Here is a 115343-nt window from a genome sequence, read left to right as displayed (position 1 = left end):
GCTGCCGCGGCCATTCGCTGCCCGGTTCGGGCCGCTTGCGTCCTTACATCTTGGCGGGCGCGGACACGCCGAGCACCGCCAGACCGTTCTCGAGCACCTGCCGGGTCGCGGCGAGGAGCGCGGCGCGCGCATTGCGCGGCGCTTCGTCGTCGACCAGCACGCGCTCCGCATTGTAGAACGAGTGGAATTCACCAGCGAGATCGCGCAGGTAGAACGCGACCGCGTGCGGCGCCAGCTCGTTCGCCGCGTGCGTGAGCATGTCCGGATACTCGGCGAGCTTCTGCATCAGCGACGTGGCCTGCGGGCTCGTGAGCTGCGACAGGTCGGCGCCCGGCAGCTGCGCGGCGTCGACGTTGTAGCGCGACTTCAGTTCGTTGAGCACCGAGCAGATCCGCGCATGCGCGTACTGGACGTAATAGACCGGGTTCTCATCGTTCTGTTTCAGCGCGAGGTCGATGTCGAACACGAATTCGGTGTCGGCCTTGCGGGAGATCAGGAAGAATCGGACCGCGTCGCGGCCGCGTGTGATGGTCGCCTCGTCGATCAGGTCGGGTGCCGCTTCCTGGCCCGGCGCCGCGCCGCCCGACCATTCGATCAGGTCACGGACCGTCACGTAGCTGCCCGCGCGCTTCGACAGCTTCACTTCCTGGCCGTCGCGCATCACGGTGACCATCTTGTGCAGCACGTAGTCGGGATAGCCCTTCGGGATCCCGACGTGCAGCCCCTGCAGGCCTGCGCGCACGCGTGCGATCGTGCCGTGGTGATCCGAGCCCTGGATGTTGATCACCTTCGTGAAGCCGCGTTCCCACTTCGCCACGTGATATGCGACGTCCGGCACGAAGTACGTGTACGTGCCGTCCGACTTGCGCATCACGCGATCCTTGTCGTCGCCTTCGTCGGTCGTGCGCAGCCACAGCGCGCCGTCCTGCTCGTAGGTCATGCCGGCCTTGACCAGCGCGTCGACCGTCTTCTCGACGCGGCCTTCGCTGTACAGCGACGATTCGAGATAGTACTGGTCGAACTTCACGCCGAACGCCTGCAGGTCCATGTCCTGCTCGCGACGCAGGTACGTGACCGCGAACTTGCGGATCGCGTCGAGATCCTCGACGTCGCCCGTGCCCTTGACGGGTTCGCCGTCCGACGCGGCGACCGTTTCGCCGTTCAGGTAGTCGCGTGCGATGTCGGCGATGTATTCGCCGTTGTACGCGGCTTCCGGCCAGCCCGCGTCGCCCGGCTTCAGGCCGCGCGCGCGCGCCTGCGTCGAGATCGCGAGGTTGCCGATCTGCACGCCCGCGTCGTTGTAGTAGAACTCGCGGTGCACCGCGTAGCCCTGGCTCGCGATCACGTTCGCGAGCACGTCGCCGAGCGCGGCCTGGCGGCCGTGGCCGACGTGCAGCGGGCCGGTCGGGTTCGCCGACACGAATTCGAGCAACACCTGCTTGCCTTTCTCGCGATCCGACGTGCCGAACGCGCGGCCCTGGTCGAACACGGCGGCGATCACCGCCTGCTTCGCGGCGGCCGACAGGCGCAGGTTGATGAAGCCGGGGCCGGCGATCTCGGCGGCTTCGACGAGCCCTTGCGCGGCCGGCTGCGCGGTGAGCGCGGCGACGATCTGCTCGGCGAGCTGGCGCGGGTTCGCGCCGAGCGGCTTGGCGAGCTGCATCGCGACGTTGCACGCGACGTCGCCGTGCGCGGCGACCTTCGGGCGCTCCAGCGTGATGGCCGGGGCGACGAACGCTACGTCGGCGTTTGCCGCGTCGGCGCCTTTCAGTGCGTGTGCGACCTGCTTGACGCTATCCGCGAGCAGGGCTTCGAGGGTCTGTTTGTGTGCTGGCAGCATGCTGGTAGAAGGCTTCGTTGGTGGCGGCCGGAAACGCCGGCCCGCCGGCGCGCTTTTTAAGCGCGCGTTTCAGGGATCGCAGAATTTTAACAGGTGCTAATATGCCGCTCAGGCGGCCCGCGTCCGCGAGGCCGGACGCCGGTCTGCCGGCGTTCCCCAACCGCGCCGCGCAGGCACAACAAGATGAAAAGGGAATTGTCATGATTACGTTCAAGAGCAAGGCGGCACAGGATCTCGACGTGCTGAAGGATTTCGCCGTGTATGTGCTGGGCCTCGTCGGCAAGCAACTGGGCGAGCGCGGTGTGATTACGCACGACGAGCTGGACCACGCGATCGCGAAGCTGGAAGGCGCGGTTGCGCAGGCGAAGCAGGAGCGCGCCGAGCACGCCGGCCATTTCCATGAGGACGAAGCCGACCACGCGCACCACGAAGTGCCGCCGAGCCTGGCCCAGCGCGTCGCGCCGTTCCTTACGATGCTGCGCGAGGCGAAAGCCGGCGAAGCCGACGTGCACTGGGGCTTCTGAGCTTCCTTGCCCGGCAGCAAGAAAGCTTGAGTATGGCAAGAAAAAGCCCGCTTCCGAGCGGGCTTTTTCTTTTTGTCTGACCAAACGGGCGGTCGGCCACCCGTTCGCTTCGATCAGAGCTGCGGCGCGAGCGCGCGGCGCGCGTCGTCGAGCGACAGCGCCATGCGCCGCGCGTAGTCCTCGAGCTGATCCTGCCCGATTTTACCGACCGAGAAATAGCGGCTGTCCGGATGCGCGAGGTAGAAGCCCGACACGCTCGCGGCCGGCAGCATCGCCAGCGATTCGGTCACGCTCATGCCGATCTCGTCCGCATGCAGCACGTCGAACATGTCGCGCTTCACGAGGTGGTCGGGGCAGGCCGGGTAGCCGGGCGCCGGGCGGATGCCCGCGTACTTTTCGGCGATCAGCGCGTCGTTGTCGAGCGTCTCGCCGCTTGCGTAACCCCACAGCTCGCGTCGCACGCGCGCGTGCATCGCTTCCGCGAACGCTTCCGCGAAGCGGTCGGCGAGCGCCTTCAGCATGATCGCGCTGTAGTCGTCGTGGTCGGCTTCGAACTGCTTTTCCTTCACGTCGACGCCGAGGCCGGCCGTCACCGCGAACATCCCGATGTAGTCGGCGACGCCCGATTCCTTCGGCGCGATGAAGTCGGCGAGCGAGCGGTTCGGCCGCATCACGCCGTCGACCACCGGGCGCACGCTCTGCTGGCGCAGGTTGCGCCACGTGAGCAGCACTTCCGAGCGCGACTCGTCGCTGTAGATCTCGATGTCGTCGTCGTTGACGGTGTTCGCCGGCAGCAGCGCGATCACGCCGTTCGCGCTTAGCCAGCGGCCCTGGATCAGGCGCGCGAGCATCGATTTCGCGTCGGAGAACACGCGCCGCGCCGATTCGCCGACGATCTCGTCGTTCAGGATCGCCGGGTACGGGCCCGCGAGGTCCCATGTCTGGAAGAACGGGCCCCAGTCGATGTAGTTCGCGAGCTCGTTCAGGTCGTAGTTCTTGAACACGCGGCGGCCGATGAACTTCGGCTTCACGGGCGTGTAGCCGGCCCAGTCGACCTTCGTCCTGTTCGCGCGGGCTGCGGCGAGCGTGACCATCGGCTGCGCCTTGCGGTTCGCGTGCTGGTCGCGGATGCGTTCGTAGTCGGACTTCAGTTCGTCGAGGTACTTCGTCGCGCCTTCGTCGGACAGCAGGCTCGACGCGACCGACACCGAACGCGACGCGTCGGGCACGTAGACGACCGGGCCCTCGTAGTGCGGCGCGATCTTCACGGCCGTGTGCACGCGCGACGTCGTCGCGCCGCCGATCAGCAGCGGGATCTTCTTCACGCGGAAATAGTCGTCGCGCTGCATTTCGGACGCGACGTAGGCCATTTCCTCGAGGCTCGGCGTGATGAGGCCCGACAGCCCGATGATGTCCGCGCCCTCGACCTTCGCCTTCGCGAGGATCTCGTTGCACGGGACCATCACGCCCATGTTGACCACTTCGAAGTTGTTGCACTGGAGCACGACCGACACGATGTTCTTGCCGATGTCATGCACGTCGCCCTTCACGGTCGCGATGACGATCTTGCCCTTCGCGCGCACGTCGCCGCCCGCTTCCGCGAGGAGGCGCTTCTCTTCCTCGATGAACGGGATCAGGTGCGCCACCGCCTGCTTCATCACGCGCGCCGATTTCACGACCTGCGGCAGGAACATCTTGCCCTGGCCGAACAGGTCGCCGACGATGTTCATCCCGTCCATCAACGGGCCTTCGATCACGTTGATCGGGCGACCGCCCGCCGCGTCGATCTTCGCGCGCACTTCTTCGGTGTCCTCGACGATGAAGGTCGTGATGCCGTGCACGAGCGCATGCGAGAGCCGTTTCTCGACCGGCTGGTTGCGCCACTCGAGGTTCTCTTCCTTCTTCGCGCCGCCGGCCTTGAACTTGTCGGCGATCTCGAGGAGCCGGTCGGTCGAATCCGCGCGGCGGTTCAGGATCACGTCCTCGACGCGCTCGCGCAACTCGGCGTCGAGGTCGGCATACACGCCGAGCTGGCCGGCGTTCACGATGCCCATGTCCATCCCGGCCTGGATCGCGTGGTACAGGAACACGGTGTGGATCGCCTCGCGCACCGGGTCGTTGCCGCGGAACGAGAACGACACGTTCGACACGCCGCCGCTCACCTTCGCGTACGGCAGGTTCTGCTTGATCCAGCGGGTCGCCTCGATGAAGTCGACCGCGTAGTTGTTGTGCTCCTCGATACCGGTCGCGACCGCGAAGATGTTCGGGTCGAAGATGATGTCTTCCGGCGGGAAGCCGACTTCGTTCACGAGGAAGTCGTACGAGCGCTTGCAGATCTCGGTCTTGCGCTCGTAGGTATCGGCCTGGCCCGTCTCGTCGAACGCCATCACGACGGCTGCCGCGCCGTAGCGGCGGATCAGGTTCGCGTGGTGGCGGAACGCTTCCTCGCCTTCCTTCAGCGAGATCGAGTTCACGATCGCCTTGCCCTGCACGCACTTGAGGCCGGCCTCGATCACGTCCCACTTCGACGAGTCGATCATGATCGGCACGCGCGCGATGTCCGGCTCCGACGCGATCAGGTTCAGGAAGCGCACCATCGCCGCCTTCGAATCGAGCATCGCCTCGTCCATGTTGATGTCGATCACCTGCGCGCCGTTCTCGACCTGCTGGCGCGCGACGGCGAGCGCCTCGTCGAACTGGCCGTTGAGGATCATCCGCGCGAACGCCTTCGAGCCGGTGACGTTGGTGCGTTCACCGACGTTGATGAAGAGCGTTCCGGACGTGACGTTGAACGGCTCGAGGCCGGCAAGGCGCATCATGTGATCGGTCATGGCGGTGCGAATTCGTGTAATGAAGGGCGTGGGGCGGTCGGGTCAGGCGTTGTCGCTGTACTGGTTCGGCCAGCGGCGCGGCTTCACGTCGGCGAGCGCCTTCGCGATCTCGGCGATGTGCTCGGGCGTCGTGCCGCAGCAGCCGCCCGCGAGGTTCACGAGCCCGGCCTGCGCGAATTCCTTCAGCAGGCCCGACGTGACGTCCGGCGTTTCGTCGAAGCCGGTGTCGCTCATCGGGTTCGGCAGGCCCGCGTTCGGGTAGCACGACACGTAGGTGTCGCACAGCTTCGCGAGCTCGGCGATGTACGGGCGCATCAGCGCCGCGCCGAGCGCGCAGTTCAGGCCGAACGTGAGCGGCTTCGCGTGGCGCAGCGAATTCCAGAATGCCTCGACCGTCTGGCCCGACAGGATCCGGCCGGACGCGTCGGTGACGGTGCCCGAGATCATGATCGGCAGGCGCTCGCCGGTGTCTTCGAACAGCTCGTCGAGCGCGAACAGCGCGGCTTTCGCGTTCAGCGTGTCGAAGATCGTCTCGACGAGGAACAGGTCGACGCCGCCGTCGAGCAGCGCCTTCGCCTGCTGGTAGTACGCATCGCGCAGCTCGTCGAACGTGACGTTGCGCGCGCCCGGATCGTTGACGTCCGGCGAGATGCTCGCCGTCTTCGGCGTCGGCCCGATCGCGCCCGCGACGAAGCGCGGTTTGTCCGGCGTCGCGTATTTCGCGGCCGATTCGCGCGCGAGCTTCGCCGATTCGATGTTCATCTCGACGACGAGATCTTCCATCCCGTAGTCGGCCTGCGCGACCGTCGTCGCGCCGAACGTGTTGGTTTCGACGATGTCGGCGCCGGCCGCGAAGTACTGGTCGTGGATCTCGCGGATGATCTGCGGCTGCGTGAGCGACAGCAGTTCGTTGTTGCCCTTGATGTCGCGCGGGAAATCCTTGAAGCGCTCGCCGCGATACGCGGCTTCGTCGAGCTTGTAGCGCTGGATCATCGTGCCCATCGCGCCGTCGAGGATCAGGATGCGCGATTTCAGCAGCGCGGGCAGTGCGGCGCCGCGCGTGTAGGGCGCGTCGAGCGGGACGGAAGCGGCGAGAGGAGTCGCAGACATGGGCGGAGGACCGGCGAAGACGGGAAAACCGTCATTGTAGCCGGTGCGCCTGACCGCCGCCCGGCCTCGCGCCGCGCCGGCCGGGCGGCCAAATGAAAGCCCCCGCCGGCGAACCGGACGGGGGCATGATCGGAGTGCTCGCGGGCGCCGCGTCGGTGCGCGGCGAATGGCCCGGCCGCACGAGGCGCCGGGCCGCGGGTCGTCAGTGCAGCACGACGGGCATCATCATCAGGCTGTCGAATTGCCCGAGGAATTCGTCGACTTCGTCGAGCGACGGTTCATCCTCGATCAGCTGTTTCACGTGCGCGCGGAAGCGTTCGGCAAGTTCGCCGTCGATGAAGATCTCGCGCTGCGCATTCTTGTCGACGATTTCGTATCCGCCGGCATTCATCAGATGATGGCCGGCCTGCGGCGCAAATTCGACGACGCAGTAGTTGGGGCTGTTGTAGATCATTTGCATGGCGGCACTCCTCTTCGCAGTGGCATCTGGCCTTGTTGTCCCCTAGGTGGGGCGAGCCTTGCCGGTTTCAAGGGGCTTGCGCTGCACACCCCGTTCCCGTTGCGTGGGGTGTATCGGTTAGAAGCCGATGTCTATGAAACGTTTCTTATTGTCTGCCGGTGTACTGAAATAGTTGTTAAAGAGTGTCATCGGCCATTTCACGGAAATCTGTAATCGGTCGAAATTGCCGATCCCTGCGCGTTCACTGTGTGACAGGCGACGCCGCCGGCGGTGCAGCCGGTTGCGCGGGTGGTTGCACGGCTGCGGGCGGCGCAGGTTGCGCCGGTTCCGCGGACGGCGCGACCGAAGCATCGGGCGTCGATGCGCCGGCGGGCGCGTTCGTTGCGCCGCCTGCCGGCGCGGCATCGGACGGCGTGGCGGGCACCGCGAGCCGGCCGTGCCACAGCAGCTCGATCTGCGCGCCGTTCGGTTCGCTCTGCACGAGCCGCGCGGGCAGCCAGCCGAGCGACGGCGCGAGCCACATGTCGATGCGGCGCGTGTCGCCGTCGCGGCGCGGCAGGCGCATGAAGTGCCGCGCGTCGATGATGCCGGCCTGCGTCTGCACCTGCTCGTCGCCGATCACCGTGATCGGCCAGGTCTCGCCGCTGTTGTTGTCGATCACGAAGAACTGCTGCGTGACGCCCGGCTTGTAGGCGGACGGGTTGCCGCGCACGAGCCCCGACAACTGCATCAGCATGCTGAAGCGATCCTGCACGCCGTCGGGCAGCAGCGCGTTGTTCGGCGTGCGCGTGAACACGACCTGACGGATCTCGCGATTGAAGATCGCGATGTCTTCCGGCCGCTTGCCGCGCTTCTCGACGTAACGCTCGGGCGCGACGCCGAACGCGTCGATGCGGCCCTCGCTGCGATAGGTGAACGGGCCGACGAACGGCACGGGCATCGATACCGACAGGTCGTAGGTGCGCCCGTCGGTGCGCCAGTGGATCGTGCCGATCATGTTCTGCATCCCGTTGTAGAACGTGTCGTACTGCAGGTCGCCGGACGGTGGCGCGGCGAACTTCACGCCGTTGGTCGCGGGGCCCGGCGTCGCGGCGCTGCTGGCGCCGGCGGCCGATGCGGCGTGCGCGCCCGATGCGCCCGATGCACCCGGTACGCCGCTCGCCGCGGACGCAGCGGCCGGCGGCGGCTCGCCGTGCTCGGCCGTCTGCGTCGACGTGAGGACCGGCTCGGGTGGCGGTGCGGGCTTCGGTGCCGCGGCCCTGGGTGCGGCCGGCGCGGTGGCGGCCGGAGGTTCGACCTGCTTCGGCGCGGGCGGCGCAGGCTGGCGCTCGATCGGTTGCGGCTTCAGCAGCTCGATCTGCACGGGGACCTCGGCGGGCGCGGGCGGCGTGAACGATTCGCGATTGCGCATCAGCCAGATCGCGGCGAGCGCGTGCAGCACCAGCACGACGACGAGCGCGACGCCCACGCGCAGCCAGCGGCGGGGCAGGGCGTGACGCGGGCGGATGTCGGCAGGCTGCATGGGCATCGGAACGGGGTCGGGGTGGTCGCGTGACGTCGGGCGCGCCGCGCGCGCCACAGGAATCGGACCGTCGGATGCACCGCGCGTTCGCGGTGCGCGGCGTGTACCGGGTGTCTCGCGCGCGTCAGGCGTCGCGTGCGTCGGGACTATAGCCGAGTTCGTAAGACAGTTTCTGCGCGCACGCGCGCAGCGCGGTGTCGATCTCGCCGCCCCACGCGATGTCGAACGAGCCCTCCTGGCCGAGCGCGACGATCGCGAGCGCGAGTTCGCCGACCGCGTCGAACACGGGCATGCAGAACGCGTGGATCGTCGGCAGCAGCATCCCTTCGACGCGCGCGGCTTCGTGCTCGCGCACGTCGGCGAGCACCGCGTCGACTTCGTCCAGCGAGCGCGGGCCGCCGTGATGCGGCGAGCGGCGCGTATCGGCGAGTTCGCGCTCGAGCATCGCGGCGGTCTTGCTGCGCGGCAGGTACGCGGCGAACAGCAGCCCCGTCGCGGAGCCGAGCAGCGGCATCACGTCGCCGAGCTTCAGCGACGCCTTCGCCGGATGGCTCGATTCCATCCAGTGCACGATCGTCGGCCCCTGGTTGCCCCACACAGCGATGCCGACCGTCTGGTCGAGGCGGTCGCGGAACTCGGTCAGCGCGATCCGCGCGAGCTTCACGCCGTCGACGCGCGCGAGCCGCGCGAGCCCCATCTGCAGCGCGAAGCCGCCGAGCTCGTAGCGGCCCGACACGGGATCCTGCGACACGACGCCGAGCCGCGAGAAGCTGACCAGATAGCGGTGCGCCTTCGCAGGACTCATGCCCGCGCGCTGCGCGAGGTCGCGCAGCATCATCGCGCGCGGCTCGCTCGTCAGCACGTCGAGCAGGCGGAAGCCGACCTCGATCGACTGGATGCCGGAACGGACCTTCTCGCCGTGCTCGCCGGAAGCGGCGTCGTCGGTGTCGGAGTCGGCGAGATCGTCGTCGGGAAGCGGGCTGGCGGGCATGGGCAACGGGTGCGCGAAAATGCGGCAAGGATCGGGGCGAAAACGGCGTGCGCGATCGTGGCGCGCCGCATGGATTCACCATCGTAAAATAGATTCCCTCCATCGTCACTACAACGGCAGATTCCCCTTATGAAACTTGCTTCGCTGAAGGACGGCACGCGCGACGGCCAGCTGATCGTCGTGTCGCGCGACCTGCACACCGCGGCGATCGCCGATGCGATCGCGCCGACGCTGCAGCGCGTCCTCGACGACTGGGCGTTCTACGCGCCGCAACTGCGCGACCTGTACGACGCGCTGAACCAGGGACGCGCGCGCAACGCGTTCGCGTTCGATCCGGCCAACTGCATGGCGCCGCTGCCGCGCGCGTTCCAGTGGGCGGACGGCTCCGCGTACGTGAACCACGTCGAGCTCGTGCGCCGCGCGCGCGGCGCGGAGATGCCGCCCGAGTTCTGGACCGATCCGCTGATGTACCAGGGCGGCAGCGACGATTTCCTGGGGCCCCGCGACGACGTCGTGTGCCCGTCCGAGGAATGGGGCATCGATTTCGAGGCGGAAGTCGCGGTGATCACCGGCGACGTGCCGATGAGCGTATCGCCCGATGACGCGCTGAAGGCCGTGCGGCTCGTCACGCTCGTGAACGACGTGTCGCTGCGCAACCTGATTCCGGCCGAGCTCGCGAAGGGCTTCGGCTTCTTCCAGAGCAAGCCGGCCACCGCGTTCGCGCCGGTCGCCGTGACGCCCGACGAACTCGGCGACGAATGGCGCGACGGCCGCGTGCACCGGCCGATGATCGTCCACTGGAACGGCAAGAAGGTCGGCCAGCCCGATGCGGGCACCGACATGGTGTTCCACTTCGGCCAGTTGGTCGCGCATGCGGCGAAGACGCGCAACCTGCGCGCCGGTTCGATCGTCGGTTCGGGCACCGTGTCGAACAAGGACGCGAAGCGCGGCTACTGCTGCATCGCCGAGAAGCGCTGCCTCGAGACGATCGAGCACGGCGCGCCGCAGACCGAATTCATGCGTTACGGCGACACCGTGCGCATCGAGATGTTCGATGCGGCCGGCAAGTCGATCTTCGGCGCGATCGAGCAATCGGTCGCGCCGCCCGACGGCGCGGCGTAAGTCGCGCAGGGCACGCAACGCCCGCGCGAAACCCGGCCCCGGCCCGCGCGCCGGGTTTCGCCTGATGTTTGCCCGCGCGGGCTTGGCTACACTCGATTCAAGAGCCTGGCAAGGAGCGACACATGGCCGATCTCGCCGCGTACGGCGGTTACGAAGCACTGAAGGTGACGCGCCGCGACCACGGCGTGCTCGACATCGTGATGAGCGGCGAGGGTGCGAACCGCAGCGGCCTCGCGACCGCGAACGCGCGCATGCATCGCGAGCTCGCCGACATCTGGCGCGACGTCGACCGCGATCCCGACACGCGCGTCGCGGTGATCCGCGGCGAAGGCAAGGGCTTTTCGGCGGGCGGTGACCTCGCGCTCGTCGAGGACATGGCGAACGACTTCGACGTGCGCGCCCGCGTGTGGCGCGAGGCGCGCGACCTCGTCTACAACGTGATCAACTGCAGCAAGCCGATCGTGTCGGCGATGCACGGCCCGGCCGTCGGCGCGGGGCTCGTCGCCGGGCTGCTCGCCGACATCTCGATCGCCGCGAAGGATGCGCGCATCATCGACGGCCATACGCGGCTCGGCGTCGCGGCCGGCGACCACGCGGCGATCGTGTGGCCGCTGCTGTGCGGGATGGCGAAGGCGAAGTACCACCTGCTGCTGTGCGAGCCCGTGAGCGGCGCGGAGGCCGAGCGGATCGGGCTGGTATCGCTCGCGGTCGAGCCCGCCGACCTGCTGCCGAAGGCGTACGAAGTGGCCGAGCGGCTCGCGCACGGTTCGCAGTCGGCGATCCGCTGGACCAAGTACGCGCTGAACAACTGGCTGCGCACGGCCGGGCCGACCTTCGACACGTCGCTCGCGCTCGAATTCATGGGCTTCTCGGGGCCCGACGTGCAGGAAGGCATCCGCTCGCTGCGCGAGCGGCGCCCGCCCGACTTCCCCGGCGGCGCGCCGTTCTGACGCGCGCTATGATCGAACCACGCGCGGCTGCGCGACGCATGGCGGCCGCCTCGCTCCCCCAGTCAACCAGGATGCCCGTATGACGACCGATGCCTCCGGCGCCAACCCTTTCGCCGGCTTTGCCGGCTTCAAGCCCGCCGACATGATGGACCGGATGTGGGACATGATGCGGATGTCGCCGTTCGGCGGCGGGATGACGTCGTTTCCGGGCGCCACGCAAGGGCTGCCGCCGTCGCTGTCGAGCATGTCCGACATGATGGCGCCGCTCACGAGCGTCGAGGAACTCGACAAGCGGATCACCGATCTTCGCGCGGTCGAGCAGTGGCTGAAGCTCAATCTCGGGATGCTGCAGTCCGCGATCCAGGCGCTCGAGGTGCAGCGCGCGACGCTTGCGACGCTGCGGGCGTTCGGCGCGTTCGCGCAAAGCTCGATGTCGGCGGCCGAGGACGCGGCCGTCGCGGCGGCGCAGGCGGCGAAAGCCGCGTCGGCGTCGCCGGGCGATGCGGCACCGGCGGCGGACGGTGCGGATGCGCCGCCGGCAGGCGACGCCGCACAGCAGGCATTCGACCCGGCCGGCTGGTGGAACCTGCTGCAGACGCAGTTCAACCAGCTCGCGAGCCTCGCGATGGCGCAGCCGGGCATGCAGCCCGCGGCGCCGGGCGACGTGCCGCCGGACGCGGCCGCCCCGCCGGAGCGGGCCGCGAAGCCGGCACGGGCGGCAGCCACGCCGCGCAAGCCCGCCGCGAAGCGCGCGAAGCCGGCCGGTTCGGCCGCGGCGAGCGCGGCGGCCGCTTCGTCGCCCGAAACCCGTCCGCCGAAGCGTTCGACGTGACGCGGCACAGCTAGCAGGTCGATCATGCGGCTCGCGCTTGTTCTGATGGGAGGCGGCGCACGTGCCGCCTATCAGGTCGGCGTGTTGAAGGCGCTGGCCGAGATCGCGCGCGAGGCCGATCCGAACCGGCACACGCTGCCGTTCGCGGTCGTGTGCGGCTCGTCGGCCGGCGCGATCAACGCGACGTCGATCGCGAGCCACGCGGACGATTTTTCCCACGGCGTGCGGCGCCTGCTCGAATTCTGGGAGCCCCTGCGCCCCGACTACGTGTACCGCACCGACTGGCTCGGCATCGCGGCCGCCGGCGCGCGCTGGCTCGCGGCGATGACGTTCGGCTGGGCGGCGCGCCGTTCGCCGCGCGGGCTGCTCGACAACACGCCGCTTGCGCACCTGCTGCAGCGCGAACTGAGTTTCCACCGGATCGAGCAGATGCTCGAGGCGCGGCTGCTGCACGCGCTCGCGGTGACGGCGCTCAGCTATTCGAGCGGCCGGCACCTCACGTTCTACCAGGCGGCCGAGCCGATCCAGGCGTGGCGGCGCGCGCAGCGCACCGCGCGGCTCGTCGACCTGTCGGCGTCGCACCTGCTCGCGTCGTCGGCGATTCCGTTCGTATTCCCGGCCGTGCCGCTCGTGCTCGACGGGCAGATCGAATACTTCGGCGACGGGTCGATCCGGCAGATCGCGCCGCTGTCGCCGGCGATCCACTTCGGCGCGGACCGGATCGTCGTCGTCGGCGCGGCCGACCCGCGGCCCGAGATTCCGGCCGCGAACGGCGCCGGGCTGGTGCGCGGCTACCCGACGCTCGCGCAGATCGGCCAGCAGGTGCTGGCGAGCGTGTTCCTCGACTCGATCGGCTCGGACATCGAACGGATCGAGCACATCAACCGGATGATCGAGCACCTGCCGCACCAGGTCGAGGTCGATAGCGGCTGGCGGCACGTCGACGTGCTCGCGATCGCGCCGTCGGAGCGCATCGAGCTGATCGCCGCGAAGCACCTGAAGCAGATGCCGGCGGCGATGCGCGGGCTGCTCGGTGCGGTCGGCGGCAGCCAGCCGGCCGGCGCGTCGTTCGCGAGCTACCTGCTGTTCGAGGAGGCGTTCACGCGCGAACTGATCGAACTCGGCTACGGCGACGGGCGGGCACAGCGCGACACGCTCGCCGACTGGATCGCGCGGGCGGACGGCGGCAGCGCGCCTGCAGCCGGCACGCCGCCGGAAGACGGCCTCGCGACGGGCGAAATACGGGTCTGATGCGCGCGGATGGCGCGAGGTTGCGTTTTCGCGACGGTCGGGCGCGACCGATCGCCGCACTGGGATTGGCGGGACGCGACCGGGCAGGCGTCTCGGAAGCGTCATACACGCGTGATATCATGGCCGCCGCCGTATACACCACATCGAGCAGCCCGCCGATCCGGCATCCGCACGGGAACCCTTACGGGAGCCCGCCTGGGGCAGGGGACGGGCTCGCCAACGAGCCGGCCAGCGCCGGCCCCCAACTCAGGCAAGCGCGGCCGGTTCCGTTCGGACGGAGCGTGGCTGCGGCGTGCCCAACGGCGGCGGCGCGGCCGCTCGGCTGCCGGACGCGGAATCAGCGTCCGGTCGGTCGGTTTCACGCGTAAAATTACAGTCTTGGCTGCAAAAAGCGCGCTTGGTGCGCCTTTGCGGCAACAGTCACGTTTAGAGAAGTCGCATTGCGCAGAACAGGGGTGGGACCATCATGAACACGATGCTTTATCCGGAACTTTACAGGTCGCTCGAAGCTGTCCGCTGGGACATGGAGAAGGACATTCCGTGGGACAAGTTCGACGCTTCGCTGCTCACCGACGAGCAGGCGAAGACGATCAAGATGAACGCGATCACCGAATGGTCGGCGCTGCCCGCGACGGAAATGTTCCTGCGCGACAACCAGCACGACAGCGATTTTTCCGCATTCATGAGCGTGTGGTTCTTCGAGGAGCAGAAGCATTCGCTCGTGCTGATGGAATACCTGCGCCGCTTCAAGCCGGAAATGGTGCCGACCGAAGAGGAACTGCACGCGGTGCGCTTCCAGTTCGACCCGGCGCCGCCGCTCGAAACGCTGATGCTGCACTTCTGCGGCGAGATCCGCCTGAACCACTGGTATCGCTGCGCGGCCGACTGGCACACCGAGCCCGTCATCAAGCAGATCTACGAAACGATCTCGCGCGATGAAGCGCGCCATGGCGGCGCGTACCTGCGCTACATGAAGAAGGCGCTGAACAACTGCGGCGACGTCGCGCGTGCCGCGTTCGCGAAGATCGGCGTGCTGATGGCGTCGGCGCGCCGCACCGAGAAGCCGCTGCACCCGACCAACCTGCACGTGAACCAGGCGCTGTTCCCGCGCGATACCGTGCAGTCGCGCTTGCCGGATCCGGAATGGCTCGAGCGCTGGCTCGACGAGCAGATCCGTTTCGACGGCGAGTGGGAAAAGAAGGTCGTCGAGCGCATCCTGCACAACCTGTCGATCCTGTTCGAGCGCACGTTCGCGACCGCGCAGGAACTGAACCGCTATCGCAAGGAAGTCACCGGCCGCCTGCAGGCCGAAAGCGGCCCGTCGTCGGCCGCGCAGCCGGCCTGAGGCCCGGCAGGCGCCGCAGCCGGCGGGAGTCGCGCCGGCCGCGTTGCGCCGTTTCGCGTCCGTTGCATGAAGCCCGCCCGGCCGGTCCGGCGGGCTTTTTATCTGGCGCCGCCGCCGCGTCCTGCCGCCGAGTTTGCCGTGCGCGCCATCGTTCATTCCGTCCGATCTCCATCATGTCCGCCACCTTCGAACGCAAGCTGATCACCCGCGACGCCCTTGTCGCCCTGCGCGCGTCGCTGCCGTCGCCCGTCGTGTTCACCAACGGCGTATTCGACATCCTGCATCGCGGCCACGTCACGTATCTCGCCGATGCGAAAGCGCTCGGCGCATGCCTGATCGTCGGTGTGAACTGCGACGCGTCGGTGCGCATGCTCGGCAAGGGCGACGACCGGCCGATCAACCGCGAGGACGATCGCGCGGCGTTGCTCGCGGCGCTGGAAAGCGTCGATTGGGTCGTGACGTTCGAGGAAAAGACGCCGGTGTCGCTGATCGAGGCCATCCGTCCGGACATCCTCGTGAAGGGCGGCGACTACGACATGGATGCGCTGCCGGAATCGGCGCTCGTGCGCAGCTGGGGCGGCCGCGCGCTGGCGATTCCGTTCGAGCACGATCGCTCGACCACTGCGTTGCTGAAGAAGGTCCGCGCGCAGCAGTCCTGAGCGGGGCCTGGCGCCGTCAGGGCGCGGACGCCGCGAGCGGTGCGTCCGTGACGGCCGGCGGCGCGATCGGGCCGCCGACGACGGGCTGGTCGGTTGCGTGCGCCAGCGGCGTCACGCGCAGCGCGTCGGGGTGCACCTGCCGCGACAGCACCCCCGGTTCGCGCGGGCCGGCTGCCGGCAGCGGCCCGAACACACCGCGCGCCACCACGAACGCAAGCATGTTGGCGAGAAAGAGAACAGCGATCAGCCAGCGCAGCATCGTCGACACTCCTTTTCGTTGTTCAGTCGTTACTCGGATCGGCCGAATGACCGGCCTTTTCGTCGTTTCCGTGACTGTTCGCAACAGTCAGGCGACGCACCTGTGACCTTTGCAGCGCGGCCGGCCTGCCGTGTGTATCGCCGCCGCGGTGCGCATCCCCACCGTCACTGCGACGAAGCCCTGCATGGGCATTCGTCGAGACCCCCGCCGCGACGGCGAAGCCGGCAAATTTCTGTCAATCCTGCGCGGTTGCTTCCGCGGCAATCAGCGCGAGCCCGGACAGGATCAGCGCGTCGTGCCGCGTATGCGGGACCGTCAGTGCACGTGCGACATCGTCCGCCGCGCCGCCGGCCAGCACGAGTCGCACAGGCGCCTGCCACGCGTCGGCAAGATCGCGCCACGCGCGTTCGATCAGCCCGGCCTGCGCATACAGGCAACCGGCCGACAGCGAGCGCGGCGTATCGACCTGGAACGGCTCGGCCTGCGCACCTGCGAGCAGCCCGCTCGCGATGTCGGTGGTCAGCGTCGGCAACTGCGCGGTGTGCGTGCCGAGGGCGCGCATCATCAGCGCCCAACCCGGCGCAATCAGCCCGCCCGTAAAGCGGCCGTCCGCGCGCAGCGCCTCGAGCGTCGTCGCGGTGCCGAACGTCGCGATCAGCAGGTGCTCGCCCGGAAAGGCCGCGTGTGCGCCGATCAGGCCGGCCCAGCGGTCGCTGCCGAGCTGGGCGGGCGTCGTATAGCCGTTCGTCACGCCGCATTGCGCCGGTCGCGAGCGTATCGTCGTGCGCGGGAGGCCCGGCCAGCGGACGTCGAGCAGCGCGTCGATCCGTGCGGCCACGTCGGCGCCCGCGACGTTCGAGATCCATGCGCCGCGCGGACGCGGCAGGTTCGACCAGTCGGGATCGGCGCCGCCGTCGCGCGTGTGGCCGAACGCGCCCGTGTCGACGAGCGTGCGCTGCGCGTCGGCGAGCGCCCACTTGATCCGGCTATTGCCGGCGTCGATCAGCAGATGCGGCTCGCTCATTGCGCTTCGCGCAGCGACACGTCGCCGGCCGCGATCGCCTGCACGCCGTTCGGCGTGTCGAGCAGCAACTGACCGGTCGCATCGATGCCGGTCGCGATGCCGCGCGCGCGTTCGACGCCCTGTTCGAGCAGCACGACTTCGCGCCCCGCGTACGCGTGCAGCGCGTGCCAGCGCGGCACGAACGGTGCGAGCCCATCGGTGCCGAACTGCGCGAGCGCGGGTGTGAGCGCGTTCAGCGACGCGGCGAGCGTATCGGTGAGGTTGGCCGATGCGCACGCGATCGACAGCGCGGCCGGCGGCAGCCCGCTCGCGAGCGTCGCGTCGCGCGCGCGCAGCGCGTCGACCTGCGCGGCGACGGCTTCCGCACCGCGCACGTTGATGCCGAAGCCGATCACGACGGCGGTCGCGTCGGCGGTGGTCCAGACGGTTTCGATCAGGATCCCGCCGAGCTTGCCGACGATGCGGGGGGTGCCGTCGTCGGTAGCCGTCAGCAACAGGTCGTTCGGCCATTTGAGCGCGACGCGCGTGCGGGCGTCGAGCGGCAGCGTGGCCAGCCCTTCGGCGAGCGCGACACCGATCGCGATGCTGAGGCCGCCGAGCGCGTCGACGGGGCGCGGCACGATGCAGCCGACCGAGCACAGCAGCGCGTTGCCGGGCTGCGCGAACCACGGGCGGCCCTGCCGGCCGCGGCCGGCCGTCTGCTCGAACGCAACGCGCACGAGCGGCGCGGGCAACGCGGTCGCACTGCGCGGCAGCGCCTTGAGCCGCGTCGCGACGTCGGCGTTGGTCGAGCCGGTGGCGGCGACGATATCGAGCGGCCACGCACGCGGCGCGGCGTCCAGGTGCGCCTCGAGCCGGTTGCGCGCGATGTGCGCGTCGCCGGAATCGGGCGTGTCGGAGGAGGTGGGGGCGTTCATGGTGGCTATTGTAGCGACAGGGGGCGGGGGCGCGTCGGGAAGCCGGGGGAGGGCAGCGGCGTCGCAGGATGTCGCGGAGCTGTGAAAAGGGGGCCTCGTTCCGATCGCGTGGGCGCTGGGGCCGGTCAAGTCGAACGTGAGCGCAAGCGCCCTGTTGAGCTGGTTGGCACTTGAGCCGGGCCATCCTTTCGTGCGTAAACATACCCAAACGAGTCTTATTGATAAGGATTTCGAATTTGTATGATTGATTCTCCTTTCTCGTTTGCGCAAATTTCGTGTGGAGCAATCCTCACCCATTTGTCGAGAAAGGAGATCCCGATGAGTAACGAGCGGAAGGCACCGACCCATCTTTTCGCCACCATTGGCGCGCTTACGGAGCGGGGCGGGCGCGTGACCAAGGCCAGCAGCGGGTTGACGGTCATAGGGCTTGCCGTTGCCCGCGTCGGCGATATCGTGACATATGAGGATGGCAGCGAGGCTGTCATTACGGACGGCGCAGGCAAGTACGCGATTGACCGCGGCCAGCCCTTTGCGCTCGTGGGCAGTCGATTGAGCAACGGCGACTGCATTATCGAAACGCTTCAGCGCTCCGGGGGAATTCGAGTGCCCGCAGGCGCAACCGTCGACGGCTTGTTTGACTCCACCTATGTGCCGCCACCCGCGCCGCAGCGCTATCGACTGGCGGTACGTGGAGCGACGACTGTGCGGGGTGGCGTGCTGCGCGAAGCAACCGGCACGTGGGATACAGGCATTCGGATCGGCAAGGCCGGTGTCGTAGGCGATCTGGTCCACTATGCAGATGGTTCGACTGCGCAGATCGTCAGCGGGCTCGGGCTGGCGGATAACCGCGACTTCAAGCCGCTTGCTTTCGTTGGTAGCGAACTGGATAACGGCGACATCATTACGGACAGCCCGGAGCGTGAAGGTCTCGTCTCCGTCGACACCTTCACGGTTGTGATGCGTTCGGTTGTGACGCGCGGAGGTGACGCCGAATGATTCGCTATTTTCTCGCCAAAGGCGACCGGGGCGGCAGTGCGGTGATTACCGAAGGGCTCGAGGATGTGACCTGTTCGGACCCGCCGCCGAGCGTGAATATCGCCACGCTTTACATGAAAACCTACTGCGCGGCCTGCAATCAGGAAGGGTTTATCTCACCGGAAGGCCCGCGCTGGCCAGGCACGGGGTCGAACGGCCAGCAGTGGGCACTGAGTGGCGATATCAACGTCTGTGGATGCAATCCGCCACCCATCTTTTATGCTGAACGCAACATGATGATGACCTTTGAGTCCGAGCAACCGGCGGCGCTGATGGGAGGTAGCCGAAGCGAACTCCACTCGTCGTCGGCAACTAGCGTCGAACATGACGAGCAATATGTGTTGCGCAACGCGGAAACCGGTCGACCGTTGGCTCGCATGCGATACCGCATATATATCGAGTCCGGGCGGGTGTTCAGCGGCGTCACCGATGCGACCGGCCATACGCAGCGCGTGACAACAAGCGGTGCAGAGAACCTGAGAATCGACATTATCGAGAACAACAATGTCTGAAAGTGATTACGAATACGTGACTGTTCACGACTCAGCCGTGACGAACACCACGCCGGGTTCGAAGGTTGAATTGTTCCTGGCGCTCAACGGGCCGCCGATTTGCAAGAACATGACCGACGCCGAATTTCGCAAGAGGGTTTTAACGCTGCGCGACGAAGCTGTAAAGGTGATCGCTCAACGAAATCATGAACTATCTGCATGGAAGGCGCCAGCGCAAGCCAGAGTTAGGGAATGGTTCGGGACAGCCGACGAGACAACTCGTGCAACCCTGTTGAGCGGACTGGCGGCACTTACAACGGTAATGAATGGGCTAACCGCAAGGAACTTTGTTCGTTCCGATCCCGAGCTTGACAGGGCATTAGGGTGCACTCCAAACACCAAAAACTTGGCTGGCGAAGTTGCACATGTCTGCGGCCCGGATACGGCAACACATACAATTTCGATTGATTCGAAGTTCTGTGAGCTACCGGACCGAAGCGCGGGTACACTTGCCTCAATGCAACTCACGATTGTCCACGAGTGCACTCACTTTGCCGATACGTTCGGATCACTTGACTACAAGAACACGTATGGACAGTTCCTCGGTAGACGCCTTGCGAAAGAAGAGCCGAAAATGGCAGTCAGGAATGCGGACAATATTGCTTGGTATATTTTGTGTGTCGATTAGTGTTGCTGTGTCCTGTTTTTCTGGAACGGCTTTCGCATGTAGTTTTGCGTTGCAGTATGGTGGCAAGGTTGAGCGCGGTATTACATCTATTTCGAACACCGACCGAGTCGAGCTTGCCAATCTGCTGATCACCGTCCGTGATAGTGTGGCGAAAGACGGTCCTGTCGTAATTTACGGGTTCGCAGACGAAAACGAACATGATGCGATTACCGTTGCGCGTCGCCGAGCGGAAGCTGTTGAGGAATATCTCTTGAGTCTCGGAATTTCGCGGGACCGAATTAACATCGATACAAAGATCTGGCGAAACGATTCGCTCATTCTACCGAGCCAGCGTAACCAGATCGAGATCGAGTTCATTCCCGCCTGTTCGCCTGGCCGCTGCGAGAGTCCTTGCGGCGCGACCATGCACCGGCAGTAAAATTGACGGTGATGGCCGCGCATCTGGCGCGGCCATTTGTTTTTAGGCCCGGCTTACATGGACACGCAAGTGCTGGCAGCCCACGTCCTGCTTAATCACGGCCTTGTTCTGCTTTCGTCTGCAGAAACCGGCACCGCTGCACACGGGCGCCTGCCGGCTGCACGCTGCGTGTTTCGGCGGGTCGCCCGGCAGCGACGCAGGCGAACCGAACCGGAGCGCGCCAGTCCATTCTCGTCGTTGCTCCATCGAGGGAAAAGGCGATGAGCAAGCCAAGCCGCTTGGTGGTCAGTCGAGCATCGGACGAATCCCGCTGAGCGGTAAGGCAACCGCTACGCGCCAACGAACTCGGGGAATGGTTGAGGCTGCAGCCTTTTGCGGGCCTGGGGAGGGCGGAAAACGTCACTGGGCCGGACTGGGAGCTGAGGGTCAAGGCCGCACCGGAATCATTATGTTTGACGGCTACTGGGCGCGTGAGGGAGAAGCTACGGAAAACGCTAGCGGAGGGCACATTTACCTGTGGAATGGGAATCGACTGACGATAAGCAGTCCATTCAATATATTCGCGACAACTGGTCGCTTGCTAGGACGACATTCGTTCAGACCAGGGCATGCATTCGGTTGGTCGGACTTGAGAAACTCGAGGCGTATCCTGTTTTGGGAAGTTCGATGAGGCGGATAGGATTTGCTGCAACTTTTGCGGCGCTTGGGCTTGCTAGTCTATGGTGGTGGTCCGCTGCCGATGCCGAAATCTGTTGGCGTTTCCCGCAACTTTATGTTCCAAGCGGTTGCAAGGAGATCGGGGCATGCGCAGTTGGTTTTTGGGATGGGGTGGTATTCCTTGCCGCTATTTTAGGGCCGTCGATCGCATTTGGTGTTGTAGCAGTGTTCTTTGCCGGGAAACGGCGCCGCTGGACACAGTGGGCAGTGGTGGCGGGAGGGCTTGTCGCGGCGCACTGGTTTGTCATGCTCGCTTTCAGACTGATATGAAACACGTTCATCAAGAGCCGTCGAGACAGTTCTGCTCGCAATACTCAGAATTTTCGTCGATGGGCCGAAATTGTTGAGAACGGTAATTGGGGCGATTGCTGGCGCGATCATAGTCACGCTTGTTTGTTGGGGAGGCTTATATTTGTTTGGCGTATTGGCTCTTCACAGGAAAGGAAGTCTATTCGATGCCCCCCCAAGTCGCGAACCTGTTTTTTGCTGGTTGGTTTATGTCCGTGGTTGTGGCCTCGGTAATTGGCGGCTGGCGCGGGCATGTATGGGAACGAAGTCGGGCAAGAAAATAGCGGAAGGCGTGACAATTCATGCCGACGTAGGGCCGCCTTGTATTTGGTTGGGATGTTCGATCAGGCCGGGGACTGGACGACGACTCGGCTCGCACAGCAACGCAAGCGCTTGCACCTGGCGTCCTGCATTACCACAACCTCATCACCGCTATCGTTTGCGGAACCCAGCGTCGTGATAGCACCGGCGCGGTCGTCATCTTGATATTCCCGATCGGCGAGGCTACGTTCGATATATCCAGTCCGGCTGCCCGCGCGGCGAGTGCCAGCGCGTCCTCGTCGTTGCTGCATCGAGGGAAATGGCGATGAACAAGCTTCATTCGTGTTCGAGCCTGTCCAGTCTGTTCGAGCGCTTTCACCGCAAGACGACCCGGATCTCCGACGCCGTCGGGCACCCGATGACGCGCGCCTGTCGCCGGCTGATGGACTCGCTTGCGTCGGCATGGTCGGCGGTGCGCTCGGGTATGTCGCATACGCACCGGCACTGACGCGGCGGCGGACCGTTTTCAAGGAGGTGGCCATGCAACTCCACATGCATTCGCACCATTACGAGCGCCGCATTCCGGTGTGGCGAGCCGCCGTGATCGGCGGGTGCGTGGCCGGTGCGGTTTTCCTCGTCATCCAGGTCGTCGCGGCGGCAATCATCGGACACGACGCGTGGGCGCCGCTGCGCATGATCGCGGCCATCTACTTCGGCGACGACGCGCTCCCGCCGTCAACCACGGTCGAAGTGGGGACGCTGCTGGCGGCGCTGGGCGTGCACTTCGCGTTGTCGATCGTATTTGCGCTGATCCTCGCCGTGATCATCGCGTGTTTCAGCCTGGATTCGAGCGTCGGGATGGTCAGCGTGGCGGGGGCCGTATTCGGCGTGCTGCTGTACGTCGTCAACTACTACGGCATGACTCAGTTGTTCCCGTGGTTCGCCGACGCGCGAGGCTGGGTGAGCGCGCTCGATCACATCGTCTTCGGACTGATCGTCTCCGACGCGTACATGCGTCTGGAACGACCCGCGCAGAGCGGCGCCGCCTGACGGGATGCCGCGACGGCGCCCGGCCAGGCGGCAGGGGCGCATCACGGCGCGACGACCGGGTGCTTCAGCGCATGCGCGGTCTCGATCCACTGCGCGTGGAATTCGTCCGCGTCGGGCCGGAGCCCCAGTTCGCCGTTGCGATAGGCCATCGCGAGCGTCTGCACGGCTTCCGGCAACTCGTGTTCGGCGGCCCGGCGATACAGCGCGAGCGCGCGCGCCTCGTCGCGCGGCACGCCGCTGCCGTCGCGGTACGCGTTCGCGAGCATGAAATCCGCGGCCGGGATGTCGGCGCGCGACGCGATGTCGAACCAGTGCGCGGCCTGCACCGGATCGGCGGCGATGCCGTAGCCGCTGCGATAGATCAGCCCGAGGTAATACGCGGCGGCCGGATCACCCTGCTCGGCCGCTTCGCCGAGCAGCACGCGTGCGCGTGCGTAGTCCTTCGGGATGTCGCCGCTGCCGAGCAGCAACGCCTTGCCGAGCGCGAGCTGCGCGCGCCGCGCGGCCGGCGCGTCGGCCTTGCCGTCGGCCTGCGCGGCGGTTTCCAGCCAGCCGCGCCCCTCGTCGCGCAGCCCCGGTTCGCGCGCGTCGACGAGCGCGATGCCGAGCGCCGCCTGCGCGGCGCCCGACCCGCGCCGCGCGAGCGTGCGCAGTTGCGCGAGTGCGTGCGGCTCGGTGGCCTGCGTGACCATCGCCTGCCACTCGTCGAGTTGCGCGGCACTCGGCGCGGGGCCCGCGCCGCGCAGGCCGGTCGCAGCCACCACGGCCGCGACGGTCACGGCCGCCGCCGCGAGCAGCGCGGCCGGCGGGAGTTTCGCGCGCAGCAGGCGCCGCGCGGCGGCGGCGAAGCCGGTTTCGGCCGGCCGCATCGTCCGGATCGGTTGCATCGCGTGTCTCATTGCGTGAGGTCGATCTCGTAGGTGGCGAGGTTCTTGCCGGAGCCGTCGTCGGCCGCGACCTGCGTGATGCCGGTCAGGCCGGCCGCCGCCGCATCGCCGAGACGGTTCGGCGCGGACGCGAACTGCACGTGCGCGACCGAGCTCGCGAGCTTCGTGAAGCGCCAGCTGCGCTGCGCGCCGTCGGCTGCGCGCGTGATCGCGCCGCGCTTCTTGATGAATGCGATCAGCACGTCGCGGTTCGCGTCGGGCGACGCGAAGATCGTCTTGCTGCCGTCGAGGCCCGGGAAATTGCCGCCGCCGCTCGCGCGGTAGTTGTTGGTCGCGACGATGAACTGCGCATTCGGGTCGATCGGCGCGCCCTTGTACGTCAGGTTCCTGATCCGGCTGCCGGCCGGCTGCGTGACGTCGATTTCATATGCGAGATCGGCGGACGTGAACATGTCGAAGTTGTAGCCGGGGAAGCTGCTGACGAGCTTCTGCACGGTTGCTTGCGTCGGGTCGATCCGGTTGAAGCGCTTCGCGGCGGTTTCGAGCCAGTTCTTCACGTCGGCGCCGCTCACCTTTACCGCGTACACGGTGTTCGGATACAGGTACAGGTCGGCCGCGTTGTTGATCGCGAGCGCGCCCGGCGCGACGTCGGTGTAGTCGTTGCCGCCGCCGAAGCCGCTCTTGAACGGCGCGCTGACCGACAGCACCGGCAGCGACGCGTATTGCGGCAGGTTCGCCTGCACGTAGGTCTTCACGTAGTCGGCCTGCGCCTCGTTGACGATCTGGATCGCGCCCGGGTCGCCGACATCGGCGAAGTACGCGTTCATCCGGTAGTCGGTCGAGCCGATCGGCGTCTTCACGTAGTCGATCGTCGCCTGGTGCTCGGCGGCGATCGCCGCGGACACCGACGGGTCGGCCGCGACGTAGGTCTTGTCGGCGTTCTGGATCGGCCGCGCCTCGACGGTCGTCTGCGACTTGTCGACGCTCCACGTCTTGCCGTCGAACTTCAGCCCGAGCTTGATCACGCCGAGGTGCTTGCCCCAGTAGTTGGCCATCACGGTCGGCACGCCGTTGACCGTGCCCTTGACCTTGTCGACGCCCGGCAGGTTGAACTGCGACACGGTGCTGTTCGCGTCCGGGAACACCTGGTGCGAGTGGCCGATCAGCATCGCGTCGATGCCGGCTACCGTCGACAGCCACCAACTGCCGTTCTCCATCGTCGGCGTATACGCGGAATTGTCGAGGCCGCCGTGCGAGATCGCGACGACGAGATCGGCGCCCTTCGCGCGCATCTCGGGAATGTACTTCTCGGCGGCTTCCTTCAGGCCGGTCGTGTAGACCTTGCCGTCGAGCCAGCGCTTGTCCCAGCTCATGATCGCGGGCGGCGTGAAGCCGATGATGCCGATCTTCACGGGCGCGCTGACCGTCTTGCCGTCCGGCGTCGTCGCCGTCACCGTGCGGGTCAGGATCGTGTACGGCGTGAACAGCGGCGCGTTGGTCTTCGCGCTGATCACGTTCGCGAGCACTTGCGGGAAGTTCGGGCCCGCGCACTTCTTCTGCTGGGCCGGAGCGGGCAGGCCGTCGACCTCGAACGTGTTGCCGGTCACCTGCGACAGGTACGGCAGCCCGTAGTTGAACTCGTGGTTGCCGATCCCGCCGCCGTCGAATTTCGCGGCGTTCATCACCTTGTAGATCGCGAGCGTCTGGTCGCAGCCGATCGGCTTCACGAGCGCCTGGTAGTCCGACAGCGCGGTGCCCTGGATCGTGTCGCCGTTGTCGAGCAGCAGCGTGTTCGGGTACTGCGCGCGCGCCTGCGCGATCAGCGTCGACACGCGCTCGAAGCCGAGCGAATTGTCGGCGGCGAGCTTGAAATAGTCATACGACAGCACGTTGGTGTGCAGGTCGGTCGTCTCGAGCAGCGCGAGCGTGGCCGTCGTGCCGACGGGCGCCTGGGCCTGCGTCTGCGACGAAGGCGGGGATGTGACGTCGTCGCCGCCGCAGCCGGCGAGGGCAAAGGCGAGGCTGGCGAGCGCGGCGACGGCCGGTACGCGGCGGCGGGAAAGCGGGGGGAAACGCATCGGTTGTCCTGTTCGGTTTTCTGTTCTGTTATGGCGAGGTGCGCAACGAAATGGCGGCGCGGGGCGCCGACGGCCTGTGGTGCGGCGCGTGAGAGTATCGAAAGGAAACGTGACGGAAGAATGAAAGGCGCTGACGCCGGCAGCGGGCCGCGACGTGCGGCGGCCTCCGGGCAGGTCCGGGCCGGGCGCCCGCAGCCAGGCGCTCCCAGCGAGGCGCTCCCAGCTAGGCGCCCCCACCGAAATCCTCACGTCGCGGCGCCGGGCGGTTCGCTACAATGACCGCTGTCATCCTTTTGCAAACAACCCGCCCTTGGACTTCGAGACTCCTCCCGGCCTGTCGGTCGACGCCGGCGGCCAGGGCCAGACGGTGCGCCTGACCGGCCAGTGGACCGCAATCGCGCTCGCGCGCAACCGCGGCGCGGTCGCGCGCCGCGTTGCGAGCATCGCGTCCGGGCGTGTGAGCGAATGGGATCTGTCCGGCATCGAGCGACTCGACCACGTCGGCGGCCAGGCGCTGTGGCGCGTGTGGGGCCGCAAGCTGCCGGCCGGCGTCGCGCTGAGCGACACGCAGCGCACGATCTTCGAGCGCATCGAGCGGCTCGACAGCGGGCGCGAGGCGCCCGAGCGCGTCGTGCGCTTCGATCCCGTCACGCGGTTCGGCCTGGCGATCTTCACGTTCGGCGAACACCTGCAGGGCGGCATCGCGATGTTCGGCCTCGTGATCCTCGATGCGCTGTCGGTGCTGCGCCGCCCGAAGACGATGCCGTGGAAGGAGACGTCGGCGAACATCTACAGCGCCGGCGCGCAGGCGCTGCCGATCACCGCGCTCGTCGCGTTCCTGATCGGCATCGTGCTCAGCTACCTGTCCGCGCAGCAGCTGCAGATGTTCGGCGCGAACCGCTACATCGTGAACATCCTCGGGCTGTCGGTGATCCGCGAGCTCGGCCCCGTACTGTCGGCGATCCTCGTCGCGGGCCGCTCGGGCTCGGCGATCACCGCGCAGATCGGCGTGATGCGCGTGACCGAGGAGCTCGACGCGATGCGCGTGATGGGCATCCCGCACGGGCTGCGGCTGGTCCTGCCGCGCGTGCTCGCGCTCGGCGTCGCAATGCCGCTGCTCGTGATGTGGACCAACATCATCGCGCTGACGGGCGGCGCGCTCGCCGCGAAGCTCGTGCTCGGGATCGACGTCAACTATTTCGTGCGCTCGCTGCCGGGTGTCGTGCCGATCGCGAACCTGTACATCGGCGTCGGCAAGGGTGTCGTGTTCGGCATGCTGATCGCGCTGGTCGCCTGCCATTTCGGCTTTCGGATCAAGGCGAACTCGCAGAGCCTCGGCGAAGGCACGACCACGTCGGTCGTGTCGTCGATCACGGTCGTGATCCTCGCCGACGCCGTGTTCGCGATCCTGTTCCAGAACGTGGGGCTCGGATGAACACATCGAACGATTCGGCGGCCGGTGCCGCGCCGGCCGATGCCGCGTCGGTCGGCACACAGCCGGCCGCGGCGGAGGCCGGCGACCTCGTGATCGAGGTGCGCAACCTGACCAAACGCTACGGGCGCAACATCATTCACCAGAAGCTCGACTTCGACGTGCGGCGCGGCGAGATCGTGTCGATCGTCGGCGGCTCGGGCTCGGGCAAGACGACGCTCGTGCGGCAGATCCTCGGCCTCGAGCGGCCGACGTCGGGCACGATCAAGGTGTTCGGCGAAGATACGGCGACGATCGACGACGCGACCGCGCGATTGATGCGCACGCGCTCCGGGATGCTGTTTCAGCAGGGCGCGCTGTTCTCGTCGATGACGGTGTTCGACAACGTCGCGCAGCCGCTGCGCGAGCTCGGCCGCGTGCCGCCGGACCTGCTGCACGACATCGTGATGCTGAAGCTCGAGATGGTCGGGTTGCCGTGCAAGCACGCGTCGAAGATGCCGGCCGCGCTGTCGGGCGGGATGGTGAAGCGGGTCGGCATCGCGCGCGCGATCGCGCTCGAGCCCGAGCTGCTGTTTCTCGACGAGCCGACGGCCGGCCTCGATCCGGAGGCGTCCGACGAGTTCGTCGAGCTGATCGCGACGCTGCACCGCACGCTCGGGCTGACCGTCGTGATGGTGACGCACGATCTCGACACGATGGTCGCGCTGTCGACGCGCGTCGCGGTGCTGGCCGACCGCAAGGTGCTGGTCGCCGCGCCGGTCGAGGAGGTCGCGAACGTCGACCATCCGTTCATCCACGAATATTTCCTGGGGCTGCGCGGGCGCCGCGCATTGCAGGCGTTGCCGCCCGAGCGGCGCGCGAAGCTGCCGAAGGCGGCCCTCGAACCGGCGCTGTCGAGCGTCGAGCTGTAGGCGAGGCAAGGAGCAAGGAATCCGCGAATGGAAAACAAATCACATGCGTTCTGGGCCGGCCTGTTCACGATCGCGCTGACGCTCGCGATCGCGGGCACCGTGTTCTGGTTCAACGTCGACCGCACCGTGCGCGTGCCGTACGACCTGCTCGCGCGCACCAACGTGACGGGGCTGTTCCCGGACGCGGCCGTGCGCTTTCGCGGTCTCGACGTCGGCAAGGTGCAGTCGATCGGTTTCGATCGCACGCATCCGGGCCAGATCCGGATCCGGATTCTCGTCGACCACGATGCGCCGATCACGCAGTCGACCTACGGCAGCCTCGGCTTCCAGGGTGTGACGGGCATCGCGTTCGTGCAGCTCGAGGATACGGGCCGCGATTTGTCGCCGCTGCCGTCGACGGCGAAGAAGATCGCGCAGATCCCGATGCGACCGAGCCTGTTCGACCAGATCCAGGAGCGTGGCGACGTGCTGCTGCGGCAGCTCGAACTGGCCGCGAAGAGCGCGAACGAGCTGATGTCGCCCGAGATGCGCGAGCAGTTGCGCGCGACGGCCGAAAGCCTGCAGCACGCAGCCGATGGCGCGACGACGCTGTCGAAACAACTCGCCCCGGCCGTCGCCGCGCTGCCGCAGACGATGCACGAGGTGAACCGCACGATGGCGTCGGCGAACACGCTGCTGCAGCCGAACGGGCCGCTCGTGTCGAACCTGAACAAGGCCGGCACGGCCGCCGAGCAGGTCGGCGTCGCGCTGAACGATCTCAACGCGCGCGTCCAGTACGACACGCTGCCGCGCTTCAATGCGCTGGCCGGCAGCGTCGGCGACGCGTCGCGGCAATTGAAGGACGTCGCCGGTGATCTCGGCCGCAACCCGCGCAGCCTGTTGTTCGGTTCGCCCGGCGCGTCGCCGGGGCCCGGCGAAGCGGGCTTCGTCTGGCCGGGTGCGACGGCCGGGAAGTGAAGCGGGCCGGAAACCCGTCGATCGTCCGGCCGGAAACGGCCAGGCAGTGACGTCCATCGAAACCGGAAACATCATGCAGGAATACGCCATGCCACGAATCCTTGACCGCGCGCTGCGTCCCGCCGCGGCCGCGCTCGCCGTGCTGACGCTCGCGCTTGCGGCCGGCTGCGCCGGCAACAGTGCGGCGCTGACGAATGTCCGCTACGACCTCGGGCCGGCCGCGTCGGTGGTGACCGCCGGTTCGGGCCCTGCGCTGAAGGTGCTCGATATCGCCGCGCCCGACGCGCTCGATTCGGACAAGTTCGCGTACCGCCTCGCGTACGCGGATGCGCAGCACGTGGCCGTCTATCGCGACAGCCGCTGGACCGCGCCGCCTGCGCAACTGCTCACGCAGCGGCTGCGCGGCGCGCTGTCGTCGCGCGGCGCGGTGCTCGAAGGATCCGACGGCGTGCGCGCGCCGACCCTCAAGGTCGACCTGAACGAATTCGAGCAGGTGTTCGACGGGCAGTCGCAGAGCCACGGCGCGGTCACCGCACGCGCGACGCTGACGCTCGACGGCAAGGTGCTCGGCCAGCGCACGTTCGTCGCGCGCGCACCGTCGAGCACGCCCGACGCGGCCGGCGGCGCGCGCGCGCTCGCGGCGGCAAGCGACGAGCTCGTGTCGCAGATCGCCGCGTGGGTCGGCATGCAGGCGTACGCGGGCACGCCGTGACGCGCACCGTGCAGCCGCGATGAACGCGACCGGCACGCATCGCGCATCGCCGCTCGCGCGGCAGGCCTTTGCCGCTTACGCGGCGCTCATCGTCTACGCGTCGCTGTATCCGTTCGAAGGCTGGGTGTCGCTCGGCATCGGGCCGTTCGACTACCTGTTCGCGCCGATGCAGCGCTATGTGACCGCGTTCGACGTGGTCACGAACGTGCTCGGTTATTTGCCGTTCGGCGCGCTTGGCGTGCTCGCGCTGCACCCGCGCTGGCGCGGGGTTGCCGCGACGCTGATCGCGGGCGCGCTCGGCGTGCTGCTGTCCGGTTCGATGGAGGCGCTGCAGACCTACCTGCCGACGCGTGTCGCGTCGAATCTCGATCTCGCGTCCAACGCGCTCGGCGCGCTGCTGGGTGCGGCGCTCGTCGCGCCGGCCACCGGGGCGCTGCTCGATCGCGGCGCGCTGCGCCGGCTGCGCTTCGCGTGGTTCGAGCCCGACGGCGCGACGCCGTTGCTGCTCGCCGCGCTGTGGCCGTTCGCGATCCTGTTTCCGTCGCCGTTCCTGTTCGGCATCGGCGACTGGCCGGCCGCGCTGTGGGAGCGCGCCGACGCGTCGATGCAGGACACGCTGCTCGCGTGGCTGCCGGCCGCGTGGCGCGTGAGCGAATGGCCCGAGCGCGTCGACGGCTGGCTGTCCGACTCCGCGTGGGAGGCCGCGCTCGGCGGGCTGATGCTGTTCGCCGCACTGGCGATCGCGTCGCTCGCGATGCGGCCGCGCGCGCCGCGCATCCGGCTGCTGATCGCGCTCGTCGCCGCGACGCTCGTGCTGAAGGCGGCCGCGACGTTCATGCAGTCGGCCACGGGCCTCGTCGTCGTGTGGGCGACGCCCGGCGCACGGCTCGGCATCGAGCTCGGTTTCGCGGCCGCGCTCGTCGCGCTGCGCGTGCCGGCGACCTGGCGTGCGACGCTCGCAGCGCTTGCGTTGCTGGCCGGCGTGGCGCTCGTCAACCTGCTGCCGGTCAATCCGTTCTTCGACTTCACGCTGTCGGGCTGGCGGCAGGGGCGCTACGTGCACTTCAACAGCATCGCGCGCTGGCTCGCCTGGATCTGGCCCTACGCGGCGCTGATCTGGCTCGGCCAGCGCGTCGAGCACGCGTGGCTGCCCGCTGCGGTGCGGCGCTGACGCGGCGGTCCGGGCTGGGCAATCCCGGCTGCATCGCGGGCAGCGGCGCGCGCCGGTCGCTATAATCGTCCGCACGAATGCAGTGCGCGGCGCTAATCGGCACGGATGTGCTGCGCCTTCGCGCCCGTGGCGGCGTGGCAAATCCTCGCGATGCCGCTGGGCATCGCTGCGGTTTGCGCGTTGCCACGAGCACGAATCCGCTGGCACATCAGCACCGCTCAGCACCGAACACTACACACCCGTTGCTCGATGCAACGGCAATCGCTCCTCTTTCCGCACGGCATCGCGCCGGGCCGCTCGCCACCATCATGGATTCCTACTACCAGCACCACGTCTTCTTCTGCCTGAACCAGCGCGACCCGGGCGCCGAGCGCCCGAGCTGCGCGCAATGCGACGCGCAGACCATGCAGGAATACGCGAAAAAGCGCGTGAAGGAACTCGGCCTCGCGGGGCCCGGCAAGGTTCGCATCAACAAGGCCGGCTGCCTCGACCGCTGCGAGGAAGGGCCCGTGATGGTCGTGTATCCGGAAGGCACGTGGTACACGTACGTCGACCAGGCCGACATCGACGAGATCGTCGAATCGCACCTGCGCGACGGCAAGGTCGTCGATCGTCTGAAGATCTGAGCGGGCCGGCCGAATGAACGTTCATACGCAGAAATCGCTGATCGCAGGCCCGGTCGGGCAGATCGAAATCGCGGTCGACCTGCCCGACGCCGTGCGCGAAGGCGCCGCCGCGCCGCGCGGCATCGCGCTCGTCGCGCATCCGCACCCGCTGTTCGGCGGCACGATGGACAACAAGGTCGCGCAAACGCTGGCACGTACGCTCGTGCAGCTCGACTACGTGGTCTACCGGTCGAACTTCCGCGGCGTCGGCGCGACCGAAGGCGTGCACGACAACGGCACCGGCGAAGCCGACGATCTGCTCGCGGTGCTCGCGCACATGCGCGCGCAGCCCGCGTATGCGGACCTGCCGCTCGTGCTCGCAGGCTTCTCGTTCGGCACCTTCGTGCTGTCGCACGTCGCGAAGCGGCTGCGCGACGCGGGCGAGACAATCGAGCGGATGGTGTTCGTCGGCACGGCCGCGAGCCGCTGGCAGGTGGCCGACGTGCCCGAGAACACGCTCGTGATTCACGGCGAAACCGACGACACGGTGCCGATCGCATCGGTGTACGACTGGGCGCGGCCGCAGGAGCTGCCGGTCGTCGTGATCCCGGGCGCCGAGCATTTCCTCCATCGCAAGCTGCATGTGCTGAAGCGCATCATCGTCGACGCATGGCGCTAGCCGGCACGCGGGCGCCGGCGTAACGGCCGGCGGCTCGCGTCGCGCATCGGCACCCGGCCGAATGCGTGATTGACCACACGACATCGCGCCGCTCCGCGCGGCGCAACCCGACTTGCACCCCGCCTGCGCGCGCCTTTCGCGCGGCTTCGAGCGATTTCCCGCAGCGTGCCCGCGCTATCCTCCTGAAGCCGGTGTGCGGCCGTCCTGCGATCGTGCGGTGTTCGGCGCCAACCGGCACCAATCGGCACCGATGTGCTGCGCCTTTGCGCCCGCGGCGGCGTGGCAAATCCTCGCGATGCTGCTGCGCATCGCCGCGGTTTGCGCGTTGCCATGGGCACGAATCCACCGGCACATCGGCACCGTCTGGCGCCGGACGCCACACCCGGTTCCCGAAAACGCCGTTCGTGGCCACGTATAATGGCCGCATTTCGCGTCGCCCGCGGCCCGGCTGGGCCCATGCGGCGCTCGTTTCGCCGCCTGTCCGCCCGCTCGCGACGGCCGCGAACCGATCGCGTCCGCACGAGTCCAACCGGCGCGTTTCGCGCCGCCCGACGATGTCGGGCGGGTGCCCGAAACGCCCGCCGCCTTGCCGTTCAACCCTGCGCGTTTCGCACCGCACTTTCTGCCATCAGCCTGAATCGATCATGCGTCTGTCTCCCCAAGGCCTCAAGTCCCTCGCTTCCTCCATCGCCTTCGGCACCGCCGCGCGCAACGTCGCGCTCGGCGTGATGCTGCCCGTCGCGCTCGCATCGACGATCGTCGTCGCCGAGGCGAAGCCGGCCGCCAAGGCCAAGGCCGCGCATGCAGCGCCGGCCGCCGCCGAGCAGTTCACCGGCGCGCCCGCGACCTACATGCCGGGCGCGGTGCCGCCGCCGGGCGTGAACGCGCGTTCGTGGGTGCTCGTCGACGCGACCAGCAACACGGTGCTTGCATCGGGCAATGCGGACGAGCGTGTCGAGCCCGCATCGCTGACGAAGCTGATGACGGCCTACCTCGTGTTCGAGGCGCTCGACAAGAAGAAGATCGCGATGGAGCAGATCGTCACGCCGAGCGCAGCGGTGCGCCGCGTCGGCACCGACGAGTCGCGGATGTTCATCGAGGCGGACAAGCCGGTGTCGGTGCACGACCTCGTGTACGGGATGATCATCCAGTCGGGCAACGACGCCGCGATCGCGCTGGCCGAACTCGTCGGCGGCAGCGAAGGGCAGTTCGTCACGCTGATGAACGACGAGGCGCAGCGCCTCGGCATGAAGGGCACGCACTTCGCCGACGTGAACGGCATGCCCGACCCGAACCACTACACGACGGCCGGCGACCTCGCGAAGCTGTCCGCGCACCTGATCCGCGATTTTCCGCAGTACTACAGCATCTTCTCGGAGAAGGAATTCAAGTACAACAACATCCGCCAGGGCAACCGCAACCGTCTGTTGTGGCTCGACCCGACGGTCGACGGCCTGAAGACGGGCCATACGCAGGCGGCCGGCTACTGCCTGATCGCGTCGGCGAAGCGCGCGATTCCGGGCGTCGACGGCCAGCGCCGCCTGGTGTCGGTGATGATGGGCGAGCAGAAGGAAGGCGAGCGCACGCAGGACAGCATGAAGATGCTGAACTACGGCTATAGCGCGTTCGATTCGGTGCGCCTGTTCAAGGGCGGCCAGGCGATCTCGACGCCGCGCATCTACAAGGGCAAGGACAACACCGTGCAGGTCGGCGTGAAGGGCGACCAGTGGGCGACCGTGCCGCGCGGCCTCGGCGACAAGGTCAAGACGGAAGTCGACGTCAACGCGCCGCTGATCGCGCCGCTCGCGGCAGGTCAGCAGGTGGGCACCGTGAAGATCGTCGCCGACGGCAAGACGCTGTCCGAATTCCCGGTCGTCGCGCTGCAGGCCGTGCCGGAAGCGGGTATCTTCGGGCGTATCTGGGACTCGATCCTGCTGATGTTCAGCAAGAAGAAGTAAGCACGACGGGCCTTTGTTTTTACGACTTCATCCCCATCTGTCATCACCATGAGCCAAGCCGAATTCGAACCGATCGTCTACCTCAGCGTCTCGTCGCAGGAGGAGTGGGTGCCGCTGTCCGAAGCCCGTGTCCCGGTGCTCGACCGCGGGTTCATCTTTGGCGACGGCGTGTATGAAGTCGTCCCCGTTTATGCGCACGACGGCGCGCACGTGCCGTTCCGGATCGAGCAGCATCTGGAGCGGCTCGCGCGCAGCCTGAAGAAGATCGGTATCGAGAACCCGCATGATGCCGCCGGCTGGCGTGCGCTGATCGAGCGCGTCGTCGCGGCGAATGCCGAAGGCCTCGGCGACGGCAACGCGCTCGTCTACCTGCAGGTGACGCGCGGCGTCGCGAAGCGCGGCCATGCGTTCCCGGCGAACGCGGTGCCGACGGTGTTCGCGATGACGAGCCCGCTGCGCCTGCCGCCGGAAGAGGAGCGCGCGAACGGCGTGCGCTGCGTGACGGCCGAGGATCGCCGCTGGCTGCATTGCGACATCAAGTCGATCTCGCTGCTCGGCAACGTGCTGATGGCGCAGCATGCGGCGGAACGCGATGCGTTCGAGACGCTGCAGTTGCGCGACGGCTACCTGACCGAAGGCTCGTCGTCGAACGTGTGGATCGTGAAGAGCGGCGAGCTGCTCGCGCCGCCGCGCAGCAACAAGATTCTCGAGGGGATCCGTTACGCGCTGGTCGAGCAACTTGCCGACGAATGCGGCATTCCGTTCGTCGCACGCGAGATCAGCGAAGTGGAGTTGCGCGCGGCCGACGAAATCATGATCACGTCGGCCACGAAGGAAGTACTGCCCGTCACGTCGCTCGACGATCTGCCCGTGCAGGGCGGCAAGCCGGGCCCCGTGTTCGCGGCACTGTATGACGCATACCAGCGTGCGAAGGCACGCGAGTTTGAACAGTTTGACCTAACCCGGAGAAAATGATGAGCGAACCGACCAAAACCGTCGAGGTCACCGGCGCGATCGAGACCCGGAAGGAGTCGCTGCTGGAGTTCCCGTGCGATTTCCCGATCAAGATCATGGGCAAGGCGCACCCCGAATTCAAGGACACGATCTTCAAGGTCGTCGCCGTTCACGACAACGAGATCGATGTCGAGAAGATCGAGGAGCGCGCGTCGAGCGGCGGCAATTACACGGGCCTCACGATCACCGTGCGCGCGACGAGCCAGGAACAGCTCGACAACATCTACCGCGCACTGACCGGCCATCCGATGGTCAAGGTCGTACTCTAAGTCCAAGCGCCTTCCATCCTCCTTCCTGCGCGCACTCGGCGGGGGTCTTCCCCGCCGCGCGCCGCGCGTCCAGCTCGTCGCACAGCCGCTTGTATTCGGCGACTTCGTCGAGCAGCCAGGTCCTGAACGCCTGCACGCGCGGCGTGTTCAGCAGCGGCAGCGGACACACGAAAAAATAGTGCCACGGGCTCGGCCCGTCGATGTCGAACAGGCGCACGATGCGCCCGTCCAGCAGGTCGTGCACCGCGAGCGAGCGGCGCACCAGCGCGATGCCCTGGCCATCGATCGCGGCCAGCAGCAGGTTCGACGAATCCTGGTACAGAATCCCCCGTTTCGGCTCGGTCAGCGTCTTGAGTCCGGCCGCGTCGAACCACGGCCGCCACAGCTCGTCGTCCGAGCGCAGCAGGTTGTAGTGCACGAGATCGGCGGGCGTCTGCGGCAGCTTGCCGCCGTTCAGCGTCGGCGCGCACGCCGGAAAGAACACCTCGTCGAACAGCGGCTCGACATGCAGCCCCGGATAGCTGCCGTGGCCGAAGCGGATCGCGAGATCGACGTCGTCGCGCGCGAAATCGGTGAGCGAGTTGGTCGACTGCAGTTCGACGTCGATTTCCGGATGCCGCTCGATGAACGTGCCGATGCGCGGCGTGATGAAGCGCGCGGCGAACGACGACAGCATCGACACCACGAGCCGCCGGTCGCGGTCGCTCGCGCGCACGTCGCGTGTTGCGTCGGCGATCACCATCAGCGCGGTGCGAATCTGCTGCGCGTAGCGCATGCCGGCGTCGGTCAGGCACAGCCGCTTGCCGTTGCGCGTGAAAAGCTGCACGCCGAGCTCCTCCTCGAGCGCGCGCACCTGGTGGCTGACTGCGCCGTGCGTGACGTACAGCTCGTCGGCGGCGCGCGAGAAATTCTCGTGACGGGCGGCGGCTTCGAACGCGCGAATCGCGTTCAGCGCAGGTAGCTGGCGGAGGTCCATTTGCTAATTTTCCTCACATCGACGTGAAAATTGGTCGTTTGGTCGGACGCCTTGAAGTGACTACGATTGTAGCCATCGAAGCACTTATTGGCGGAGTCGATCATGCAAGAAATCTCTTCAAGCATCACGTTCGAAATCCCGGTGGGCGAAACCGTGCCGATGAAGGTGCAACGCAGCACGCGGCTGATCGTCCAGTGCGGGCCGGTCTGGGCCACGCGCAGCAACGACGTCGACGACTACTTCCTGGTCGATGGCGAGACGCTGAAGCTGCGCCGCGGCGAGCGGCTGTGGCTCAGCGCGGAAGGCCGGGAGGGCGCGTGCGTCGCGTTCTCGGTGTCGCGGCCGACCAGGGAAGTCGCGCTCGGCGGGCTGGCACGGCTGCGCGAACGCGTCAGCGCGCTCCTCCACGACGGATGGCGCACCGTCTGACGATCATTTCCTCCGACGGATACTGATCATCCGTCCCTTTCCCGGGCCGGCGAGACCCATGGGTTTTCGGTAAACTACCGCCCATGTCCGTTTCGCCGGTTTCCATCGTGTCCACGCCTGTCGCCGTTTCCGCATCGCCCGCCGAATCGCCGGTTCACCCGGTCACCGTGCGCTGGCGGGGCGTCGAGACCTACGAGACGAGCTTCGACGCGATGCGCGCGTTCACCGACACGCGCACGGCCGACACCGGCGACGAGATCTGGCTGGTCGAGCATCCGCCCGTCTACACGCTCGGCCAGGCGGGCGACCCGGCCCACCTGCTGGTGGCCGACAGCGGCGTGCCGCTCGTGAAGGTCGACCGCGGCGGGCAAATCACATATCACGGCCCCGGCCAGATCGTCGCCTACCTGCTGCTGGACCTGCGCCGGCGCAAGCTGATGGTGCGTACGCTCGTGACGAAGATCGAGGAGGCCGTGATCGAAACCCTCGCGGCGTATAATCTCGCTTCGGTCCGCAAGGCGGGCGCACCCGGGATCTACGTGGCATCCGGCGTGCACGAAGGCGCGAAAATCGCGGCCCTCGGCCTGAAGATCCGCAACGGCTGCAGCTATCACGGGCTGAGCCTGAACGTGAAGATGGATCTGCGCCCGTTTCTTGCGATCAACCCGTGCGGCTATGCCGGACTGGAAACTGTCGACATGGCGAGCCTCGAGGTTGCCGCCGACTGGAACGACGTCGCCCACACGCTGGTGCGCCGTCTGATCGCCAACCTCGACGGCGCATCCGCGGCCGCCGACAAGCCGCAGGCACTGGAACAATCGAATGACTGACGTTACCGCTTCTCCCGCACCGGCCGATTCGGCCGCGACCCCTGCCTACGATCCGACCGCCAAGCAGAAGGCGCAGGCGAAGACGGCGCGCATCCCGATCAAGGTCATTCCGATCGAGAAGCTGAAGAAGCCCGAGTGGATCCGCGTGAAGGCGGCCACCGGCAGCTCGCGTTTCAACGAGATCAAGACGATCCTGCGCGAGCACAACCTGCACACCGTGTGCGAGGAAGCGAGCTGCCCGAACATCGGCGAATGCTTCGGCAAGGGCACCGCGACGTTCATGATCATGGGCGACAAGTGCACGCGCCGCTGCCCGTTCTGCGACGTCGGCCACGGCCGTCCCGATCCGCTCGACACCGACGAGCCGAAGAACCTCGCGCGCACGATCGCCGCGCTGAAGCTCAAGTACGTGGTGATCACGAGCGTCGACCGCGACGACCTGCGCGACGGCGGTGCCGCCCACTTCGTCGAATGCATCCGCGAAACGCGCGCGCAGTCGCCGGATACGCGCATCGAGATCCTGACGCCGGATTTCCGCGGCCGTCTCGACCGCGCGATCTCGATCCTGAACGCCGCGCCGCCCGACGTGATGAACCACAACCTCGAAACGGTGCCGCGCCTGTACAAGGAAGCGCGCCCGGGTTCGGACTACGCGCACTCGCTGAAGCTGCTGAAGGATTTCAAGGCGTTGCATCCGCACGTCGCGACGAAGTCGGGCCTGATGGTCGGCCTCGGCGAAACGGAAGAGGAAATCCTGCAGGTGATGCGCGACCTGCGCGCGCACGACGTCGACATGCTGACGATCGGCCAGTACCTGCAGCCGTCCGAGCATCACCTGCCGGTGCGTGCGTACGTGCATCCGGATACGTTCAAGATGTACGAGGAAGAGGCGTACAAGATGGGCTTCACGCACGCGGCCGTCGGCGCGATGGTGCGTTCGAGCTATCACGCCGATCTGCAGGCGCACGGGGCCGGGGTGGTCTGATTGCTCGCTGAGTTGAACGAACAAAAAACCCGCGGCGCGGGTTTTTTTGTTCATTTTTTTCTCGATATCCCGCGAAGTAGCGGTTTCTGGCGGCCCAGGCATCAAATAATCAGGTACGAGAAGATGCCACGCGTTTCACGAACGCGCCAGAAATGCTTTGACCCGATTCATTGCCTCGGAGCAGTCCTTTTCTCTAAACAAGCGCGACGCCATTTGGGCTGGGTCACCGAAGAAGAAGCGTTCATATAGGATTTGGCGCCCGCCAAATGCCGAGATCGCCGTGTCCCATGCCAACCGGTACAGCGCGATCCGATCGTAGGCATCCATGCGGGCTGCCTCGTAATAGCGTCTGATGTCTGCGGCAAGCGGTCCATCGAGAGATATCGTGGCCGGCATCGAAACGAGGCCGCTGGCTCCGAGTTGCTGAATGATCTCGACCATTCTGGGATAGAGGCGAGGATACAGATTTCTAGCAGCGTCGAGTGGATCCCAGGCCGGAACGAGCATCCCGAAGGCATTGTTATGGGCGCCGGCTTCGGCTGCATGCCTGAAGGCCTTCAAGGTTTCAAGATTGACCCAGACTTCCGCCATTTTTTCATGAACGTGCTGAAATTTTTCCAGCCCGGATCCTTCGATCATCAGGGAGACCAGGCCGAGGAGAAACTCGGTCTTGACGATATTCTTGCAAACTACTTGGTAAGCCATGTGTGCGGTTGCACCGGTGGCCATATAGGCCATATTGCAAATATCGATGTCTCGATAGCAAAAGACGCGTTCCCACGGAACAAACACATCATCAAAGATCGCGACCGCGTCCATTTCCTCGAATCGGGCGCTAAGCGGGTGATCCGCCGCGCCGAATCCGTAATCTACCGAGTCGCGGCAGACGAAGCGCAGGCCGGGCGTCGCGGTCGGGAGTGCACAGCCAAATGCGTATGACTTTGATCGATCAGAATGATCCATCAAGCGCGCGGGAAAGAGTGCAATCTCGTCGGCGAATGGCAGAGTCGCAAGCAGACGTGCGCCGCGTATTACGATACCGTCATCACGTTCCTCGCACACGTGAGTGGCAATCGCCGCATCAACCTGGAGCGCTGGGCCAACTAGGCGGTCAGGGCGTGGATTGAGCAGTGTGTGAGTCAGCGATAGGTCGTTTTCACGAATGAAATCGTGGTATCGGATAGCATTTGCGCCATATGCTCGATCGGAAGTGCCGAACAAGGCTGCACTTCCCGAGAAAGAGGATATTGCACGATTCAGATACGCGGGCTCGCGCCCGAGCATCCCCATACTGTATTGGGCGCTATGCTGAAGGGCGTTGCCAAGCGAAACGAGGTCTGACGGGGTGCGGGGAATGCCGAACGAGCGATTGACCATCGTCCCCTGGGGGTCCGTCTCGAGCAGGATATCCTCAGCGTTCCATTGGTAATCGTAGAGCCCGGCCAAGGTTGCCACTCCATTCTTGAATGCCGGATCGGTGGTAACGTCGGTGACCCGCGCACCGCGATGCCAGATTTCTGCAGGATGCTTACGCAAGCGCTCGATAACATCGGCGCTATGTCGAGCACCGGTGAATTGGCGGTTTTTCGTTAGAGAGTCATTCATATTTATCAAGGGCAAAGATAAATTGATTGTAGGAAGTCTGAATGCATGACTATTCGTGATTCGGTTGATCCGCCGTTATTCCGCTTTCTCGATCATTTTCGTCATAGCAAAGCGCTGCTATCTGCCACCGATCGTCGAAGATTAGCCACAGCTCTAGAAAATCAAACGTGGTAAGTATCCTTCCATCGCGTCGCATCGAGCCGGTGCCGGAAAACGATGCCCATTGTTGTTTTTCAGAGATTTTCGTGATTTCGTCGTGGACGTACAGGCCGAAATTACACCAAGTCTGCTCGAGCAGATGTCGCTGTATATAGGATATTTGTTGGGATTTCGTCAATATTCTACCTCCTCGCTTTACGAAGAAATGAGAGCTTTCGACGAAATTAAGCTGATCGACGTCACCGTTCATATATGCGTCGATCCAGACGTCCCTCATTTGCAATAAACTGTATCTTGGCTTCATGAGATTTCGGTGAATTGAATTTTTGTGGGAGTTATCGATATTTGGTGCTGATTTGGTAATTTGGGAGGGTAAACGTCGGGCGTCGTTTGTTGTGAATTGTGATGGCATTTTTCATGCACTCTTCTATGTCAATCTCTCGGATCGCATTGATTATATTCTCTCGAAAAATATAAAAATCAGCAGAGTCTGGGTTGAAATTGATGGCGCCACGGAAAATTTCGCTAAGTCCAAGTTGATTGGCTATGGCGTGAACGATATCCAATTTTCTCGGAAAATCGAGGCCAAATGTTATGTGCAACGAATGGGCTGAGATGGTTTCGACGTTGTGCCAGTAGCCGGAAGGGAGATATAGGCTGGATCCCGTTCGCAGGTTTTCCAGGAGATCAGGCGAGCCGGTTGGCGGATCGAGATAGAAACTCTTGTCCCCTCTGTTTGGTGAAATATACGTCGGATTATAGATGTGCCAACGCTTTTCACCGGACAGCTGCACTGAAATGATATCGTGGTCGTCAAAATGGCACCCGAAGCTCGTCCCAGATTGAGCGGAGATATAGAGATTCGCCCACGACTGGCATTTCAGGATGCGTTCGATTTCAGTAGTCAATGCTAAGACAGATGGAAAGTAATCCTGGCATCCGTCGATGATGATGGTGCAACCATCATCCAGCGCGCGATACAAAAGGTCGGGCATAATTGTCGCGAACCTGCCGCCGCGTGGATTCGAGCTGTATCTTAGAAATCCGCAGTATCCGCGCGGATATTCCGTGTCAGCGCTGCTAATTCTGATTCTAGGGTAGTCGAGCAACCCGCTTTCTAGTAGAGCGTTTACGGTGCTCCAATTAGGTAGATTTTGGTGCGTCACGGGACCAAGCAGATGTGGGTGCATGTGCAGCACATGCTTGGTGAAGAATTCGAGATCGAAATTCGGGAAGAGAGTGTTAGTCACGAATAATCTCCAGCGTTTTCAGATCGGAATTCGCCGCGAGGACGAAGGCATTGAGCGGAGTGCTCGAGGTGCCAAATAACTGGTGAGGATCCTGATGCAGAATGAGGAGGACGTAGACGCGATTCGACAAATCCGCAATTAACGAGGCCAAGCTGATCATGCCGGCAGTGTCCAACCCGGCAAACGGCTCGTCGAGGATGATCAGGTCAGCGTTTTGCAAGAGCGCTCTGGCGACTCCCAGTCGCTGCCGTTCGCCTCCGGATAATAGCCCCCCTTTTTCACCGACGACAAAATCGAGACCATCTGCGGTGCAAAATTTACTCAATCCGACAGACGATAGCGTTGAAATCAATTCACTATCGTGGGCATCGGGATTGCCGTAGAGCAGATTGTTGCGGATGGATTCATTGAAAATGATGCTTTCTTGTGATGTGGAGGAAATCGACTGGAGCAAGGAGTCGCGCTCGACAGACGACATGTCGACGCCGCATAGAAAAATCTTCGAGGTAGGAGGAGTGATTTCGCCTCTCATGATACGCGCGAGCGTGCTTTTGCCGATCCCGCTGTCCCCTCTCATCGAATTGATGTGGCCTTTTAGAATGACGATATCACCCGTAACGGGGTAGGATTGCCTGTCTTGATGGTCAAATAAGATGAGGTTATGAATTTTGTAGTGAATATTTTCCGTTGTTCGAATATTAATCGCGACCAGCTCTCGCTGAGCTACATTCGCTTGAGTGAGTGCGTCCGATATTCGCTCAATATCAATTTTGGCGTGCAGAATGTTTCTGTAATTGAATCCGAGTGAATTGATCTGTGAAATCATATGGGCTAATCCAGTGGAGAGCATGATCGTGGTACCTATGCTTCCGATTTTGTCACCCTCGAACCACGAAAGCGCGACGTACGCCATGCCCCCGCTAAGTACGGCTGCCCAGATGCTGTCTTTCAGGAGCTCCTTTGAGTGATAAAACCGTTTTTTTGCCAACATCGTCAAGAGCAGTGCATGTTTCCGAGCGCGCACCGAGATCGCCTCGGATGAAATCGGTGCGGCGTTGATGAAACTGTCGTGCATGAAGGCAGAGCACGCCGCATCTGCTTCGGAGATGTTTCGAATGAGCGGCACGCGAGTGCGAGTAACCTTGATGATATAGATTGAATAAATTACACCGCATAGTACGAGCGCCAGACTCGCACTTGGTCCAATCAAGAAGAGTGCGAATGCAATGATCGAAATAAATTCGAGAGTGATGGATAGCGTGGAGCGCAACGTGTTGTTCAGAAACGAGCGGACGGACCCGATGGCGTCTTGAAGTCTCTTCTGCAACTCTCCGGAGTTCTTTTGTCTTGACGAACTGGAGTCCAGATTGATGACGTGTTTGTACCATGCGTCTCTAATGTCATTTTCCAACCTCACCGCAAGGATGTTGGACGAGAATGTCGAGATTCCGCCGCAGATGGGAAGCAGCAGACGTTGAATCGAGAAAAACAGTACGAATAAGTAGACGCCATGCGCGCTGTTGCCCTGAATGCTTTCCGTTAGCCATTTCAGAAGTGCACCCAATGAGGTATTGAGTGCTGAAGTAGCGGCAGATGCGACGAAAATGACGGAAAGCAGGCCACGATATCGATTTATCAACAATGGCAGGCGAGACGCATTTTTAGTGTGTCTTTTCAAGATAGGCGAAATGAGAAGGATTGCCGGTCAGGGGAGGCGTCATGAACGAGACACGGCACCATGCGGTCGTGTTGACGGGCAATGAGTGGCGCCGTCGCTTACGACTTGCTAGAACCGGACGGTTTGTCCATGATGCGCATTGAAATCGTGATCGATGATTCGTCGATCAGGAATACAAACTCTTGTTCGAGTTGCATGAGCAATAGACGCCGCAACCGTGCCCACCGCAGTACATGGATGGATTCTGTCGCTGGATGATTCCTTCGATCAATTCAGTCGGCGTTAAGGATCTTGCTGCTTCGGGATCCATTGGCGATCCGATGTGAACAAGATCTTCGTGGTAAACCGGGCGCTGGAGGGTGTTGAGTTTTTGTAGCGAATAGGAGTTGCCGAATTCGACATACCATTTTCTTACGGTTTCGATGCCGAAGGTCTCGTGGATGATGTCGATTTGCTGCTGAAGCCGAATCCGCTTGTATTCGGATAGGCTGATTCCGTGAGATGAGAGATCTCTGATTTTTTCGATGAGATGCGCTCTGCAGAAGGGAATGTGATGTAGCATCCTCCCGAAAAATGCATCGCAGAACTCGGAGTATTCTTTGGTGAAAAGAATGAAAGTGTGCCACATCTTATCGATGATGAGGACAGACTCGTCGATTTCGAAGGTGATGCAGCGCCTCTGTGCATGATCCGCCAGGAAAAGGAATTTCTTGGTTTCCTCGAAGATGTCGCTGGCGGCTTGCTCGCTTACACTCCATTTGTCCCGAAATTTCTTGATGACGCCATCGTTTCGGTATTTGATGAGTTCTGTTGGGAAGCAGAAAGGCGTACTGTCTGGATTGGAAGATGAAGCGGATTGATACATCTGAGTTGCATTTTCCATGGTTCCTCGCGATGTTGCGGTGCATGCACCTTTTTAAGTGACTTTTATCGAGCCGAGTGTCAAACGATTCTTCGTTTGATATGGAAAGCTAACGTTTACTTTGTCGAATTGATATGAGACGTGTACGAAATGTTATCTGGTGAGAAGGGCGTGTTTGTCTGGCGATATGCGAAATGGATTGGTGATCCAGCTAAGTCATTCGATCTGAAAAACTGGAGCTTTGTCGAGAATCGGAAATCTAGTCTAAATTTTTGTGTTGAAGGCCCCGCGGAGAATCTACATTCTGGTCTGTCTCGCTTGTCACTGCTTAGACTCCAGTTGCCCTCGCATGGGGCGACACTCGCGGTCGGTCGACGCGATACAAAAGGATGTACGGCGTCAGTATCCACACGCGTCTGAGAGAGTTGCCGAGACACCAGCGATTGTTTCTGTCGTCGCGTCGTAGGCGAACTGCGATCGCATGTCTCCACACACTGATCGCCGCTCAATCGACGATCACATTCAATAAAGCATGGAAAGCAAAGCTGAAACGGCATCGATAGCTTCGCAGGATAAGTTCGCTCCCGCCGTGCGCAAAGCTCCTATAGTCGGCTCTCCCGCAGCAACGCCCGCATTCCGAAGGAGAGCCGCATGTCCCGTTTCAGCTTCATCCGCCGCGCCGTCGTCGCGCTGACCGCCATGGCCGCGTTCGGCGCGGCGCACGCTGAATCGCGCGAAGTCGTGATCGCGTACCAGGACATGGTCGTGCCGTGGCGCTACGCGCAGGCGAGCGGTGAAGTCGAAAAGGCGACGGGCTACAAGGTCACATTCCGCAAGCTCGACAGCGGTGCCGACGTGATCCGTGTGCTCGCGTCGGGCTCCGTGCAGCTCGGCGAAGCCGGGTCGAGCCCGATCGCGGCCGGCCTGTCGCAGGGGCTCGACATCTCGCTGTTCTGGGTGCTCGACAACATCAACGATGCCGAGGCGCTCGTCGCGCGCAACGGCTCGGGCGTCACCAACATCGCGGCGTTGAAGGGCAGGAAGATCGGCGTGCCGTTCGTATCGACGTCGCATTTCCATACGCTCGTCGCGCTGCAGGCCGCGGGCGTCAACCCGAACGACGTGAAGATCGTCAACCTGCGTCCGCCCGAAGTCGCAGCCGCCTGGGCGCGCGGCGACATCGACGCGACCTATATCTGGGATCCCGTGCTGGCGAAGGTCAAGCAGTCGGGCACCGTGCTGACGACGTCGGGCCAGGTTGCGAAAGAAAGTGGCAAGGCAACTTTCGACGGCTTCGTCGTGAGCCGCAAGTTCGCGCGCGAGAACCCCGAGTTCGTCACGCGTTTCGTGAAGGTGCTCGCAGCCGCCGATGCCGATTACCGCACCCATGCGGCTGCGTGGAAGGCCGGCTCGCCGCAGGTCGCGGCGGTGGCGAAGGTATCGGGCGCGAACGCGCAGGACGTGCCGGCCAGCCTCGCGCTCTACGCATTCCCGACGGCGGCCGAGCAGGCGTCGCCGACGTGGCTCGGCGGCGGTGCGCAATCGGGTGCCGCGAAGTCGCTCGCGGCCACGGCCACGTTCCTCAAATCGCAGGGCACGATCCAGACGGTGCTCGCCGATTACTCGGCCGGCGTCGATCCGCAGTTCGTGCAGAAGGCCGCGCGCTGAGCGCGGTGATCATCGTGGAGTCCTGAGCATGAGCACGCTGGAAGTCCGTCAGGTATCGGTCGACTATCCGGGCGAACGCGGTCGGCCGACGACGCAGGCGCTCGCGCGCGTCGACCTGCGCATCGATGCCGGTGAATTCGTCGTCGCGCTCGGCGCGTCCGGGTGCGGAAAGACTACGCTGCTGAACTGCATGGCCGGCTTCGTCGCGCCGACGACGGGCGACGTGCGCGTCGACGGCGTGCCGGTCACGAGCCCCGGTGCCGATCGCGGCGTCGTGTTCCAGAAATACGCGCTGCTGCCGTGGCTCGACGTGCTCGACAACGTCGCGCTCGGGTTGCGTTTCGCGCGCGTGTCGAAAGCTGAGCGCGAAGCGCGGGCGAGCGAGATGCTCGCGCTGGTCGGGCTCGACAAGCATGCGCATGCGCGTGTGTACGAACTGTCGGGCGGGATGCAGCAGCGCGTCGGCATCGCGCGTGCGCTCGCGAGCGATCCGCGCGTGCTGCTGATGGACGAGCCGATGGGCGCGCTCGACGCGATGACGCGCGGCACGATGCAGGCGCTCGTGCTCGACGTATGGGCGCGCACCGGCAAGACGGTGTTCTTCATCACGCACGACGTCGAGGAGGCGCTGTTCCTCGCGACGCGTCTCGTCGTGATGACGCCGGGCCCCGGCCGGATCGCCGAAACCTTCGAACTGCCGTTTGCGCGTCGCTACGTCGAATCGCGCGATGCGCGCGCGGTGAAGTCTTCCGCGGATTTCATCGCATGGCGCGAACGGTTGATCGCGTATCTGCATCGCGACGAAGCCGTCCGGGAAGCCGCGTGACGCGCGAGCTTGCGCGGCAGGGCGCGTCCGTCGGACGCGGCCGGAACAGTACTTTGCACAGGCAGGACAGCATGAGCACGCAGGATTCTTGGGCGGCCGATCGTGCGGCCGCGGGTTTCGAGCAGGACGAGCGCGCGACGCGGAGCAAGGCGGCGCACCCGTCGCCGCCGTCGCGCCGCTACCGCTTGCCGGGGCAGGGAAAGACCGCAGAGCTGAGCGCGGCGACGGTCGCGGCGCTGGTCGTGCTGTGGTGGGTCGCGACGCACCGGCAGTGGCTGCCGCCGCTGTTCCTGCCCGCGCCGGAAGCCGTGTGGACGGCGTTCGTCGACGCGTGGCACGGCCGGATCCAGGGCGGCCTGCCGCTGTCCGAGCATCTGCTGTGGAGCGCCGCGCGCGTGTTCGGCGCGTTCCTGCTCGCGACCGCGATCGGCGTGCCGGCCGGCATCCTGATGGGCGTGAGCCGCGTCGCGCGCGGCGTGCTCGATCCGCTGCTGGAGTTCTACCGGCCGCTGCCGCCGCTCGCGTACCTGCCGCTCGTCGTGATCTGGTTCGGCATCGACGAAACGGCGAAGCTCGTCGTGATCTTCCTCGCGTGCTTCGCGCCGATTGCGATGGCTGCGCGCGCCGGCGTGCGCGCGGCGACGGTCGAGCAGATCAACGCCGCGTATTCGCTCGGCGGCAGCTTCGCGCAGATCGTGCGCCACGTGGTGCTGCCGGCCGCGCTGCCGGAGATCCTCACGGGGCTGCGGATCGCGATCGGCTTCGGCTGGACGACGCTCGTCGCGGCCGAGATGGTCGCCGCGACGGCCGGGCTCGGGCAGATGGTGCTGAACGCATCGAGCTTCCTGCGCACCGACATCGTCGTGATGGGGATCCTGATCATCGGCGCGATCGCGTGGCTGTTCGATCTCGCGATGCGGTGGGTCGAGCGGCGGGTGGTGCCGTGGAAGGGGCGGGGGTGAGTGGAGGGAGGGCGCACCGACGCGACGAGCGTCGGTGTCGTTATCGCATCAGGCCGCGGCGCCGCGGCGATAGAGACTGAGGGCCACCGCCAGTCCGGCCAGCATGCCGGCGCAGCCGCGATTGAGCCACTTCAGGGCCCGTTCGGACATGGCCTTCATCACGTGATAGCCGCTCACTGCGTAGATCCCCATCAACAGGATGTCGATCAGGGCGGTGAGGATCGCCAGCGTCGCGTACTGGGCCGCGACGTTCGATTGCGGCTGGATGAACTGCGGCAGGAACGCCGAGAAGAACAGCAAGCCCTTCGGATTGGACAGCGCGACGAGAAGCGAGCGCTTGAAGGCGGAGCGGCCGTCGTGGGCGCCGTCGGCTTGCACGGCGTCGGCCGGCGGCACGGACGCGGGGGCTCGCCAGAGGGCCCAGGCGAGGTAGAGCAGGTACGCGGCACCCGCCCACTTCAACATGACGAACAGGTGTTCCGACGCCTGCATGAGCGCACCGAGCCCACATCCGACCGCGCCGATCAGAATCAGGTCGGACAGCGCGGCGCCGGCGATGCCGTAGGCCGCGATGCGCATGCCGCGCGTGGCGCCGTTGTTCAGCGCCAGCAGCATCGTCGGGCCGGGCGTGACCGTTACGGCTGATACGGTGATGACATACAGCACGAGTGTCGTCGAGTTCATGTCGTGGCTCGTCGGTGCGGGGCTTGCCAGTCTACGCGAGATCGCGGCGCCGGCCGCCACAGCGTCAATCCCCCATCGCCATCCCTTCACGCCGCGGATCCGCACCGCCGAACCACACCGTCTGCCCCTGCACGTTCAGCCGCTGGATGCTCTGCAGCCCCGAGTTCATCTCGACGACCTGCACGTCGTGTCCGCGGCCCTTCAACCCGTCGGCAAGCGCGTCCGACACGCGGCCGCGCTCGAGCTGCGTCGGCCCGTTCATCGACCCGAAGTTCGGCAGCGCGATCGCCTGCTGCATCGTCATCCCCCAGTCGAGCACGCCGACCAGCGTCTTCGCGACGTGATTGATGATCGCGGGGCCGCCGGCCGAGCCGACGATCATCGTCACCTGCTTCGTCTTCTTGTCGAACACGAGCTCCGGCGACATCGCCGAACGCGGCCGCTTGCCGGGCTGCACGCGGTTCGCGACCGGCCGGCCGTTGTCGTTCGACACGAACGAGAAATCGGTGAGCTGGTTGTTCAGCATGAAGCCGCGCACCATCAGCCGCGAGCCGAACGCATCCTCGACGCTCGTCGTCATCGACAGCGCCTGGCCGTAGCGGTCGACGATCGCGATGTCGGACGTCGACGGCAGTTCGGGGCTGCGGTCGTCGGCCATCGCGAGCGTCGCGCCCTGCGGCGTGCCGGCCTGCGCGACGCCCATGCTGTTGTCGCCGATCAATCGCGCGCGCTGCGCGAGATAGGTCTTGTCGGTGAGGCTCGCCCAGTTGCCGCCCGGCAGCGACACGAAATCGGGATCGGCGACATAGCGCGCGCGGTCCGCATACGCGAGGCGTCCGGCTTCGCTGAACAGGTGCGCGGCGAATGGCGTCGGCTCGTAGCCGACGTCGTTGCGCACCGGCTTCTGCGCGCCGATCTGCTGCCAGTCGGGCATCGCTTCAAGGATGCCGAGCATCTGCGCGATCGCGAGGCCGCCCGACGACGGCGGCGGCATCCCGCAGACGACCGAGCGCCGGTAGTCGGCGCACAGCGGCGTGCGCACTTTCGCCTTGTAGCGCGCGAGATCCTGGAGCGACAGCAGGCCCGGATTGGTCGGGTGCTTGCGCACCTTGGTGACGATGTCGCGCGCGATTGCGCCGGAGTAGAACGCGTTCGCGCCGCGGTCGGCGACCTGGCGCAGCACGGTCGCGAGCGCGGGGTTCTTCAGCACCGTGCCGGCCGCCTTCGGCGTGCCGTCCGGGTTGTAGAAGTACGCGCGCGCGGCCGGGTCGTTCTTCAGGTACCTGTCGTTCGCGATCAGCATCGCGAGCCGCGGGCTGATCGTGAAGCCGTGCTCGGCGAGCCGGATCGCGGGCTGGAACAGCCGGCGCCACGGCAGCTTGCCGTGCGCGCGGTGCGCGGCGTCGAGCATGCGCAGCACGCCCGGCGTGCCGACCGAGCGACCGCCGACGACGCCTTCGTAGAAGCCCATCGGCTGGCCGGTCGGCCCGTAGAACAGGCGGTCGGTCGCGGCGGCCGGCGCGGTTTCGCGGCCGTCGTACGCCTGCGTCGCCTTGCCGTCGAAGTACAGCATGAACGCGCCGCCGCCGATCCCCGACGATTGCGGCTCGACGAGCGCGAGCACCATCTGCGTCGCGATCGCGGCGTCGATCGCGGTGCCGCCGGCCTTCAGCATCTCGTAGCCGGCCTGCGTCGCGAGCGGATTCGCGGCCGCGATCATGCTGTGCTGCGACGTCCAACCCGGCTTGTCGACCCAGCCGGACGACAGCTCGGGCGCATGGAAGCCGGGCAGCGGGACGGCGGCGCCCGACGCGGGGGCAACCGGGACGACGGCGCCCGACGGCGCGGACGGGGACGTGCAGCCGGCGTTGAACGCGACGAGCGCGATGGCGGCGAGCAGCGTCCAGGGACGCGAATGCGGACGAATCCGGTCGAACATTGAACCCTCGGCAGCAGTGAATTCGAATGAAGCGATGGTGCGGGCGCAACGGGGCCGCGCGCCCCGGCGCGCTATTGTCGCCGCGCGGCCGGCGGATTGTCACCCGACAGGAAACCCTGACGCATCCCGCCCGGCCCGCCCCGGCCGGTCTTCCCGGCCTGTTCGAGGATGAACTCTATGAACGTCGACGTCGCGCGCGTGTGGTGCCGGTTCGGCATGTAGAGCATGTACATGTGCGTACCGAAGATGCTGAGCCGGTACGCGTCGAGCGACGTGACGACGGCGCCGCGCCGCATGTCGTCCTGCACCACGTAGTCGGGCACGATGCCGACGCCGATCCCCGCGAGGATCGCCTGGCGCAGGAACAGGAAGTTCTCCGAAATCAGCGTGGGTTCGAGCAGCACCTCGTGGCGCTCGTCGCCGAGATACGCGGCGATCCTGAGCTGGCGGCCCATCACCGTCGCGGTGACGACCGGCGCGGCGGCCAGCGCGCCGAGGCTTGCCGGCATCCCGTGCGCGGCCGCGAACGCGGCCGACGCGCACGCGACGTAGCGCACCGCGCCCATGTCGCGCGCGACGAGGTTCTGCGGCGGCTCGGGCATCACGCGCACCGCGATGTCGATCTCGTCGCGCATCAGGTCTTCCACGCGATTCTCGAACACGACGTCGAGCACGATCCCCGGATGCAGCCGCTTGAATGCGAGCAGCCATTCGGACATCACCATCTGCCCATAACCGCTCGGCACCGACAGCCGCACGCGGCCCTGCAGGTCCTGGCCGAGCGTCGTCACCGATTCCTCCGCGGCGAGCAGTTCGTTGCGGATGCGCCGGCCGTGTTCGTACAGCTTCAGCCCGATCTCGGTCGGCTCGATGCGCCGCGTCGTGCGCCGCACCAGCTGCTGGCCGATCGAGCGCTCGAGCTGGTTCAGCCGGTAGCTGACGTTCGCGCGGCTCATCTTGAGCCGCTGCGCGGCCTTGCTCAGGTTGCCGGCGTCGAGGATTTCGACGAGCAGCGTCAGCGCGTTCAGGTCCATGCGTTCGCTCCTGATCCGTCCCGTTTAACGGTCGGAAAGCATTCAATGTCAAGTCAGACTTGACAGCTTGTAAAGGCACGCGGGAATTGTCAATGAATCTCGATCAATCGAGAATCGAGTCATGCCCGGCAAACACGCCGGATCGTTTCCCGCCGCGCGGGATCAGGCTCGGGAACCGGCACGGCTCGCCGGCCTGACGACCGGTCCCGCGCGCCCGGCGCACCGCACAGGAGACACAATGAACTCGACCGCTTCCCCCGAACCCTCCCAAGCCGGCACCGTCACGCGCGAGCGGCGCGACAAGGTGCTCGTCGTCACGATCGACCACCCGCCCGTCAACGCGCTGTCGGCCGACGTGCGGCGCGGCCTCGCCGACGCGCTCGACCTCGCGCAGGCCGACGACGCGATCCGCGCGGTGCTGATCGTCGGCGCCGGCCGCAACTTCATCGCGGGCGCCGACATCCGCGAATTCGGCAAGCCGCCGGTGCCGCCGTCGCTGCCCGACGTGTGCGAGCGGATCGAGTCGAGCACGAAGCCGGTCGTGGTCGCGCTGCACGGCGCGACGCTCGGCGGCGGGCTCGAAGTCGCGCTGGCCGCGCATTACCGGCTCGCAGTGCCCGGCGCGAAGCTCGGGCTGCCTGAAGTCACGCTCGGCCTGCTGCCCGGTGCGGGCGGCACGCAGCGCGCGCCGCGCCTGATCGGCGCGAAGGCCGCGCTCGACCTGATGCTGACGGGCCGCCACGCGAGCGCGGACGAAGCGCTCGCGCTCGGCCTCGTCGACCGCGTCGCGCACAGCGACGACACGCTCGCCGAAGGCCTCGCGTATGCGCAGGAACTCGTGTCGCTCGGCGCGCCGGCGCGCCGTACGCGTGACGCACAGGGGCTCGCCGATCGGGCGGCCGCGCAGGCCGCGATCGACGCGGCGCGCGCGGAGCTGCCGAAGAAGTCGCGCGGGCTGTTCTCGCCGGCGAAGATCGTCGAAGCGGTCGAGGCCGCGCTCACGCAGTCGTTCGACGCGGGGATGAAGTTCGAACGCAGCCTGTTCCTGCAATGCATCGACAGCCCGCAGCGCGCGGGCCTCGTGCATGCGTTCTTCGCGGAACGCGAAGCCGCGAAGGCACCCGAGGCACGGCGCGCGAATGCTCGGCCGGTCGAACGGATCGGCGTGATCGGCGGCGGCACGATGGGCGCGGGCATCGCGGTCGCGGCACTCGACGCCGGGCTGCCGGTGACGATGATCGAACGCGACGAAGCGTCGCTCGCACGCGGCCGGGCGCACGTCGAGAAGGTGTACGACGGCCTCGTCTCGAAAGGGCGGATGACGCCGGCCGCGCACGCGGCGCGGCTCGCGCGCTTCAAGGGCAGCACGTCGTACGACGCGCTCGCGCAGGCCGACGTCGTGATCGAGGCCGTGTTCGAGGACATGGCCGTGAAGCAGGCCGTGTTCGCCGAACTCGCGCGCGTCTGCAAGCCGGGCGCGGTGTTGGCGACCAACACGTCGTATCTCGACATCGACGAACTGGCCGCGAGCATCGACCGGCCTGCCGACGTGATCGGCCTGCATTTCTTCTCGCCGGCCAACGTGATGAAGCTGCTCGAGATCGTCGTGCCGGCGCGCGTCGGCGCGGACGTCGTCGCGACCGCGTTCGCGCTCGCGAAGCAGTTGAAGAAGACGCCGGTGCGCGCGGGCGTATGCGACGGCTTCATCGGCAACCGGATCCTCGCCGTCTATCGCACGGCCGCCGACTACCTGATGGAAAACGGCGCGTCGCCGTACCAGATCGATCGCGCGGTGCGCGAATTCGGTTTCCCGATGGGGCCGTTCCAGGTCGTCGATCTCGCGGGTGGCGACATCGGCTGGGCGACCCGCAAGCGCCGCGCGGCGACGCGCGATCCGCGCGCGCGCTACGTGGAGATTTCCGACCGGCTGTGCGAGCGCGGCTGGTTCGGGCAGAAGACGTCGCGCGGCTACTACCTGTATCCGGACGGTGCGCGCGTCGGCACGCCGGACCCGGAAGTCGACGCGATCGTCGCGCAAGAACGCGCGAAGAAGGGCGTCGCGCCGCGCACGTTCACCGACGACGAAATCCTGCGCCGCTACCTCGCCGCGATGATCAACGAAGGCGCGAACGTCGTGCACGAGAAGATCGCGCTGCGCCCGCTCGATGTCGACGCGGTGTTCCTGTACGGCTATGGCTTCCCGCGCTATCGCGGCGGCCCGATGCACTACGCGGACACGCTCGGCCTCGCGAACGTGCTCGCCGATATCCGCGCGTTCGCGAAGGAGGATCCGCTGTTCTGGAAGCCGTCGCCGCTGATCGTCGAACTCGTCGCGCGCGGCGCGGATTTCGCGAGCCTGAACCGCATCGACTGAACGCCAACCGCATTCGCAACGGACCGAAGATGGACCTCAATTTCACTCCCGAAGAGGAAGCCTTCCGCACGGACGTGCAGCGCTTCCTGCAAGCCGAACTGCCCGAGCGCATCGCGCGCAAGGTGAAGGGCGGCCTGCACCTCACGCGCGACGACATGCGCGAATGGCATGCGATCCTCAACGCGCGCGGCTGGCTCGCGAGCCACTGGCCGCGCGAATACGGCGGCCCCGGCTGGAGCGTCGCGCAGAAGTTCCTGTTCGACAACGAATGCGCGCTCGCCGGTGCACCGCGCGTCGTGCCGTTCGGCGTCAACATGCTCGGCCCCGTGCTGATCAAGTACGGCAACGAAGCGCAAAAGCGCCACTGGCTGCCGCGCATCCTCGATGGCAGCGACTGGTGGTGCCAGGGCTACTCGGAGCCGGGCGCCGGTTCCGATCTCGCGGCGGTGAAGACGAGCGCGGTGCGCGGGTTCGACGCGCAGGGCGAACACTACATCGTGAACGGCCAGAAGACGTGGACCACGCTCGGCCACTACGCGAACATGATCTTCTGCCTCGTGCGCACCGCGACCGACGTGCGCAAGCAGGAAGGCATCAGCTTCCTGCTGATCGACATGAACACGCCGGGCGTCGACGTGCGCCCGATCATCACGCTCGACGGCGAGCACGAGGTGAACGAGGTGTTCTTCACCGACGTGCGCGTGCCGGCGGAAAACCTCGTCGGCGAAGAGAACCGCGGCTGGACCTACGCGAAGTTCCTGCTCACGTACGAGCGCACCAACATCGCCGGGATCGGCTTTTCGACGGCCGCGCTCGACCGGCTGCGCGCGGTCGCCGCGAAGGTGACGAAGAACGGCAAGCCGCTCGCGGACGATCCGTTCTTCGCGGCGCGCGTCGCGCGGGTCGAGATCGAGCTCGAGAACATGCGCACGACCAACCTGCGCGTGCTGGCCGCGGTCGCGGGCGGCGGCGCGCCGGGCGCGGAAAGCTCGATGCTGAAGATCCGTGGCACGCAGATCCGCCAGGAGATCGCGTCGCTGATGCGGCGCGCGATGGGGCCGTACGCGCAGCCGTTCGTCGACGAAGCGCTCGATGCCGATTACGACGGCGAACCGGTCGGCCCGGACGATGCCGCGAGCGCCGCGCAGCAGTACTTCAACAACCGGAAGCTGTCGATCTTCGGCGGCTCGAACGAGATCCAGAAGAACATCATCGCGAAGATGATGCTCGGGCTGTAACGAGGGACGCGACGATGGATTTCCAGCACACAGAAGACCGCCGGATGCTGGCGGACACATTGAACCGCTTCATCGCCGAACAGTACGCGTTCCCGGTGCGCGATCGCATCGCGCAGTCGGCCGAAGGCTTCGATCGCGCGATGTGGCAGCGCTTGGCCGAACTCGGCACGGTCGGCGCGCTGTTTCCCGAAGCCGACGGCGGCTTCGGCGGCGCGGGCTTCGATATCGCCGTGGTGTTCGAATGCCTCGGGCGCGGGCTCGTCGTCGAGCCGTTCCTCGGCGCGTTGCTCGCGGGTCGCGCACTGTCGCTTGCCGGCGGCGATGCGCATCGCGACAAGCTTGCGGCGCTGATCGACGGCAGCGCGAGCGCCGCGTTCGCGCACGACGAGCCGGGCTCGCACTACGAACTGACGACCGTGCGCACGCGCGCCGAACGCTCCGGCGACGGCTGGGTGCTGACGGGCGCGAAGGGCGTCGTCGACCAGGCCGCGCAGGCGGCGTTCTTCGTCGTCAGCGCGCGCACGTCCGGCCACGACGACGATGCGGCCGGCATCGGCCTGTTCGTCGTGCCGGCCGATGCGCCGGGCGTGTCGTTGCGCGACTACAGGAAAATCGACGGCGGCCGTGCGGCCGAGGTGCGCTTCGATCGTGTCGCGCTGCCGATCGATGCCGCGCTCGGCGAGCCGGGCGGCGACGGCGAAGCGGGCGTGGCGCTGCTCGAACGGGTGCTCGGCTACGGGCTGCTCGCGCTGTCGGCGGAAGCGCTCGGCGCGATGGACGTCGCGAAGGAACACACGCTCGACTACCTGCGCACGCGCAAGCAGTTCGGATTGCCGATCGGCAGCTTCCAGGCGCTGCAGCACCGGATGGCCGACCTGCTGCTCGAAGTCGAGCAGGCGCGCTCCGCCGTGATCAACGCGGCCGCGCAGCTCGATGCGCCGCGCGCGGTGCGCGAGCGCGCGCTTGCGGCGGCGAAGGTCAGCATCGGCCGGATCGGCACGCTCGTCGCCGAGGAGAGCATCCAGTTGCACGGCGGGATCGGGATGACGTGGGAGCTGCCGCTGTCGCATTACGCGAAACGCCTCGTGATGATCGATCACCAGCTCGGCGACGAGGATCACCATCTCGCGCGCTACATCGCGCTGTCGAAACAGTAAAAGCGGACAACGCGAACGGAGGAGACAAGGATGACGAACGAAGCGCGCGTTTTGCCGCTCGCCGGCGTGAAGGTGCTCGATTTCTCGCGCGTGCTCGCGGGCCCGTGGTGCGCGATGGTGCTCGCCGATTTCGGCGCGGAAGTGATCAAGGTCGAGCATCCGGCGCGCGGCGACGACACGCGCGACTGGGGGCTGCGGATCGGCGATACCGAGACGACCTACTTCAACAGCGTGAACCGCAGCAAGCGGTCGATCTGCCTGGACCTGCAGACCGAAGATGGGCAGCGCATCGCGCGCGAGCTGGCCGCGCAGGCCGACGTGCTGGTCCACAACTTCAAGTTCGGCGGCGCGGAAAAGCTCGGCCTCGGCTACGACGCGCTGGCCGAGCTGAACCCGCGCCTCGTGCACTGCGCGATCTCTGGTTACGACCGCTCGGGCGCCGAAGCCGCGCGGCCAGGTTACGACCTCGTCGTGCAGGGCGAGGCCGGGCTGATGGCGCTGAACGGCGAGGCCGGCCAGCCGCCGCTGAAGTTCGGCGTCGCGGCGGTCGACCTGTTCACCGGCATGTATTCGGCGCAGGCGATCCTCGCCGCGCTGTACGAGCGCCATGCGACGGGGCGCGGGCGGCGCATCGAGATGGCGCTGTTCGACTGCGGGCTGATGATCACCGCGTACTACGGGCTCGACGCGCTGCTGATGGGCGAGGACCCGCCGCGCTACGGCAACGCGCATCCGTCGATCGTGCCGTACGGCGTGTTCGACGCGGCCGACGGCCCGCTCGTGATCACGGTCGGCAACAACACGCAGTTCGCGCGCTTTTGCGATGCGATCGAGCGGCCCGATCTCGCGGCCGACATGCGTTACAAGACCAACCTTGGCCGCTCGGAAAACCGCGCCGATTTGCTGCCCGAGCTTCGCCGCGAACTGGCGCGCCGGTCGCGCGCGACGCTGCTTGCGGCGCTCGCCGATGCGGGCATTCCGTGCGGTGAAGTGCTCGGGCTGCACGAAGCGCTGAGGTCCGAGCGCGCGACCCGCGCGGGGCTCGTCACGCGGCAGCCGCATCCGGTCGCGGGTGGCGTCGACGTGCTCGCGCCGCCGCACCGCTTCGACGGCGCGCGGCTGCCGGTGCGCGGCGCGCCGCCGGTGCTCGGTGCGGATACGGACGCGGTGCTCGGCGGCTGGCTCGGGATGTCGGCCGACGAGGTCGCGCGGCTGCGTGCGGACCGCATCGTGTAACGCGTTTTTTCCGCCGCGGCGCGGGCGGATCGGTTGACGCGCCGGCCATCGACAAGACAACCCTCGCGAAACGACGAGGCGCCCTGCGGGGACCGGAGTCAGCGCTCGAGCGCCGACTCCGGTCGACCGCGAAGCATGGGACCGGAGTAAGCGCTAAAGCGCCAACTCCGGTCGACCGCCGTGGGGCTGGAGTAAGCGCTGAAGCGCCGACTCCAGCCAGCCACGGCATGGGACCGGAGTAAGCGCTAAAGCGCCAACTCCGGTCGACATTGGAGACACCATGGAGCTTTCCGTCATCGAATCGGTCACGGCGCGCCGCGACTACCAGCAACTCGTGCGCGCGCGGCGCCGCTTCAGCTTCACGCTGACGGCGCTGATGATCGCGACCTACTACGGCTTCATCCTGCTCGTCGCGCTCGCGCCGCACGTGCTCGCGGCGCCGCTGTATCGCGGCGCGACGACGACGGTCGGGATCGCCGCGGGCGTCGCGATCATCCTGGTCGCGATCGGCCTGACCGCGTGCTACGTGCTGCGCGCGAATCGTGCGTTCGACCGCCGGGTCGACGCGATCCTGCAGCGTTCCTGACGGAGGCCGACATGCGACGCACATCGATCGCGCTCGGCGCGCTTGCCGTTCTCGTTTCCTCCGCCGCCCATGCGGTATCCGCCGCGGGCCCGATGCCCGACAAGGTCGAGCTGAACCCGGTCGCGATCGGGATGTTCTTCGCGTTCGTGTTCGCGACGCTCGCGGTCACGCGCTGGGCCGCGCGCCGCACGCGCTCGACCCGCGACTTCTACACGGCCGGCGGCGGCATCACCGGGCTGCAGAACGGCCTTGCGATCGCGGGTGACTACATGTCGGCCGCGTCGTTCCTCGGGCTGTCCGGGATGGTGTTCATGTTCGGCTTCGACGGGCTCATCTACTCGATCGGCTTTCTGGTCGGCTGGCCGTTCGTGATGTTCCTGATCGCCGAGCCGCTGCGCAACCTCGGCAAGTTCACGTTCGTCGACGTCGTCGCGTACCGCTTCGCGCAGCGGCCGATCCGGCTGCTGACCTCTGCGAACGCGCTGACGATCGTCGTGCTGTACCTCGTCGTGCAGATGGTCGGCGCGGGCAAGCTGATCCAGCTGTTGTTCGGGCTGTCGTACGGCACGGCCGAGGTGATCGTCGGCGTGCTGATGGTCGTCTACGTGTTCTTCGGCGGGATGACCGCGACCACCTGGGTGCAGGTGATCAAGGCCGTGCTGCTGCTGTGCGGCGCGACGCTGCTCGTGTTGCTCGCGCTCGGCGAATTCGGCTTCAGCATCGACGAGATGTTCCGTCGCGCGGTGGCCGTGCATCCGGGCGCGCTCGGCATCATGGGGCCCGGCAAGCTGATCCGCGATCCGGCCAACGCGCTGTCGCTCGGCATCGCGCTGATGTTCGGCACGGCCGGCTTCCCGCACATCCTGATGCGCTTCTTCACGGTGCCGAACGCGAAGGAGGCGCGCAAGTCGGTGCTCTACGCGACCGGCTTCATCGGCTACTTCTACCTGCTGACCTTCGTGATCGGCTTCTCGGCGATCGTGCTGCTCGCGCAGCATCCCGAGTTCTTCAAGCTCGGCGCCGACGGTACGTTCAACCTCACGCACGATTTGCTCGGCGGCTCGAACATGGTCGCGGTGAAGCTCGCGCAGGCGGTCGGCGGGAACTGGTTCTACGGCTTTATCGCGGCCGTCACGTTCGCGACGATCCTCGCGGTGGTCGCGGGCCTGACGCTCGCCGGCGCGACGACGATCTCGCACGACCTGTATGCGCAGATGTGGGCGCGCGGCAAGCCCGACGAGCGGCTGGAGATGCGCATCTCGCGCGCGGCGACGATCGGGCTGTCGGCGGTGGCAATCGGGCTGTCGATCCTGTTCGAGCACGTGAACGTCGCGTTCATGGTCGGGCTCGTCGCGGCGGTGGCCGCGAGCGCGAATTTCCCGGTGCTCGCGATGTCGATCTTCTGGCGCGGGATGACGACGCGCGGCGCGGTGCTCGGCGGCGGCCTCGGCCTCGGGTCGGCGGTGGCGCTCACGGTGCTGTCGAAGTCGGTGTGGGTCGACGTGCTGCACCACGCGCACGCGCCGGTGTTCCTCGACAACCCGGCGCTCGTGTCGGTGCCGCTCGCGTTCATCGGGATCGTCGTCGGTTCGCTCGCGGATCGCGGCGAGCGCGCGCGGCGCGAGCGCGACGCGTTTGCGCAGCAGGAGTTCTACGCGCAGACGGGCCTGCTGGCCGGCGAGGCCGTGCAGCATTGATTCGTGGTTGAGGGCAGTGAAACTCCGAGGATCGAGATCTTTCGGAGTTTCGTTTTTCGGGGAGAGGCGCAGAGGTAATCGCCAGTGGAGACGGAATTTGCGACAAGGTGACCGGGGCAGTCTGGCTCGGTCGCGGATAGGACCAAGGCAACTGACGGATATGGTGGAGGCCAAATCGCGGAAAAGCGCTAATTTCGGATTCGTCCAATAGACGGGGATCTCGCAATCGTTAATCGTTGCCGCTGGGCGTTCAGCGAGCAGCTTAACCATGGCTATCCAATCTGACCTGCGCTTTACCTTTACCGTTGGCGATGAATTGTTTGAAGTCGTCGAATTCACGTTGCATGAGGGCTTGTCCGAAACCTTCCTGTTGCAGGTGGATCTGGCCAGCGCGAATCCCGTCATCGACTTTGGCGAGGTGCTCGACCGCAACGGCCTGCTCACGATTTGGCAGGGCGGCGTGCCCGTGCGTTACGTGCACGGTGCGGTGTCGAGTTTCGTGCAAGGCGAGACGGGCTTTCGACGCACCCGCTATTCGGCCGTGGTCGAACCGCGCCTGGCCCGCCTGAAACTGTCGTCGGATTGGCGCATCTTCCAGACGTTGAGCGTTCCGGAGATTGCACAGGCCGTGCTCAAGGCGCACAACCAGACGCTGGACTACGAGCAGCGTGTCACCAACGAGCACTTGTCGCGCGAGTATTGCGTGCAGGCAGGCGACACCGACTACGACTTCATCGAGCGCATCCTGCGCGAGGAAGGTTTTTTTTACGCCTTCCAGCACAAGGCCGACGGGCATCGCCTGATCCACTGCGACCGCCTCTTTATCTTCGGCCGGCAGCAGGGCGAGCCGGTGCTGTATAACCCTACGCCCGGGGGCGACCAGCCGCAGCCGTGCCTGCGCACGTTCGCCTATACCGAGAACGTGCGCACCGCGCGCCAGGTGCAGCGCGATTACACGTTCAAGAGTCCACGCTTTCCGCACGAGTACCCACGCGAGGGCACAGACCTCGATCACCAAGGCCGCGGCTACGCGCGCTACGACTATCCGGGCCGCTACAAGCACGAAGCCAGCGGCAAGGCCTTCACGCAGGACCGCCTGCGCGGCCACCGCCGCGACGCGCGCATTGCGTTGGTGAACGGCGACGATGCGCGCCTGCAACCGGGCATCGCCTTCGACCTCACCGGCCACCCGCGCGAAGACATGAATCGCGGCTGGCGCCCGGTCAGCATCGTCCATCACGGCAAGCAATACACCAGCCAGGCGGAGGAGAGCGCCGACGCGCAGCAAGGCACGCACTACCGCTACGAAGCGGTGCTGGTGCCGGACGATGCCGAATGGCGCGCCGAGCCGCTGCCGCGCCCGCGCATCGACGGCCCACAGCCGGCGACGGTGGTGGGCCCCGAAGGCGAAGAGATCTACACCGACGAGTACGGCCGGGTGAAGGTGCAGTTCCCGTGGGATCGCGAGGGCAAGTACGACGAGCACAGCTCGTGCTGGATCCAGGTCGCGCAGAACTGGGCCGGCGCGACGTGGGGCCATATGGCGATCCCGCGCATTGGGCAGGAGGTCATTGTAGTCAACCTGGATGGCGACCCGGACCAGCCTCTCATCATCGGGCGGGCGTACAACCGCCTGCAATTGCCGCCGTACGAACTGCCGCGACACAAGACGCGGATGACGATCAAGAGCCAGACCCACAAGGGCGAGGGCTACAACGAACTGCGCTTCGAGGACGAGGCGGATCAGGAGGAAATCTACGTCCACGCGCAGAAAGACCAGAACATCCACGTCAACCACGACGAAACCACCTTCGTGGGCAACGACCGCAGCGAGCAGGTGGAACACGACGAAACCATCGCCATCGGCAACGACCGCAAGGAGACGGTCGGCCATGACGAGCAGGTCACCATCGGCCAGGACCGCCGCCACGACATCGGGCAGGACGATTTCCTGGCCATCGGCCGTAACCACACCATCCACACGGCGAAGGACCGCACGGAGGAAGTCGGCAACCATCGTCGCGACAAGACGGCGGCCGATCACACGGTCGATATTGGCGGGCATCTGACGCAGCGCGTGCAGGGGCGTGCCGAGCTGGAGGCGGGGCAAGCCATTCGGTATCGCACCAAGGTCGTCGAGTTGCAAGCCGGCGAGGTAATCCGCCTGCGTGGCCCCGGCGGCACGATCACGCTGGACGATTGCGGCGTGGAGATCGAGGCCATCGCTATCCGCATGAAGGGCCCAATGGTCCAGGATCGTAAGGGGGCAGGGCACGCGCTCTCGCTATCTAGCGACTCGGTATTTGGTGATCCGCCGGATGACGCCTTTTACCTGACCTTCTCGGGCGATGCCTAAGCACACGGACATTTATGGCTAACTTCAAATACCCCTTCAAGGACAAGGCCGGAAAGGATGTGGTCGACGCCGATGTCTACTACAGCGCGCTCGGCATGGCCAGCGGCGGCTACTACGTGTTTGGACCGTCGGGCGTACATAGTGGCATTCACTATGAGTCGGCGATGGCCAACCTGCTGTCCCTCGACGAGGGCATCGGCGCCATGACCAAAGGCGAAGTGGTCGCTTACCGGATCAATCGCGAATACCCGACCTCCCCCGGGGTGGCCAAAGTGCCGACGACCGCCGAATCCACCTCGGCCGCCTTTAGTACCGGCTTTGTCCTGACACGGCACACCCTGGAATATCCGACCGGCAATAAGCTCACGTACTTCTGCTTGGCAATGCACCTGCGCTCGTTTGGCGATTACGAACGCATGGGAAGTGCGGTCAAGAGGCCGGCGTACTGGCCGGCCAAGATCTGTCGCGTCAAGGAAACAGCCAAAGAGAAACAAACTGTACCAAAAGGGGCCACCGATCAGCCGGTCATTGGTTTGAGCGTGCGTGCAAAACCTTCGTTTGCCAAAGACTCCCCCGTCCTTGGCTACCTGCCACACGGTGCTCGCTTCACAGTGCTCCAGCGCGACAAACAGTGGGTCAAGATCAAGCGCGTGATCGAGAAAGCGATCGTGCCGCCATCGACTGCGCAGACGGAGGTGCCTGCCGCCGCGCATAACGGATGGGTCTCGATGAACTGGCTGGAAGCACGAGGCCAGGCGCCGGAGGACTTTGATGTCGTGGTTACGCCAGCGAGCCCGCCGGCGGTCAAAGCTGGCGAACTGCTGGGCCACATGGGTGAGTATCGGCGAGTACAGGATCCGGGGCAGAGCCGCAAGCTGATGCATCACGAGGTCATCGTCGGACCGGAACTGCGCGCATTTCTGGAAAAGAGTCGTGCTGCTGCGGCAAAGGCCACGCCTCAGCATAAAACGCTGCTGCGGGTGGCGCCAGATGCCCAGTTGCATAACCCGGTACTCGCGCCGCCGCAGGCCGGTTTGCTGCCGGTGAATACCATTGTCGCCTTGGACGGTACGCCGCCTGACGATGCCCTGTACGTCAAAGTCAAGCCAACGGGGGTTATGCAGTGGATCGACCGCAAAGCCAAGTTGCCGACGGGCGCCAAGGAGGCCAATCTGTTCCGTCTCAACGATGGGGCCGTGTTCACGGCAGCGGATATCGTCCGCGTGCCTCGGCAGGGGACGGTCGGTCAACCTGGAGCCACGCGCTTCCGCGGAGTTATCGTCGGGGCTGCCAGCCAAACACCGGTCTGGATTACCAAAGATGCATACACTGCGCTGATCGGTATCCAGGGAGGCAAATTGTTGACTGCGGGCCTGGCGCAAGGGTGGGGAAGTTTTCCACTGACGTTCGCAGCCAACGGTCCCAAGAACGGTGTGCAGCCGCAGCACTTGTCGCGGCTCATGTTGCAGCAATCGAGACCGGACAAACAAATCCCCACGGAACTGCCCAAGGTGTTTGCCTTAGATGAGGCGGGCAATGCGTGGTGGCAAGTGAAGCTGACTAGCGGGGGTACCACCGCCATCGGCTGGGTAGGCGAAGCGGGCCATGCTGGTGTTTCCCTGCACTCGCCGCATGAGTGGGTGGACTTCAAATTGATTGAGTCCAAGCCAACCACGGCCGCCTACGGCAGCTATTTTGCCGACTTCAAGCAGATGGAGGAGTTTCAGCGCGGGCAATTGGGATTGAAGGACGCCGACCTCGACGCGCCGCTGCGCGAAGTGCAAGCGCTGCTCGATGCCAATCACGACGGTCAGCTCACCTTGGCCGAAGTGAAGGCGGCGCAGCGCGATCGTGACACCATCTGCCAACTGTTGCGTGTCATCCTGCGCTATCCGAGTGAATGGAAGGCAGATAAGAAGGCGTGGGATGCCTACGATGCGATGATTCCCCCGTCATCAAAGACGACTTGGGAGGCGGAGAAAGCGCGTATCACACAATTAGTGTGGTGGGATGCGGTCGCTGGGAAAGTTAATGACTTTCCGGTCGATCCGTTTGTGTTCCATATTCACCCCGTTGGACAATTGAGTAATTTTCTTGATGGTAGTATTTCCATTGAGGAGGCGCGTGTTAGGGCATTTCTTCGAACAGTAAGATACAGTGAGGGCACAGAGGGTGTGGCAGGATATGAGAGGCTCTTTGGCGGTAAATCGTTCATAAAGGATTTTGGTAAATCATTTGCTGATCATCCGAGGATATTAATTAAAGATTCGGGATACAGTTCTACTGCCGCTGGCGCTTATCAGGTCATGGGTTACACATGGGATGATCCCCCATCGATAAGGTGGCGAGAGCGATTTTATGTGAGCGATTTCTCACCCGTCTCGCAGGACAGGTATTGTGTAGTCATTCTAAAAATGAAAAGAAAGGCGCTTGATTTCATAAAGAACGGAGACCTTTCGAAGGCTGTTTTTCAGGCAAATTGCAAGCTGGAGTGGGCAAGTTTTCCAGGGGCTCCGTATGATCAAGGAGGAGTAAGCTGGGAAGATTTGAATGCAAAATTCACCACGTTCGTTCGTGAGGAGCTTACCGGAAAATCTGATCTGGCAGCGAGTCGAGGTGCACTAGATGATCTTATTGATTGATAAGAGGTGTATCTTGCGGGGCATCTTACTCATCGTATTTGTTGTGGTTCAGAATTTCTACGTTTTGACTTCCAGTGCTCAGAATGAAATTCCAACATTCTCGAAGTATCGGGCGGATGTGTATCGTGGTTCGCTACAGATCCCATCTTTTGCTAGAAAGGACGAGGGGTTGTGGCGAGATAATTATGGGAAGCTGATAGGTCAGCCCGATGTGAATGCAGGCGGTCGATTTTATATTGCCAGACATAGCTGCGGCGCAGAGTGTCGATATTTTACGCTTTCTGACCTTTCGAGTGGGCGGGAATCAACGGCGCTCGCAGAGTTTTCTAACAATGGCATTGAGCCCATGAAGGATGCGCAGGGGCGGACCACCGTCATTGATCTATATAGTCGTCCAGACAGTTTTCTGATTCAAGTTAAATATCACGCTGAATCTCAGGATGGTAGTCGAGAGATTTGTAACGAAAGGTATTTCGTTTTGAGCAAGGATGGTGCGAAGGTTCGGGCGATAACATCGATGATGCATGGCTGCACAACCATGAAATGACCTGTTCTTGGTGCCGAGTGAACGAGAGAAGAATTCGGAAGGTGTTGGCGATGAGGGTTTTCAGTTCTATCGTATGTGGTTGTCTTGTTCTGATTGCAAATTGTGCTTTAGCTGTCGCGTTGGATGAATCAACGAACTTTCCTGACAGTTCTGCTCAGATCAAGGTGCGATGCTAGGAATCTGGCGGCGGCGTGAATTGCGGAATCTACGCATCCGGAGCTGCCGGTGAGAAGAAGATCATCGATTTCCCTAATGCGCCAACGAATATATCGATGACTTCCGGGTTTTTTGTTATTGACCTTCCTTGCGGAACACAGTGTTCAGCAACCTATTTCTATAGCGAGAGGAAAGGGCTGGGTGGTCCGTTTCCCTTCGTCGAAGCCTATGACGTGGAGCGTGGCATTGTTTTGCTCAGCAAGCGGAATCCTCTTCCTATGTATGCCATGTTCTCAAAGCAATCTCGAGTCGTTGGGGAGATTGCGTTGGATATACCCCAAGGGATGGATGCTTTTGTCGCCATTAAAGAGGCTGCAGTCGAAGATCACCGATTTGTGATTACTTATGCCGATCGTGTTGGGAACGTCTTGACGATTCGCCGACAGGTACCCATCCTGAAGGGTAGGCTGACGCGGTAAATGGTTTGCGCGCCAAGTTTTCGTCGAGTTTGTACGCGATCTCTTGGAAGGCGCAATTTCATGGGAAGCGCAGGTCGTTGTATTCGCTAATGAGTATGAATTTGACGGGGTGATGGGTTTTATTAATAAATATGTGCGCTCAATTGGAGTGCGCATGTCGAGGTTGGAGGGGCGTCGCGACGAATAAAATATCCTTTTGTTTGGCAGGTATCAGTACCATGTCATGCCACTAAATGGGTAGTTGAGGGGGCTCCGAGTAACCTTCGAAAGGTAGCGTTTTCTTGCATTTCCAATGGTTTTATCAATTTAAAAACTCTCGAAATCTATAGCGTGCAGCCAGCGGTCCCAAGAACGGCGCTTTTCCACAGATCTATGTTCTGGCTGTGCTAGAGGGGGCGCATGCCGCCAAGGAAAATCCAGTCGAATTGCCCAAGGTCTTCGCCTTAGACAGGGTGGGCAATGCGTGGTGGCAAGTCAAACTGACTAGCGGCGGTACTACAGACCTGGGGCAATTTGTTGATCGCATCGGTCGATCGTATGGTCTTCTTACCAACGAGCAGAGATTCGATGCAAGGGCGAACGCAGATGCACTCGTTAGGCACACGTTGGATAACATGAAAATGGTTAAATCTCGCTATTCGGGACGAGAGCTGTATTTGATGACGTACGCCGTTCACCACGACGGACCGGGGTTAAGCTCGGGTGGGCGTCAAATCTCAGAAAGAGATGTGATGCCGTATTCTGACTTGTTCTTAGGTAATATATGTAAAGACATCGTGGAGTAAGTCGTGACTGTCCTTGTGAGATGGAGTGTGCTTGTCGCTGTTATATTTTATGCTTCCGCAGTGACTGCGAGGGAGGTTTATCACACTGTGGAAGATGATGGGCTGGCAAATCAAAATCATGATCTGATGAAGGAGGTTGCTGCTCATAGATCATTTTCTGTATACAAATCTTTAGGTTGCCGTTTAATAGGTGAGCCCATCAATTTGGATGACAAGGGAAAAGCATTTCTATTCACCACGAAGGATGCATGCGGATGGGGAACTGCTCTTGGACCCATGTGGATCGTGCACTCGAGAAACGGTCATGCTGGCAAAGTGATTTTGGACGCAGGGGGCTACTCTGTCGAGGGCAAGTCTAGTGTCTCGCATGGAATGCGAGACGTAGAAATCCGATGGGGTAACGCGGGGTTTATAGCGGCCCAAAGTTACCGCTTTGACGGTGTGCGATACAGATCTGTCGGCCCCGCGAGAAAGCTCACCCCGGCGGGGGGCCTCCGATAAGGGAAACAAGGATGGAGGGTGGAATCGAGCCGCGAGCGCGCTGCGTTCGTGCGACAGGAGTTCTACGCGCAGACGGGCCTGCTGGCCGGTGAGGCCGTGCAGCACTGATTCGTCTGACCAAAGCGCCCATCCGTCCGGATCGCCGGACGGATATTTTCCGGAAATCCGGAATCCCGGATTTCCTTGCCTGCCGCATTATGAGAAATACAATGAAAACAACGGTTTGAGGGGTTCCGTAAACCTGGCATCGACCTTGCGATATAAAACGCATGGCCGCCCACTCGGCCTGACTATTAAACAAGGAGACAATCGATGACCACTGCCTTCCTCCCCCTCCGGATGTCTTGAGGCATCGCTTGTTGCGGCACGGCAGCCGCGCGGGCGAATGCTCTTCCCCTGACATTCGCCTGCGCGCGTGACGCCGTTTCCACCGGCTCATCTACTTCAGCAGGAACCATCGTGAAGAAGAAACCCTTCTACAAAGTCCTCTACGTGCAGGTGATCTTCGCCATCATCGTCGGCGTGATCCTCGGCCACTACTACCCGGCGCTCGCCACCGACATGAAGCCGCTCGGCGACGGGTTCATCAAGCTGATCAAGATGGTGATTGGTCCGATCATCTTCTGTACGGTCGTCACCGGCATCGCCGGCATGGAGGACATGAAGAAGGTGGGCCGCGTCGGCGGCAAGGCGCTGCTGTACTTCGAGATCGTGTCGACCTTCGCGCTGCTGCTCGGTCTCGCGGCCACGCACATCCTGCGTCCGGGCGTCGGCTTCAACATCGATCCGGCGACGCTGAACGGCAAGGAAGTCGCGTCGTATGCGGCGAAGGCGCACGGGCAGTCGACGGTCGACTTCCTGATGCACATCATCCCGAACACGATGGTCGACGCGTTCGCGCAGGGCGAAATCCTGCAGATCCTGCTGATCGCGCTGTTGTTCGGCAGCGTGCTCGCGCACCTCGGCGAACGCGGCAAGGTCGTCACCGACTTCATCGACGGGCTCACGCGCGTGCTGTTCGGCATCGTGCACATCGTCACGAAGCTGGCACCGATCGGCGCGTTCGGCGCGATGGCGTTCACGATCGGCAAGTACGGCGTCGGCTCGCTGGTGCCGCTGCTCAAGCTGATCGGCACGTTCTACCTGACGTCGGTCGTGTTCGTGCTCGTCGTGCTCGGCGCGATCGCACGCTTCACGGGTTTCTCGATCATCCGCTTCGTGTCCTACATCAAGGAAGAGCTGCTGATCGTGCTCGGCACGAGCTCGTCGGAAGCCGCGCTGCCGCAACTGATGGAAAAGCTCGAGAAGGCCGGCTGCTCGCGTTCGGTCGTCGGCCTCGTGGTACCGACCGGTTATTCGTTCAACCTCGACGGCACCAACATCTACATGACGATGGCCGTGCTGTTCATCGCGCAGGCGACCAACATCGAACTGACGTGGATGCAGCAGCTCACGCTGCTCGCGGTCGCGATGCTGACGTCGAAGGGCGCGAGCGGCGTGACGGGCGCGGGCTTCATCACGCTCGCCGCGACGCTGGCCGTCGTGCCGACGATCCCGCTGTCGGGCATGGTGCTGATCCTCGGCATCGACCGCTTCATGAGCGAATGCCGTGCGCTGACCAACATCGTCGGCAACGGCGTCGCGACGGTCGTCGTGTCCGCGTGGGAGAAGGAGCTCGACCGCGACAAGCTGCACCAGGCGCTGAAGGGCGGCGAGGTTGCGACGACCGAGACGGCCGGCGTCTGACACCATGAAGGAGCAGGCGGCGGGACCGCCCGCCGGCGGCGCGGCACGCGGCGGCAATCTGGATGCCTATGACACAATAGGCGATCCGCATCGCCAGGAAGCCTCGACCGTGACGCGCCGCCTGCTCATCCTCGTCGTGCTTGCCGCCGCGCTCGTCGCGGCGTGCGCGCTGACGTGGACGATTACCTGGCAACGCGGCGTCGCCGAGCTGCAGCGCAACGCCGCGGTGCGCGTCGACCGCACCACCAACGCGCTCAAGAGCACGCTCGACCGCTACGAATCGCTGCCTTATCTGCTCGGCAGCCATCCGTATGTGCAGGACCTGCTCGCCGAGCCGAAGCGCGGTGACTACACCGCGCGCGTCAACCGCTATCTCGAAGACCTCAACGAACACGCGCACGCGACCGTCACCTACGTGATCGGCGCGGACGGCCTGTGCGTCGCCGCCAGCAACTGGCGCGCGCCCGACAGCTTCGTCGGGATCGAATACCGTTTCCGCCCGTATTTCCTCGACGCGATGAACGGCCGGGTCGGCCGCTTCTTCGGGATCGGCACGATCTCGCGCGATCCCGGCTACTACATCTCGCAGCCCGTGTGGCGCGACGGCAAGATCGCGGGCGTCGTCGTCGTGAAGCTCAATCTCGAATGGTTCCAGGGCGCCGATGCGTCCGAGCCGCTCGTCGTCGTGGACGATCACGGTGTCGTGTTCCTGTCGTCGGTGCCCGCGTGGAAGTACCACACGCTGCGCCCGTTGACGGGGCCCGTTGCCGCGTCGATCTACGAGACGCGCCAGTACGCGCAGCAGCCCGTCACGCCGCTGCCGCTGCGCGTCGAGCAGACGCTCGGCGCCGATGCGGAGATCGTGCGCCTCGGGCCCGGCCGGCGCGCGCCGCGCTTCCTGGCCAGCAAGCGGCGGATCGGCGAGCCCGACTGGCAGCTCGTCACGCTCGCGCCGATCGCGCCCGTCGACACCGATGCGCGCAACGCGACGATCGTCACGGGCTTCGGCTTCGTGTCGGTCGCGCTGCTCGCGTTCTACTGGCGGATGCGCCGCGCCCGCGTGCGCGAAATGATCCGCGGTCGCGCGCTGCTGCAGCAGGCGTACGCGGAACTGAACCGGCGCGTCGAGGAGCGCACGGCCGATCTGTCGGAAGCGAATGCGCAATTGCAGAAGGAAGTCGGCGACCGGATCCACGCGGAGCAGGAGCTGCGCGCCGCGCACGACGAACTGATCCAGTCGGGCAAGCTCGCCGCGCTCGGCCAGATGGCGGCCGGCATCACGCATGAACTGAACCAGCCGCTCGCCGCGCTGCGCAGCTTCTCGGACAACACGCGCGTGCTGCTCGATCGCGGCGAGCAGGCGGCCGCGCGCGAGAACCTCGAGGCGATCGCCGCGCTCACCGAGCGGATGGGCAAGATCACGAACCAGTTGAAGCTGTTCGTCGGCCGCGCGAAGCCGCGCAACGAGCGGGCGCTCGTCGTGCGTGCGCTGCGCAGCGTGCTGTCGCTGCTCGGCGATCGCCTGCGCGGCGTCGCGCTCACGCTGACGCTGCAAGACGCGACCGTATCGCCCGTGCAGGACGCGCCGCTCGATCTGGCGCGCGACTATCCCGAACTCGTCGCGCGTTGCGAGGACCTGCGCCTCGAGCAGGTGCTGATCAACCTGCTCGGCAACGCGCTCGACGCGGTCGCGGGCATCGCGGCGCCTGCCATCGAAGTGACGATCGCGGTGTCGGCCGCGACGCTCGCGGTCGAGGTGCGCGACAACGGCTCCGGCATCGCGCCCGACCTGCTGCCGCGCCTGTTCGAGCCGTTCTTCACGACCAAGGAAATGGGGCGCGGGCTCGGGCTCGGCCTCGCGATCTCGTCGTCGATCGCGAGCGACGCGGGCGGTGCGCTGACCGCGCGCAACGCGCCGTCGGGCGGTGCGCTGTTCGTCTTGACGCTGCGGCGCGCACGCACGCATCATCCGGACTCCGTGTCCGAGCCGGCGGGCTCGCATTAGTCCGCCGCAGTCCCGGTCGGCGAACGACCGGCATCAACGCTGCCGCGCGCGAGAGAGCGCCGCGCGGCCCGTCAGGAGCAAGTGAGTACGATGGCCAACCGGCTGCAAGTGATCTATATCGAAGACGATGCGCTCGTTCGCCGGGCGAGCGTGCAGAGCCTTCAACTGGCGGGTTTCGACGTCGCCGGCTTCGAGTCGGCCGAAGCGGCCGAGAAGGCGATCGTCGCGGACACCGCCGGCGCGATCGTCAGCGACATCCGGCTGCCCGGCGCAAGCGGGCTCGACGTGCTCGCGCAGTGCCGCGAGCGCGTGCCGGACGTGCCGGTGATCCTCGTCACCGGGCACGGCGACATCTCGATGGCCGTGCAGGCGATGCGCGACGGCGCGTACGACTTCATCGAAAAGCCGTTCGCGGCCGAGCGCCTGATCGAGACGGTGCGTCGCGCGCTCGAGCGGCGCGAACTCGTGCTCGAGAACCATGCGCTGCGGCGCGAGCTGGCCGGGCAGAACACCGTCGCGCCGCGCATCATCGGCCGCAGCCCCGCGATCGAGCAGGTGCGCAAGCTGATCGCGAATGTCGCGCCCACCGACGCGTCGGTGCTGATCAACGGCGACACGGGCGCCGGCAAGGAGCTGATCGCGCGCAGCCTGCACGAGCTGTCGCCGCGCCGCGACAAGCCGTTCATCGCGGTGAATTGCGGCGCGCTGCCCGAGCCGATGTTCGAGTCGGAAATGTTCGGCTACGAGCCCGGCGCGTTCACCGGCGCCGCGAAGCGGCGCGTCGGCAAGCTCGAATACGCGTCCGGCGGCACGCTGTTCCTCGACGAAATCGAAAGCATGCCGCTCGCGCTGCAGGTGAAGCTGCTGCGCGTACTGCAGGACGGCGTGCTGGAGCGGCTCGGCTCGAACCAGCCGATCCGCGTGAACTGCCGCGTCGTCGCGGCCGCGAAGGGCGACATGAGCGAACTCGTCGCGGCCGGCACGTTCCGGCGCGACCTGCTGTACCGGCTCAACGTCGTGACGATCGCGCTGCCGCCGCTCGCCGAGCGCCGCGAGGACATCGTGCCGCTGTTCGAGCACTTCATGCTCGATGCGGCCGTGCGCTACGGGCGGCCCGCGCCCGTGCTGACCGACCGGCAGCGCGCGAGCCTGATGCAGCGCGACTGGCCCGGCAACGTGCGCGAGCTGCACAACGCGGCCGACCGCTTCGTGCTCGGCGTGGCCGACATGCCGCAGGAAGCGGGCGCGGGCGGCGACGCCGCCGACAACGAGCAGACGCTGAAGGAGCGCATCGAGCAGTTCGAGCGCGCGGTGATCGCCGAGGCGTTGAACCAGACGGGCGGCGCGGTCGCCGCGACGGCCGACCGGCTGCATGTCGGCAAGGCGACGCTGTACGAGAAGATGAAGCGCTACGGGCTGTCGGCGAAAGGCGAAACCGAGCGCTGAAAAGCAGACGGACCGCGGAACCGGGATAACCGGTCGTGCGGTCCGTCTTGCGAGAAGGGCCGCTGTGCGCGGCCCTTCGATCCGGATTCTGCTGCGCTCAGGCTGCGTTGCTGTCGAGCGCCTTCTTGAGCAGCGCGTCGAGTTCCGCGAACTGCGGTGCGCCGACGTAGCGCTTCAGGATCTTGCCGTTCCTGTCGACGACGAAGGTCGTCGGCGTGAGCTGCACGTTGCCGAACTGCTTCGCGACGCTGCCGTCGTCGAGCGCGACCTTGAACGGCAGCTGGCGCGTCTGCGCGTAGTTCGCGACGTACATCGGCGGATCGTAGTTCATCGCGACCGCGACGAATTCCAGCCCCTGACCCTTGAAGCGGTTATAGGTATCGACCATCTGCGGCATTTCCTGCATGCAGGTCGCGCAGCTCGTCGCCCAGAAGTTCACGAGATAGACCTTGCCCTTCAGGTCGCCGGCGGTCGAGACCTTCTGGCCCGACAGCAGCGTGAACGTCGCGTCCGGCACGCTGGACTTGCCGTTGAACGCGAAGAAGCCGGCTACGGCGATGGCCGCGACGACGGCGGCCGCGACGATGTAGCGGACAGGGCCGGCGCTGCGGCGGGCGGGAGGCGTGGTGTTCATCTGCGGTGCTCTCGGAGTCGGTCGATGACGCGGATCGATGCAAAGGACGTCGAAATTCGTCGCTCATTTTAGCGCGAATGCGGTGTGCGCACCGACGGCGGCCCCGCATCCCGGTTTTCACGTTCGGCGGATAATGGCCGTTTTGCCTGCCCGATCCACGCCATGCCGAAGGAAGTCATCGATTCGTTGCGCCCCCTTTTTCGTCCGCTGCGACACTTCGCCGCGCTTGCCAGCGTGAGCGTCGCGCTGGCCGCGTGCTCGCCGTCGTACGACTGGCGCACGCTGCACAACGACGCCGGCTACACGATCGACCTGCCGGCGAAGCCGACCGTCGAGGAGCAGCCGGTTGCGATCGGCGGCACGTCGATGCCGATGCGGATGCAGGCCGCGCACGTCGACGGCGCGGTGTTCGCGGTCGGCACGCTGACGCTGCCCGACGACCGCGACGACACGCGCCGCGCGGCGCTCGAGTTCCTGCGTGCCGGGCTGTCGCGCAACCTCGAAGGCGCGCCGCAGACGGCTTCGGTGCCCGTGCCGCTCGCGGCCGGCGGCGCGGTGAACGGGCTCGAGCTGCGCATCGCGGGTGCGGCCGCCGGCGGCGATCGCGCGCGCAAGACGATCGTCGCGCGACTTGCCGCGCGCGGCCGGCACGCGTACCAGGCTGTCGTGATCGCCGACGGGCCGCTCGCTCAGGAGCAGTTCGACCAGTTTTTCGGCTCGTTCAAACTCGACTGATGGCGGCCGGCGAGGGCGCTCAGACACCGTGTGACAACTGAAAGTTCATTCGCAGCTTTCGACGCTAATCGCCGGATTTTGCGAGGGTTTTTCGGCTATCCACAGTGCATGTGGATAACTTTGTTGAAAAGTCGGCCGGATGTCCCGCTGAGCCGCGCCGGACGGCCCTCCGGCCCGTTTTGCTGCTTGCTCTCATATTGAGAAAAATCAATAAAAACAAAGAGATACGAATTCCGTGCCGGGCAGGCCCCGACACGCCGTGATCCGGGGCCGGATTCGCGAAATTGTGCATAAGTCAAGTCTTGACAGCATGATTTTGTCCTCCGAGGGCGCTCAGAGCGCCGTAAGCACGCGCCGGTAGCGGATCGCCTCGGCGATCTGCGCGGCCGTTGGCAGCGGGTCGCCGGCCAGGTCGGCGATCGTCCGCGCGACCTTCAGCACGCGGAAATACGCACGCGCCGACCAGCCGAAGCGCTCGCCGGCCTCGCGCAGCAGCCGTTCGCCTTCGTCGGTCGGCCGGCACAGGTCGTCGGTCTCGCGGCCGCTCAGCATGTGATTCGTCTTGCCCTGCCGGCCAAGCTGCAGCGCGCGCGCCTGCGCAACCCGAGCGGCCACCGCGGCGCTCGGCTCGCCGGGCGCCGACGCGCGCGACGCGAGTTCGGCCGGCGATAGCGCGGGCAGGTCGATCTGGATGTCGATGCGGTCGACGAGCGGCCCCGACAGCTTGCGCAGGTAGCGCGCGGCGACGTCCGGCGTGCAGCGGCAGCGCCCGGACGGATCGCCGTGCCAGCCGCACGGGCACGGGTTCATCGCGGCGATCAACTGGCACGCGGCCGGAAAGTCGGCTTGCTGCGCCGCGCGCGAGATCGTGATGCGGCCGGCTTCCAGCGGCTCGCGCAGCATTTCGAGCACGTGCCGGTCGAATTCCGGCATTTTGCTTTGATGCACGATTTCAGGCCGAAAGTTGCTCAGGAGGAACCGGCCACTGCTGCCATCTTTGAAAACCGTGTCAGCTGTTCTTTAAATTGGGCAAGCCGGCAAAAGCCGGCGCGTCAGACGTTCGAGTGTGTGCAACTCTGGTACCGCCCGCAGGGCGGCTGTCCACACCCGTGCGGTGTGGGCAGCAGAGTTGTGCACACGGGGAACTTGCACCGTCACCTGACATCATCGGCATCTTTTTTCAGATGATGCTGCGCGTTCTCGACGACCGCACTCAGCCGGTCAAAGCTTCTGCTCAAGTTCTGCGACGAACTGGCTGGCTGGAATGCCCAGAGCCTCACACCAACTACATAGTTCAATAACATCCAGTCGGCGCTCGCCGCGCTCGCACTTGCTAATGAAGGTCTGAGTGGTCTCAAGGCGAGCTGCAACCTCTTCTTGTGTAAAACCCGCCTCTTCTCTAGCTGCTCGCAGCAGCTTAGCGAACATAGCGTATCGACGAGAGTAGATAGATTTTTCCATTGACGGCTCAACGCGAAGAGCCGCAAGGTTGCAAGCGATTTTGGAATAGTCCAAAATAGACTATTCGTAATGCGAACTTCGGCGTGCTACCGCGCGGATTCGCGATGCCGCGCTACCGTCGAATGTCAAAATCACGCGACGCACGCACCGGTAGCAAACTTCACTTTCACAGTCGCTCCTCGCGAAGGACATACTCGTCCCGCCGCAGGTCGATGACGGAGAATTATTAGTGACTGCTCCTCGAGCACTGCGTCGCACGCTGTCGTGTGATAACTCGCCGGCGGTGCGCCGGCTGGTGAAGACGGTTGAACCCGTGGACACAGAACTGCACCCTAAGCCCCGCATGTGGGCGGCGAACACTAGGCAGCGCGAGCTGTTTTCTTGCTTCCCGCTGTTCTTTCGCGCGGTACATCATCCTGAGTCGTACCTGGCGAACATCTCGCACTTTGGTATTCAATGCGGCGTTGGCTGGTATCCAATCATTGAAACACTTGCGCGCGACATTGAGGTCGAGCTTCGCACTTTGTGGCGCGAGCAACTCCAGTTTCCGGAGCAAATCGCCCAGATGGATAGGGCACTCCTGCACGGTCGGGCCACCTACCCCACGCTTCCCCTCTGCACCGACATCACGCAGGTCGGCGGCGAACTTATGGTTGTTCTCCTCAACGGACAGCTGTGTCCCCCTGATGTGGAGTCGCGCATTCGAGCGCATGTGGAAATCGCAGTGACAAGTGCCCAGCACATCTGTGAGAGCTGTGGCAAGCCTGGCGAGCTCCGGAAGGTCTATTGGCACCACGTCTACTGTGACGAGTGCATCGATGAGCCGGCCATCGACCTGAACAACTCAAAATCGCAGACGTAGGCGAGCCGGATATGCAAACTACCTCTCAGTCGGTCAACGTCCCCGATGACTTCCCGCATGACACGATGCTCGCCGTCATCTCCGGCGCGCAATCCGAGGTCTGCACCATCCTGTCGGAAGGCAAGTACGTCGCTGGCCAGACTGCCGCGCAACGCGAGGAACGTTGAAGCATCTGCGAGAGCCTAGCGCACCAGCTTGCCCCGAAGGCGCTGAAGCATTCGGCGACCCGTCCGGTACCCACGCGTGACGACACGCTTAGACCCGTGTGCGCCGCGGTCGCACGCAAGGGATGGGTTTCCTACGGCGAGTTGGCCTAGCTCGTCTCCCGCCTACGACCGCTATTGGACTGGTAGTCGTCTCTGGGATTGTTGTACCTTTTTAGCCCTTCTAGTTGCCACTATGCCTCCAGCATCTTCCACGCCGAACTCGGTACTCAGCCCGCTGGCACCTGACCTACGGAAGCTCGGCCGCTTGGTTAAAAGCCGCAGGCTCCAGTGCGAACTCAGCCTTCTCGACGCCGCCGAGAATGTCGACATCGATGTCGCCGAACTGAGCCGCATCGAGGACGGATTGTCTGCTGGTACCGAAGCCCTGTTCAAGGTCCTCGCTGGGTTCGGCCTAGCGATGCTCGTAATGCAACTGGACGACGCCAGTGAAGCACTAGAGGCAGTCGGTCACACCGTCAACTGGCATGAAGTGATGGAGCAGCGCGCTCCTCGGCGGGAACGGCCCCGGTCCGCTCCCTATATTCTTGACTGCACCAATCCAACGCTATTCGTCGACTTCGACGGGACGCTGCACATTGGCAATGCTTACATCGACGAAGATGAAGGAATATCGCTCGATACCGGCCGCCCTCTGCTGGAGTTCGCGCCCATACTCGTCGAGCTTCTGGAGCCTTATCCCGATGTGGAAATTGTGCTCACGACGTCATGGGTGCGGCGGTTGCCCGAGGAGCGGGTCATCGAGTACCTGCCGCCCGAACTGCGTCGACGCGTCGTCGGAACCACCCGGGATGTCAAACCCCGGCTCAGCTATGTGCAGGACGGCACCGAGCGCACCTACGTCATCAGCAGCTATGCCTATGGAAAGCGGCTCAAGCACTGGCTCGCTATCGACGACGCGGTATTCGGCGCCGCGCGATTTGGCCGTGAGCCCGGTGAACTCGCGGACCATTTCCTGCTGCTCGACTCGTCCAGTGGAATCAGCGACAGCAAAGCACTGCGCCGTATTGCGAAGTGGCTTACTGAAGTGCATTCCGCGCGAGATAGCTAGCTGCACACGCCGACAACGTATATGGAGCAATCTCCCATGACCACAGCGTATGAGCGCACGAAAGCCGTCATCGAAACGCGCAAGCTTCTGCAACTGCTTGCCTCCCCCACCAGTACCGCCACGCGCGGCGCAATTCAGGACACCGCACTGCTACTCCTCCGGCACTATCCGCTGGACGTCGACCTCGAGATATCAGCCGCGGCATTGCCGGGAATTTGGGCCGCTCCTCAGCGCTAAGGCACTGGCGCGACAGCAATCTCGACGAAAATTGCGGTCGCTCGCGAGCTAGGGTGATGCTGCCGTGCCCTGCGCGTTGGCTCGCCCGAGACCGCTGCATCACACAGAATCAACCTCCCGGGAAGTGATATGACGCAACGCCTTCAGGACGTTGTTTGTAAGCCGCATCGGTCACCAGCGGACCACGCACGTCAGGTATTCGCGCTGTCGCGAAGCGGAAAGACTGCCCCGTCTGCCGTCGGTGGCCATCATCTCCATCACCGCTCCGGAACGCTCGACAGCCAATCTCGACGGCGTCGACCACGTGCTGCGTCTGAGCTTCGCTGACGTGGATTTCCTGAAACCTGACCTGTCCAGAAAGGCAACGGAAAACCTCACTCATGTGTTCACCCCCAGGCACGCGGACATGATTCGCTCGTTCGTCGAATGCCTGCCTGACGAAATCACTGCCGTTGTTGTTCACTGTGAAGGCGGCTATTCGCGGTCGTGTGCAATAGCACTCGGGCTCCATCGGCTATATGGATACAACGTGGAAATGGAACATCTTGCTCAGGCGAATTCCTCAATACTTCGTGTGATGACCGGAGACGATAGCATTGACCGCAGCCAAGCAGAGCACCGCCAGTTGGTCATGTTGGATGATGCAGAGAAAGGACTCAAGGACGCGCTTACAGGCAGGACGCGGTCCGAAAGAAAATTCCGCAAATCGCTGCGACGACCCGCCCCGCGGAAATGAAGTAGGGCACCGTCTCAAGAAGTATCTAGCAATTAACGATTCGGTTTACGGTCTGTATTGCCTGAACACGCGCGTTCTCAACCGCGAGTCACTTCTCGTCTCGCTCGACGGCCAGCGCGGTATTGTTGATGCGGATGGATTCGGGGCCGGTTGGCCGAAGTGCACCGCCGGACAGACGACAGCGCGTCGTTGATTGCACGTACGATGATGCAGTCGGGCACTTCGGACCCACCGTAACATCTCAACGCGCACAGCTTATGAGCGAGCGCAGGCCAAGTCGTCGCCGGCCCTTCGCGGGTGTCCGGTAGCGCTTGAAAGTAGACAAAATGCTCGATTGCTTAGCCTCCCTTGTACTGTCTGGGGATGCACTCCGAAAGAGGTCTTGACGCTCGGCTTTCTGAATGACATTGAGGGATTGGCATGCCATCTGAAACGCAAAACTTCGAACGTGAAAAGCTCTACGAGGAAATTTGGTCCGAACCTGTCAGCAAGGTGGCGAAGAGGTATCAAATCTCGGACGTCGGTCTTCGAAAGATATGCGTCAACCTCAACATACCCGTTCCACCCGTGGGTTACTGGGCAAAAATCGCCGCCGGTCAGACTGTTAAGATGCCATCCTTAGCACCGACGAAAGGGCCGACAACGTACCAGCGCACCATATATAAAGACAAGCTCGACGATGAACGTTCGACGCGCACTCAGGCAAAGATTGATGAGGATGCCGTTCACGCCCCCGAAGTACCGGTTGTCGCCCCTCGTACCTCCATCGATGATTGCCTACCACTCATCAAGCGTATGGCGAAAAAGCTTGGGGGCAAACAGCGAGATTCTCGAGACTGGCCGTATTGCGACGGCGCGGGGCTCATGCGTATCTCCGTTTCGGAGCAAAACTCATTGCGTGCGCTCCTCGTGCTAAACCAGCTACTGGAGACACTGTCGGCTGCAGGCTATCGACTTTCTGCAGCAGGCAACGAGGAGGACTCCGCTTATGTTTCTGTCTTGGATGCCAAGCTAACGTTCCGCGTAAAGGAACGGAGTCGACAGGAGCAGGTTCCCCTCTCACGAGAGCAAGCGGCTGAGAACAAACGGCTCGGATACAACTGGCACAGCCAGCGCTTCATCTATCACCCCACGAACGAACTTGAAATATCAGTATTCCGTCCCGGACACACCTACGCCGTAGCAAGCACTGCTGATACACGAAGCGCTCCAATTGAGACAAAGATTCAGGCATTCGTTGGCAAGCTGCGTCGTCTGGTCATTCGAGATTCCGTCAATGCAGAGATAGCTGCCGAACAACGAGTCATTTCGGAGGCCAAGGAGGCGGAACGCGCGCGACTTGAAGAGATTCGCCGAATAGAGCTTGACCGTTTGAAGCAGGTCGAGGAATGGGCATTGAAGCTCGAACGAGCTAACCGTCTGCGAGCACTGGCTTCGGAGTTCGAGTCGAAAAAACTGACAGCATCGGACGAAGTCGTAGATGCAGCCTGGATACGGCGGGCGGCGGACTGGCTAGACCCAACACTCGACTCCCGCTGGAATGCCGTGGACGATGTTCCACCACGATACGGCAGTCGGTAGCCCGAGTTGCCACGCGTCTTCTTCGGTGCCGGCCACATCCAGGATGCTTGACACCTCGAACACCGCTCTGCTCACTGCAACGCGAGCCGCCAAAGCGGCTCACCGGACGCCCGAGCGTTTTCGGCAGGCGTCACCCCGCGGCCGCCACGGCTCTAGCCCTTTTAACGCCCTTGGAGTGTTCGACTCGACCAGACGCTCCCCACTGAGCGAGCACGCCAGAACTTGGCGAGCTGACGGTGATGTGCGTGAGCTTCACCAGCAGCACGCACTGGAGCCAATCTTCCTCATATAGGTGGTCGACCGTAGCGCCTCGGGTGCTTGCCATGCAACCAATCGCGTGGCCATTGCGGTCCTTGGTAACTGTGCCTTCTACCTCCATCGTCAAGCCGTTGACCGCACTCTTGGCTGCATCCGGAGAAAGTTTGAGCGTTTTGGTGAGGTCTCGATAAATAATGGTTTCCCTCGTCGAATAGCTGTCTTTCGGAAAGACGCCCATGTACGTGCCCGCCACGGCGCCTATGCCAATGACCCGATACGAGACGGGTGTGACCTCCTTGGTTACGTTGTATGCGTTGGATTCCAGCTTGGGCGCTCCGTACGAGGCTTCCTGCACGAAGGTGAGATAGTCAAGAGAGCTAACGCCGCTCTCATAATTCCCGTAGGCCGGGCGGACAGTGAGAGTGAGTTGCTCTTTGTCCGCATCGTAGTAATACGTCGGCCCGCGCTCGCCTTCCTTGTCTGCTGGAATGTAAATCTTGAAGTGCCGGCCGACCAAGGCGGCGTCGTTAAAGCCTTTGGAGAACTCGTCCGCCCGCTTGTAGTCCATCGCGGCATGCAGATAGTTCGCAATGGTCTCATCGTCGAGTCCCTCGGCGGGTAGCGCCAATGGGTCCTTCGATGCCGTTATCGACTCCGGTGCAGAGGCCGCGCTCGCGGCGTCCGGAGGTGGCCGTTGGTCGCATGCGGTCAGGACGAAACTCAGGCAGATGGCGCTCGCCAGCACAAAGAACCTGCGCGGCTCGTGCGTCGACATTGCGGCGTCGCGCCGCAGCCAAGGTAGACGTGACATTTTTTTGCTCACCTCACGCCGGGCGGCTCAGCCGCCCTGACGGCCCCATAGTGTCCAGTAATACTAGCTCGCGGTTGGGAAAGCGCCTTTCCGAAAGAACCCTTAGCACCTTGCCGCGAGCATCGCGACGCATAGTCGCGGAAGTCTTCGCAGTCGCCATCGTCCGGCCCGTTCCACGCCATGTGGCCCTCAATCCGGCACCTCGATTGGTGTCCGCGCGCCTAGCCGTGCACGTCGTCATCCATATCATCGATGTCGTCGACCGCAAGATGAACCGGCTGGACCTGACAGGGCTCATCACGAAGAGCGTGTCGTCCGGCTGGCCAGGTATCGGCACAGTCGTTACGCTCAACATTGCGCTGCTGGTCGGCGGCGCGGCGCTCACCAGCAGCACTGCTCAACCTGGGTCCAGTCGAGCGCGTGCGCGCATTGGACGCGTGAGCGAAAACCCACCCAGCAGCGAGCCCTCAGGGGGAGTCCGGATAGTGCGGGTCCGCGTATATCGCCTGTCCGCATCATGCTAGGGTCGCGTCATCCGTTACGGGGATACGGAGACGAACATGAAAAAAAGCGATTGCGGTCATCTTAGTGGCCGGCGCCGGCATCTTGGCGCATGCGCAATGGAGTGGCCAGGCGCAGACGGTCGACTCGTACAACTGGGGCTCGCCGGTGCCGCTCCAGCCACAAAAGCATCGACGCCCCTGCCCGGCGTGCAGCACCTCGACACTGAACCCGCTCAACGGCCGCGAGCTGCACTTCGTGCCGAGCGGAGCCATTGATGCGGCCGCCGGCCGGATGCTGCCGTCAGCCGGTGATGGCGCGGTTGTATCTACCCTTATAACGGCGGGCGCTATATTCCAGCGCCCTTGTGTGCGCGCGGCCAATCTTGTTGTTTCGAGCACGGCTTTTTGCGGGCAACTGCCGGCTTGACCAAGACGCGCTGCGGTCGGCCGTCGTCGATGACGATGCCGACTACCCAGCGCGAAGCCGGGTTCGTCGAGTCGTAAAATTACGGGGACGGAATCATGGAAACTAAGCCAATCGCGAAGGCAGTTGTCACGCTGATAGTGGTAATGCTAGTGGGTGGACTCGCACGCCATGCGACTGATTCACTGCGTGGCACGCCAGTTCCTGCGGCTGCGCGGGACAGTATTCAACAGGACGTGCCAAAGCAAAGTGATATCGAAGCCGCGAAGCAAGTCGAAGCCGCAGCGAGCGCTGAACGGCTGGCGGTACTTGGCGTAGTGGGTAAAACCTATGATGCGATGCGTGACCAGCAATCAATGACAGTGTCCAGCGTTGGCGTGACTCACACTGCGAAGCTCATAACCGCGTGCATGGAGTACGCGTCCCGGAATGGCTTTGGAGGCATGAATCGCGGACACGCCACCTGGCAATTGAAGCAGGGCGGCGTTTTCAGATTCGCCGCTGACAGTGCAACGAGCTGGAACCGGGACTGTGCCCACAAGGATTATGTGGATTACACTGACTTGGGTCGGTCGCTGTTGAAGAAAATGAAAGACCACGATGCCCAGTAGCGCAAGCGGACTCGCTCAACCAAAAGCAAGCGACCGGCTCTTTTGAGTCGGCACCAACGGACTTGTTCAGACGCGCGGCAATTCTATCTGTTTGCTCGAACGGCCTGCGCATTTGACTACCCTGTGGCGATGTACTATTCGAAGATTCCCGGTCATAAGCGCAACAAGTTGGAGGCGGCGCTGGCACTGACTGTCGAAATGATTGAACAACGGTGGTTCAATTCGTCGACCGACCTCATCACTGAGAGGAACCGATTGCTGTGTCGTTTGCGACTCGTCGTCCATGGACGCATGCTTGCAAGCGGACCGGCCGATTTGCTTCCCTCCCGGAAATCCAGCCGCCCGACGCGTACACCAGCGTTCGGTACAGCTACTTCGAGATATAAGCGCAACTTAATCGCCGCAAGAATTGCTCACCAGAGGATTCCGCAGCCGCGGTCTGGCGTTGTGCGGAGCAGAAAGGAATGTTTCGAGGCTGCAACCGAGATTTTGCCTTATTTGCGTGCGAATCAGAGGCCCAACGGCGCCGCGTTGACGCACGCTAACGTTTGCGTGATTTTCCCGCCCCGACGTTACATTTTCCCGTTGAAATTTCCTATTGCACCGCAAACAGGGCACACAAGATATGGGAATTGCATCACTATGCTTTGCTATATACAGTAGTAGTTCCTGTTCGGCAGTTGTGGTGCCTCGCTGCTCATTGCCCTAGAACACACAATGCAGTAGTACCCGAGAAAAGACACCGTGAGTTTCGGCGCATACCAGCTTCCGCCGCCCGCCGATTGGCAGGCGTTCGAACGTTTTACGCGCGACTTGTTTGCCGCGCACTGGAACTATCCGACCGCTGAGATGAACGGTCGAGCCGGACAAGCGCAGGCCGGTGTTGACGTGTATGGAATTAACTTCACCACCGGAAAACTCGAAGCCGTCCAATGCAAAGGGAAGGACGGCCGCTATGGCCATTCGGTGACCAAAGAAGAACTGCGCGCGGAAGTAGATAAGGCGCTTACGTTCGAGCCTCAGCCTGGCCATTACTATCTAGTAACGAGCGGTGCCGCTGATGTCGCGGTCCAAGAGGAGGCGCGACAAATTAGCGCCGCTCACGCAGCCGAAGGAAAGTTTCCTGTCCAGGTATTCGGCTGGGAGCAGTTACTTGGCCTACTTCAAAATTACCCGAAGGTCGCACGCGCACATTTCCGCCCCTTACTTGTGGCGCTATCCCAAATCGACGCGGCGGCAGAGCTAATCGCTATCTGCCATCAGTCGTTTCAGCGCGCTGGGATGTTTGACGATGTGGACCCTGCAGCGGCCGCCGACGGATTTCACCCAGTGCACATGGACGCCTCTGCTTTTTACGAAGGCGGCGTGCTTGATGTCCGAGGTGCTCTTGCGCTCCAACGCAATCTATATCGCGATGTGACTGCGCAGCTGCGTGCCCACCCCAAAGCGACCGTCGCGTACTTCGGGATTGCACACATCCCGCTCGCGATGCATGCAGGTGCCGCTGTCTCGACCAAGCAGGCCGTGCGCCTCTACGAGCTCGACGCTGCCGCTGCGGAGAGCGAGTGGAATCCTCTACTTGATGGTGACGCGCCTGACCTCGGCGTGGAGGTGGTGGATATGGGCGGGCCTGTCGGCGGACCGGACGCTGTTATTCAAGTCGACGTTAGCGCGCGAGTTGCTAAAGCCGATATCGACCATACCATTGACCGACCATACCGCCATTTTTCCGTTCGTATCGCAGAGCCCAAGCGTGGGGTTATCACCCATCACGAACAAGCAAGTGCTATTGCTAAAGCATTTCGCGAAGCGCTAGACAAGATTCACAACGAGAATCCGGCGACCATCCACCACGTTTTCGCAGCGACGCCGATGTCAGTTTCCTTCCGGCTTGGACAGATGGTGAGCTACACGATGCATCGCTCCGTACGTGCCTATAACTATTCGCAGCGGAGCACACCGCCATACTTTTGGGCCGTGGACCTTGTAGCTGCAGATGGCCAACCTGGACAACTCTGGATTTCGGGGGAATAACGCCATGTATGACGCGTCCAATGAATTGGCTGCCTTTTATGAGAATCACGTTCGCCTTGGCACGCAACTTCGCAACGACCTGGGCGGCTATCGCGACCTTAACCTCGACCGCCTGACCGCGGGTTTGAAGTCTCTCGGTGACAAGCAGAACGTCGTCTACAAAACGTTCGTAGATAGCAAGAATCAGGGAAGCTACGCCATGCACACCCTGAATCAAAGCGAACACATCGACTATGACATTGACGTTGCCGTCATCTTCGAGGCAAGTGACCTCCCGGAGAAAGCAGCCGATTCACGCGCTCGCGTTCGCGACGCACTGCTCGAGAAGTGCAGCAACTTCACCAAGGAACCTGAAGCGCGCAAAAATGCGGTTACGGTCTGGTATGCGGATGGGTACCACATCGACTTCGCAGTCTATCGGCGCCGAACTGACTGGTTCGGCAATCAAACAATTGAGCACGCCGGCGGCGACGAATGGACTGCGCGCGACCCGATGGCATACACCAACTGGTTCAGCAAGCAAGTCGATTCGAAGAGCCCTCCAACGTATCTTGAAGTCCTCCTTGGCACTCGGGTCAACGTCGCAAAAGGTCAGTTGCGGCGCATCGTTCGGTTCATCAAGGCATTCGCTCGGTCGCGCTCTGGATGGGCGTTGCCGGGCGGCATCATCATCACTACCCTCGTTTGCGAGGTGTATAAGCCACATCCCACTCGCGATGACGTTGCTCTCGTCGAGACACTCAAGGCGCTGCTGGCGAGACTCCGAGCTACGGTCGATGTCCAGAACCCCGTTCAATCTGGTGCCTGGTTTACATCGTCAGACCGCAGGAAACGTGAGGTCGAGCGCCTTCGCGATACGCTAGCCGACAAACTGCCGAACCTCGACATTTTGCGTCAGCCATTGTGTACGCCCGCGCAAGCGTACAAAGCGTGGGATGCGATTTTCTGCCACGACTATTGGACGGGTGCGCGGAAAGCTGTCGCACAATCTGCGGCAGCGAATGGTCTCACCATTGAATGCGCCCTCGCCCGGATGAGCAAGAGCAAGGTGTATAAAGCGCACGTGAGCGACTCGCCGGCCTTACCGAAAGGCATTCATCTCCGCTTCATGGCGACTCCAGTGGGAGTTGAGCTTCCATACAGCGTGCGCTGGACAGTGCGGAATGAAGGAGACGAGGCACGAGAAGAAGGTCAATTGACCCACAATAGCTTGCTGGGACCCTCAGAACCATACTGGACCTCCACGGCCTTCAAGGGACGCCACACAATGGTCTGTGAAATCGTGAAGAATGGGCAAACGGTGCGCCGAGCCGAGCATATTGTTCGCATCGCTCCTGGAACGCGTTACCTTTAAGCTCTCACGCACAGTTTGTACCGCGTTTCGCCTCACACTGGCGCAAGACGGGACGACAATTTATCTGCGGATGTATGGACCTCGCTCCACACCTCGACAAGAAATTCGGCGGACTGTGGTCGCGCGCCGGCACTCTCCATAGTTTGGCTGACCTCGACACCGACACGCTCTCGGGTTGGGCAAGGGCGACCGGATTGACCGTAGTCGACGTAGTAGAGCGAAACGTTGGTACGTTCCAGCCGGTACCTGCCATCGTGCTAACTGTCGAAGGCGGCACCGCGTATTTCCCAAAAGTTTTGGCGACGAAGTGCTCGACGTGGCTCGCCAACAAAACGGCGTGTGAGCGTATCGCTACGGCATGGGAAAAGGTGGAATGGTTCGAACCACTGTGGGTAGCCCGAGGTGACCGCAACAAGCTGCTAGCTGATATCGAGCACCGCTCGAAGCAAGAAGCAATAGCGATGTTCGATTACCACACGTCCACCATATACACACTCGCATTTCAAGCGGTCTGCATCGCCCAGCTCATACCGAAATCGCGAAGCCTTGCTCCGTTCGCACCCATCGCGAGAGAGGCGTATCTGGCCTTCTACGCGGGACACCGGGCATCGAGTATCGCTGCGCTTATCCCCGTCATGGAAGGTGCTCTGCAGCGAATATCGGAAGAGAGCAGCAACTTGCATGTGCCTGCACAAATCGACCGCATCATCGACCGCGCGTGCGCGCTGGCCGGTCGAATTCACTATGACGGAAACTGGGTTCCGAGCGACTATCAAACCAAAGAGTATCTCTACGCGCAAGACGAACGTGTCTTCGTCTTCGAGACATATCGCCAGTGGCTGAAGGGAACGTTCTTCCGCCAGACTGGAGAGTATGACGGCATCACGTGGCTAAATCGACACCTGTTTGCACACGGCGCGTCAACGCAATGGACCAATTCTGGGAACTTTTGCAGGCTGGTCGTAGCGCTAGCTACGTTGGGTGTAATCGAATCTTGGCACGATGAGACAAACAGCGTTCCCATGCTACTTCCGAAGATGAATGACGACAGCACTCTTCTCTGGCACCAAGCTCAAAACCAGGCGAAGGGACAGATGATGCTGAAACTTCTTGAGCGGAAGAACTATCACAAGCATGGACAAATTGTCCCTCCGATGCCTACGGACGATGGCGTCACTTTGAGAAAGGCGCATCTGGCTCAACAGTGCGTCAACGACTTGGTGCGCCCCCTACGGAACGCTGGGTGGAGCGTTGAGGTTGCCGAACCAGATGCACGAGCACTCTACATGACGGTAGAAGCGAAGTGCGCTGATGAGACATTGCGCGTGGCCCTTCTTTATAGTTGCGCGACCGACAATAAGCTCTACCGCGAGCTGGCGCAAAGCGCCAGTGCCATTCTCTATCTTGGCGCTCCTTACAATCAGAGCGCGTATGCTTACGGCATCAATGTTCATGTGGGACCGGTCACTGCGTGGCAGCCGCCGCGAGCGCCTACGGGACAAGTCAAGAGACCTCTCGCCAGGCTCAAAGACAGATTCCCCTCGTTGCTGGCGAGGGCGCGGTCGGTCATCACTGGACTTCGCCGCGTTTCGCGATAATGGACATTCACTAGCTTGCCGGGCGACCAGCTATTAGACCGCTCGAACTTGAATGCTCATGGGAGCGGATGACCAAGCCAACGCCTCCACATTCCCTTCTTCCAGAGCTGCTTGTTTCGGGAATCCGATTCGCCATCGTCGTGGGTCTATTATATCCGGCCCCGATTCTCTGGCTAATCGGGCACGGGAAACCCTGCACTTCAGACGGCAATCGTTATTGCCGTTAGTCAGGCAGTTGTGTAACGTACTCTGCGTTACAAAATTGCCGGGGAAGATATGTTGCTGCGCCAAAGTGGCCTCAATCTGTCAAGGTCAAGCGCTTCCTCGAGTGGTCATTGTCGGAGATGATTGACGTTGCCCACAGCACCGGGTAGCTCGACCTAGATGTGAAACGATTTGGTCATGAGCTTCGCAGCTTCCGGAAATTGGTTCATCCTTATGAGCAAATGACGGCCGGAGCCAAGCAGGACGAAGACACTTGTGGCATCTCATGGCTAGTAGTCCAGGCCGCCGCAATTGACTTGGCACGGGCAATTCAGAAAACGCAGTCGTAGCGGAATATCAACGAGCGGGTATGGCAGAACCGAGAAAGAGGAAGACCACGGCACCGGGACAGGCTTATGGATACATTGTCCAGGTAGTGAGAGTAATGTGGCACCTTCTTCGTGCCAGCCCCGGTGACATCGTCGCATTCGAAACGTTAGGGGACGTCTCCATAGAGAGCGGTGGTACCGTCGTTTCGGAGGAGGACAAGAGCGGGCTTGCGCACAATCCGATTGCGGACGGTTCCAGTGCATTGTGGAAGACGTTCGCAAACTGGGCGGATGCGCGGCGTAATGGAGACCTCCCGGCCGCCTCCAAATACATCCTGTATGTCGCGCAGCAGCACGAAGGACAAATCGTGCAGAGGCTGAGCGATTGCAATTCACCAGCTGCTGCAACGGAGCTTGTTCAAGAGTTGCGTAAGCGGTTGGCGCCAGCGGATGCGCAAGAAGGCGACGCTGAAGACAAGGCATCGCTGAAGGCTCAATTGCGTCGCTTGTTCTCTCACAGCGATGGCGCCATAGCTGCCATCGTCCTCGACTTCGCCCTTGAGATAGCTACTGCGTCTCCATTCGATGAGGTCCGAGCTGAAATCGCGCGGAGTACAAGCGACGATAGCGTGGACTTGGTTACCGAACAGCTACTGGGATGGGTTAAGCGTCAACTGATGCAGCATATTGAAGCTCGCACACCTGTGCGGGTATCGTATGACGATTTCAGAAAGCAAAGACTCGCTGTCTTGCGACGCGTCGATAGGAATCTGACCAGCTTTCCGGAGTGCGAAGCCGAGCCGACTAGGGCAGAAATCGAGGCTCAGCTCGTAGGTCGACGCTATGTTCACCAATTGAATCTTCTCAATCTTGACGATGATGACCTAGAGCAACACATCAGCGACTACCTCCGCGCGTCGACTGCACGCACCGAGTGGAGTGCCTCGGGCTATCTCGATAGAGAAGGTCTTCGCAAGTATAAAAAAGAGCTCGAGGACCACTGGCGGCTCTGTCGAATGGCTGTCAAGTCTTCCGATAGCGCGACATCCCCTATCAATCGAGGTGTACAGCTCTTGTTTCAATGTATGGCAAAGGACCCGGCGGAAATTCAATCTCTGAAGGTGCCGCAGTATTTTTCTCGTGGTAGCTATCACGCGATGGCGGACGAACCTCGTATAGGTTGGCATCCTGAATGGAAGAAACTTCTCAACGTAGAGGTCAAGCGAGGGGGAGATGATGCTGATTGATGAAGTCGAGGAGATTCAGAACCCCGGCCTCGGCGCGGCGCTTATTTGGCGATTTGCCTGCGGATACGCGGCTGAGGTGAGGCAGGATGCTGCACCGATTGCGTACGCCTTCTTGGTCATTCCGCTGCTCTTCAACAAGAAGATTCTGGAAACTGTCGTAAAGACAAAAAAGGGATTGCGAAAGGTCGAGGAGAAGCTGCGCGCGGAGCAGTCGATACTAGCGACTTCGCAGGACAGTGCACTGGCGATGAGGGGACTCTCCCAAGAGGCCATCGCCTTGGCTCTGAGCACGGGCCTCATTTCAGTCGACCCGGACCGTGCAACGTTCCAACCGCGAAGCACCAGCAGTCCTACCCCACAAGGTGAGGGTGCAACTCGAATTCTCCAAGCTGCGGAGCGATTGGGCCACTGGGCTAGTCAGGTATCGCTTCGCGAGTTTTGCTTCGTTTTCCATTTGGAGCTTTGAATTGAAGCTGCAGGTCGTTGAAATCGTATTGTGGCCTCGCAAGGGCGGGTTTGAGCCGCGGCGAGTGCCGTTCGCCCTTAACTCAGCCAACGTTATCACTGGGGCGTCTAAGACGGGCAAGTCATCGATTATTCCCATCATCGACTACTGCCTTGCATCTGACCGCTGCTCGATTCCCGTCGGACTCATCCGCCAGACCGTTTCGTGGTTTGGCATTGTGGTGCAGACCGATGAAGGGCAGAAGCTGCTTGCGCGACCGGAGCCCGGCAAGCAACCGAGCTCCGGGGAGATGTACCTCGCTGAGGCAGAGAAGATAAGCGTTCCGCCTGTCATCTCGGAAGGCAACACAACGGTAAAGCAGGTGAAGACCATGCTTGACCGCGTCGCGCAGCTTACCAATCTCGGTACCGATGCGGACAATCAGGGTAGCGGATACTCTGGGCGCCCAAGCTTCCGAGACTTGATGGCGTTTTGTTTCCAACCGCAGAACGTCGTGGCGAACCCGGATGTGCTCTTCTATCGGGCCGACACGACAGAATATCGCGAGAAGCTTCGGGCCATTTTCCCGTATGTGCTCGGAGCAACAACGCCGGAAAGTCTTGAGAAGCGATGGGAGCTCGACTGCCTCAAACGCGAGTTGCGCGTCAAGCAGAGGGAGGTCGAGGCCTACGCAAAAGCATCGGCGACATGGCGTGCCAATCTTGAGAATTGGGTTCGTGAAGCGTATGAGCTTGGCCTGATTGACAAGGAGGCCCTGAAAAGCAAGGACGAAGCGCATGTTCTCTCGATACTCTCAAAGCTAGTGGAATCCGAGGTCCCGGAGAAGCCTATCTCGGCTGATGCGCTCGAGGACTCGGCTATCGAGTATGCTGAGTTGCAGAAAGAGGAGTCGTCACTGAACGGCGAGCTCGCGGAAGTGCGACATAGGCTAACCCGTCTGTCAGAGCTGAAGGGCTCGGTCAGTCAGTATGAGATTTCGCTCGGGACGAGAAAGGACCGTCTGTCACTTTCGCGATGGCTGCGCAATCAGGCCCAAGATGTCAGCGAGGCAACCTGCCCTATATGCGCGCAGTCGTTGAAGTCGCATTCGGCGACGGTCGACGCCATGTGCGATGCGCTTGCGGTCGTCGAATCAGATGCGCGACGTGTTTCGAGAGCGCCATCCGTGTTCGACCGCGACTGGGTGGTGCTCAATGACAAAATGCGTGAACTCACCGACAAGCTGAATGCGGTAAGCGTACGTCGCAAAGGTATTGAGCAACGCAGCGCAAAAGCCAAGCAACAGAGACTCGCAACCAATCAGGTAGCGCGCTACCTGGGAGCGCTGGAGCAAGCGCTCGTGGTCTACTACGGAAGGGAAAATCCAGGCGCCGCGAAGGCGCTTGAGGAAATCGCTGGTCGCATCCAGAACCTTCAATCTGAACTCTCGAAAGAGAACTATGAGGCGAAACTTGCAAGCGTATTGAAGCGACTGAAGAAATCGATGGAGAAGCTCGCGTCTAAGCTCGATGCGGAGGACCCGGACGCCTCGGTCAATCTCGACATCAAAGAGTTGACCGTCAGGGTAGGTGATGCCAGTGGGCGCAGCGACTTCCTCTGGCAGTTGGGGAGTGGCGCGAATTGGCTTACCTACCATGTGGCCGCCACTCTTGCCTTGCATGCGTTATTCCTTAGGCTGACCAACTCGCCGGTCCCAGGGCTGCTCGCTTTCGACCAGCCGAGTCAGGTTTACTTCCCACGAAAACTCGCCAGCAAGCGCGGGGACTTGGACCCGAAGATTGACGACGACGAAGATGCAGAGGCGGTGAGACGGTTCTTCAAAGTATTTGGAATGGCAACTGCTACCTTCAAGGGGGATTTCCAAATCATCGTGGTTGACCACGCGAGCCGCGACATTTGGGGCGGCCTGGAGGGCATTAACCCCGTCGAGGAGTGGAGGAACGGCAAAAAGCTGGTTCCTCTTGCATGGATTGAGGCGATGAGATTGGATGGCTCTGTGATAGCAGACGAGTGATTGCCGTCTCGGGTTTGTCGTGTTATATTTAATTCGACTCGCGGATAGATTTTTTGCCATGTTTCATGGCATGTGAAGCAAATGTTCCGAGATATGCCCTCGGTATCCCTCTGATACTGCAGATGCGCGCCGATGCGTAGGAGTATCCGCGAGTCTTTTCTCCTCCCGATAAAAATGTCGAGTCTCAAAGACCTAAAAGCAGCAACTGCCCGACGGGACCTCGCGGCACTGCTGCATGTCAAGCCGGGGATGCTCACTTATGCAATTTATAAGTCGCCAGAGGATAATCGATACCGTAAGTTCGAAATAAAAAAACGTCATGGTGGCGAACGCGAAATCCTCGCGCCTGAGAATGGGTTGAAATTGCTTCAACGGAGATTGTCGACGCTTTTGCAAGATTGCATTGCTGAAATCAATTCTTTGCATGGGCACGTTGAAGATGGGAGGCGCTTCGGAATCGCGCACGGATTCAAGAGGAACCACACTATCATGACGAATGGGCGGGCGCATGTCGCCCGTCGCTACGTGTTCAACGTGGATTTGCATGATTTCTTCGGCACGATAAATTTTGGGCGTGTGCGAGGGTTCTTTCTGAAGGACAGAAATTTCGCGCTCCACCCTGAGGTTGCGACGGTAATTGCTCAGATTGCTTGTTTTGAGAACAAGCTCCCACAGGGCAGTCCCTGTTCCCCGGTTATTTCAAATCTAATCGCTCACTCGCTCGACATTCACCTTGTGCGTCTGGCGGCAAAGCATGGTGCGACATACACCCGCTATGCCGACGACCTTACGTTTAGCACAAACCGGCCGGAGTTTCCGCCGGAAATAGCGACGCTCAAGGATACCCATAGCTGGATACCTGGTGTCGACCTTGAGCGCATCGTTACCAGAAACGGGTTTAGTTTTAACCCCTCAAAAACACGATTGCAGTACCGAGACTCAAGGCAAGAAGTAACCGGCTTAACCGTAAATCGTAAGGTCAATGTTCCCGCGACGTATCGTTATACTGTACGTGCCATGGTCGACAAGCTCTTCAAGACTGGACAATTCGAGTTCGTGCATAAGAAGAGGGACGCGCAAGGAAACGTCATTTTCGAGAATCGCTTCGTTGGTGAAAACAAGCAGCTTCTCGGGATGCTTTCATATATCGACCAAGTGGACCGTTTCAATCACAAGCTGTGTACGGACAATGGTCGTGAACCAGCAAGTACAGAGGGGCACATAGCGTTGTTCAGGCGTTTTCTGTATTTTGATACTTTTTACGCTGCTCGCGAACCTATTATTGTTTGTGAAGGAAAAACCGATAACGTGTATCTGCGGTGTGCTATAAAAAGCCTCGCTACGGAATATCCAAAATTGATTGACAAAGGTACTCCGCCGAAGCTCGAGGTTCGATTTTTTAAGCATGCCGAGACGCGAACAGGTCACATTTCCGACTTAACCGGCGGTGTAGGGGGTATCTGCAAACTTTTGAAAAATTACCATGATGATGTGACTGAGTTGTTCAAAGCTCCTGTTTCCAAGTTTCCGGTCATCGTCTTGATAGACAACGACAACGGTGCGCACAGCATTTACGAGGCGATTGCCGGTATCACGAAGAAGCCTAAACCAGAGGGGCGGGCTGACTTTATTCACGTAACCAGTAATCTTTACGTCGTTCCGACACCGTTCGGGCCAAAGAAAAAGCAGACAGCGATTGAGGATTTTTTCGACGAACACACTCTGGCGACGCAGCTCAATGGAAAGACATTCAATCGTAGCAACAAGTCCGACGACTCAGACAAGTTCTACGGGAAAGGTGCATTTGCACGGGATGTCGTGGCGAAGCAGGCGAGTACTATTGACTTCACTAAGTTCCGGGCCATCCTTGATAGAGTCGTGAAGGTGCTGGACCACTATGAAGAGAGCCAAAAAAAGCAGGCGAAATAGGGCTTCAACTGCTGATGACTAAGCACGTTCTCGAGCCCCGGTTATCACGACTCCCCATGCCAGGTTGACCGACCCAAACGAGCTGACTGCCTCGTCGGGGGAAAGTGAGGTCGCTACTTGTCCTTCGAGCGAAAAATGGCTATCTCAAGGTTATGAGGCCGAGCGGACCATATCCACCGCGCAGCGCGGGCGACCATCGCCGTCACCAAGGCTGCAATCGGCACGTCCGAGTCGCAGCATGAACCCGGGCTTGAAGTGACAGTATCTGACGGCGCCTGCTACGCAAGCACATTGATGTTTGACGCCTCGTCGAGCAGGCATGGGGCAGCCTGTCAGTGAGGCTGATGGCATCGTGGAAGTTGTGCGCAAGCTACTGGCGGTGACGGCTGAGAATACCTCTTCAATAACCTGGAGCGATATACTTGGCGACTATTGAAAGCAACTTGGTGCCATTCTTTGCCATGGTGCCGAACAGGAGAATCGGAAATGGCTGAAAACTACAAAGCGTTGAAGGCTCAACTAGAGACCTTGCAAGCGCGAACGGAAGCTGCACGCATCGCTGAACTCGAGGCTGTTGTCGAGCAGGTACGTGCTTTGGTCGCTGAGTACGGCATCACTGCCGAGCAGATTTATGGCCGTAAGCGTGGCACCAAGACTGCCAAGCAACCTGTTTCTGTGGCAGCAAAGTACCAGAATCCGAAGACCGGTGAGACGTGGTCTGGTCGAGGCCGTGCACCTGGTTGGATTCGTGATGCCAAGAACCGTGACCGCTTCTTGATTGAGATGTGAACGATAAGCGTGGGGCGTCAGTTTGACGTTGGGGCAGTCATGTTGGCGTTCCGCAGTTGTGTTTGGAATCAGCGTCCCAGGGTTGGGCAGCTCACTAGCATGCGAAGGCCCTCCTGTTGCTCGTAAAGGTCGCGCGCCATCGTATGACGCGCTTTACCTCCTCAAGCGTCTGGCAATCCACCACTCTCTTTGCAGCGGCGTTTCGTAGACCTGCCGAGCATAAGCGCTTCCTTTTCCACAAACAAGCTGATTTGAGCTTCATGAGGCAGTAGCGTTCGGCGTCCGCAATTCGAACACAACCGCGTCAGTCTGGTCGCTCAGTTCTGCCAGTTCGAAGAGCACCATGATGTGCGTGTAGAAAAGCGCACGCGTCCATTGATTGCATCGCGAACCACATTTTTCCGTCAAAATGCGATTTTAGCCAGCCTCGGAAAATCAGAAAAAGAGAAGGTGCGCGAAGCGACCTGGTATTATTTTGCGTCTATTGCTGTTGCGTGCCAATAGCATTGATGTCAATCAATAAAGATATCATTGGCAAACTTTCGTTTGACTATTGAGTGACTCCGTCTAGAATTGATGTCCACGTACCTATCGAGAGGATTCGGAAGCGATGTTGGCTTTTGACATTCATAAGCCGGCGTCGGCATGTAAAACGATTTATATGCGGGTATTACCGATAGGCGTTTAACGTTACACACCAATAATGCGGGGGACGTATGTCTGGAGGCGGTGGTGGTAGTGGTGAGTGGCGGCCGGAACCGAAAGCACCAGTGCCGGAGCCGAAAGGTGGTGGAGGCGGAGACGTCGTGGCAGGCGACCCGTGTGTCATCGACGAAGTGACGTCCCTCAATTCGGTGTCCCCGGCGGCATTGCGTAACGTGGGACCGGGCACCCTGCTCAACGTGGTGTTTATGGCAGGGCCACCTCAACGACTCGTCGTGCAGGGCAACTCCGGGCAAATCGTCGGGTCTATTACTTCGCGCTCCATGCTTCAGATTATCGAATGCATTCAGAGCGGCCGTCGGTACGTCGCAGAGGTATTGGGTATCCAAGGTGGCTCCTGCCAAGTGCGGGTGCGACTGGCATGACTCAAAGCGAAATTACTGTCGTTGGCGGCGTCTATCACGAACACTGCATCTGGCCCGTATGGGACCAAATCTTTGGCTCTGGTGGACGAGCGGCGACCGCGCTCGTCAGTCACGTCGACAAGGTGACGCTGCACACCTATGCGCACCCGGATGTCGAAACTGAATTCAAGACAGCGGCAACGCTGTACAGGTTCGACGTGGTCATAACCGCTGCTCGGGCTGGTATTTCGTTTGAATACGTGCATTGCATGTCGACACCTGTAATTCGGCCGGCTCTCGCGCGTATTCATGCGCACGAGCCAATCGAAGTGAGCGCCGATGCAGTGCTGCGTTTCGGGATGCTGGAGGGCTCAGGGAGGGTGAACGCGAAATGGTGCGTCTACGACCCACAATCCGCATTTCATCCGGAACCGTTTTGGGATAACGGCAGCCAAGCCGAGCATCTCGCGATTGTCGCCAACCGAAGCGAGATTACCGCGATGGCTGGGGACTCGAACCCGAAGACGGCTGCAGCGACACTGTTGCGGCGCGGCGCTGAAGTCGTTGTGGTCAAGTCGGGGCCGGCCGGTGCATACGTGTACACCGCCGACGGTGCAGAGGCGCATATCCCTGCTTACCGTAGCGAAATGGTATGGACCATTGGCTCGGGTGACGTGTTTGCTGCCATCTTTGCCGCGCAATGGGCGGTACACCGCGTCGGCCCTGCTACTGCGGCCGAACTTGCTTCGCGTGCCGTTTCGCTATACGCGGAAACGATGGGATTGCCTGCAGTCCCAGCTCAGGAGCTGTCAGAGGCTCAGCGCACGCCTTCGACCACGGTTTCCGGGAAGGTCTATCTGGCCAGCCCGTTCTTCAACCTTGGACAACGGTGGCTCGTGGATGAGGCGCGACGCTGCCTGGCTGAGCTCGGCCTAGATGTGTTCTCCCCGGTTCATGATGTTGGTCGAGGTCCTGCTCGCGAGGTGGGGCCGAAGGACATCGAAGCTTTGAACTCATGCGACCGAGTCTTGGCGATTCTCGATGGTCTCGACGCAGGCACCGTCTTCGAAGTCGGATATGCTCGCGCGAAGGGCATCCCCGTATATGCGCTAGCACAGGCAGTTAACGAGGAAGACCTGAAAATGGTTGTTGGCTCGGACTGCAACATGTTCTTCGACTTTGTGACGGCGCTGCATCACACGGCGTGGAAAGCATGAGGACCGCACTTCTTCTGTCCGGGGGGATGGACTCGGTCGCCATCGCTTACTGGGTGCGTCCGGAAGTCGGTATCACAGTGGCGTATGGCCAGCGAGCAGCCCAGGCAGAGGTGCGTGCGGCCGCTGCAGTGTGTGAGGCGCTGAACATCGAGCACCACGTAATTGATGCCGACTTGAGCGCATTGGGTAGCGGCGACATGGCGGGCTTGGCGCCCGCGACGCTCGCTCCTGTATCGGAGTGGTGGCCGTTTCGCAACCAGATGCTGGTTACTCTGGCTGCAATGAAGGCTGTCACGCTCAATGTGAATAAGCTCCTGATAGGTTCACTTCGGACAGATGGCATCCACGCGGATGGCAAACCTGAGTTCATCGCAGCCATGAGTGCGGTACTGCAATGTCAGGAAGGCGGGATAACGCTTGAAGCTCCCGCTATCATGTTGAGTGGCGCGGAGCTCATCAAAACGTCCGGCGTTCCAACCGACTTGCTCGCGTGGGCTCACTCCTGTCACGTAGCCAATGAAGCTTGCGGGATGTGCCGCGGCTGCAGAAAGCATTACGAGACACTCGAGGAGCTCGGGTTTGACCCGTACTGAAGACCCGCAACCGCTGGGTGATGGTCCGCACTTGGATTACACCTGGCCGGTTGAATCGAGCATGCAGTTCGAACCATTCAGCGCTCCGGCAGGAAGGACGTTCGTCGACGTGTTCGAGCAACGCCGCTCCACTCGCATACTCTCGCCAGCTCCGCTGGAGCTGACGGTTGGCGCGCTGCTTTTCGCACTAACGCCCCGGTTCTGGAAAGAAGGTGACCCGTTGCGACGAAGCCGTCGTCCAACACTATCGGCCGGCGCAATCCATCCAATCTCGGTGTTGCTATTCGACGAGTCGGCCGTTTTTCGCGTCAATGCCGATTCGAGCATGCTTGAGAAGCTCACATTCCCGCCCGAGGTGCGCGACGCGTGGGTCAGCAAATGCCAACAGGTGCTTCCCAGCGCGAACGGGGCGTTCGTTACGCTCGTCGCAGACATGGCTCGTCCGATGAGCGCGTACGCGCATAGCGAGACGCTTGTTTGGCGCGACGCTGGCGCCACGCTTCAGACGCTTGCGCTTGTAGCCGAGCTGTTCAGGCTCGGCTTCTGCCCGCTGGGCATACTCGGCAACGAAGTCGTTTCAGCCCTTCCGTCGGGGGAGCAACTTCTTGCGGTCGGTGCCGCAGCAATTGGATTGTCAGTACAAGACTGACCGATACGGCTTCGATTAGTGAATGCTGACGCTGTCGTCTGCGAAGAGCTCGAGTTGCTCGGCCTGCGCACGCGTCTTTCGCATAATGGCTGACATGCGGCGCATGTGGTCCCACATGAGACCGTCGAGCGTGGCTGCAGAGACATCGATTGCGCGCGCGAACGCGATGAAACGCGCTTCAAGTTGTCGATAGTGCGTCTCTGGCTGCCAGTCCTCCGGGAACAGGCCAAGGTGTTGGCCAACTCGAAGAATATGAATGTCCAGAATCGCAACCTGGCTCTGCGGGCGAAGGTTGCGAACTATCCACGAAGCCGTCTTGAGGCCGATGCCCGGCAGCTCATTCAACCGGTCCCGGAAAGCGATGTCGTCTTCGGGCGGAATGAAGCCGGCCAGTTGCTCAAGGCAGCCGCTCAGATACCGCGCCTTCTGTCGAACAAACCTGTATTTGCGCTCGCGACCTTGGAAGATGAACGGCTCGCTCAACGCTTCTTCGAGCTCTTGCGCAGTGATGCCCGCTCGTAGAAGGTTTCGCTCCCGAACGCGTGAATACGCAGCCAAGGCCAGCTCGGCCGGCATCCCCCAGCCTCCGAGCAGACACGCAGCAACCTCCTCCTCAAGCGAACGGCCAAGGCGAAAGTCGCAGAAGGTGCCGGATTCCGTGTGTTGCCAAGCTTGACCGCGCCAGTAGGCCGGAGTCATCAGCTCATCGAACGCCCCCCAACAGATGCCAGGGAGCACTTCTTCGTTCACCGATGGTAGGGTCAGTTCGCGGAGTTCACCTGCGATGTGGGCGTACATGGTTTGCATCTGGACCGGTGCTTGTCTGGTGATTTTTTCGTGCGCAGCTGGAGTACATCCGCGGGGCGTCGCATCATACATCAGTCCTTCCGCGACTCGATAGGCGGGTCGCTGCCTACGAGTATAGGAAGAAAATATTTCGATTCTCGGATTTCAGCTCGTGGCCCAACGGGAGCCACGAGGCCGCGGGAAACGACGCTCGTGCGGCAGATGGTCGCAGTACAAACTGTCGCTAGCAGTTAATTCGAACCCAAATTTTTTGTCTCTTCCCGCGGTATCGCGGCAGTCCGACAGGGGCGCAAGCGCAGTGGCGAACATCGAGCATCATCAGGCCGCGTTGGCAAATTGTTCGCGTAGCGTGGTCCGAAGCTCGAGTCGCGCCTGTTCGCCAAGGCTCTTGATGAAATAGAAGGCGAGCCCCTCTACCGCACGAGCGGGCATGACGTCATAGCCAAACGCTTTGCTCGCCCATTTCACCGCCCTGGCAGCATGCTCCGCTTCGACCAGGCGTACACCGGACACCCAGTTGCGGTAAAAGTCGAGCCCATAGACGGAGTGACCCGGCATTCCCGACAAGTTCTTGCGCAGCCAGTCGTCGGTGATGGGAAAGCGCACAGGGTCGTAAAAGTGCAGGAACTTCGAGCCGCCGACCATCGAATTGTTGACCAAGCGGCTAGCGAGCATCATCAGTCGTTCTTCATCTGCGCCGTCGTTCAGCGCCTCGGCGAATTGTTCTGCGACCGCCAGGTCAACCACATACGACGGATGGCGCCTCATCCACGTGTAGACGATGCCGACATGTTCGATGACGCGCTCGGTTGTCCACGCACGCGCTTCAGTGACCCTAGCGAATCTTTCGAGATAGTCCCGGTATGTCGAGATGTAGCAGTCGGGTGCGGGCGTAACGTCCGGAATGACTACGGCCGCAACGATGAATTGAAGGCGACCAGCAATGACCAGCGGTGTTGGGCGACGGGCCATGGCAGCACCTCATAGTCACGTGGAGAAGGGCTCAAATGTGCTCTCGCATGGCTCACATATCAATTAGTTGTTGTTTGTGCACAATGTTCGAGTAGCGTCCCTACTTGACGGCTTAGGCGAATCGCCGTGGGCAGCTAGGAAACGCCGATTCTCGGCATTCGACTTGGTCCGTCATGCCGGTCGGAGTTGCGATTTCGGATGGTGAACGTCCGGCACTTCAATTGCATTGCGACTGAGTTGCCGGTCTGCTTGTCAAAGAACAACACAGCTAGTCCGTCGTCGTCCGCAATCGACCTGAAGGGCGAAAGGCGCCCGTCGCTTGCCTTCATGACGCCGCTGACGAGCAGGTTCTCTCCAATCACGCCAATTTGTGTAGAACACAATGGCATTCGCCGGCTCTTCAGTATCGTGGCTCCCGTTCTGATTGCAGCCCTCGTAAGGCAACGGATAATTGGGTTGTTACTGATAGTTACAAAAAAAGTTTTCAAAAGTCAATTTACGGACACTCTAGAAGGCGACCGCGGACACGTGGCCTTGCAAAGCCCGTCTGACATTTTAGGATGACTTCTTGAGTACCGAGGAAATTTCCGAGCACGAGGTCTAAGAACCTTGCGCTCGCCAGCTTCTGAGGCTGATAAATGGCCATCATTTCCGAGAGGGGCCGAACAGATGGACGTCATGCGTCAGTTTGTGTTGGCGAGCACTTTGTCAGAACGCAGACGCAAAATACTTTTGAGCGAATCGATTGTACGAAACCTTCGTTGGCAGAGTGAATATCCAATTGACCATATAAGCACCGGCGCTCACTCGAAATTAAACGAATCTATTCGCCTTTCGATGGGAAATCGAGGTGACGCAATGGCCAGAATGCTCATTAGACTCTTTGAGGCATATTTGGCGGTGACTGGGCAGCAAGTCGATTTTGTCAACGAACGATTTAGCTCAGAATCAACTCTGGTTGGTTTTGTCGGTGCACTGTATTCGGAGAGATTTCTACATGCGAAATTAGATGTTCGGTACAAGTGGGTTTATGGCTGGAAAACTGCGCTGGCGCATGCTTGTCCAGAGGCATATCTGCGAATTCCTCGACCTTCATCGACTGAGCTGACGGAATGGTTCGATAGCGCCAGAGCCGAGTTTGAGCGGCTCCAACTGGACCATGTGCAAGTCGATTTGTGGCGCGGTTGGCCTATCCCGAAGACCAACGAGCAAATTACGTGGGCAAATCTTCGCAATATTTACTTAAGGTACGGAAAGGATTTCACGGAGGCGTACGCGGTCGCTTTGGCACGCTACGTTTCCGGGCGCCGGGTTAACGGAGTTGTAATTGAGATTGCTTTTGTTGAATTTCTCGCGCGACTACCTTCCTCTTGGGTTGCAGAAGACTTTGTCTCATCTTCCAAGTTAACTTCGTTGTTAATAGCTTTCCTAGTCTCTCAATGCGAGGCTTTCGGGGAGGCGGAAAATCAATATTCGACCCTTGTCGCATACTGGAACAGATTCGTAGCCTTTTCTACAATCTATCTGTGCACTGGGAAATTCTTCGCCCGGCTGACAGCAGAAGAGCTGCCCTCCCTGCCTTCGAAAGAAATTGACCGAAGCCGCACTCATCTTCGACAAAATGGAGACGGTGAGACTTATATCGCAAAGCTGCTGGCGGATGTGCCGTTACATCTGAGTCATGAGGAGGCGACTGAACTAATATATTTCAAAATTCAAGAAAATTTGGATTTGGTCAAGAGTTGGGCTGAGTCCGAGGTTAATGCTATTTGGAATCGGCTAAAAAGACGACGCCAGCTGGCAAAAAAGGGAGCCGTAAAGGAAGTCCTGTTATCACGTGCTGTCACGGGACGAGGGATGCTAATTGACCGGGAGAATCCTGATTGGAAGGCGAATGCCTGTGCGACCTTCGAAAAAGTTGGGTTCCAAATGAGGAGCGAAGGAAGGCAGCGAACACTTTATCCCACGAAACTCGGAGACATGGCATCCGAGGTCTTGGCCCTGCCTACTACCGGTGCGCTTGTCCCCCATATGACGTTACTGGTCCTCGAAAATCCAAGGCTAACTGCAAGCTTCTTCGAAAAGCTTCGGCTGTATGACAAGGCCGGCCAACTTTCTGGCGTCGCAGCGACGGACAACGGATGGGTACTGGACGGTGATAAGTTGCGGCGCGGCCCAGAAAACGCGGAACAACAGATTCATCTCTCCGACCGAGGCGCGGAAATCGTTGCTCAAGTTATTGAAATTACGCAGCCGTTACGTGATTATCTCAGGAAGAAAAATGACCCTAATTGGCGATACTTGTTTTTGGGATGTGGAAAAGGCTTCTCTCACCCTAACCGCCTGAACGTTGCCCACGATATAAACTACCATCGACGAACCGGTGCTCTGAAGAAAAAGCTTCTTGCTGCGGGAGAAATGACAGAGAAGGATGCCAGCATTTTGGCGGCGCGATTTTCTCTCGCTACAGTACGTGCAACCGCAGCGGTTGTTGCCTACATCCGTCGTCCGACATTCAGAAGCTATCAGAGATTCTTGGGCACAAAAAGCTCGACATGAGGTTGTTGGAGCGCTACTTGCCAGCGCCATTGCTGAGATATTTTGAAGAGCGCTGGGTAAGACTATTTCAGTGTGGAATCTTGGTCGAGGCTCTCAAAGAAAGTAAGTATCTACTTCCCGCGCTTGGCTTCAAAACTCTCCACGAACTCAATGAGTTCGTCTCGAATCATGCGCTCAAGTGGGCGAACCGGGAAGGCGCTTCGGCGAAAACGAAGACGGGTCATCTTTTCGACTCAGTAGTGTTTTCGGTATGTGAAGATACATTAACGTTGCTTTTAGGGGTTCGCGCGGCAGTAGCTAACGCCGAGCGACCAGTGTCGAAGCTTGCCCAAATGTGGGCAGATTATGCGGAAAGGCTGTTTGCCTATATCGAAGATAGCATTCCGCCTCGGGATGACTTTCGAATCATGCTTGCAGCCGCAAAGAAGCGAGACTGCACCGATTTGATTTCTCCGAAGGCTATTTATGCTTAAGGGAATGCCAGATGGGCTTTTGGAGCGGCTCGAGTCTATGGTAAATCCAAGCGCAGACGCTTTTCAGAGGGCTGGGTGGCTGCATAGTCCATTTCCCGCCAACGCCTGGGTCATGCGATTTGGTGAGAAAGTGCGCACCATTGAGTGGTCTATTCCCTTCGGCAATGGACGCCTCACAGACGCAAATCACTCGAAAATGTTGAACATATTTAAGACAATGGTCACGTGTCGAGCGCATCCGGCTGCAACAAGGGGAAGAATTTGCGACATGCCGACAACACAACAGCAGGTCTATCGAGCGTGTCGGTTCGTGGATTTCTTTCTGCTCCAAAAGGAAGAGCTAAAGCTAGCACGGTACGGTTTTGATTTGGTTACAGAGAACGACTTCGAACAACTTCTTTTCCGTTGTCGCTGTGGGCCTTCCGACGAGGAGGTTATTTACCGCTGGACCGAGCGTCTCGCAGAGTGGCTCGATAAGCGTGTACACGAATCCCGCGATGAAGTCATTTCCTTGCTGAACCGGCATGAAGTGTTTAGGGCAATCACGGTTCCCGAGGAGGAATGGACTCTGACGAAGGACAGGGAGCGTCTCGCGGCGTGGCGTGCTGTTCTGTGGCTACGAGGAATGTATCGTGTTCGAAGCGCACCGAACTACCGACTTTTCCCAAATAACATCAAACTGGCGGAAGAAATATACGCGGATACAATTTTTGGGCAGGGGCGAAAATCTATACACGAAGAATTATGTCTATATCCATCTGAAAATTATCAACGCGAATATCCTGGTGTTGACGTTCGAACAATCGAGAGGGGAAAGCCTTCATGGCGGTACGTGAGAGCTTGGTGCTCTACCATTCACAGTATGTCAACGCTGGCGTCAGCGGGCTTTGATGTTCCAATCGGCGCGTTGAATGCGTTTCGAGAAAAATCCGCTGACCGCTACGAAGGAAATCCACAAGGGCGTTTCCGAAATCCTCCATTTTGACAGGTGTTGGACAGCATAAAGAACGGGGTCGAATTTGCGCTGGACCACGGCGAAGCACTGTTTGATAGCTACGTGAACATCGTGGATGCAGCTAAAGCGGAAAAGGTATCTCCTCGAGGCCTGGTTGGCTCGAATGACGTTCGTCAGTTTTTGACTAAGGGTGCGGTTGACTTGGGAGTCACTGCCTTCTGCTTAAAGGGAGCAGCAACTGGTTGGCCGTACTGCCAGGGGTGGTCGAGCAGGTGGGAGCAGAGAAAGTTTTATGAAGACCTTCGAAATGGACGAGGCCTATTGCAGAACCTCCAAGTGCTCTACGGAGCCATCATTCATATCATTGGGCCGGTTACTGCGAGGAGGCAAATGGAGCTTGTGAACTTACCTGTCGTCGGGTGCTTGGACTCGTCGAGAAAACATATGGTGTTTAGGAATGCTAAATCGGGTGCGATTGGATTGCGTCAAGAAGAGCTGAGGCCAATTCCACCGATAGTCGAGCAGATGGTGTCGCTTGTGGAGTCGTTCCAGTCAAAGCTCGTAAAAGTGGGGGAGCTAAAGGAATGTGGGTCCTTGTTGAGCATGCCAGGGAACTACGGAATGCGCGTAGCATCATCGAGTTCGTTCAATGCCTCATTGGACGTATTTTGCGATTATTTTGATACGCCACTGGACGCGAACGGACATCGATACTATCTGAGGGAGCACCAGTTCCGTCGGTTTTTGATTATCACTTTCTTCTTTGGTGCTCGTCGGGGTAGTCTCAATACGCTGCGATGGTTTGTCGGCCATGTTGACACTGCTCATTTGTGGCACTACTTGACCAATGCTGTGTCGGGAGACATGCGAAGGGAGGCCGCAGCTTATTTCTTAATGGACGAATTGCGCCTTCCAGAGGAGCAGCGAGTGGTGGAGTTGCATGAGCTGGTGCGTCGGCAACTGGCGGACCTTGCTGAGGTGCGATTTGGAACGCGAGAATTCTCGCTTATTGATGCAGATGCGCTTGAGGACTACCTCAATCTTCAAATGAAAAAAGGACTCGTCGTAGAACCTGTGTTCTTCCAGGGTACGGGCGGCCGTCAATATAAAATCGTCGCTCGAATCGGGAGGCCTTGATGACTGGAAAGCCCGCGCCTCGGACAACGAACGAAAAATCAGTCGTTGCGCTTTCTGTGCTGCTAGGAAAAGTAACGGCAAATCCGAAAAAATATATTGGTGACCATCAACTTATGTCCGCACTCAAGCGGCAGAGTCGATTGGCAGAGTATTCAAATCCAAAAGACGGTATCTCTGCGACATCGAGGTCCACCGTCGAAAGACTCGCCGAGAAGCTACTAGAGGGAGGCTTTGCCTATCTAGATGGGCTACGAATGACCGCTTTGGCGGCGGTTGAAGAGGAGGCGCTGCAAAGTCTTAAGGCAAAACGTCGAACAAGAAGGCGTTTCGCTGAAGACTTGGAGCAAGCCAAATTTGAACGCGTTCTATGCATGGTTGACCTTTGGCATGTGACAGAAGCATTTCATAACGCTTTGTCTTCGGGCAGGCAGCTGGCAAATTCCTCTCGGGACCCTGGCCTAGTCGAACGGTGGGATAAGGAGGAGGAGAGACTGCTCGCAATGTTTGACCTCGCTAAGCGGCCTATTGTGGAGGTCGGCAGCAATACTGAAGCGTGGCTTCAACGACTGAGGCAGCTATGAGTGCTACTACGGGGCGGCGGCAACTGTTCGTCCGTGCTCCGGCGGGCACAAAAGTCTACCGAGTGTACGAACAAGGTCAAGTGCGCACGATTGACGTCAGCGGAATGCCACTGCCAACATGGCCGAACGGACGTTGGTGCGTGGAGCTGGCCGCGTACATCGACAAGCTGAAGTCGCTGGGGCGGTCCATATTTGACCGCGGCGGAACATTAGGAACCTACACTTCCGAGTTGAGTCCTCTCACTCGCTATTGCTTTGCGAACAACGTGGATTTCCACCGCCTCACTGATGCGCATTTCGAGATGTTCGTACGGAATTTGGCGGCGGAGAAGACGTTTGATGGTGAGCAAGTGCGGAATAATAGGACAATCGTTCGTATCGGGCGGCGTAGCCTCGAATTTTTAAATTTCATAGGCCTTAGACGAAAAATACCAGACTACTTGTCGTCGGATGGTCCGCACATACGCGCGGTTCGCCGAACTTTTACAAGAAGGCTGAGAGGCAATAAGGTCGTTCGAATAGAGTATTGGCATCATCCATGTTTTCCTGAGATTGGCGAGGTTAATCACAGGTCTCCGGTAACAGAGAACAATATCAATCTCTTGCGTAAGGCAGCGGCAACAAGCAGCGGCTCTTCGGCCCGTAAAAAGCGACGATTGTGTCTTTTACGTGTGCTGGAGGCTACGGGGGCAAGACGTATCGAGGTGGCCAACCTAAAGGTTTCCGATGTCCGCGCTGCGAAGGAGATGGAGATTCCGTTCCTGAAGATGTTGACCGTTAAGCGTAGAGGCGACCCTGAAATTCGATTGGTGCCGATTTCTCACGCTGAACTTGATTACATCCTGGAATATATCGATAATTACCGTGCTCCGATAATGGGGCGGCTACAAGGTGGGGCTGACCATGATATTGTTTTTATCAATCATAGAACTGGTAAGCCAATCGTTGCCAATACTGTGACATTAGAAATCTACTTGTTGAGAAGAGCTGCCGGCATAAAAGACAGGGCCCATCCGCATCTTTTTCGACATCGTTTTTTCACTGTAAAGATTTATCGTCTTATCCGAGCCCATCAGGTTCGTGATGCTCAGCATTTCATTGAATTATTCATGAAGCTCGAGCATTTCAAAATTGATGTTATGGAGCAGACGGGTCTTAAATCCATCGATACCTTGAACCATTATGTTGACTGGGCGTTTGCTTTGGGTCCACTACTGGACCAAGAGACGGCGCCCTCGGTCGATATTGGGCGACTTGCAAGAGAGGGGCGAGCAGCCGTAGCAGAGCTTGAAGCGGAACGGGATGCCCTAACGGCGATGGAGTACGCCGACAAGGTGGAGTGCGAGTTGAAGCGGTTCGTAGAGGAGCTATCTCGGGCGGACGGATTCAAGAGCGAGCAAGCACCTGGCAATACAATGCTTGCGAAAGCCTTGGGCGTCCCAAAAAGCTAAGTGCCTGCGATGGGCAGCACGCCGACCGGTCGGATGATGGAAATCGCGGATTTCTGACGCATCGACCCGCGCGCCGCACCTGACGCCAGCAGGTTTCGAGAAAGAGGCTAACCCTTTTCAGCACGACTGGCGTTCAGGATGAGGTCAATGACTTCCTCCAGGGGCGTCACGATGCGTTGCTCCGCTTCCCGAATAAACCTCTCGCGCGTAATGTCTGGAAACGATGTTTTATGCGCCAGGTAGGCGAGCCGAACGAGTCGTTTGACTAAACCGGGTTGCGGGCCGCGTTCGCGCAGTATGTGAGGCGGCCCGCCTTTCCTTTGCTTACCTTGTCGGCGCGCGCCGTAGCCGACCTGTCTCGTGTAGCGTCGGGCCGGCAGCCTGCCTTCAGCTCGACTTAGTGCTCCGCCATGCCCAAGATTTCGCACCACAGGATGCCCGAAGAGCGGAGCGTGTTGCTCAGGCCGTAGTTGCTCGAATTTGATGCAATTCATTGAATGGAAAGGAAATTTTGGCTGAGCAACTTGGTAGCTAAAGCGAAACGTCGAGTTCGTCGAGGAACAGTACGCCGAGGTGCGCGAGCGTGATTTCGCCCGGTTGCGGCGGGTTGCGGCCGCCGACCAGCGCGGCGGCGCTCGACGAGTGATGCGGCGCGCGGAACGGCCGCCGGCGCCACTGCGCGGGCGAGAAGCCGATGCGGCTCGCGGAAAGGAGCGCGGCCGACGCCAGCGCCTCGTCGTCGGTCAGCGGCGGCAGGAGGCCAGGCAGCCGCGCGGCCAGCATCGACTTGCCGGCCCCCGGCGGTCCGACCATCAGCATGTGATGACCGCCCGCGGCGGCGACTTCCAGCGCGCGCCGGGCGCCGCGCTGGCCGACCACGTCCGAGAGATCGGGCGCGGCCGGTGCCGGCAGGCCGTCGAGACAGGGCGCCGCGATCGGCATCAGCCGCCCGTCGGGCGCATCGGCGAGGTGCGCGCACAACGCGGGCAGGTCGGGTGCGCCGAACACGGTGACGCCCGGCACGAGCGCCGCCTCGGCCGCGCTGTCGAGCGGCAGGTACAGCTCGGGCGGTCGCGATGTCGCCACGGCGCCGGAATCCGGGCCCGGGCCGGAACCGAGGCCCGCTCCGGTTTCGCCCGTGCGCCAGTCGCGCGCCGCGCCGCACGCCATCGCGAACGCGCCGCGCATCGGCCGCAGCGCGCCGGTCAGCGACAGCTCGCCTGCAAATTCGCGGCCGGCCAGCGCGTCGGCCGGGATCTGGCCGTTCGCGGCGAGGATGCCGAGCGCGATCGGCAGGTCGAACCGGCCCGACTCTTTCGGCAGATCGGCCGGCGCGAGGTTGACGGTGATGCGGCGCACGGGGAATTCGAATCCGCAGTTCTGCAGCGCGGCGCGGACGCGCTCGCGGCTTTCGCGGACTTCGAGATCGGGCAGGCCGACGATCGCGAACGACGGCAATCCGTTGGCCAGATGGACTTCGACGGTGACGTCCGGCGCGCGGCCGGATGCGGGCGCGCGACTGCGCACCACGGCGAGCGACATGGCGAGGCTCCTGTGAACAGACGGGCGACGGCCGTTCGGGGCCGCATGCCGCGGGAATCGGAGGAATCGGTGCGCGCTTGCCGGCGTGGCGCGGGGAAAGAACAAGGCACTGCGGAACGACGAACTGCGAAGAGCGGGGGACAGCGAAGAGCGACGGACAGCGAAGAGCGGGGGTGTTGCGAAGAGCGGGGTATGGCGAAGAACGACGGACTACGAAGAACGGCGATAAGGCGTCGGGGTGGCGGGCGCGGGCCGCGCGAGGCGGCCCGCGCCCGGACCTTGCGGTCGGGTGGCGGGCGTCAGGCCTGCGGCGCCGCGAGCTTCTGCTCGAGCTCCGCGACGCGCTTTTCGAGTTCCTCGAGGCGCACGCGGGTGCGGGCGAGCACCTGTGCCTGCGTGTCGAATTCCTCGCGCGTGACGAGGTCGAGCTTCGAGAAGCCTTGCGACAGCATGGCCTTCACGTTGCGCTCGACGTCCTTGGCCGGCGAGTTTTTCAGCAGGTCGCTGACGCGCGACTGCAGATCGTTGAAAACGTCGCTGGGTTGCTTCATGTGATTCCCCTTCCTTGCACAAAAAATGTGCATCTTCAGTTGCGTACGTGCCCATGATGCACGCATGACCGGAAATGGTGCGCCCGGAGCGCGAATTCCGGGCATGGCGCCCGCATGGGTGAATGTCCCGTCGATCCGGGACGTGCGTGCACTCTAGCAACGATCCTTTCGCCGCGCCAGCAAACCGGGCCACGTTGGCCATTCGGCCGGGCTTCCGCACCTTACATCACGGGATGCGACCCCGTTACTGAGCCGTTCGAGACGGTGCTCGGACGAACATGGCATGCGAGTTGCTGAGAAGAGTCCGTTACAACATTCCAACCAATTCGACGGGACAACCCAGCGAGAGGACTTCATGAAACTCATTACCGCAATCATCAAGCCGTTCAAGCTCGATGAGACGCGCGAAGCGCTGTCGGCGCTCGGCGTCTCCGGCATCACGGTGACGGAGGTGAAAGGGTTCGGGCGCCAGAAGGGGCATACCGAGCTGTATCGCGGCGCCGAATACGTGGTCGATTTCCTGCCGAAGATGAAGATCGAGGCGGCCGTGTCCGACGATCTCGTCGACCAGGCGGTCGAGGCGATCGAGCGGGCCGCGCGCACCGGCAAGATCGGCGACGGCAAGATCTTCGTCACGCCGATCGAACAAGTGATCCGGATTCGCACCGGGGAGACGGGCGCTGACGCGCTGTAACAGAACAGACAAGACAAGCGACAAGAGGAAATCCAAGATGCGCAAACTTCTGATGTCCCTGCTGATGGCCGGCTCGCTGATCGCGGCCGGCGTCGGCCCCGCGCTCGCCGACGACGCGGCGTCCGCCGCGGCTGCGTCCGCGCCCGCCGCTTCGGCTCCCGACGCATCGGCTGCCGCGGCACCCGCCGCGACGGCGAGCGCCGCACCTGACGCATCCGCCGCTGCCGCCGCACCGGCTTCGGGCGCCGCCGACGCATCGGCTGCCGCCGCTGCGTCCGCGCCGGCCGCACCCGCCGCGCCGACCGCACCGTTCTCCGTCGATTCGTCGAAGATCAACTCGGGCGACACCGCGTGGATGCTGACCTCCACCGCGCTCGTGCTGTTCATGACGGTCCCCGGCCTCGCGCTGTTCTACGCGGGCATGGTCCGCAAGAAGAACGTGCTCGCGACCGTGATGCAGAGCTTCGCGATCACCGCGCTGATCACGGTGCTGTGGACGGTGGTCGGCTACAGCCTCGCGTTCACGCCGGGCAACGGCTTCATCGGCGGCCTGTCGCGCGCGTTCCTGCACGGGATGAACTACATCCACGGCGACAAGGCGACGACGCTGACCGTCAGCCACCTGGCACCGACGATTCCGGAATCGGTCTACTTCGTCTATCAGATGACGTTCGCGATCATCACGCCGGCACTGATCTGCGGCGCGTTCGCCGACCGGATGAAGTTCTCGGCGATGCTCGTGTTCATGACGCTCTGGTCGCTGATCGTCTATGTGCCGATCGCGCACATGGTGTGGGAGCCGACCGGCTGGCTGTCGTCGGACGGCGTGCTCGACTTCGCGGGCGGCACCGTGGTGCACATCAACGCCGGTATCGCGGGCCTGATGTCGTGCCTGGTGCTCGGCAAGCGCGTCGGCTACGGCCGCGAATCGATGGCGCCGCACAACCTCGTGCTGACGATGATCGGCGGCTCGATGCTGTGGGTCGGCTGGTTCGGCTTCAACGCGGGTTCGGCGGTTGCGGCTGACGGCCGTGCCGGCTTCGCGATGCTGACCACGCAAGTGGCGACGGCCTGCGCGGCGCTCGGCTGGATGTTTGCCGAATGGGTCGCGAAGGGCAAGCCGTCGGTGCTCGGCATCGTGTCGGGCGCGGTCGCGGGTCTCGTGGCGATCACGCCGGCGGCCGGCTTCGTCGGCGTGGCGGGTGCGCTCGCGATCGGCATCGCGGCGGGCGTCGTGTGCTTCTGGTCGGCGACGTGGCTCAAGTCGAAGCTCGGCTACGACGATTCGCTCGATGCGTTCGGCGTGCACGGCGTGGGCGGGATTCTCGGCGCGCTGCTGACGGGCGTGTTCGCGATCAAGGACATCGGCGGCGCCGACGGCAGCCTGCTGCTGCAGGCGAAGGGCGTGCTGATCACGCTGGTCTACAGCGGCGTGCTGAGCTTCGTGCTGCTGAAGCTGATCGACCTGACGATGGGCTTGCGCGTGTCCGAAGAGGAAGAGCGCGAAGGCCTCGACGTGATCCTGCACGGCGAGCATGTCGAATAAGTCATAAAGATACACGGCGGGCCGCCGCGGAGACGGCGCCCGCCACGAATGAGCGCAGCGACTTCGGCCCGCCCACCCGGCGGGCTTTTTTTCTCCTGCCGCCTGCTGCCGTAGCGCATAACCCTTCGCGCTATCGGGTCAATAGCCGAAAACTTCCTCCAAACCCTTGCGAAGCCGGGAACAATCCCCAAATGGGCAGGGCAATTGCTCTACAATCTTCATTCTCCCGCTCGCGAGTGATTCATGGTTCCCCACCTCGTTACCGCGTTGAACGGTCCGCTGCTCGAACTCGAGCAGAAGATCCTCGACGCGACGCCTGCGATCGAACGCTGGTTCAGGCTCGAATGGCAGGAACATACCCCGCCGTTCTATTGTTCGGTGGACCTGCGCAATGCCGGCTTCAAGCTGGCCCCCGTCGACGCGAACCTGTTCCCCGGCGCGTTCAACAATCTGCCGTCCGAAGTGCTGCCGCTCGCCGTGCAGGCCGCGATGGCCGCGATCGAGAAGATCTGCCCGGACGCGAAGAACCTGCTCGTGATTCCGGAGCTGCCGACCCGCAACGCGTTCTACCTGGAAAACGTCGCGCGCCTCGCGACGATCATGCGCCAGGCCGGGCTGAACGTGCGCTTCGGCTCGCTCGACCCGGGCATCACCGACATGACGCCGATCACGCTGGCCGACGGCCAGAAGATCGTGCTCGAACCGCTCGAGCGTTCGCAGCGCCGCCTCGGCCTGAAGAATTTCGATCCGTGCTCGATCCTGCTGAACAACGACCTGTCGGCCGGCATCCCGGCCGTGCTGGAAAACCTGCACGAGCAGTACCTGTTGCCGCCGCTGCACGCGGGCTGGGCCGTGCGCCGCAAGTCGACGCACTTCTCGTGCTACGACGACGTCGCGAAGAAGTTCGCGAAGATGGTCGGCGTCGACCCGTGGATGGTGAATCCGTATTTCGCGCACGTCGAAGGCGTCGACTGGCAGGGCCATGAAGGCGAGCAGGCGCTCGCCGACGCGATCGACGGCGTGCTGAAGAAGATCGCGCGCAAGTACCGCGAATACGGGATCAGCGAGAAGCCGTACGTCGTCGTGAAGGCCGACGCGGGCACGGCGGGGCGCGGCGTGATGACCGTGCACGACGCGGCCGAGATCGGCCGCATGTCGAAGGCCGAGCGCGCGCAGATGGCCGAGTCGAAGGCCGGCCTCGCGGTGCGCGACGTGATCGTGCAGGAAGGTGTCTATACGTTCGAGCGCGTCGGCGACGAAGTGGCCGAGCCCGTCGTGTACATGATCGACCGCTACGTGGTCGGCGGTTTCTACCGCACGCACGGCGGCCGCGAGCGCGACCAGAACCTGAACGCGCCCGGCATGCATTACGTGCCGCTCGGCTTCGAGCACACCGCGCTGCCGGATGCCGGTGCGAAGCCGGGTGCCGCGCCGCCGAACCGTTTCTACATGTACGGCGTCGTCGCGCGGCTGTCGCTGATCGCGTCGTCGATCGAACTGGAAAAGACCGATCCCGAAGCCATCCAGGTGTAACCGGGCTTCGCTACGTACAGGATTCGCATGGATATTCTCTTTATCGCCGACCCGCTCGAGCATTTCAAGATCTACAAGGATTCGACCTACGCGATGATGGCGGAGGCCGCGCGGCGCGGGCATGCGGTGTACGCGTGCGAGCCGCGCCACCTTGCGTGGATGGGTTCCGCCGTCGAGGCCGACGTGCGGCGCATCACGTTCGTCGGCGAACTCGACGACCTGCGACGCGAGACCTGGTTCGAAGCAGGGCCTGTCGACGCGCGCCGCCTCGAATCGTTCGGCGCGGTGCTGATGCGCAAGGATCCGCCGTTCGACATGGAATACGTGACGTCGACCTGGCTGCTCGAACTGGCCGAGCGTGCGGGCGCACGCGTGTTCAACAAGGCGCAGTCGATCCGCGACCATTCGGAAAAGCTCGCGATCGGCGAGTTTCCGCAGTTCGTCGCGCCCACGCTCGTCACGCGCGACGCGAAACGGCTGCGCGCGTTCCACGCCGAGCACGGCGACGTGATCCTGAAGCCGCTCGACGGGATGGGCGGGATGGGCGTGTTCCGCGTGAAGCCGGACGGCATGAACCTCGGCTCGATCGTCGAGATGCTGAGCCACGACGGCACGCGCTCGGTGATGGCGCAGAAGTTCATTCCCGAGATCAAGGCCGGCGACAAGCGCATCCTGCTGATCGGCGGCGAGCCGGTGCCGTATTCGCTCGCGCGGATTCCGCAGGGCAGCGAGGTGCGCGGCAATCTCGCCGCGGGCGGGCTGGGTGTCGCGCAGCCGCTGACCGCGCGCGATCGAGAGATCGCCGGGACGCTCGGGCCCGTGCTCGCGTCGCGCGGGCTGTTGCTGGTCGGCCTCGATGCGATCGGCGACTGGCTGACCGAGGTGAACGTCACGAGTCCGACGTGCTTCCGCGAGATCATGGAGCAGACGGGCTTCGACGTCGCCGCGATGTTCATCGACGCGCTGGAGCGTGCGGCCGCGTAGGCCGCCTTCCAGCGCAACCCCGGCGGCGGCCGCGCAGGTCCCCCGTCGCCGGAGCAGCTTGACCGGCCTGCTACAATGCCCGCTTGCCAGGTGCCGTGATCGGCGCACCGAAGGCCCGGCGGTCGGGCCGATACTGTCGCAAGGCTGAACATGAAACGTTTCCCACACTCGCTACGCTCTTTGCCCCGCTGCGGGGTGTCGGCCCGCCAGGGGCGGCCGGGAGCGATCTGACATGGCCGGGATTCTGATCATCGCGCACGCCCCGCTCGCCACCGCGCTGCGGGATTGCATCGCGCACATCTACGGCGGCGTGCCCGCGCGCATCGGCTGTATCGACGTGACGGCGGACAGCGATCCGACCCAGGTGATGGCGTTCGCGCACGCGGAACTCGCGCGGCTCAAGGAAGAGAACGGCGTGGTCGTGCTGACCGACATGTACGGCGCGACGCCCGCGAACATCGCGGGCCAGCTTGCGAAGATCGACAACGTGCGCGTGCTGGCGGGCGCGAACCTGCCGATGCTCGTGCGGGCCGTCTGCTATCGCACCGTGCCGCTCGACAAACTCGTCGACAAGGCGCTGTCCGGCGGCGCGAAGGGCGTCCACGAAGTGGCGGCCGGCACGCCGCCGCCGCCGACGGAAGCCGGCTGCGGCCAGTGCGCGCCGATTCCGCCCGAACCGCAACCGCGCACCGAATCGCACTGACCACCGCGTTTTTCGTTTTAGACAGCACCGCCGGCGCGCGCCGCCGGCGGTCCCGACCGACCCGACCGAGAATCATGCTTCAACAAGAAACCACCATCGTCAATAAATTGGGGCTCCATGCGCGTGCATCGGCCAAGCTTACGCAACTGGCCGGCAACTTCCAGTCGGAAGTCTGGATGACACGCAACGGGCGCAAGATCAATGCGAAGAGCATCATGGGCGTGATGATGCTGGCGGCGGGTATCGGCAGCACCGTGACGATCGAGACCGAAGGGTCCGACGAGCGGGAAGCGATGGATGCGCTGCTGAAGCTGATTGCCGACAAATTCGGCGAAGGCCAGTGATCGTCACGCGGGATCGTTGCCATTTCCAGTCAGAATGCCGCGGATTTCGCGGCATTTTTTTCGTCGGAAGCATTGATGCGGAATGCGCAATGCTGCGGTGCATGCAGTCAGCGGGGAGTCGCGGAATTTATAATCGCTAACCGGGGTCATAAGCGCATCGCAGCAGTGTGCCGCGGCTTTACTTGTACAGAGGAGGTGCGCGTGTCCTTCACGCTGCAAGGCATTCCCGTCTCACGTGGTATCGCGATCGGGCGAGCGTATCTGATCGCGCCGGCGGCGCTCGACGTCGCCCATTACCTGATCGAGGCAAATCAGATCGACGCCGAGGTCGAGCGTTTCCGCACGGCGCTCGAAGTCGTGCATCGCGAACTCGAAGCGTTGCGCGCCGACCTGACCGACGACACCCCGAGCGAAGTGGGCGCATTCATCGACGTCCACATGATGATCCTGAGCGACGCGATGCTCGTGCAGGAAACCATCGACCTGATCCGCACGCGCCGCTACAACGTCGAGTGGGCGCTGACCGAGCAGCTCGAATTGCTCACGCGCCACTTCGACGACATCGAGGACGAATACCTGCGCGAGCGCAAGGCCGACATCGAACAGGTGGTCGAGCGCGTGCTGAAGGCACTCGCCGGCGCGCCGTCCGCGTCGCAGGCGCTCGACCGCGCGGCCGCGAACGGCACGAACGAGATGATCGTTGTCGCGCACGACATCGCGCCGGCCGACATGATGCAGTTCAAGTCGCAGTCGTTCCAGGCGTTCGTCACCGACCTCGGCGGGCGCACGTCGCACAC

Annotated in this window: 101 protein-coding genes and 2 pseudogenes (1 of these 103 cut by a window edge); 75 read left to right on the top strand and 28 right to left on the bottom strand. The window is 62.6% G+C overall.

Annotated elements, in window-relative coordinates; genetic code table 11:
* Nucleotides 1-43: 43 nt before the first annotated feature.
* On the bottom strand, nt 44-1840 hold the full coding sequence (gene argS, locus R9B84_RS15435; protein ID WP_423758595.1) for an arginine--tRNA ligase: 1797 nt from the start codon (nt 1838-1840) through the stop codon (nt 44-46).
* Between the two features lie 200 nt (nt 1841-2040).
* On the opposite strand from argS, the gene R9B84_RS15430 reads away from it, so the two are divergent.
* Nucleotides 2041-2364 (top strand): DUF1840 domain-containing protein, encoded by a 324-nt coding sequence (locus R9B84_RS15430; RefSeq protein WP_011353361.1) that lies wholly within the window; start codon nt 2041-2043, stop codon nt 2362-2364.
* 113 nt (nt 2365-2477) lie between these two features.
* On the opposite strand, the gene metH is transcribed toward R9B84_RS15430, so the two are convergent.
* From metH to R9B84_RS15405, 5 genes are all read right to left on the bottom strand, one after another.
* Nucleotides 2478-5195, bottom strand: a complete 2718-nt coding sequence (gene metH / locus R9B84_RS15425; RefSeq protein ID WP_423758594.1) for a methionine synthase — start codon at nt 5193-5195, stop codon at nt 2478-2480.
* A 42-nt stretch (nt 5196-5237) separates the two neighbouring features.
* The gene (locus R9B84_RS15420) at nt 5238-6305 is read right to left on the bottom strand and encodes a homocysteine S-methyltransferase family protein (RefSeq protein ID WP_423758593.1); all 1068 of its coding nucleotides are present in this window, start codon (nt 6303-6305) and stop codon (nt 5238-5240) included.
* 202 nt (nt 6306-6507) lie between these two features.
* Entirely contained in the window at nt 6508-6765 is a 258-nt protein-coding gene (locus R9B84_RS15415; RefSeq protein ID WP_006477667.1) for a BTH_I0359 family protein, read from the bottom strand.
* Between the two features lie 241 nt (nt 6766-7006).
* Nucleotides 7007-8293 carry a DUF3108 domain-containing protein gene (locus tag R9B84_RS15410; RefSeq protein ID WP_423758592.1) on the bottom strand — a complete coding sequence of 429 codons (1287 nt, stop codon included), beginning with the start codon at nt 8291-8293 and terminating at the stop codon, nt 7007-7009.
* Nucleotides 8294-8411: 118 nt separating this feature from the next.
* Nucleotides 8412-9278, bottom strand: a complete 867-nt coding sequence (locus tag R9B84_RS15405; protein WP_423758591.1) for an IclR family transcriptional regulator — start codon at nt 9276-9278, stop codon at nt 8412-8414.
* 129 nt (nt 9279-9407) lie between these two features.
* Here R9B84_RS15405 and R9B84_RS15400 point away from each other — a divergent pair, with 129 nt between their 5' ends.
* From R9B84_RS15400 to rfaE2, 6 genes are all read left to right on the top strand, one after another.
* The gene (locus tag R9B84_RS15400; RefSeq protein ID WP_423758590.1) at nt 9408-10400 is read left to right on the top strand and encodes a fumarylacetoacetate hydrolase family protein; all 993 of its coding nucleotides are present in this window, start codon (nt 9408-9410) and stop codon (nt 10398-10400) included.
* Nucleotides 10401-10522: 122 nt separating this feature from the next.
* Nucleotides 10523-11350 (top strand): enoyl-CoA hydratase/isomerase family protein, encoded by an 828-nt coding sequence (locus R9B84_RS15395; protein ID WP_423758589.1) that lies wholly within the window; start codon nt 10523-10525, stop codon nt 11348-11350.
* Nucleotides 11351-11429: 79 nt separating this feature from the next.
* A complete protein-coding gene (locus tag R9B84_RS15390) occupies nt 11430-12182 on the top strand; it encodes a PhaM family polyhydroxyalkanoate granule multifunctional regulatory protein (protein WP_423758588.1) in 753 nt (250 codons plus the stop codon).
* Nucleotides 12183-12206: 24 nt separating this feature from the next.
* Nucleotides 12207-13433, top strand: coding sequence for a patatin-like phospholipase family protein (locus R9B84_RS15385; protein ID WP_423758587.1), 1227 nt, complete (start codon nt 12207-12209; stop codon nt 13431-13433).
* Between the two features lie 466 nt (nt 13434-13899).
* On the top strand, nt 13900-14778 hold the full coding sequence (locus R9B84_RS15380; RefSeq protein ID WP_011353352.1) for a diiron oxygenase: 879 nt from the start codon (nt 13900-13902) through the stop codon (nt 14776-14778).
* A gap of 173 nt (nt 14779-14951) precedes the next feature.
* On the top strand, nt 14952-15437 hold the full coding sequence (gene rfaE2, locus R9B84_RS15375) for a D-glycero-beta-D-manno-heptose 1-phosphate adenylyltransferase (protein ID WP_423758586.1): 486 nt from the start codon (nt 14952-14954) through the stop codon (nt 15435-15437).
* 16 nt (nt 15438-15453) lie between these two features.
* Here rfaE2 and R9B84_RS15370 read toward each other — a convergent pair whose 3' ends face one another.
* From R9B84_RS15370 to R9B84_RS15360, 3 genes are all read right to left on the bottom strand, one after another.
* The gene (locus tag R9B84_RS15370; protein ID WP_423760010.1) at nt 15454-15696 is read right to left on the bottom strand and encodes a hypothetical protein; all 243 of its coding nucleotides are present in this window, start codon (nt 15694-15696) and stop codon (nt 15454-15456) included.
* A 235-nt stretch (nt 15697-15931) separates the two neighbouring features.
* A complete protein-coding gene (locus R9B84_RS15365; RefSeq protein ID WP_423758585.1) occupies nt 15932-16720 on the bottom strand; it encodes a type III pantothenate kinase in 789 nt (262 codons plus the stop codon).
* Nucleotides 16717-17637 (bottom strand): biotin--[acetyl-CoA-carboxylase] ligase, encoded by a 921-nt coding sequence (locus tag R9B84_RS15360; RefSeq protein ID WP_423758584.1) that lies wholly within the window; start codon nt 17635-17637, stop codon nt 16717-16719. The genes R9B84_RS15365 and R9B84_RS15360 overlap by 4 nt, the downstream gene beginning before the upstream one ends.
* Nucleotides 17638-17877: 240 nt before the next feature.
* On the opposite strand from R9B84_RS15360, the gene R9B84_RS15355 reads away from it, so the two are divergent.
* From R9B84_RS15355 to R9B84_RS15325, 7 genes are all read left to right on the top strand, one after another.
* The gene (locus R9B84_RS15355) at nt 17878-18633 is read left to right on the top strand and encodes a PAAR domain-containing protein (protein ID WP_423758583.1); all 756 of its coding nucleotides are present in this window, start codon (nt 17878-17880) and stop codon (nt 18631-18633) included.
* Nucleotides 18630-19184 (top strand): hypothetical protein, encoded by a 555-nt coding sequence (locus tag R9B84_RS15350; protein WP_423758582.1) that lies wholly within the window; start codon nt 18630-18632, stop codon nt 19182-19184. Before R9B84_RS15355 ends, R9B84_RS15350 begins: the two co-directional genes overlap by 4 nt.
* The gene (locus R9B84_RS15345; protein ID WP_423758581.1) at nt 19177-19851 is read left to right on the top strand and encodes a M35 family metallo-endopeptidase; all 675 of its coding nucleotides are present in this window, start codon (nt 19177-19179) and stop codon (nt 19849-19851) included. Before R9B84_RS15350 ends, R9B84_RS15345 begins: the two co-directional genes overlap by 8 nt.
* A 7-nt stretch (nt 19852-19858) precedes the next feature.
* Nucleotides 19859-20269, top strand: a complete 411-nt coding sequence (locus tag R9B84_RS15340) for an OmpA family protein (protein WP_423758580.1) — start codon at nt 19859-19861, stop codon at nt 20267-20269.
* A 352-nt stretch (nt 20270-20621) separates the two neighbouring features.
* Nucleotides 20622-20939 (top strand): T6SS effector amidase Tae4 family protein, encoded by a 318-nt coding sequence (locus tag R9B84_RS15335; RefSeq protein WP_423758579.1) that lies wholly within the window; start codon nt 20622-20624, stop codon nt 20937-20939.
* Nucleotides 20940-21860: 921 nt separating this feature from the next.
* Nucleotides 21861-22043: a hypothetical protein gene (locus tag R9B84_RS15330; RefSeq protein WP_047899137.1), complete on the top strand. Its 183-nt coding sequence runs from the start codon at nt 21861-21863 to the stop codon at nt 22041-22043.
* Between the two features lie 32 nt (nt 22044-22075).
* Nucleotides 22076-22585, top strand: coding sequence for a hypothetical protein (locus R9B84_RS15325; protein WP_423758578.1), 510 nt, complete (start codon nt 22076-22078; stop codon nt 22583-22585).
* A 41-nt stretch (nt 22586-22626) separates the two neighbouring features.
* Here the strand turns inward: R9B84_RS15325 and R9B84_RS15320 are convergent, their stop codons facing one another.
* Nucleotides 22627-23472: a tetratricopeptide repeat protein gene (locus R9B84_RS15320; protein ID WP_423758577.1), complete on the bottom strand. Its 846-nt coding sequence runs from the start codon at nt 23470-23472 to the stop codon at nt 22627-22629.
* 8 nt (nt 23473-23480) lie between these two features.
* On the bottom strand, nt 23481-25550 hold the full coding sequence (locus R9B84_RS15315) for a bifunctional 2',3'-cyclic-nucleotide 2'-phosphodiesterase/3'-nucleotidase (RefSeq protein ID WP_423758576.1): 2070 nt from the start codon (nt 25548-25550) through the stop codon (nt 23481-23483).
* 310 nt (nt 25551-25860) lie between these two features.
* Here R9B84_RS15315 and R9B84_RS15310 point away from each other — a divergent pair, with 310 nt between their 5' ends.
* The 10 genes from R9B84_RS15310 to R9B84_RS15265 all read left to right on the top strand — a co-directional run bounded on the left by R9B84_RS15310 (nt 25861) and on the right by R9B84_RS15265 (nt 35258).
* The gene (locus R9B84_RS15310) at nt 25861-26985 is read left to right on the top strand and encodes an MlaE family ABC transporter permease (protein ID WP_423758575.1); all 1125 of its coding nucleotides are present in this window, start codon (nt 25861-25863) and stop codon (nt 26983-26985) included.
* On the top strand, nt 26982-27893 hold the full coding sequence (locus R9B84_RS15305) for an ABC transporter ATP-binding protein (protein ID WP_423758574.1): 912 nt from the start codon (nt 26982-26984) through the stop codon (nt 27891-27893). Before R9B84_RS15310 ends, R9B84_RS15305 begins: the two co-directional genes overlap by 4 nt.
* A gap of 27 nt (nt 27894-27920) precedes the next feature.
* Nucleotides 27921-28850 carry an MlaD family protein gene (locus tag R9B84_RS15300; protein ID WP_423758573.1) on the top strand — a complete coding sequence of 310 codons (930 nt, stop codon included), beginning with the start codon at nt 27921-27923 and terminating at the stop codon, nt 28848-28850.
* 88 nt (nt 28851-28938) lie between these two features.
* Nucleotides 28939-29562, top strand: a complete 624-nt coding sequence (locus R9B84_RS15295) for an ABC-type transport auxiliary lipoprotein family protein (RefSeq protein WP_047901077.1) — start codon at nt 28939-28941, stop codon at nt 29560-29562.
* A 19-nt stretch (nt 29563-29581) separates the two neighbouring features.
* Entirely contained in the window at nt 29582-30733 is a 1152-nt protein-coding gene (locus tag R9B84_RS15290; RefSeq protein WP_423758572.1) for a VanZ family protein, read from the top strand.
* 308 nt (nt 30734-31041) lie between these two features.
* Entirely contained in the window at nt 31042-31359 is a 318-nt protein-coding gene (locus tag R9B84_RS15285; protein ID WP_006485233.1) for a (2Fe-2S) ferredoxin domain-containing protein, read from the top strand.
* A 13-nt stretch (nt 31360-31372) separates the two neighbouring features.
* Entirely contained in the window at nt 31373-32017 is a 645-nt protein-coding gene (locus R9B84_RS15280) for an alpha/beta hydrolase (protein WP_423758571.1), read from the top strand.
* Between the two features lie 644 nt (nt 32018-32661).
* On the top strand, nt 32662-33975 hold the full coding sequence (locus R9B84_RS15275) for a D-alanyl-D-alanine carboxypeptidase family protein (protein ID WP_423758570.1): 1314 nt from the start codon (nt 32662-32664) through the stop codon (nt 33973-33975).
* Nucleotides 33976-34023: 48 nt separating this feature from the next.
* Nucleotides 34024-34950, top strand: coding sequence for a D-amino acid aminotransferase (locus R9B84_RS15270; protein WP_423758569.1), 927 nt, complete (start codon nt 34024-34026; stop codon nt 34948-34950).
* Nucleotides 34950-35258: an HP0495 family protein gene (locus R9B84_RS15265; RefSeq protein ID WP_011546305.1), complete on the top strand. Its 309-nt coding sequence runs from the start codon at nt 34950-34952 to the stop codon at nt 35256-35258. Before R9B84_RS15270 ends, R9B84_RS15265 begins: the two co-directional genes overlap by 1 nt.
* Here the strand turns inward: R9B84_RS15265 and R9B84_RS15260 are convergent.
* Nucleotides 35242-36234 (bottom strand): transcriptional regulator GcvA, encoded by a 993-nt coding sequence (locus tag R9B84_RS15260; protein WP_423758568.1) that lies wholly within the window; start codon nt 36232-36234, stop codon nt 35242-35244. The genes R9B84_RS15265 and R9B84_RS15260 overlap by 17 nt on opposite strands.
* Nucleotides 36235-36336: 102 nt before the next feature.
* Between R9B84_RS15260 and R9B84_RS15255 the strand changes: the two genes are divergently transcribed.
* From R9B84_RS15255 to lipA, 3 genes are all read left to right on the top strand, one after another.
* The gene (locus tag R9B84_RS15255) at nt 36337-36663 is read left to right on the top strand and encodes a DUF2917 domain-containing protein (RefSeq protein WP_423758567.1); all 327 of its coding nucleotides are present in this window, start codon (nt 36337-36339) and stop codon (nt 36661-36663) included.
* 83 nt (nt 36664-36746) lie between these two features.
* On the top strand, nt 36747-37493 hold the full coding sequence (lipB, locus tag R9B84_RS15250) for a lipoyl(octanoyl) transferase LipB (protein ID WP_423758566.1): 747 nt from the start codon (nt 36747-36749) through the stop codon (nt 37491-37493).
* Nucleotides 37486-38478 (top strand): lipoyl synthase, encoded by a 993-nt coding sequence (lipA, locus tag R9B84_RS15245; RefSeq protein WP_047899124.1) that lies wholly within the window; start codon nt 37486-37488, stop codon nt 38476-38478. The genes lipB and lipA overlap by 8 nt, the downstream gene beginning before the upstream one ends.
* Before the next feature lie 135 nt (nt 38479-38613).
* Here the strand turns inward: lipA and hpaB are convergent, their stop codons facing one another.
* The 5 genes from hpaB to R9B84_RS15220 all read right to left on the bottom strand — a co-directional run bounded on the left by hpaB (nt 38614) and on the right by R9B84_RS15220 (nt 44053).
* On the bottom strand, nt 38614-40083 hold the full coding sequence (gene hpaB / locus R9B84_RS15240; RefSeq protein ID WP_423758565.1) for a 4-hydroxyphenylacetate 3-monooxygenase, oxygenase component: 1470 nt from the start codon (nt 40081-40083) through the stop codon (nt 38614-38616).
* A 49-nt stretch (nt 40084-40132) separates the two neighbouring features.
* A complete protein-coding gene (locus tag R9B84_RS15235) occupies nt 40133-40420 on the bottom strand; it encodes a hypothetical protein (RefSeq protein WP_423758564.1) in 288 nt (95 codons plus the stop codon).
* A gap of 157 nt (nt 40421-40577) precedes the next feature.
* Entirely contained in the window at nt 40578-41492 is a 915-nt protein-coding gene (locus tag R9B84_RS15230) for a JmjC domain-containing protein (protein ID WP_423758563.1), read from the bottom strand.
* Entirely contained in the window at nt 41485-43170 is a 1686-nt protein-coding gene (locus tag R9B84_RS15225; protein WP_423758562.1) for an ATP-binding cassette domain-containing protein, read from the bottom strand. Before R9B84_RS15225 ends, R9B84_RS15230 begins: the two co-directional genes overlap by 8 nt.
* 166 nt (nt 43171-43336) lie before the next feature.
* The gene (locus tag R9B84_RS15220) at nt 43337-44053 is read right to left on the bottom strand and encodes a hypothetical protein (protein WP_423758561.1); all 717 of its coding nucleotides are present in this window, start codon (nt 44051-44053) and stop codon (nt 43337-43339) included.
* Nucleotides 44054-44683: 630 nt separating this feature from the next.
* On the opposite strand from R9B84_RS15220, the gene tauA reads away from it, so the two are divergent.
* Genes tauA through R9B84_RS15205 form a run of 3 tightly spaced genes read left to right on the top strand, consistent with a single transcriptional unit; the run spans nt 44684 to nt 47488 of the window.
* Nucleotides 44684-45700 carry a taurine ABC transporter substrate-binding protein gene (tauA, locus tag R9B84_RS15215; RefSeq protein WP_423758560.1) on the top strand — a complete coding sequence of 339 codons (1017 nt, stop codon included), beginning with the start codon at nt 44684-44686 and terminating at the stop codon, nt 45698-45700.
* Between the two features lie 28 nt (nt 45701-45728).
* Nucleotides 45729-46526 carry a taurine ABC transporter ATP-binding protein gene (locus R9B84_RS15210; RefSeq protein WP_423758559.1) on the top strand — a complete coding sequence of 266 codons (798 nt, stop codon included), beginning with the start codon at nt 45729-45731 and terminating at the stop codon, nt 46524-46526.
* Nucleotides 46466-47488 (top strand): ABC transporter permease subunit, encoded by a 1023-nt coding sequence (locus R9B84_RS15205; RefSeq protein WP_423758558.1) that lies wholly within the window; start codon nt 46466-46468, stop codon nt 47486-47488. Before R9B84_RS15210 ends, R9B84_RS15205 begins: the two co-directional genes overlap by 61 nt.
* A gap of 48 nt (nt 47489-47536) precedes the next feature.
* On the opposite strand, the gene R9B84_RS15200 is transcribed toward R9B84_RS15205, so the two are convergent.
* The 3 genes from R9B84_RS15200 to R9B84_RS15190 all read right to left on the bottom strand — a co-directional run bounded on the left by R9B84_RS15200 (nt 47537) and on the right by R9B84_RS15190 (nt 51145).
* Nucleotides 47537-48172, bottom strand: coding sequence for a LysE family translocator (locus R9B84_RS15200; RefSeq protein ID WP_423758557.1), 636 nt, complete (start codon nt 48170-48172; stop codon nt 47537-47539).
* Between the two features lie 64 nt (nt 48173-48236).
* Nucleotides 48237-50111: a gamma-glutamyltransferase gene (gene ggt, locus R9B84_RS15195; RefSeq protein WP_423758556.1), complete on the bottom strand. Its 1875-nt coding sequence runs from the start codon at nt 50109-50111 to the stop codon at nt 48237-48239.
* Nucleotides 50112-50182: 71 nt separating this feature from the next.
* Nucleotides 50183-51145: a LysR family transcriptional regulator gene (locus R9B84_RS15190; protein ID WP_423758555.1), complete on the bottom strand. Its 963-nt coding sequence runs from the start codon at nt 51143-51145 to the stop codon at nt 50183-50185.
* A 238-nt stretch (nt 51146-51383) separates the two neighbouring features.
* On the opposite strand from R9B84_RS15190, the gene R9B84_RS15185 reads away from it, so the two are divergent.
* The 13 genes from R9B84_RS15185 to R9B84_RS15125 all read left to right on the top strand — a co-directional run bounded on the left by R9B84_RS15185 (nt 51384) and on the right by R9B84_RS15125 (nt 72096).
* A complete protein-coding gene (locus R9B84_RS15185) occupies nt 51384-53519 on the top strand; it encodes a 3-hydroxyacyl-CoA dehydrogenase NAD-binding domain-containing protein (protein WP_423758554.1) in 2136 nt (711 codons plus the stop codon).
* Between the two features lie 29 nt (nt 53520-53548).
* On the top strand, nt 53549-54757 hold the full coding sequence (locus R9B84_RS15180; RefSeq protein WP_423758553.1) for an acyl-CoA dehydrogenase family protein: 1209 nt from the start codon (nt 53549-53551) through the stop codon (nt 54755-54757).
* Between the two features lie 14 nt (nt 54758-54771).
* Complete coding sequence (locus tag R9B84_RS15175) at nt 54772-55914, top strand: acyl-CoA dehydrogenase family protein (protein ID WP_423758552.1); 1143 nt, start codon at nt 54772-54774, stop codon at nt 55912-55914.
* Nucleotides 55915-55944: 30 nt separating this feature from the next.
* Nucleotides 55945-57150: a CaiB/BaiF CoA transferase family protein gene (locus R9B84_RS15170; RefSeq protein ID WP_423758551.1), complete on the top strand. Its 1206-nt coding sequence runs from the start codon at nt 55945-55947 to the stop codon at nt 57148-57150.
* Nucleotides 57151-57430: 280 nt separating this feature from the next.
* Nucleotides 57431-57736: a DUF485 domain-containing protein gene (locus tag R9B84_RS15165; protein WP_014895931.1), complete on the top strand. Its 306-nt coding sequence runs from the start codon at nt 57431-57433 to the stop codon at nt 57734-57736.
* A gap of 11 nt (nt 57737-57747) precedes the next feature.
* A complete protein-coding gene (locus R9B84_RS15160; RefSeq protein WP_423758550.1) occupies nt 57748-59433 on the top strand; it encodes a cation acetate symporter in 1686 nt (561 codons plus the stop codon).
* A 268-nt stretch (nt 59434-59701) separates the two neighbouring features.
* Nucleotides 59702-61789, top strand: coding sequence for a type VI secretion system Vgr family protein (locus tag R9B84_RS15155; protein WP_423758549.1), 2088 nt, complete (start codon nt 59702-59704; stop codon nt 61787-61789).
* A gap of 14 nt (nt 61790-61803) precedes the next feature.
* Nucleotides 61804-64431: a hypothetical protein gene (locus tag R9B84_RS15150; RefSeq protein ID WP_423758548.1), complete on the top strand. Its 2628-nt coding sequence runs from the start codon at nt 61804-61806 to the stop codon at nt 64429-64431.
* Nucleotides 64415-64978, top strand: a complete 564-nt coding sequence (locus tag R9B84_RS15145; protein WP_423758547.1) for a hypothetical protein — start codon at nt 64415-64417, stop codon at nt 64976-64978. Before R9B84_RS15150 ends, R9B84_RS15145 begins: the two co-directional genes overlap by 17 nt.
* A 272-nt stretch (nt 64979-65250) precedes the next feature.
* Nucleotides 65251-65613 (top strand): hypothetical protein, encoded by a 363-nt coding sequence (locus R9B84_RS15140; RefSeq protein ID WP_423758546.1) that lies wholly within the window; start codon nt 65251-65253, stop codon nt 65611-65613.
* 1745 nt (nt 65614-67358) lie between these two features.
* The gene (locus R9B84_RS15135) at nt 67359-68645 is read left to right on the top strand and encodes a dicarboxylate/amino acid:cation symporter (RefSeq protein WP_423758545.1); all 1287 of its coding nucleotides are present in this window, start codon (nt 67359-67361) and stop codon (nt 68643-68645) included.
* 4 nt (nt 68646-68649) lie between these two features.
* Nucleotides 68650-70650, top strand: coding sequence for a sensor histidine kinase (locus R9B84_RS15130; RefSeq protein WP_423758544.1), 2001 nt, complete (start codon nt 68650-68652; stop codon nt 70648-70650).
* 90 nt (nt 70651-70740) lie between these two features.
* Complete coding sequence (locus R9B84_RS15125) at nt 70741-72096, top strand: sigma-54-dependent transcriptional regulator (RefSeq protein WP_423760009.1); 1356 nt, start codon at nt 70741-70743, stop codon at nt 72094-72096.
* 97 nt (nt 72097-72193) lie between these two features.
* Here the strand turns inward: R9B84_RS15125 and R9B84_RS15120 are convergent, their stop codons facing one another.
* Complete coding sequence (locus R9B84_RS15120; protein ID WP_047899109.1) at nt 72194-72730, bottom strand: TlpA disulfide reductase family protein; 537 nt, start codon at nt 72728-72730, stop codon at nt 72194-72196.
* A 162-nt stretch (nt 72731-72892) separates the two neighbouring features.
* Between R9B84_RS15120 and R9B84_RS15115 the strand changes: the two genes are divergently transcribed.
* Entirely contained in the window at nt 72893-73465 is a 573-nt protein-coding gene (locus tag R9B84_RS15115; RefSeq protein ID WP_423758543.1) for a hypothetical protein, read from the top strand.
* Between the two features lie 333 nt (nt 73466-73798).
* On the opposite strand, the pseudogene R9B84_RS15110 reads toward R9B84_RS15115, so the two are convergent.
* Nucleotides 73799-74398: pseudogene (locus R9B84_RS15110) on the bottom strand (ATP-binding protein); the annotation flags it as partial.
* 288 nt (nt 74399-74686) lie between these two features.
* Nucleotides 74687-74926 carry a helix-turn-helix domain-containing protein gene (locus R9B84_RS15105; protein WP_423758542.1) on the bottom strand — a complete coding sequence of 80 codons (240 nt, stop codon included), beginning with the start codon at nt 74924-74926 and terminating at the stop codon, nt 74687-74689.
* A 229-nt stretch (nt 74927-75155) separates the two neighbouring features.
* Here R9B84_RS15105 and R9B84_RS15100 point away from each other — a divergent pair, with 229 nt between their 5' ends.
* From R9B84_RS15100 to R9B84_RS15075, 6 genes are all read left to right on the top strand, one after another.
* Nucleotides 75156-75788, top strand: coding sequence for a hypothetical protein (locus R9B84_RS15100; protein WP_423758541.1), 633 nt, complete (start codon nt 75156-75158; stop codon nt 75786-75788).
* Nucleotides 75789-75799: 11 nt separating this feature from the next.
* Nucleotides 75800-75955: a hypothetical protein gene (locus R9B84_RS15095; protein WP_161935729.1), complete on the top strand. Its 156-nt coding sequence runs from the start codon at nt 75800-75802 to the stop codon at nt 75953-75955.
* Between the two features lie 304 nt (nt 75956-76259).
* Complete coding sequence (locus tag R9B84_RS15090; RefSeq protein ID WP_239694023.1) at nt 76260-77063, top strand: HAD domain-containing protein; 804 nt, start codon at nt 76260-76262, stop codon at nt 77061-77063.
* A 36-nt stretch (nt 77064-77099) separates the two neighbouring features.
* Complete coding sequence (locus R9B84_RS15085; RefSeq protein ID WP_423758540.1) at nt 77100-77300, top strand: BPSL0761 family protein; 201 nt, start codon at nt 77100-77102, stop codon at nt 77298-77300.
* 241 nt (nt 77301-77541) lie between these two features.
* On the top strand, nt 77542-78036 hold the full coding sequence (locus R9B84_RS15080) for a hypothetical protein (RefSeq protein WP_423758539.1): 495 nt from the start codon (nt 77542-77544) through the stop codon (nt 78034-78036).
* A gap of 420 nt (nt 78037-78456) precedes the next feature.
* The gene (locus R9B84_RS15075; protein ID WP_423758538.1) at nt 78457-79617 is read left to right on the top strand and encodes a hypothetical protein; all 1161 of its coding nucleotides are present in this window, start codon (nt 78457-78459) and stop codon (nt 79615-79617) included.
* A gap of 130 nt (nt 79618-79747) precedes the next feature.
* Here the strand turns inward: R9B84_RS15075 and R9B84_RS15070 are convergent, their stop codons facing one another.
* Complete coding sequence (locus R9B84_RS15070) at nt 79748-80686, bottom strand: hypothetical protein (protein WP_423758537.1); 939 nt, start codon at nt 80684-80686, stop codon at nt 79748-79750.
* A gap of 1025 nt (nt 80687-81711) precedes the next feature.
* Between R9B84_RS15070 and R9B84_RS15065 the strand changes: the two genes are divergently transcribed.
* The 12 genes from R9B84_RS15065 (at nt 81712) to R9B84_RS15010 (ending at nt 97714) form a co-directional block, all read left to right on the top strand.
* Nucleotides 81712-82224, top strand: coding sequence for a hypothetical protein (locus R9B84_RS15065; RefSeq protein ID WP_423758536.1), 513 nt, complete (start codon nt 81712-81714; stop codon nt 82222-82224).
* A gap of 744 nt (nt 82225-82968) precedes the next feature.
* Entirely contained in the window at nt 82969-84258 is a 1290-nt protein-coding gene (locus R9B84_RS15060) for an SAVED domain-containing protein (RefSeq protein ID WP_423758535.1), read from the top strand.
* Nucleotides 84221-85612 (top strand): nucleotide-binding domain-containing protein, encoded by a 1392-nt coding sequence (locus R9B84_RS15055; protein WP_423758534.1) that lies wholly within the window; start codon nt 84221-84223, stop codon nt 85610-85612. The genes R9B84_RS15060 and R9B84_RS15055 overlap by 38 nt, the downstream gene beginning before the upstream one ends.
* A 74-nt stretch (nt 85613-85686) precedes the next feature.
* A complete protein-coding gene (locus R9B84_RS15050) occupies nt 85687-87210 on the top strand; it encodes a hypothetical protein (RefSeq protein ID WP_423758533.1) in 1524 nt (507 codons plus the stop codon).
* Between the two features lie 574 nt (nt 87211-87784).
* Entirely contained in the window at nt 87785-88990 is a 1206-nt protein-coding gene (locus tag R9B84_RS15045; RefSeq protein WP_423758532.1) for an ABC-three component system protein, read from the top strand.
* Entirely contained in the window at nt 88977-89456 is a 480-nt protein-coding gene (locus tag R9B84_RS15040; protein ID WP_423758531.1) for a three component ABC system middle component, read from the top strand. The genes R9B84_RS15045 and R9B84_RS15040 overlap by 14 nt, the downstream gene beginning before the upstream one ends.
* A 1-nt stretch (nt 89457) precedes the next feature.
* A complete protein-coding gene (locus R9B84_RS15035) occupies nt 89458-91470 on the top strand; it encodes a DUF3732 domain-containing protein (RefSeq protein ID WP_423758530.1) in 2013 nt (670 codons plus the stop codon).
* A 174-nt stretch (nt 91471-91644) separates the two neighbouring features.
* Nucleotides 91645-93399, top strand: a complete 1755-nt coding sequence (locus R9B84_RS15030; protein WP_423758529.1) for a retron Ec67 family RNA-directed DNA polymerase/endonuclease — start codon at nt 91645-91647, stop codon at nt 93397-93399.
* Between the two features lie 486 nt (nt 93400-93885).
* The gene (locus tag R9B84_RS15025) at nt 93886-94188 is read left to right on the top strand and encodes an H-NS family nucleoid-associated regulatory protein (protein WP_081333184.1); all 303 of its coding nucleotides are present in this window, start codon (nt 93886-93888) and stop codon (nt 94186-94188) included.
* Nucleotides 94189-95272: 1084 nt separating this feature from the next.
* Nucleotides 95273-96472: a PfkB family carbohydrate kinase gene (locus R9B84_RS15020; protein ID WP_423758528.1), complete on the top strand. Its 1200-nt coding sequence runs from the start codon at nt 95273-95275 to the stop codon at nt 96470-96472.
* Entirely contained in the window at nt 96469-97065 is a 597-nt protein-coding gene (locus R9B84_RS15015) for a 7-cyano-7-deazaguanine synthase (protein ID WP_423758527.1), read from the top strand. The genes R9B84_RS15020 and R9B84_RS15015 overlap by 4 nt, the downstream gene beginning before the upstream one ends.
* Complete coding sequence (locus R9B84_RS15010; protein WP_423758526.1) at nt 97052-97714, top strand: hypothetical protein; 663 nt, start codon at nt 97052-97054, stop codon at nt 97712-97714. Before R9B84_RS15015 ends, R9B84_RS15010 begins: the two co-directional genes overlap by 14 nt.
* 15 nt (nt 97715-97729) lie before the next feature.
* Here the strand turns inward: R9B84_RS15010 and R9B84_RS15005 are convergent, their stop codons facing one another.
* Nucleotides 97730-98593 carry a hypothetical protein gene (locus tag R9B84_RS15005; protein WP_423758525.1) on the bottom strand — a complete coding sequence of 288 codons (864 nt, stop codon included), beginning with the start codon at nt 98591-98593 and terminating at the stop codon, nt 97730-97732.
* Between the two features lie 246 nt (nt 98594-98839).
* Nucleotides 98840-99493 carry a hypothetical protein gene (locus R9B84_RS15000; RefSeq protein ID WP_423758524.1) on the bottom strand — a complete coding sequence of 218 codons (654 nt, stop codon included), beginning with the start codon at nt 99491-99493 and terminating at the stop codon, nt 98840-98842.
* Between the two features lie 669 nt (nt 99494-100162).
* Here R9B84_RS15000 and R9B84_RS14995 point away from each other — a divergent pair.
* The 6 genes from R9B84_RS14995 to R9B84_RS14970 all read left to right on the top strand — a co-directional run bounded on the left by R9B84_RS14995 (nt 100163) and on the right by R9B84_RS14970 (nt 106649).
* Entirely contained in the window at nt 100163-102052 is a 1890-nt protein-coding gene (locus tag R9B84_RS14995; RefSeq protein ID WP_423758523.1) for a hypothetical protein, read from the top strand.
* The gene (locus tag R9B84_RS14990) at nt 102049-102525 is read left to right on the top strand and encodes a hypothetical protein (protein ID WP_423758522.1); all 477 of its coding nucleotides are present in this window, start codon (nt 102049-102051) and stop codon (nt 102523-102525) included. The genes R9B84_RS14995 and R9B84_RS14990 overlap by 4 nt, the downstream gene beginning before the upstream one ends.
* A gap of 268 nt (nt 102526-102793) precedes the next feature.
* Complete coding sequence (locus R9B84_RS14985; RefSeq protein WP_423758521.1) at nt 102794-103510, top strand: hypothetical protein; 717 nt, start codon at nt 102794-102796, stop codon at nt 103508-103510.
* A gap of 3 nt (nt 103511-103513) precedes the next feature.
* Complete coding sequence (locus R9B84_RS14980; RefSeq protein WP_423758520.1) at nt 103514-104617, top strand: hypothetical protein; 1104 nt, start codon at nt 103514-103516, stop codon at nt 104615-104617.
* Nucleotides 104617-105198 carry a hypothetical protein gene (locus tag R9B84_RS14975; protein WP_423758519.1) on the top strand — a complete coding sequence of 194 codons (582 nt, stop codon included), beginning with the start codon at nt 104617-104619 and terminating at the stop codon, nt 105196-105198. Before R9B84_RS14980 ends, R9B84_RS14975 begins: the two co-directional genes overlap by 1 nt.
* On the top strand, nt 105195-106649 hold the full coding sequence (locus R9B84_RS14970; RefSeq protein WP_423758518.1) for a tyrosine-type recombinase/integrase: 1455 nt from the start codon (nt 105195-105197) through the stop codon (nt 106647-106649). Before R9B84_RS14975 ends, R9B84_RS14970 begins: the two co-directional genes overlap by 4 nt.
* A gap of 546 nt (nt 106650-107195) precedes the next feature.
* On the opposite strand, the pseudogene R9B84_RS14965 reads toward R9B84_RS14970, so the two are convergent.
* Nucleotides 107196-108191 (bottom strand): annotated as a pseudogene (locus R9B84_RS14965) (YifB family Mg chelatase-like AAA ATPase); the annotation flags it as partial.
* A 299-nt stretch (nt 108192-108490) separates the two neighbouring features.
* Nucleotides 108491-108742 carry an accessory factor UbiK family protein gene (locus R9B84_RS14960; RefSeq protein ID WP_006489451.1) on the bottom strand — a complete coding sequence of 84 codons (252 nt, stop codon included), beginning with the start codon at nt 108740-108742 and terminating at the stop codon, nt 108491-108493.
* A 355-nt stretch (nt 108743-109097) separates the two neighbouring features.
* Between R9B84_RS14960 and R9B84_RS14955 the strand changes: the two genes are divergently transcribed.
* From R9B84_RS14955 to ptsP, 7 genes are all read left to right on the top strand, one after another.
* Nucleotides 109098-109436, top strand: coding sequence for a P-II family nitrogen regulator (locus tag R9B84_RS14955; protein WP_006398175.1), 339 nt, complete (start codon nt 109098-109100; stop codon nt 109434-109436).
* Between the two features lie 37 nt (nt 109437-109473).
* Nucleotides 109474-110982 (top strand): ammonium transporter, encoded by a 1509-nt coding sequence (locus R9B84_RS14950; protein ID WP_423758517.1) that lies wholly within the window; start codon nt 109474-109476, stop codon nt 110980-110982.
* Nucleotides 110983-111225: 243 nt separating this feature from the next.
* Nucleotides 111226-112515, top strand: a complete 1290-nt coding sequence (gene gshA, locus R9B84_RS14945) for a glutamate--cysteine ligase (protein WP_423758516.1) — start codon at nt 111226-111228, stop codon at nt 112513-112515.
* A 27-nt stretch (nt 112516-112542) separates the two neighbouring features.
* The gene (gene gshB / locus R9B84_RS14940) at nt 112543-113499 is read left to right on the top strand and encodes a glutathione synthase (protein WP_423758515.1); all 957 of its coding nucleotides are present in this window, start codon (nt 112543-112545) and stop codon (nt 113497-113499) included.
* A gap of 232 nt (nt 113500-113731) precedes the next feature.
* The gene (locus R9B84_RS14935) at nt 113732-114202 is read left to right on the top strand and encodes a PTS sugar transporter subunit IIA (RefSeq protein WP_047899103.1); all 471 of its coding nucleotides are present in this window, start codon (nt 113732-113734) and stop codon (nt 114200-114202) included.
* A 74-nt stretch (nt 114203-114276) separates the two neighbouring features.
* Nucleotides 114277-114546 carry an HPr family phosphocarrier protein gene (locus R9B84_RS14930; protein WP_031401331.1) on the top strand — a complete coding sequence of 90 codons (270 nt, stop codon included), beginning with the start codon at nt 114277-114279 and terminating at the stop codon, nt 114544-114546.
* A 201-nt stretch (nt 114547-114747) separates the two neighbouring features.
* Nucleotides 114748-115343: the 5' end (the start) of a phosphoenolpyruvate--protein phosphotransferase gene (gene ptsP, locus R9B84_RS14925; RefSeq protein WP_423758514.1), read on the top strand. 1177 nt of this gene lie beyond the right edge of the window; only the first 596 of its 1773 coding nucleotides appear in the window; it begins with the start codon at nt 114748-114750; the stop codon falls past the right edge of the window.

This window comes from Burkholderia sp. NLJ2 (assembly GCF_049487195.1).
Lineage (GTDB): Bacteria > Pseudomonadota > Gammaproteobacteria > Burkholderiales > Burkholderiaceae > Burkholderia > Burkholderia pyrrocinia.
This window is presented reverse-complemented; position numbering and strand designations above follow the sequence as displayed.

Coding starts and splice junctions, on each gene's coding strand:
- R9B84_RS15410 (WP_423758592.1), bottom strand. CDS start 8,293: ATGCCCATGCAGCCTGCCGACATCCGCCCGCGTCACGCCCTGCCCCGC.
- R9B84_RS15415 (WP_006477667.1), bottom strand. CDS start 6,765: ATGCAAATGATCTACAACAGCCCCAACTACTGCGTCGTCGAATTTGCG.
- R9B84_RS15070 (WP_423758537.1), bottom strand. CDS start 80,686: ATGTCACGTCTACCTTGGCTGCGGCGCGACGCCGCAATGTCGACGCAC.
- R9B84_RS15160 (WP_423758550.1), top strand. CDS start 57,748: ATGCGACGCACATCGATCGCGCTCGGCGCGCTTGCCGTTCTCGTTTCC.
- R9B84_RS15405 (WP_423758591.1), bottom strand. CDS start 9,278: ATGCCCGCCAGCCCGCTTCCCGACGACGATCTCGCCGACTCCGACACC.
- R9B84_RS15420 (WP_423758593.1), bottom strand. CDS start 6,305: ATGTCTGCGACTCCTCTCGCCGCTTCCGTCCCGCTCGACGCGCCCTAC.
- R9B84_RS15280 (WP_423758571.1), top strand. CDS start 31,373: ATGAACGTTCATACGCAGAAATCGCTGATCGCAGGCCCGGTCGGGCAG.
- R9B84_RS15330 (WP_047899137.1), top strand. CDS start 21,861: ATGAACAAGCTTCATTCGTGTTCGAGCCTGTCCAGTCTGTTCGAGCGC.
- R9B84_RS15200 (WP_423758557.1), bottom strand. CDS start 48,172: ATGAACTCGACGACACTCGTGCTGTATGTCATCACCGTATCAGCCGTA.
- R9B84_RS15030 (WP_423758529.1), top strand. CDS start 91,645: ATGTCGAGTCTCAAAGACCTAAAAGCAGCAACTGCCCGACGGGACCTC.
- R9B84_RS15430 (WP_011353361.1), top strand. CDS start 2,041: ATGATTACGTTCAAGAGCAAGGCGGCACAGGATCTCGACGTGCTGAAG.
- R9B84_RS15165 (WP_014895931.1), top strand. CDS start 57,431: ATGGAGCTTTCCGTCATCGAATCGGTCACGGCGCGCCGCGACTACCAG.
- tauA (WP_423758560.1), top strand. CDS start 44,684: ATGTCCCGTTTCAGCTTCATCCGCCGCGCCGTCGTCGCGCTGACCGCC.
- lipB (WP_423758566.1), top strand. CDS start 36,747: ATGTCCGTTTCGCCGGTTTCCATCGTGTCCACGCCTGTCGCCGTTTCC.
- R9B84_RS14960 (WP_006489451.1), bottom strand. CDS start 108,742: ATGAAGCAACCCAGCGACGTTTTCAACGATCTGCAGTCGCGCGTCAGC.
- R9B84_RS15335 (WP_423758579.1), top strand. CDS start 20,622: ATGGTTGAGGCTGCAGCCTTTTGCGGGCCTGGGGAGGGCGGAAAACGT.
- R9B84_RS14975 (WP_423758519.1), top strand. CDS start 104,617: ATGACTGGAAAGCCCGCGCCTCGGACAACGAACGAAAAATCAGTCGTT.
- ggt (WP_423758556.1), bottom strand. CDS start 50,111: ATGTTCGACCGGATTCGTCCGCATTCGCGTCCCTGGACGCTGCTCGCC.
- R9B84_RS15150 (WP_423758548.1), top strand. CDS start 61,804: ATGGCTAACTTCAAATACCCCTTCAAGGACAAGGCCGGAAAGGATGTG.
- R9B84_RS15000 (WP_423758524.1), bottom strand. CDS start 99,493: ATGGCCCGTCGCCCAACACCGCTGGTCATTGCTGGTCGCCTTCAATTC.
- R9B84_RS15170 (WP_423758551.1), top strand. CDS start 55,945: ATGACGAACGAAGCGCGCGTTTTGCCGCTCGCCGGCGTGAAGGTGCTC.
- R9B84_RS14990 (WP_423758522.1), top strand. CDS start 102,049: ATGAGGTTGTTGGAGCGCTACTTGCCAGCGCCATTGCTGAGATATTTT.
- R9B84_RS15040 (WP_423758531.1), top strand. CDS start 88,977: ATGATGCTGATTGATGAAGTCGAGGAGATTCAGAACCCCGGCCTCGGC.
- gshA (WP_423758516.1), top strand. CDS start 111,226: ATGGTTCCCCACCTCGTTACCGCGTTGAACGGTCCGCTGCTCGAACTC.
- hpaB (WP_423758565.1), bottom strand. CDS start 40,083: ATGAATGACTCTCTAACGAAAAACCGCCAATTCACCGGTGCTCGACAT.
- R9B84_RS15400 (WP_423758590.1), top strand. CDS start 9,408: ATGAAACTTGCTTCGCTGAAGGACGGCACGCGCGACGGCCAGCTGATC.
- R9B84_RS15305 (WP_423758574.1), top strand. CDS start 26,982: ATGAACACATCGAACGATTCGGCGGCCGGTGCCGCGCCGGCCGATGCC.
- R9B84_RS15120 (WP_047899109.1), bottom strand. CDS start 72,730: ATGAACACCACGCCTCCCGCCCGCCGCAGCGCCGGCCCTGTCCGCTAC.
- R9B84_RS15185 (WP_423758554.1), top strand. CDS start 51,384: ATGAACTCGACCGCTTCCCCCGAACCCTCCCAAGCCGGCACCGTCACG.
- R9B84_RS15380 (WP_011353352.1), top strand. CDS start 13,900: ATGAACACGATGCTTTATCCGGAACTTTACAGGTCGCTCGAAGCTGTC.
- R9B84_RS15025 (WP_081333184.1), top strand. CDS start 93,886: ATGGCTGAAAACTACAAAGCGTTGAAGGCTCAACTAGAGACCTTGCAA.
- R9B84_RS15395 (WP_423758589.1), top strand. CDS start 10,523: ATGGCCGATCTCGCCGCGTACGGCGGTTACGAAGCACTGAAGGTGACG.
- R9B84_RS15075 (WP_423758538.1), top strand. CDS start 78,457: ATGCCATCTGAAACGCAAAACTTCGAACGTGAAAAGCTCTACGAGGAA.
- R9B84_RS15105 (WP_423758542.1), bottom strand. CDS start 74,926: ATGGAAAAATCTATCTACTCTCGTCGATACGCTATGTTCGCTAAGCTG.
- R9B84_RS15190 (WP_423758555.1), bottom strand. CDS start 51,145: ATGGACCTGAACGCGCTGACGCTGCTCGTCGAAATCCTCGACGCCGGC.
- R9B84_RS15130 (WP_423758544.1), top strand. CDS start 68,650: ATGAAGGAGCAGGCGGCGGGACCGCCCGCCGGCGGCGCGGCACGCGGC.
- R9B84_RS15115 (WP_423758543.1), top strand. CDS start 72,893: ATGCCGAAGGAAGTCATCGATTCGTTGCGCCCCCTTTTTCGTCCGCTG.
- R9B84_RS14955 (WP_006398175.1), top strand. CDS start 109,098: ATGAAACTCATTACCGCAATCATCAAGCCGTTCAAGCTCGATGAGACG.
- R9B84_RS15370 (WP_423760010.1), bottom strand. CDS start 15,696: ATGCTGCGCTGGCTGATCGCTGTTCTCTTTCTCGCCAACATGCTTGCG.
- R9B84_RS15155 (WP_423758549.1), top strand. CDS start 59,702: ATGGCTATCCAATCTGACCTGCGCTTTACCTTTACCGTTGGCGATGAA.
- lipA (WP_047899124.1), top strand. CDS start 37,486: ATGACTGACGTTACCGCTTCTCCCGCACCGGCCGATTCGGCCGCGACC.
- R9B84_RS15355 (WP_423758583.1), top strand. CDS start 17,878: ATGATTGATTCTCCTTTCTCGTTTGCGCAAATTTCGTGTGGAGCAATC.
- R9B84_RS15055 (WP_423758534.1), top strand. CDS start 84,221: ATGGCCAACCTGGACAACTCTGGATTTCGGGGGAATAACGCCATGTAT.
- R9B84_RS14935 (WP_047899103.1), top strand. CDS start 113,732: ATGGCCGGGATTCTGATCATCGCGCACGCCCCGCTCGCCACCGCGCTG.
- R9B84_RS15390 (WP_423758588.1), top strand. CDS start 11,430: ATGACGACCGATGCCTCCGGCGCCAACCCTTTCGCCGGCTTTGCCGGC.
- R9B84_RS15140 (WP_423758546.1), top strand. CDS start 65,251: ATGACTTCCGGGTTTTTTGTTATTGACCTTCCTTGCGGAACACAGTGT.
- R9B84_RS15290 (WP_423758572.1), top strand. CDS start 29,582: ATGAACGCGACCGGCACGCATCGCGCATCGCCGCTCGCGCGGCAGGCC.
- R9B84_RS15205 (WP_423758558.1), top strand. CDS start 46,466: ATGGCGCGAACGGTTGATCGCGTATCTGCATCGCGACGAAGCCGTCCG.
- R9B84_RS15385 (WP_423758587.1), top strand. CDS start 12,207: ATGCGGCTCGCGCTTGTTCTGATGGGAGGCGGCGCACGTGCCGCCTAT.
- R9B84_RS14970 (WP_423758518.1), top strand. CDS start 105,195: ATGAGTGCTACTACGGGGCGGCGGCAACTGTTCGTCCGTGCTCCGGCG.
- R9B84_RS15315 (WP_423758576.1), bottom strand. CDS start 25,550: ATGCGTTTCCCCCCGCTTTCCCGCCGCCGCGTACCGGCCGTCGCCGCG.
- R9B84_RS15345 (WP_423758581.1), top strand. CDS start 19,177: ATGTCTGAAAGTGATTACGAATACGTGACTGTTCACGACTCAGCCGTG.
- R9B84_RS15270 (WP_423758569.1), top strand. CDS start 34,024: ATGAGCCAAGCCGAATTCGAACCGATCGTCTACCTCAGCGTCTCGTCG.
- R9B84_RS15175 (WP_423758552.1), top strand. CDS start 54,772: ATGGATTTCCAGCACACAGAAGACCGCCGGATGCTGGCGGACACATTG.
- R9B84_RS15350 (WP_423758582.1), top strand. CDS start 18,630: ATGATTCGCTATTTTCTCGCCAAAGGCGACCGGGGCGGCAGTGCGGTG.
- R9B84_RS15210 (WP_423758559.1), top strand. CDS start 45,729: ATGAGCACGCTGGAAGTCCGTCAGGTATCGGTCGACTATCCGGGCGAA.
- R9B84_RS15085 (WP_423758540.1), top strand. CDS start 77,100: ATGACCACAGCGTATGAGCGCACGAAAGCCGTCATCGAAACGCGCAAG.
- R9B84_RS15125 (WP_423760009.1), top strand. CDS start 70,741: ATGGCCAACCGGCTGCAAGTGATCTATATCGAAGACGATGCGCTCGTT.
- R9B84_RS15325 (WP_423758578.1), top strand. CDS start 22,076: ATGCAACTCCACATGCATTCGCACCATTACGAGCGCCGCATTCCGGTG.
- R9B84_RS15220 (WP_423758561.1), bottom strand. CDS start 44,053: ATGGAAAATGCAACTCAGATGTATCAATCCGCTTCATCTTCCAATCCA.
- R9B84_RS15145 (WP_423758547.1), top strand. CDS start 64,415: ATGATCTTATTGATTGATAAGAGGTGTATCTTGCGGGGCATCTTACTC.
- R9B84_RS15020 (WP_423758528.1), top strand. CDS start 95,273: ATGACTCAAAGCGAAATTACTGTCGTTGGCGGCGTCTATCACGAACAC.
- R9B84_RS15300 (WP_423758573.1), top strand. CDS start 27,921: ATGGAAAACAAATCACATGCGTTCTGGGCCGGCCTGTTCACGATCGCG.
- R9B84_RS15180 (WP_423758553.1), top strand. CDS start 53,549: ATGGACCTCAATTTCACTCCCGAAGAGGAAGCCTTCCGCACGGACGTG.
- metH (WP_423758594.1), bottom strand. CDS start 5,195: ATGACCGATCACATGATGCGCCTTGCCGGCCTCGAGCCGTTCAACGTC.
- R9B84_RS15045 (WP_423758532.1), top strand. CDS start 87,785: ATGGCAGAACCGAGAAAGAGGAAGACCACGGCACCGGGACAGGCTTAT.
- R9B84_RS15365 (WP_423758585.1), bottom strand. CDS start 16,720: ATGAGCGAGCCGCATCTGCTGATCGACGCCGGCAATAGCCGGATCAAG.
- R9B84_RS14930 (WP_031401331.1), top strand. CDS start 114,277: ATGCTTCAACAAGAAACCACCATCGTCAATAAATTGGGGCTCCATGCG.
- R9B84_RS15050 (WP_423758533.1), top strand. CDS start 85,687: ATGGACCTCGCTCCACACCTCGACAAGAAATTCGGCGGACTGTGGTCG.
- R9B84_RS15275 (WP_423758570.1), top strand. CDS start 32,662: ATGCGTCTGTCTCCCCAAGGCCTCAAGTCCCTCGCTTCCTCCATCGCC.
- R9B84_RS15005 (WP_423758525.1), bottom strand. CDS start 98,593: ATGTATGATGCGACGCCCCGCGGATGTACTCCAGCTGCGCACGAAAAA.
- R9B84_RS14950 (WP_423758517.1), top strand. CDS start 109,474: ATGCGCAAACTTCTGATGTCCCTGCTGATGGCCGGCTCGCTGATCGCG.
- R9B84_RS15095 (WP_161935729.1), top strand. CDS start 75,800: ATGCAAACTACCTCTCAGTCGGTCAACGTCCCCGATGACTTCCCGCAT.
- R9B84_RS15255 (WP_423758567.1), top strand. CDS start 36,337: ATGCAAGAAATCTCTTCAAGCATCACGTTCGAAATCCCGGTGGGCGAA.
- R9B84_RS14985 (WP_423758521.1), top strand. CDS start 102,794: ATGCCGACAACACAACAGCAGGTCTATCGAGCGTGTCGGTTCGTGGAT.
- R9B84_RS15015 (WP_423758527.1), top strand. CDS start 96,469: ATGAGGACCGCACTTCTTCTGTCCGGGGGGATGGACTCGGTCGCCATC.
- R9B84_RS15320 (WP_423758577.1), bottom strand. CDS start 23,472: ATGCAACCGATCCGGACGATGCGGCCGGCCGAAACCGGCTTCGCCGCC.
- R9B84_RS15065 (WP_423758536.1), top strand. CDS start 81,712: ATGGAAACTAAGCCAATCGCGAAGGCAGTTGTCACGCTGATAGTGGTA.
- R9B84_RS15295 (WP_047901077.1), top strand. CDS start 28,939: ATGCCACGAATCCTTGACCGCGCGCTGCGTCCCGCCGCGGCCGCGCTC.
- gshB (WP_423758515.1), top strand. CDS start 112,543: ATGGATATTCTCTTTATCGCCGACCCGCTCGAGCATTTCAAGATCTAC.
- R9B84_RS15360 (WP_423758584.1), bottom strand. CDS start 17,637: ATGAACGCCCCCACCTCCTCCGACACGCCCGATTCCGGCGACGCGCAC.
- R9B84_RS15285 (WP_006485233.1), top strand. CDS start 31,042: ATGGATTCCTACTACCAGCACCACGTCTTCTTCTGCCTGAACCAGCGC.
- rfaE2 (WP_423758586.1), top strand. CDS start 14,952: ATGTCCGCCACCTTCGAACGCAAGCTGATCACCCGCGACGCCCTTGTC.
- R9B84_RS15260 (WP_423758568.1), bottom strand. CDS start 36,234: ATGGACCTCCGCCAGCTACCTGCGCTGAACGCGATTCGCGCGTTCGAA.
- argS (WP_423758595.1), bottom strand. CDS start 1,840: ATGCTGCCAGCACACAAACAGACCCTCGAAGCCCTGCTCGCGGATAGC.
- R9B84_RS14995 (WP_423758523.1), top strand. CDS start 100,163: ATGGACGTCATGCGTCAGTTTGTGTTGGCGAGCACTTTGTCAGAACGC.
- R9B84_RS15265 (WP_011546305.1), top strand. CDS start 34,950: ATGAGCGAACCGACCAAAACCGTCGAGGTCACCGGCGCGATCGAGACC.